Here is a 115,343-nt window from a genome sequence, read left to right on the forward strand (position 1 = left end):
AAGGGAATAACCTAACAGGCACACTCTGTAGAGGAAAAAGCATGTCAACTTACAAACAAGACATCGATGCAGTAGCAACACTGAAAGAAACCAACGGTTCTCCATGGGATGCAATCAACCCAGAGTCCGCAGCACGTATGCGCGCTCAGAACAAATTCAAGACCGGTCTGGACATCGCTAAGTACACTGCTGGCATCATGCGTCGTGACATGGCTGAGTTTGATAAAGACAAAACCAAGTACACTCAATCTCTGGGTTGCTGGCACGGTTTTGTAGGTCAGCAGAAACTGATCTCTATCAAGAAGCACTTCGGTTCTACCGAGCGTAAATACCTGTACCTGTCTGGTTGGATGGTAGCAGCTCTGCGTTCTGACTTCGGTCCTCTGCCTGACCAGTCTATGCACGAGAAAACTGTTGTAGCAGACCTGGTTGAAGAACTGTACACCTTCCTGCGTCAGGCTGATGCACGTGAGCTGGGCGGTCTGTTCCGTGAACTGGACGCTGCTCGTCAAGCTGGCGACGCTGCTCTGGAAGCACAGATTCAGGACAAGATCGACAACCACGAAACTCACGTTGTACCGATTATTGCTGACATCGATGCTGGTTTCGGTAACGCTGAAGCAACTTACCTGCTGGCTAAGAAAATGATCGAAGCGGGTGCTTGTGCACTGCAGATCGAAAACCAGGTTGCTGACGAGAAGCAATGTGGTCACCAGGACGGTAAAGTAACTGTTCCTCACGCTGACTTCCACGCGAAAATCCGCGCTCTGCGTTATGCCTTCCTGGAGCTGGGTGTAGACGACGGTATCATCGTTGCTCGTACTGACTCTGAAGGTGCTGGTCTGACTAAAGAGATCGCTGTTGTACGTGAGCCAGGCGACCAAGGTGACGTTTACAACTCTTACCTGGATTGCGAAGAAGTTACTCCAGAGCAAACCGCTGAAGGTGACGTACTGATCAGCCGTAACGGCAAGCTGGTTCGTCCTAAGCGTCTGCCTTCCGGTCTGTACCAGTTCCGCTCCGGCACTGGCCATGAGCGTTGCGTATTTGACTGCATCGAAGCTATCAACGCGGGTGCTGACCTGCTGTGGATCGAGACTGCGGTACCTACCGTTCACGAAATCCGCGACATGATGAACGATGTTCGTAAAGTACACCCAGATGCGAAGCTGGTTTACAACAACTCTCCATCTTTCAACTGGACTCTGAACTTCCGTCAACAGACTTACGATGCATGGGCTGCTGAAGGTAAGGACGTATCTGCATACGATCGTGCTGACCTGATGAACGCTAAGTACGACGATTCTGAGCTGTCTGCTGCTGCTGACGACCGTGTACGTACCTTCCAGGCAGACTGTTCACGTGAAGCGAACGTATTCCACCACCTGATCACTCTGCCGACTTACCACACTACTGCACTGTCAGTAGACAACCTGGCTAAAGAGTACTTCGGTGAAGCTGGCATGCTGGGCTACGTAGCTGGCGTACAGCGTAAAGAGATCCGTCAGGGTATCGCTTGTGTGAAACACCAGAACATGTCCGGTTCTGACATCGGTGACGATCACAAAGAATACTACGCTGGTGAGAACGCTCTGAAAGCTGGCGGTGCGAAAAACACCTCTAACCAGTTCAACTAAGCAGCCAACGCTGTTCAGTAAAACTGGATAAGGGAAGCACTCTGAGTCAGATTCTTCTGACTCAGAGACACCCTGAAAAAGGCGGCCCTTGTAAAAGGTGCCGCCTTTTTTATTAAGAAATATTGATACGATTGATACGGCGCTTCAGGATCGAAGCAAAACAGCCCAAAGGGAAGAAAGACGTTTTTTACGCTAGAATGGCAACCCGATTTAACTGCAAACTGAATTAGCGGTTCAACTTTTACAGATTGTTTAACTTTTACAGATGGCCCGACTATGACAACTGAAACACCAGCTTTTCTGAAAGATGCAAAAAATTTGTTAACCGAACAGGGCTTTGCCACAAGCAACATCTGGTATCACGGCACCTCATCTGCACTGGTAGATGCCATTCAGGAAGAGGGGCTGAAACGCTCCGGTGATCTGGCTCTGAAAGAAGCCGCCAAGAAAACCATGGCAACCATTGGCGATGATCACTACACCGAAACTACGGAACCTGTTTTTCTGACCCAATGCAAAGAGCTGGCCTACTACTGGGCGCAGCAAACCGTCAGAAACCGCAGTGTTCGCATCGAAGGCGACGAACAACCGGTTGTACTTTCCGTAACGCTGCCGGATGACGTTAACACGTCGGTTAATCCGGATGTCGGCGCAGCAAGCCTGCTAATGGTCAAAGAAGGTGAAAACTACCTGGCGTTTCTGGCGGGTGTGTATCAGGAAAACGGCCAGACAGTTCCTTCTATCGATCTGATGAAAGCGGATCGCATGGACTATCTCAACTTGCTGGGCATGGCCTATATCGACCGCGATCTGTCAGCAGACTACATCGATCTGATCTGCGAATAACCTCTGTGTTCCAGCTCCATAAAAGCCCGCACCTTGCGGGCTTTTTGCTTTCAGACTATCTGACAACACCTTGTTTTTACTCCACAAAACAGATTTGCAGCAGACATTGCAGGCCGTTTTGTAAAAAAATTTCCCATCTAAGCCTTAAATAGGTATTTACTAGCCATAAGTTGTAATTCTCCACCATATAAAAAGGCGTTGTTTTTTAGTACAATCCAGCGCCAACAGACAGAATTAAAACTCCTTCAGATCTTAGATGACCACAAGTCATCTCGTCTTAGGTCTTTGGCTACACGCCATAACTAAAGGGATAAAAATGACAACTCCAACTCCAAATTCAGAGCAAAAAATCGTCTACACCCTCACTGATGAAGCGCCGTTTCTGGCGACTGGCTCTCTGTTGCCAATCGTTCGCGCTTTCACTTCTGCTGCGGGTATTAAAGTCGAAACAACTGATATCTCCGTTGCAGCCCGTATTCTGGCTGGCTTCCCTGAGCGTCTGACCGAAGAACAACAGGTTACTGACACTCTGGCAGAGCTGGGCGAACTGACTAAAGATCCATCCTGCAACCTGATCAAACTGCCAAACATTTCTGCTTCTATCCCTCAGCTGAAAGCAGCTATCGCTGAGCTGCAGTCCCAGGGCTACGACCTGCCGGACTACCCGGATGAAGCAACCACTGACGAAGAGAAAGACATTCAGGCTCGCTACTCCAAAGTTCTGGGTAGTGCGGTAAACCCTGTTCTGCGTCAGGGTAACTCTGACCGTCGTGCGCCTCCGGCTGTAAAAGCATTCGCACGTAAGTTCCCACACTCCATGGGCAAATGGAGCATGGCATCCCAGTCTCACGCTGACTACATGCGTGGTGGTGACTTCTTCTCCAGCGAGCAGTCTGTAACCATGGACGCTGCTGATGACGTTCGTATCGAGTTCGTTGATAAGAGCGGCAATGTTGAAGTTAAGAAAACCATTCCTCTGGAAGCCGGTGAAGTATTCGACAGCATGTTCATGAGCGCTAAAGCGCTGGACGCTTTCTTCGAGCGCACTTTGCAGGAGTGTAAAGAAGATGGCGTTATGTGGTCTCTGCACGTTAAAGCGACCATGATGAAGGTTTCTCACCCGATCGTATTCGGCCACGCGGTACGTGTTTTCTACCGTGAAGTGTTCGAGAAATACGGCGAGCTGTTCGAGCAGCTGGGTGTTAACCCGAACAACGGTATGAACAGTGTTTACGAGAAGATCAAAACACTGCCTCAGTCTCAGCAGGAAGAGATCGAAGAAGCGATCCACGCTTGCTACGAGCACCGTCCTGAAATGGCAATGGTTGATTCCGTTAAAGGTATCACCAACCTGCACATCCCAAGCGACGTAATCGTTGATGCGTCCATGCCTGCGATGATCCGTAGCTCCGGTAAGATGTGGGGCCGTGACGGCAAGACTAAAGACACTAAAGCAGTAATGCCTGAGTCTACTTATGCACGTATCTACCAGGAGATGATCAACTTCTGTAAGACTAACGGTGCATTCGATCCGACCACTATGGGCTCTGTACCTAACGTTGGTCTGATGGCGATGAAAGCTGAAGAATATGGCTCTCACGACAAGACTTTCGAGCTGAAGCAAGACGGAACTATGCGCGTTGTTAAATCCGACGGCACCGTACTGATGCAGCACGAAGTTGAGAAAGGCGACATCTGGCGTGCATGTCAGACTAAAGACGCTGCAGTTCGCGACTGGGTGAAACTGGCTGTGACCCGTTCCCGTCAGTCTGACACTCCTGCTATCTTCTGGCTGGACGCTGAGCGTGCTCACGACCGTCAGCTGCGCCTGAAAGTTGAAGAGTACCTGAAAGAGCACGATACCGAAGGTCTGGACCTGCGTATCATGGGCTACAGCCGTGCGATCCGTACCTCTATGGAGCGTATGATCCGTGGTAAAGACACCATCTCTGTATCCGGTAACGTACTGCGTGACTACCTGACCGACCTGTTCCCAATCATGGAACTGGGTACTTCTGCGAAAATGCTGTCTATCGTTCCTATGCTGAACGGCGGTGGCATGTACGAAACTGGTGCGGGCGGTTCTGCTCCTAAGCACGTACAGCAGGTTCAGGAAGAGAACCACCTGCGCTGGGATTCTCTGGGTGAGTTCCTGGCTCTGGCTGTTTCTCTGGAAGAGATGGGCATCAAGAACGACAACCCTCAGGCAAAACTGATGGCTAAAGCTCTGGATGCTGCAACGGGTCAGCTGCTGGAGAACAACAAGTCTCCTTCCCGTAAAGTGGGCGAGCTGGACAACCGTGGCTCTCACTTCTACCTGGCAATGTACTGGGCACAGTACCTGGCAGAGCAGACTGAAAACGCTGACCTGGCTGCACGCTTCGCGCCTCTGGCTAAAGCAATGACAGAGAACGAAGCTAAGATCATCCAAGAACTGGCTGATGCACAGGGTCAGGCTGCAGATCTGGGCGGTTATTACCACCCTGATATGGCTAAAGTTGATGCAGTAATGCGTCCAAGTAAGACTCTGAACGACATTCTGGCTTCCCTGTAAGACAGATATCGGAATGAATCGAGCTTAACGCTCACCAAAAACCCGGGCTTGCCCGGGTTTTTTTATGCCTGACTGATCAGACCAATTAAGATGCTAAGAGTAAAAATGAAATCAGAACAGCTGCTTTGCCGACAATAACCACCAATTCCATTGACGGGCAAAGATTTCCAGAATATTCGGAGCCGAATCAGCACAGCTCTGATCAATCACCAGCGTCATTACGCCATCTTCCATCAGGGTTTGATTTTTCTGAAGGCTTCGGGCTATCAAGGCATCTTCTGTTTTATAGACCCAGTAGCTTTGTTGCGGGTTGATCGACATATAGGTCGACGACCCAAATCGGGTATCCACCAGAAAACTGTCAGCCCCTTCCACCAGAGACTCACCAAAGGCAAACCAGGTTTCAGGCTTAAGATCATGCAGGCTCGGCACCGCCTTCTGCGCTTGTTCAATGACACTGAATCGCCCACTCAGACGATCCAGCGTCACTCGGGAATCTGCACCCAGTAAAACAGCAATGCCTTTCCATTTCAGAAAGCTGGCATCCAGCTGCCACTGATCACCCTGAATACGATAATTTTCTACCGTACATTCAGGAAAACGTGTCACCGAAGCCAGATACCAATCTTTACCGAGGGATTCAAACTCAAGCCGGGCAACCGGCTGTTCGCTGTTGAAGCGGGAATAGACATAATAAGGAGCAATCAGGGACCAGAGCACCAGCAAAACCAGCATCAGAGGCCAGACACGCCAGATACCGAGCAAACGTCTCAATAGAGACTCTTTCCCCTTGCGTGACTTTTGCTCTGATGCCTGACTCGTGCTCTTTTTATTCGCCATCCCACCCCATCCTTAGTCAAGGTTGATCGCTTCTCTGCAACCTTTTTACTGCCCCCCCCCGAAGAAGTGACAGCTTACTCGCCCACCAGCCAACGAATATCAGCCACACCAGTTTCACCCAACAGTGCTTTAGCAAGCTCCGGCAGGCACTGTTGCAGCTCTTCATCCAGCTGATACGGAGGATTGATAATCATCATGCCGCTACCGATCATGCCGAAAGTCTCGTCTTCCTGCGCTTCACGACAGATTTCCGCCACCAGAATACGGCGGATACCACTGCGCTCAAAACTGTCCAGCATCATCTGGCTTTTATCGGCAATCAGTACCGGATACCAAAGCGCATACACACCTGTCGACCATCGTTTATAGGCGCTGGAAATGCTTTTGATCGCTTTATCGTAATCACTTTTGATCTCGTAAGATGGATCCATCAGCACAACCCCGCGGCGAGGTTCCGGCGGCACAATACCCGGCAGGCCTTCAAAGCCATCCCTGTGATGAATAGCAGTATCCGGCCAGCGGGATGCTTTTCGCTTCAGGGTACTGGTTTCGTTGTTGTGCAGCTCCATCAGCTGTAGTTTGTCACCAGCGCGCTGATAGTGATGGGCAATAGCAGGAGAGCCGGGATAATACTCCAGCACACCAGAAGGGTTATAGGCTTTAATCAGCTCACGGTAGCTCTCAGGCAGAGCAGGATGGTCAATCACCCGCACGATACCTTCGCCAGCTTCACCGGTTTTCTCCGCCTCCTCACTCAGCAGATCATAATCCACACCACCGGAATGGGTGTCGATGTATGAATAAGGCTTAGCCTTTTTGTGCATCGACTGAAAAATCAGCGCCATAGTCAGGTGCTTAATCACATCGGCGTGGTTTCCCGCGTGGTAAGCGTGACGATAACTGAGCATAGAGAACCCTTTGCAAGAAGCTATAAAAAGGGGCCGTAAAAGACGGCTCACCTGAGAAATGGCGCCATTGTAGCACTGTGCAAATTGAGCACCTAATCAGCAAATCATTCAACAGAGAATGAAGACCGCTCATAACAAGCTGAAAATCACTGGCTTGACTCAACAAAAGATAACTATATGATGCGCCTACGTTTTGAGCTGGGGAAACAGGTGGAATTCCTGCGCTGCCCCCGCAACGGTAAGTGATTTTGTCCAAGACGACTAAACACAAGCCCGATTACCAGCTCACAACGCTTCGGAGTTATTCCTGACTCCCGAGTATTTACGGTGTTGCGGAGGGCGACACCGGTGTAACTCAAGCTATCTCCTACCGGACATTGCCGCTGTTGCGCCTGCCCTCCCTCACGCTTATCTATTGCGCTGAGGATTGTGTTTTACCATGAAGAAAATTGTACTGGCCGCCGCTGTTTCTGCCGCCCTTTCGCCTGCAGCCTTTGCTGCAGACCCAATGACCATTGTGATTACTGCGGGTCGAACGCCTCAACCACTAGAAAATGTTGAAGAATCAACACAGGTCATTACAAGCGAAGAGATAGAACAACAGCAAGCTACATCATTACCCCAACTACTAAGCAAACAACCAGGGCTACAGGTCAAAACCAGTGGCGGACCAGGCACGCAAAGTACACTCTACCTGCGTGGACTTGATGCCAAACATATCCTTGTTTTGATTGACGGTATCCCTGTTGGCTCAGCTACCAGTGGTACAGCCAGTCTTGAGCATATTGATCCAGACATTATCGAGCGTATCGAAATTGTTCGTGGACCAAAATCAAGTCTTTACGGCGGTAATGCAAACGCTGGTGTGATTCAGGTCTTCACCAAAACGGCTTCTGCAAAAGAGACTGGAGGCAGCATTAAAGCCGGTTACGGCTCCAATAACACCTTCAGCACAAGTCTTTCCGGTACCTATGCTGATAACAGCTCTAAAATTTCAGCAACTGTTAGTCGTTTCCAGACAGATGGTATTGATGCCATTGACAACAATATTGACGAAGATGATGGCTATGAAAACCTGACGTTGTCACTGTCAGGCTCACACCTGCTGTCAGACTCGACTAAAATTTCAGCGGGGTATTCTCACTCTTCAGGCAACAACGAGTATGATGGCTGCAGCTCCAGTACCAATGACTGTAGCAGCGACTTTACTTATCAGATCATCAATGCCGGTGTATCACACGACTTCTCTGATACCGTCAACCTTGAGACCCGTATCAGCTCAATGCTTGATCACAGCAGAAGCATAGAAGACGGCGAAAAAGGTGATACTTTCGAAACACAAAGCAATTTCTTCAGCAGTATTGTCGGTATTCAGGCAACCTCCAATGTCATCGTTCATGCCGGTCTTGATTATCAGGTTGATGATGTAGGTGAAAGCACACCGAGTGGAAGCGCCTATGACGAAACAAGTCGAGACAATACCGGCGTATTTGTCAGTGCAGGTTTTGATAACAATACCGCAACCGCAGAAGCCTCTGTTCGCTATGACGACAATGAGAGTTTTGGCGATTTCACTACTTATGGCCTGGGTGCAGGTTACCGCATTAACTCGCTGATTAAAGTGAATGCGAGTCTGGCAACTGGCTTCAAGACGCCAACCTTCAACGATCTCTACTACCCGAACTATGGTAACCCTGACGCAGAGCCAGAGACTTACACCACTAAAAGCATTAGTGCGACTCTGACTCCAAACCGTCAGGTTAAAGCGATTGCAACCCTTTACCGGACCGAGGTTGATGACCCTCTGAACGTCAACAATGATTCTGTCGAAAACGGTGATGACTCAAGAATTACCGGTAAAGAGCTGACGGTTATGTACACCGAAAGCAATCTGGAACTTGCCGCTATACATGAGTCGCTTGATCCTGAAAACAAAGACACAGGCAAAGATCTGCGATTTGTTGCCCGTCAGAAAACTACAGCGTCTGCCACTTATAGCATCAACCAACTTTCTGCAGGCATTGATATTGAGAACGTTGGCAAACGCTACAAAGATAATGACAATGAGGTCGAACTAGACAGCTATACCCTCGTTCACCTGAATACAGGTTATGATCTGCAAAAAGATCTGAAACTTGTCTTTAGCGTAAAGAACGTCACTGACGAAAATTACGTCAGCAACCAGACTTACGGTGGCGACGACTACAATGTAGAAGGCCGGACCTTCTTCGGCTCTGTCCGCTACCGCTTTTAAAACACTGCTTTAAGATACAACCGGAGACCCCATGACTGATCGTGATACCCGCCATAAAAAGGCGATGCAAAAACGCAAAGAGATGGTTGATGCCAAAGTTGCCAAGGCAACGGAAGAGCGAGGCATTGTCATTGTGATTACCGGTAACGGTAAGGGCAAAACTACATCAGCATGGGGCACTGTGGCCCGTAGCCTCGGCTACGGCTACAAAGTAGCAGTAACGCAGTTTATTAAAGGCACCTGGGATTGCGGTGAGCGCGATATCTTTGAAGGCAACCCGAATCTGACCGTCCATGTGATGGGCACAGGTTTTACCTGGGAAACTCAGGATCGCGAGCTGGATAAAACCGCCTGCCGTGCTGCCTGGGAAAAGACCCTGCCGAATCTGAAAGATGACAGCATTAAGCTGGTGGTGCTTGATGAGATCACCTACATGCTGAAATACGGTTATCTGGAGATTGAAGAGGTGCTGGAAGCCCTGAAAGGTCGTCCGAAGGATCAGTCTGTGATTCTGACCGGTCGTGCTGCACACCGCGATCTGGTGGAATACGCCGATACCGTTTCTGAAGTACGTGATGAAAAACACGCCTTCAACGCCGGTATCAAAGCGCAAAAAGGTATCGACTGGTAACCCGACCGATACCTGAAAAGCTCGAAGGAAAGCCCGTTAAACAAATCTGTTTGCGGGCTTTTTCTTTTTTACACCCACAAATTTGCAACCACAAAAAAGCCAGTCCCATAAAAAGATCAGGACTGGCAAGCTCTAACGATTCACACAGTTAACTCTTCTAAGACCATGCTCAGAGAAGCATTAGTTGCCTTGAGCGGCTTCCCTACCCGCTGCAAAAGCGATCCGGTTAAGCTCCACCAACTGATCTGACTTATGGGCAAAGCGCTTAAGCACACTCTGCTCCAGCACCTCGGTATCAAAGGGCAGCTGTTCCGATATGGCGCCCAACATAATGGTATTGATCAGACGACGATCCCCCAGTTTGATGGCGATATGACCGGCATCAAAAGCATGCACCTCACGCGCACCCTGAATATCAGCAATGGGATCTTCCGGATACTGAAACAAACCGGAACTGACCACAGGCGGCGACTGACGATAGGTATTCACCATAGCCACGCCACTGCCTTTCAGATAGTTAATCCAGCGCAGTGCTTCTGCCGGTTCAAATGCTACCAGCACATCCGCTTCGCCGGACGTAATCGCCGGAGAGTGCACCTTTGGGCCGAAACGCACATGGGAGGTCACTACCCCACCACGCTGCGCCATACCCGCCACTTCTGTCTTTTTCACATCCATACCCAGCGATAACGCAGATTCCGCCAGAATCTCCGCCGCGGTCATCACGCCCTGACCACCGATACCAGCCACTAAGATGTTGGTAATTCCCTGAGAGCCCATCACTTCACCTCCACAACCAGATTATCGATATTCTGGCTCTGAAGAGCCTCATAGCCGTTTGCCACCAAGGAATCCGCCGGCACGATGGCATCCGGAGCGCAGGTGTTTACGCACAGATTACAACCTGTACAGGCGCTGGTATCGATATCCGCAAAAGCGAGCTCTTTCTCTTTGCCATTCGGCTTAATCACCGTCTCTCGACGGCTGACCAGAATCGCGGGGCACCCCACATCCAGACAGTTACCACAGCCGGTGCAATCATCCGCTTCCACTTTGAGCGGCTGCATCGCTTTATAGCGCTCGGTCAGCACACAGGGCTGGTTGGTGATGATCACGGAAACATCGTCGATCTTGGTTTCATCCCGCAGGGTTTTAAACAGGGTAGGCAGTTCATAAGGGTCGACCTTATGAATGCGCTCTTTCTTCACGCCTAAGGCTTCGACCAGCTGAGGGAAATTCACCTGAGCTGTCTGCTCACCCTGCAGGTTGATACCACTTGACGGAGCATTCTGCCCACCAGTCATACCTACCGCGCGGTTATCCAGCAGCAGAATGGTGGCGTTGCCCTTGTTATAGGTCAGATCCAGCAACCCCTGCATTCCCATGTGCAGGAAGGTGGAATCACCAATCACCGCAACTACCTTCTTGTTGGCATCTTCCGGTTGGCGACCTTTATCCAGACCCAGCGCTACCCCCATGGATGCGCCCATACTGATACAGGTATCCAGCGCATTCCACGGATGGCCGGCACCTAAGGTGTAGCAGCCGATATCACCGGAGATGTAGGTGTTTTTCACCTTAGATAGCGTGTAATAAACGCCCAGATGAGGACAGGCCACACACATGGTTGGCGGGCGTGGGAACACCTCCTGCGCAGCAGCGATCAGCTCAGGTTGGGCGGCCGATTTAACCTCTTCGGCAGCTGATGTGCCTCCCTCAAGGGAGCGCTTCAGCACATCCGGTGTCAGCTCACCCTGTTTTGGCAGTACTGACTTACCTTCCAGCGCGATACCTTCCGCTTTCAGCTCTTTCTCCAGCAGGGGTTCTACCTCTTCTACCAGAATCAGGCGTTCAACCTGCTGACTGAAGGCTCGGATTTTTTCCACCGGCACCGGATAGCTGAAACCGAGTTTCAGCACGGGCGCATCAGGATAAGCCTCTTTCACATGCTGATAAGCCACACCGGAGACCACAAAACCGAGATCTGAACGCTCGCCTGCTTCAACACGGTTTAACTCAGATGCTTCAGCAGCTTCTGTCAGAGCCTCATCACGGGCATGCATCAGCGGAATCCGCCCTTTGGCATTACCCGGCACCATCACTAGACGGGAAGGATCTTTAACAAAACCCGCCTGAGGTTGCGCTGTAACCGCATCCTGAGTCACAAGCGTGCCCTTCACATGGCAGATTCGGGTGGTCACCCGCACCAACACCGGCACCTGATATTGCTCTGAGAGATCAAAGGCGGCACGGGTGAAATCGTAAGCTTCCTGAGTATCACTGGGTTCCAACACCGGCAGATGGGCAAAACGCCCCCAGAAGCGGGAATCCTGTTCATTCTGAGAGGAGGACAAACCCACATCATCCGCCACCACAATCACCAGACCACCCACAGCACCGATCAGGGTTTGAGTCATCAGGGCATCGGAGGCAACATTTAAGCCCACATGCTTCATGGCGCAGAGGGCACGACTACCCGCCAGCGAAGCCCCTATCGCCACCTCAAGCGATACCTTTTCATTGATCGACCACTCAGAATAGATATCAGGATATCGTGAGACATATTCCAGAATTTCGGTGGATGGGGTTCCGGGATAAGCCGCCGCGACTTTAACCCGGGCATCTCTGGCAGCCAGTGATACGGCTTCATTACCAGAGACAAACAAGCGTTTATCTGTATCTACAGGGGATCTGGCGTTCAAGTTGGTAGTCCTCAATCGAAGATTCGTCTCTTATTAAGCTCTGCACAAGCATTACAAAATGCTTAACCCGAATAATTTTTATGTATCGATTTTTTGACGGGCTTTGCCATCCTAAAAGGAAGCAGATCTTCTCTTGTTGACCCATATCAGCCTTCACAGCGCTCCATTAGCCAAAAACAACAACTAACAGGGCGATTTACGGCTTTAGTCGCAAAAAAAAAGCGCCGAAGGGAAACCTTTCGGCGCTTTTGTCAACTTTGCGTTACAGCGTCTTAGGCTGACCGCAAGATTGGAACTTAACGCGCGGCTTTCAGACTATCCGCAATAAGGAAGGCCAGCTCCAGTGACTGATCCGCATTCAGACGCGGGTCGCAGAAGGTGTGGTAACGATCACCCAGATCATCTTCAGTAATCTTAAAGCGGCCACCGATGCACTCGGTCACATTGCGACCAGTCATCTCAAGGTGAACACCACCGGCATGGCTGCCTTCCGCTTTATGAATCGCGAAGAAACGGCTCACCTCACCCAACACAGCATCTACATCACGGGTTTTATAACCGGTAGAGGCTTTAATGGTGTTACCGTGCATCGGATCACTGCTCCAGACCACGCTGCGACCTTCCGCTTCAACCTTACGGATCAGCGCAGGCAGGTGATCACCAATCTTATCCGCCCCCATACGCACGATCACATTCATGCGACCCGCTTCGTTATCCGGGTTGATGGCATCCAGCAGACGAATCAGATCATCCGGATCTGTGGTTGGGCCCGCTTTCACACCGATCGGGTTTTTCACGCCGCGACAGTATTCCACATGAGCACCATCCAGCTGACGGGTACGGTCACCGATCCACAGCATGTGTGCAGAGCAGCCGTACCAGTCGCCACTCAGGCTGTCCTGACGGGTCAGTGCCTGCTCGTAGGGCAGCAGCAGTGCTTCGTGAGCGGTATAGAAACGGGTTTCGTTGATACTTGGTGTATTCTGCGGACTGATGCCGCAAGCCCGCATAAAGGCCAGTGTTTCGTCGATACGCTCCGCCAGATCGTGGTAACGCTCCAGCGCCGGACTCTTCTCAACAAAGTCACGGTTCCACTGGTGTACCTTGTGCAGATCTGCCATACCACCACGGGAGAACGCACGCAGCAGGTTGAGGGTCGATGCCGCCTGATTGTAAGCCTTAACCATACGGGCTGGGTCAGGCACACGGGCAGCCTCGGTGAAGGCGTTATCGTTGATGATATCGCCACGGTAGGATGGCAGGGTCACGCCATCGATCGTTTCGGTATCTGCTGAGCGCGGCTTAGCAAACTGACCGGCCATACGGCCCACTTTCACCACTGGGCTCTGGCCACCAAAGGTCAGCACCACCGCCATCTGCAGTAGCACCATAAAGGTGTCACGAATATGGTTAGCGGAAAACTCATCAAAGCTCTCGGCACAATCACCGCCCTGCAGCAGGAAGGCGCGGCCAGCGGCTACTTCAGCCAGCTCAGCCTGAAGCTGACGGGCTTCTCCGGCAAAAACCAGCGGCGGAAGACCGGCCAGTTCCTGCTCAACATTCTGTAAGGCGACCTGATCCGGATAGTTCGGCATTTGTCGCGCAGTTTTCTCTCTCCAGGATGCCGGTGTCCAGATGGTATTACTCATAACGGTTCCATTTCTCTGCATATTGCGACCTGCCCTCAGACAAAACAGGCCACCCTTAGGGTAATGTGTAACAGTCTGATTATTCTGATGAATCCTAATGACATTACTATGTCACCGCCCCAAGGGGAAGCCCGAAAAGCCCATCCCAGAGCCATAAAAGTGAAAAAGAAAGGATCTGAGTCCGCCGATGAATCGTAAGCTCTCTAAAGGAGTGTCGTTTTGCCCATCAAAGGAGAAAAAATACCAGCTGCTGCGAGGTAATCGTCATGCTACTGAATCATTTGCCGGGCATGTTTACTCACCCGGAATCCGAATGGAAAGCGATCCGAAAAGAACACGCAAGTCCCACCCGCATCTACGTCGCCTATATAGGCTTGCTGGCTCTGATCGGCCCGGTCTGCGCCTATATCTCCACCACCCAATTTGGCTGGCAGGTGGGTAGCGGGCCACTCACCAAACTCAGCTCCGCCAGTGCCCTTCAACTGAACCTGCTGACCTATCTTGCCATTCTGGTGGGTGTCTTTGGCTTGGGCTGGATGATCGACTGGATGTCTAAAACCTATGGCAGCCAACATGATGAACAGGCCGCAAACGGTATCGCACTGGCGGCGTATTCCAGTACACCACTGATGATTGCAGGCTTCGCCTCACTCTACCCCGTGCCCTGGTTTAATATGCTCGCCTATCTGGTGGCAGCAGCCTACGCGGGCTATCTGATGTATAAAGGCCTGCCAAGCGTATTGGGTATCGAAGAAGACCGCGCCTTCTTCTTCAGCGGGGCAATCCTGACTATCGCTCTGGTCTATCTGGTGGGCACCCGCATCGGCACCGTGATTATCTGGAATCTGGGCTTTGCGCCGGAGTTTATCTACGGATAAAACTGAAATTTTCATACCAAAAAGGCCTTTCAGAGAAATCCGAAAGGCCTTTTATTATTAACTGGAGGCGACTTGCTTCAGGGTTATATGCACCGCCTGATGACGTTACCCTTCCAACAGAAATTCCAGGTTTTCACCCGCCTTAGTTGGGATCACTTCTGTCACTTCATAACTTGCCAAACCCTCACGATGAAAAGGGTCCTGAGCGAGAATATCGTTCAGCATCTCCCGGCTATCGACCTTGGCGATAATAACTCCGCCTGTTCGGGGTTCTTTACGCCCGGACAGAATAAAATGACCTTTTGAGTATTGTTCATTGAGATACTCAATGTGCTCCGGGATAAAACGATCAACCTCATCAAGAGGCACCTGATAACTCAACGAAATAATAAACATTCATAATCCCTTTTAAATATTGCCATTGAACCGGTTTTCATTCGTTAAGCTCATCCTTCTTGTTTACGAGATGCACTAACGGCGCTGCTCATTATTCCTGCACTTAACCATTCAGCGCAACAGCACTATCGGGAGCTTTTGCTTTTTTACTGAACCCTTCATACTCTACGCCACTAGATGCTGTCTCTGAACGATTCAGACCTTCAAGGGGCTAACAAGCCGCTTTATATCACCCGTTACAACAGGCAATACATTCCATGAAACACCGCCCCGCCAACACCGTTATCGTACTGGATTTTGAGACCACAGGATTATCACCAAACAAGGGTGACAGAGCGATAGAGATAGGTGCTGTTCGGGTGGAAGATGGCCGGATTACGGATCGATTTCAGCGCCTGATGTACCCGAGCCAGCGGATCAGTGGTTTTATTGAAAGCTACACAGGTATTACCAACCGGATGCTGCAGGATGCCGATCCTGCGGAACATGTGATGGCGGAGTTTGCGGACTTTATCGAAGATTTTAATCTTGTCGCGCACAACGCGTCTTTTGACAGCAAGTTTCTGATCAGCGAACTGGCCCGTATTGGTCAGCCCTGCAGGCAACTGTTCGCCTGCTCCCTGCTGGTTGCCCGCCGACTTTATCAGGATGCACCCAATCATAAACTCGGCACCTTGGTGCGCTATAAGAATCTACCTACAGACGGCACATTTCACCGCGCCTTGGCGGATGCCGAAATGACAACCCATCTCTGGTTAAAAATGCTAGAGGATATGGAATCACGCTACGGCATCGATCAGGCGGATTTCGCCCTGATGCAGAAACTGGGCAAAACCGTGAAAGGCAAAACCGATGAGTTTTTGCGGAAAAGTGCAGTGACCGCCTGAGCCATATTTGCCTGCACCTGAAAACCAACTCGTTGCCATGCTCCGCGTGGCAACGCCTTTCTAGCTAGCGGGTCAGCAGCTGATCCCGCCACTTCCATTCAAGCAGCGCCAAAGCACCGGCAGAGCAGTCGATCCAGAGAAGAGTATTAGAAAATTTGTCCGCCAGCAGCGCCTTGTTAGATGCGTTGAATGCCATATGCTCTTCGCCATTGCGTTCTAGGTTTACACTGGACATTAGTCAAATGGTCATTTAGATGGTTCAAATTCCTTCCGTTCCGCTCTACAAGCCTCCTCCCTTTAACTCGCTTATCAATAGTATTGAAACATTCGGCATAAAAGGCTTTAACAACATCTGGGGTGTTAGGCTTATAGCCTTTCTCAATTTCCAAGAACCTACGGATACACAAAGCCACAAGGTCAGAAAGCTGGATCATTGGGTTTTTTCTTGAATCTATCGGGTAGCTAAACTCTACAATCCATTTCACTTTTTGATTGTTTGGAACCTCGAATCGTCTGTTTTGGATAATCGCTTCAACACTATCGTGATGCTCTTCTTTTTCATCCATAACAATCATGCCGCGAGCTGACTGTCCGAGGTTTTCCTTAACGTGCCAATTCATGTAAGTAATTAGGTAGTCAAAGGCCAGAAGGTATGGGTGATTACTGTCATATACAGTCTCGAACGCGCATTCTGCGTTTACCAAAGACTCTTTCTCTAATGCGAAAAAATGGACGTGATGACCTAGCTCATCAATTAGGCCAAGTAAATCTCGAACAAGTTGCAACCTATCCTGGGTCGGATGTCCATCAAAAGGACCTTCGCCATTTGGCGACAAAAGCTCATTCGAATGCACCTCAAAACCCTGTGGTACATTGCCACTGAAATAATCAGAAATAATGAGATCGAGGCGCTCTTTAGTGTTATTCCACTTTTTATCGGCAACGCTCAATCCAGCGAGTACGAAAATTGGCTGCTGCCCATCCTGTAAATTGGCACCAGTATCACCACTTTCGTCTAGATAGAAAAAATGCACTCGATATTCTCCTTGTACGAGCAACTTAGATCTTAATAAAAGGCATGCACGTTTTGACGATTTCAATATACCGTCAAAAAATGAGAAAAGTCTTTGATAAGAAAGGAAAAATCCATTTTCTGATCTGACGACTTCCCTGCCAAACGCGCATGCGTTGTTTTAAATCCCCCGAACCGATGAGTCGAGGCAACGTCCATAATTCTTTGATTTTGCAGACTATCCTAATCAAGCAAACCGGTAAACCAAGGCTTGGGTCTGGCCTTAGACCAGAACGCAAAAGCCCGCAATATGGGTTCATATTGCGGGCTTTTACATTCACACCAAATTTGCTTGCAAAGCAGCTCCCTTACTTAGGAACTGCCACTGCTTTAAAGCCGTAGTCTTTCAGGATGGTCTGACCAGCCGGTGACAGGATATACATCGCCAGCTGCCACGCTTCTTTCGGTGCGCCATCTTTTACGATCAGGCCGTAGTCTGCACCCACTGACAACTCCGCCGGTACAGAGACAATCTGCAGCTCTTTAACCTGTTTCTTCGCCAGTACTGCGTTGGTGCAGTAGGTCAGGAAGATATCTGCTTTCTTCTCGCTCATCACCCAACCGTACTGGTTCTTGCCTTTAGGCGCTTTGGCACTGTTTGGGCCACCGGTCAGCTGCAGGGCTTTGAAGGAAAGCATTTCAAAGGAACCGGAAGTCACCTGCTCAGCCTTTTCAAACAGCTTCCAAGCGTAGTCCCCACTCGGGTCTGCTTTAGGGGTCGAAGTACCTACTTTCACCTTGTCATCCAGCAGCGTTTCCAGCAGGTTATCGCTGGTCACGTTCAGTTCCGGCTGCGCCAGTGCGCACAACTGATTACCCGCAAACATCACCACGGGGCTACCCCACTGCTGTGACGCTAACTTACGCGGATGAGCCATATTCGCGGAAGCAAAAACATCCGGCGTTTCACCCTTTTCAATGGATTTGCGCAGCAGACCACTTGGGCCAAACTTGGTTTTTACATCCAGCTGATACTCTTTCTCGTAAGCAACAACAACGTCGCTTAATGCCGATTTAAGACTACCGGCAGCGAACAGGGTGATTGATTCAGCAGAAGCAGACAGTGGGAACATAGCTGAGCAGCAGGCAACCAGAGTTGCCAGACGTGTACGGTTAATCAAGGGTAACTCCTTAAATATGAAAGCCTGTCGGTTCCAACCGGGCAGATATGAGCTGCCGCTTTCATTACATTGAGAAACCGCAGGAAGGCTTTGATAGGTAAGGAGAAAAAATCCGTCTCCTGATAGTCGCTTCCTGCGCATCGCTCTGACCAGCGGGTCAGAAAAACGACGCCATACTAACGGAAAAGCCCCCGATGCAGGTAACCGCATCGGGGGCTTTTTAGACTAAAACACTAGGCGTTAAATTGATCAGCCGCCCAGATAAGCCTTACGTACGTCTTCGTTCACCAGCAGGTTATCACCGGTGTCTTCCAGTACGATATGACCATGCTCGATCACGTAACCACGGTCGGCCAGTTTCAGCGCCTGGTTGGCGTTCTGCTCCACGAGGAAGATGGTAGTGCCTTCGCTACGCAGCTGATCGATGATCTCGAAGATCTGGTTAATGATGATAGGAGCCAGACCCAGAGACGGTTCATCCAGAATCAGCAACTCAGGGTTGCTCATCAGGGCGCGACCAATCGCCAGCATCTGCTGCTCACCACCGGACATGGTTCCGGCACGCTGGCTGTAACGCTCTTTCAGGCGCGGAAACAGCTCCAGCACGTGAGCCAGACGCTCGTCATAGTTGGTTTCATTGAAGAAACCACCCATGGCAAGGTTCTCTTCTACCGTCATCGCGGAGAAAACCCGGCGACCTTCCGGCACAACTGCAAGCCCGGTACGCATGATCTCAGAGGTCTCTTTCTGGGTGATATCTTCACCCTTCCAGGTCACCGTACCTGAGGTTGCACGAGGGTCACCACAAATGGTCATCAGCAGTGTGGTTTTACCGGCACCGTTAGCACCAATCAGGGTTACGATCTCACCCTTCTCAACATTCAGTGATACGCCTTTCAGAGCCTCAATGGGACCGTAGTGCGTATGAACATTATCAAGTCTCAGCATTACTCTTCTCCCAAATAGGCTTTGATTACATCAGGGTTTGCCTGAATTTCAGCAGGAGTACCTGCTGCCAGTGGCTCACCCTGGTTAACCACGTAGATCTGATCGGAAATACCCATTACCAGACCCATATCGTGCTCAATCAGAAGAATGGAAATACCCTGCTCGTCACGCAGCTGAACAATCAGTTCATCCAGCGCTTTGGTTTCGTTCGGGTTAAGACCTGCAGCAGGTTCATCCAGCATCAGCAGTTTCGGCTCGGTCACCATACAACGGGCGATCTCAAGACGACGCTGCTGACCATAAGCCAGATTACCGGCTTCGCGGTTAGCAAATTCCAACAGACCAACACGCTCCAGCCAGTGGGCAGCGCGATCCATCATTTCCTGCTCATTTTTACGGAAACCCGGCGTCATAAAGAAGCCTTTCAGCAGGTTGTGTTCAGCGTGCATGTGCTGAGCAACCAGCAGGTTCTCGATAACAGTCATCTCTTTAAACAGACGCACGTTCTGGAAGGTACGAACCATACCTTCACGGGCAATCAGGTGACCGGGCTTACCGCGCAGCTCTTTACCACGGAACTCTACAGAACCCGCAGTCGGTATATAGAAACCACTGACGCAGTTAAATACGGTGGTTTTACCGGCACCGTTCGGGCCGATAACAGAAACAATTTGCTTCTCTTTTACTTCAAGATCGACGCCATTAACCGCCAGCAGGCCACCAAAGCGCATCGTCAAATCTTTTACTGTTAACAGATTATTAGTCACGTTTCAGCTCCAAATGCGGACGTTTCATCGGCAGCAGACCCTGTGGTCGCCAGATCATCATAAGAACCATCATCAGACCGAACAGCAGCATACGGTACTCGTCAAACTCACGAGCCAGCTCAGGCAGTACAGTCATAGCGATAGCCGCCAGAATCACACCCAGCTGCGAACCCATACCACCCAGTACCACAATCGCCAGAATGATGGCGGATTCGATAAAGGTGAAGGATTCCGGACTGATAAAGCCCTGACGAGCGGCGAAGAAAGAACCTGCAAAACCCGCAAAAGAAGCGCCAATGGTGAAAGCACCCAGTTTGATCGTCGTTGGGTTCAGACCCAGTGAGCGACAAGCGATCTCATCTTCACGCAGCGCTTCCCATGCACGGCCAATCGGCATGCGAATCAGGCGGCGAATCACGTAAAGGGTAATCAGAACCAGCACCAGTGCCATCAGGTAAAGGAACATCACCTTATATTCACTGCTATAACCGATACCGAAGAAGTCATGGAAAGTGGTTGCACCTTCTTCCGACGGACGACGGTTAAACTCCAGACCGAAGAAAGTCGGCTTAGGAATACGGGCGATACCGTTAGGACCACCGGTCAACTCTGTCCAGTTGTTCAGCAGGATACGGATGATCTCACCGAAACCCAGTGTCACAATCGCCAGATAGTCACCGCGCAGACGCAATACCGGGAAACCCAACAGGAAGCCAAACAAAGCAGCCAGACCACCGGCAATCGGCAGAGCTACCCAGAAGGAAACGCCAAAGTACATATTCAGCAGTGCGTAGCTGTAAGCACCTACTGCGTAGAAGCCTACGTAACCCAGATCCAACAGACCTGCCAGACCTACTACCACGTTCAGACCCAGACCCAGCATCACGTAGATCAGCGTCAGGGTGGCGATATCAACCGCACCACGGGAACTGATAAACGGAAACAACACCAGACCTGCGATAACAAACATGGTCCACATACGCTGCTGCTGAGAAGTACGCAGGAACGAAGGCAGTTCCATGCGCTCATCACTACGCATTTTGGAGGTAAAGCTGCCCACCTGTTCACGGAACAGCTGCAGCAGAAATACCAGAACAACACCCACAAACAGAACGGTCATCTTGCCTGTGGTAGAGGTTTCAACAACCAGATTGATACCTTCTGAGGTCAGAGACATCCCCAGCAGGAAGCCGCCCAGCACCAGAGTAATCAGTGCCGCGACAAATGCAGAAGTCACACGAGACATTAGATTTTCTCCACCTCAGGTTTACCCAGAATACCCTGCGGCATAAACAGCAGAATCAGTACCAGCAGTGAGAAAGCCACTACATCTTTGTATTCTGCGCTCAGATAACCGGCGGTAAGACTTTCAGAAATACCCAGGATCAGACCACCCAGCATGGCACCCGGAATACTGCCGATACCACCCAGTACCGCTGCAGTGAAGGCTTTCAGGCCCGCGATAAAGCCGATATATGGGTTTACAACACCGTAGTAGAGACCCAGCAACATACCCGCAACAGCTGCCAGAGCGGCACCGATAACGAAGGTTACTGCGATAACATTATTCGAGTTAATACCCAGCAGGTTGGTCATGCCGATATCCTGCGCACAGGCACGACAGGCACGCCCCATACGGGAGCGGGAGATGAAAAGTGTCAGACCAATCATACAAAGAACAGTCGTTACCATGATGATCACCTGCATGTAGGAGATCATGATGTGACTGCCATCAGGGTCACCAAACAGGAAACCACCCTGAATCATGCTCGGCATCGCAATATCACGCGACCCCTGAGCCAGACGAATATAGTTCTGGAGGAAGATAGACATACCGATCGCAGAAATAAGCGCAATCAGACGCTTACTGCTACGCAGCGGTTTATAGGCGACCCGTTCAATGGAGAAGCCGTAGGCACTGGCCACCAGAATACTCACCGCTAACGCCATAGCGATAAGAAGGAATGGATTGTCGATACCCATCATGCTGAGACCAGCCAGGGCAATAAACGCAACATAAGTACTGATCATATAGACTTCGCCATGCGCGAAGTTGATCATGCCGATGATGCCATAAACCATCGTGTAGCCGATGGCGATCAGCGCATAGGTACTGCCTATGGTTAGGCCATTAGCAATCTGCTGAAGGAAGTAAAAAATAGACTCGGACATTGGTTGACACCTTGAGAGCAACGCTAAGCCCGAAGCCTGCTTTTGGCAGGCTTCGGGGGAACGTTCACAGTGTACTTTGTAAGTGAACTGCTTGGTTCAGTATTATTATGATGGCTTACTTGGCAGGAGATTTAGTGCCGTCGGCGTGCCAGTTGTACACTACGAAGTTGAATGAGGTCAGGTCACCCTTCTCATCGAACTTAACGTCACCGATTGGCGTGTTGAAAGATGCTTTGTGCATGTGCTCAGCAACTTCTTCCGCGTCAGTGCTGCCAGTTGCTTTCATAGAGTCAGCCATAACCTGAACCGCTGCGTAAGCAGGCATTACGAAAGGGCCGGATGGATCCTGACCTTTCTTCTCGAATGCTTTAACCAGACCTTTGTTCTTAGGATCCAGTTCGAAGCTTGGTGGCAGAGTTACCATCAGACCTTCAGAGGCCTGACCTGCTATTGCAGAGATGTCTTTGTTACCAACACCTTCAGGGCCCATGAATTTAACATCCAGACCCAGCTCAGCAGACTGACGCAGGATCAGACCCAGCTCAGGGTGGTAACCACCGTAGTAAACGAAATCAACGTTGTTACGCTTCAGCTTAGCAACCAGCGCAGAGAAGTCCTTATCACCTGCGGTGATACCTTCAAACATCACAACGTCTACACCTGCATCTTCAACAGTGCTCTTAACAGCCGTTGCGATACCTTCACCGTACTGCTGTTTGTCGTGGATAACAGCCATACGCTTAGGTTTTACGTTTTCAGCGATGAAGCGACCTGCAACAGGGCCTTGCAGGCTGTCCAGACCGATCGTACGGAAGATCAGCTGGTAACCCTGCAGAGTGATGTCAGGGTTGGTAGAAGCAGCCGTTACCATCACGATACCTTCATCTTCGTAGATATCAGATGCTGGCTGAGTAGAGCTTGAGCACAGGTGACCAACAACAAACTTGATGCCGTCGTTTACGATTTTGTTAGCTACTGCTACCGCTTGTTTAGGGTCACAAGCATCATCGTATTTAACGCCAACCAGTTTCTCACCGTTTACGCCGCCTTTTTTGTTGATCTGTTCGATCGCCATTTCAGCGCCGATGAACTGCATATCACCGTACTGTGCAACAGGACCGGAAACAGGGCCAGCCAGAGCGATTTTAATCTCAGCCTGAGCGACAGAAGCACCCATCAGTGCTGCGGAAACACCCATTCCGATCAGAGTTTTTTTCACCATGCTCTTCATTATTATTTCCCATTTTATTATTGATAATTCGATAGTCAGCTGAATTAACAGGGATCTCGTCTCAGCTGATTCTTCTGATATCACTGAATAAACGTCTTATTTTTTATCGCCATTCAGATGAAATACCAGACCTTCGACTAAGGATTATTTACCCAAATTCTGGCCCTTGTCTAGTTTGTATCGGTACAAATTTCAGCAGCACGATATTTTTGACAAAAAATAAAACTATAGAAAAATCAAACACCCAGACGATATAGCAAAATAAAACCACCAAAACAGACATATCATCTGCCTGAGAAAAAAAACGAGGGATTAAGCTCGGTTTGTAACACATTTTTTACAATTTTGTTTTGCAGTGCATTTTTTTTTATTTCAGACACTTAGCAGCAAAAAAAATGGTTAATTTTTACGCAGCCCGCTCTTTTTTGAACTAAATTTTAGCTATGCACACAAGACCGAGGTGAGCCATGGCTAGCCAGTTACCGTCATTCGATGTGCTAATGGATCTAGCCCAGAACAACCCCGAACAGCTGGAAGATATTCGCAAGTCTCTGAGTGAAGAGATTATCCGTGATGCATCACCACGGATAAGGCACAAACTGGAGGGGATTAACTTCAAAGTTGATATGGAGCGCCAGCGCAGTAAAACACCACTGCAAAGCTGCATTCGTATTACAGCCCTGATGCACGATTCCTTTAATCAGATGCGCGAGGAACTGGACATCCTGTTTCAGCCACCGCCACCACTTAAAGACGTAAAGAATCTTCCTTCAGCGGCGAATTGTTCATTACCACCGCCGGATAACAACCCGGATGGCAACAATGTCATTCCTTTTAACAGGGTGCAGCCCCCGCAGAAATAGCACAACATCCAACTCATGCTGAACCCCTGCATCTATTGGATACGCTCACACCTCATAATCTTTTGCATCTATATAAGCACCCTTAAAAGCCTCTTGTCCTAAGAGGCTTTTTAATTTCAGAAATATAAACCATAGAAAGAAGACAGTTCAGTTAATTAAACTCAATCTACCTCGATACATGACCAACAAAACCACACCATAGCCTATCAATATTATATCGTTCCAAATTATTATTACTTTTAAACCTATGGCACACATCCTGCTTTTAACCCTGCAAGCGCCTTTAGATAGTGCATTAACGCACCGCTAAGATGCAGTAGAAAAAACTATAAAAATCATACAACTACAGCACAAAGCACCAAATTCGTCATTTCTATGACGCACGGTATCACTTATTGGCGCGCACATAATGACCGCACTTTGTGCAACACAGACTCAAATTGCACCTTTTTGAGGCAAATATAAACAATTAAGGGGACGCCTGTGGACACCATTACTGTGAGCAGCGTAAACAGCGCAGTAGAAACTCTTATGCAGGGCGCAAACACGCTCTTTATTCTGATCGGAGCTATTCTGGTTCTGGCAATGCATGCAGGTTTTGCATTTCTGGAAGTGGGCACGGTTCGCAGAAAGAACCAGGTAAACGCTCTGGTTAAGATCATGACCGACTTTGGCTTTTCGACACTGGCCTATTTCTTTATCGGTTACTGGATCGCTTACGACATCACGTTCTTCAGCAGCGCTGAAGTTCTGGCAGAAGGCAACGGCTATGCGCTGGTTAAGTTCTTCTTCCTGCTGACCTTTGCTGCGGCTATTCCGGCGATTATCTCCGGCGGCGTTGCTGAACGTGCCCGCTTCTACCCGATGCTGACCGCTTCCGCTCTGATTGTCGGTCTGGTTTACCCTCTGTTTGAAGGCATGAGCTGGAACGGCAACTACGGTTTCCAGGATTGGATGGAAAACAGCTTTGGTGCACCTTTCCATGATTTTGCCGGTTCCGTGGTCGTTCACGGCGTTGGTGGCTGGATCGCGCTGGCAGCAGTTCTGATTCTGGGTGCCCGTATGGGTCGCTACCGCAACGGTAAAGTGGTGGCTTTTGCGCCATCTAACATCCCATTTCTGGCGCTGGGCTCCTGGATTCTGACCGTTGGCTGGTTCGGCTTTAACGTGATGTCCGCACAAACCATCGACGGCATCAGCGGTCTGGTTGCGGTGAACTCTCTGATGGCGATGGTCGGCGGTATCATCACCTCTATGATTCTGGGCAAGAATGACCCGGGCTTTATCCATAACGGACCACTGGCGGGTCTGGTTGCGGTTTGTGCCGGTTCCGACATCATGCACCCTATGGGCGCACTGATCACCGGTGGTATCGCTGGTGCTCTGTTTGTTGTGATGTTCACTATGGCTCAGAACAAATGGCCTCGTCTGGATGACGTTCTGGGTGTATGGCCACTGCACGGCCTGTGCGGTGCATGGGGTGGTATCGCAGCAGGCATCTTCGGTCTGGAAGCACTGGGTGGTCTGGGCGGCGTAACCTTCTCAGCACAGCTGGTGGGTACTATCGTGGGTATCGTGATCGCAACGATCGGTGGCTTCGTGGTCTACGGTCTGGTGAACAAGGTTGCCGGTATCCGCTTGGATGACGAAGAAGAGTTTAACGGCGCTGACCTTAGCATCCACAAAATTGGTGCGACCAGCGACGACTAAGACTCCGCTTAGTACACGTTCGCAACAACTTTTTAAACACCCGGTCTTACTTAAGATCGGGTGTTTTTCTTTGGGCTACCGAAAACAAGCCTTACAGCCGACAGGACAAAGCAGAGGACAAAATCCTGTCACTTCTTTAAAATCCCCGATCTTTCTTTAAGCCTACGCGTTGCCAGCCCCGAGAATGTCATGCCTGTTTCCCACAAAGAACCAAAAACCAGCACCGAAGCAATCTCTCCCCCCCTCTATCAGGCTGAAGGTGCCGTAATTGTTGGTGGTGGTCCTGCCGGACTCATGGCAGCACAGGTTCTGTTGGAACAAGGCTTCAGCGTCGATCTTTTTGAGGCGATGCCCACCCTTGCCCGTAAGTTTCTCTATGCCGGAAAGAGCGGCATGAATATCAGCCATGCCGAACCGACAGAAACCTTTCTGACCCGATATTGCACAAACTCGGTGCAAGGCGCTCATCCCCATCTGCTTAACGCCGTTGAAAGCTTCGACAATCAACAGGTTAAAAGTTGGGTAGAATCCATGGGGATCGAGACCTTTATCGGCTCATCCGGTCGGGTTTTCCCTATCGGCATGAAAGCCGCTCCCCTGCTGCGCAGCTGGCTGCACTACCTGAAAGGTTTAGGTCTGAAACTTCACACCCGTTTCTACTGGCAAGGCTGGCAGGATGGGGCACTTGTTTTCAAAACTCCCTCAGGCGCTATTCAGGTGCATAGCAAAGCCACCCTGCTGGCACTGGGCGGCGGCAGTTGGAAAAAACTGGGCAGTGATGGACTCTGGCAGAAACAAGTGTCAGATAAAGGCTTGGCACTGACGGACCTGCATCCCAGCAACTGTGGTTTTCTGGTGGATTGGCCAAAAGCCTTCCGTGATGAGTTTGCCGGCATCCCGTTAAAGGGGGTGCTGGTTTCCGCAACAAACCCTGCTGGAGATATCGTTACGAAAAGCGGTGACCTGATGATCAGCAGCGAAGGTATCGAAGGCGGTTTGGTCTACGGCGTTTCAGCACCTCTGAGAGACCTGATTATCAAACAGGGCAAAGCTAGGTTGATGATAGATCTGCTGCCCGCAAGAGCTCAGAACGAGATCGAGAGCGCCCTCAGCAACCGGGGTAAACGCTCCATCAGCCATTGCCTGAAACAACTGAAACTCAGCCCGGTCAAACAGGCACTGTTGAAACAGCTCACCGATAAAGGCACCTTTCAGGATACCCGCCAGCTTGCCGCAGCTATTAAAGCACTGCCGCTGGAACTGACCGCAACCCAACCGATAGACAGGGCGATCAGCACCTCAGGTGGGGTTAAGTTTGAACAGCTGAATGAACACCTGATGTCAAGGGATCTGCCGGGACTCTTCTTTGCCGGTGAGATGCTGAACTGGGAAGCACCTACCGGAGGCTACCTGCTGACTGCCTGCCTAGCCACAGGGCACCGGGCTGGCAAAGGGATCGCGGCATATCTGCAGGGCTAATTCCCGCAAAGCGCCAAACGTAAAAAGGCCGCTACTCTCATCACCAACCAGTGAATCAGTAGCGGCCTTTTTAACGGACAAAGATTTAAGATCTCTTTATTTATTGCTTCAGAAAGAGCGCAGGATCAACCCGGGCACCGTTCAGGGTTACCGTCCAATGCAGATGCGGGCCGGTAACACGCCCCGTTGCACCAACCTCGCCCAATTTCTCTCCGGCAGTCACTTTATCCCCGACCTTCAGAGACTCTGTTTTCGACAGATGACAATACAAAGTTGTCAGCCCCTGACCGTGATCAACAATCACAGTCTTCCCGTTGAAGTAGTAATCACCAATCGCGGCCACTTTACCGTTCAGCGCTGAAAGCACAGGTGTACCGGTAGGTGCTGCGATATCCATTCCGCTATGAGGCTTACGGGGCTGACCGTTAAATACCCGACGCAGACCAAAAGAGCTGCTGATACGCCCTTCAGATGGCTGTACCAACTGTTCCGGCAGCGGGTAGATCACGGGCTTAAAGGTATCCATCGCACCACGGATCTCAGGGGTCTCGCGACGCACACGCTTGAGCTGTTCTTCGCTCAGGTTCACGTGCTTATTAGCAACCGTCAGATGTTGTTCCTGATATTTCTTATCGACCACCTGAAATGTCAGTGGCTTATCGCCCTCTTTAGTCCGCCAATAAGCAGAATAGCTTCCGGCTTTCAAAGCGAGAGGCAAACCAACCCAGGCGTACCATTTGCCATCGGTTTTAGCGGTAAAAACCCGGTCCTTCTGAAAAAAGACATGGGGAGGAGAATCCCCTCTCTGAGGCAGTTCGATCACTGCAACACCACCGGGTACCCGGGAATCCTGAGGAACAAAACCCGCCTGCACCCAACCGGAAAACAAAACACCGATCAGCGCAAGAAGCACCGCTTTTAATGACGCTTTGGTACCTGCACTGCCGAATGAAGAAAACAAATCTGATCCTGATAAAGCGCGACTCTGAAACACAGAAAACTCCCTGACAATAGATAAACCCGAACTAGTGTGCCTTAGCCGTGATAAGAGTCAAGGCGATCCCGTCGAGTGCTTTCTGGCAGCTACTGCTGACAAAGTTCCAGCCAGCGCTTCACACCGGCACTGCGATACTTCTGCTTGTGCAGAATAAAGTAAAACAGCCGACGGGTATCACGATGGGGCACTTCAAGGGGAACCAGCGAACCCCGATTAAAAGCATCCTGAAGCGTGACACGGGAAAGACAACCCAAGCCCATCCCTGCTTCCACAGCACGCTTAATCGCTTCGGTATGCTGCAACTCCAGAAGCACATTCAGCTCCGGCAGGATACCACTCATAATGCGATCAAATGTCTGGCGGGTACCGGAACCGGACTCCCTGAGAATCCAGCAGGCGGATTTAAGCGCTGCATCATCGAGGGGCTGACCCGCATTAACCAGAGGATGATCCGGCGCGGCAAAAACCACCAGCTCATCTTCACGCCAGGGAATGACTTCCAGCTCCTGATGCTGAATTTCGCCCTCAACCAAGCCAACATCCAGCTCAAAATTCAACACTTTTCGGGCGATAGCCGCAGTATTCTCTACATCCAACGTCACCTTGGCATCCGGCTGATCCGCCATATAGCGCGCCATAATATTGACCGCCAGATAGTTACCGATACTCAGAGTGGCACCAACATTCAGGTTGCCCGGCTGCTGATGTTGTTGGAGGGCTACTTCAAGCTCCTCGGCCTGAGTAATTAACGCTTCAGCCTGAGGCCGTATCAGCCGTCCCAGCTCATTCAGCTGCAAGCGCTTACCTACCCGATCAAACAGCTGAATATCAAACTGCTGCTCCAACTCTTTGAGAGCACTGCTGGCTGCAGATTGCGACATCGACAATGACTGAGCAGCTTTGGTGATGTTTTCAAAATGAGCCGCAGCCAGAAAAACCTCCAGCTGACGAAGACTGTAGCGCATCACAAACTCCAACCTGATTTATACTGAGTGAAATACTGGGTTATTTAGCCCCATGATTCTGCGACGATAAGAACAAGCAAAACTTATCAATAAAACAGATAAATGAAATTCAAATTAACCATTTACCCGATAGATTAGTCAGCAGCTACACTCTGTGCAATTACTTAATCGCACTGCTCCAGTGTTCAGCCAGGGGCAACCCGGAGGACTCAATGTCTGCACTTATCAAAGAAGAGGTTCTCAGTGTTCATCACTGGGATAACAATCTGTTCAGTTTCAAAACCAGCCGGGCTTCAACCCTGCGCTTTAAGAACGGTCACTTTATTATGATCGGCCTTGAGGTTGAAGGCCGCCCTCTGATGCGTGCATACAGTATTGCCAGTGCTAACTATGAAGATCACCTCGAGTTCTTCAGTATTAAGGTACCGGACGGCCCGTTAACATCCCGCCTGCAGAGCATTAAGCCCGGAGACGAACTGATTCTCAGCAGCAAGCCAACCGGCACTCTGATTAACGATCATCTGTTACCGGGTAAAAACCTTTATCTGATCAGCACAGGTACGGGGCTGGCACCTTTTCTGAGCATCATTCGTGATCCGGAAATTTACGAGCAGTACGACAAGGTCATTCTGACCCATGGTGTGCGTTACACCTCAGAGTTGGCGTATCAGGAATTGATCGAGAAAGAGCTGCCGGAGCACGAATACTTTGGTGATCTGATCCGTGAAAAGCTGGTCTACTATCCGACTGTAACCCGTGAAGCCTATAAGAATCAGGGGCGACTAACCGACCTGATGCGCAGTGGAAAGCTATTTGAAGATCTGGATCTGCCTGCGTTCGATCTGGAAAATGATCGTTTTATGATCTGCGGCGGCCCATCCATGCTGAAAGAAACCGTGGAGATTCTCGAGGAACAGGGCTTCACTGAAGCCAAGAATAGCTCAGCGGGTCACTATGTGATCGAACGGGCCTTTGTTGAAAATTAAGAGTTGAAAGCTAAGAGCCGAAAGTTAAAGGGTTAAGGGTTCAAAGTTAAGAGCTAAAGCTGGTAGCAAAACTAAAACTTAACCACTAAAACAACTAAGCCCCGAAGCCAATCAGTGATCCTGATAGCTTCGGGGCTTATTACATTCTTAAAGCCAAGATCAGGATTCCAGAACGACCTTCAGCTGCTCCTGATTAAACTCAATCACATCACCGGAAACAATTTTACGGCGTTTTCGGGTTTCCACCTCATTGTTGACCAGCACATAACCAGACTCAATCACCTGCTTGGCTTCACCGCCACTATTCACCAGACTTTCAAACTTCAGAATCTTAAACAACTCAACCGGCTCGCGGTTGATTAACACGTCTCTCATATCAGCCTCAGGCAAGAAAAAAACACATTATAAACGTGCCAGCTCAAAGATCAGCCCCGCCGCAAGACGCGCAGTTCGTCCGTCGGCATCTTCAAGCGGGTTGCACTCTGCAATATCTGCCAGCAATAGGGGGACTTCAGCCCTCCTGGCTTCTTCGAGAATCAGTTTCAGAAGACCAATACCTGTTCGGGCATCAAGACCAAATGGAGATGGAGCACTGACACCGGGAGCGGCTGCAAAGGAAAACAGATCCAGACTGACAGAGAGATAGAGATAATCAAGACTGGCCAGAAACTCGCTGACATCCTGTCGGATATCGGCAAAATCATCCCGTTCACACTCCGCACTCAATCGCCAAAGCACCCCGTATTCTTCAGCACGATCAAACTCATCGATTGAAGTTACCTGCTCATCTACCCCCAAACAGAAACAGGGAAAATCCAGATTACGCTCTTCGCAATGGCGGGCGATCTGATAAAACGCAGAAAGTGCGCTGGGTTGAGGTTCGGTATCTGCCAAAGCCAGGCGGGAACTCAGGCTGATCACCCCGATGGCTGCATCCGCTTGCCCGGCTGAAACATATCGGGATGCGCCCTGATAACTGGCCCAGACCATCTCTCGACCGCCACCAAGAATCATAGGCTGCAGTCCCATATCCAGCAGATGGGCGATATGGCCCGCCAACTGGCTCTGGGCGATGATCAGCTGCTCCTCTTCACACCAGATATCCCCCGCATCAAAAACTTTACGCTGCAGATGCCATGCAAGACTCGCCAGTGCTTTACGGATCACCAAAGGCCCATGAATAGCTCCGGAACGCCCAGCATTACGTTTGATCCCTTCATCTGAAGCAAAGCCGATCAGCGCCAGGGGCGTCAGCTCTCCCTCCAAAAGAGTATCGTCGGGACTATACCGCCCTAACTCACAAACCTGCCCACTCCAAAAACGATCCGACGGCACTGCAGCCTGATCTTTAAGGCGTTTACGCTTCCAGAGGCTCATATCTGCTTGTCTGTAGGTCACATCTGTCTCCTTAATGATTCCCCATAGCCTACCGCTGCATCCGCTGGGTCACTCTCCTTTACAGCTTAGCCAGTATCCTTGTGCGCTGCTGTTTCAATCCTGAGAAAGTGATCACGACTGAAGGCAAAACTTCCCCATGTAAACCCCAAATGCTGTGACACAGGTCATCAGAAGTCCATAAGGAGCACAGCACAAACATCTTTTTTGATCAGAGTCGTCACCCTCTTTTGTCATAAGGATATAATTGACACGACTTAGATGTTTGAGACACCCCCCATGACAGAACAAGAATTCTGGGACATCATTAATCTGTCCCTGCTGCAAAACAACCCAGGTTCGGAAGGACAATACCAGCAGATCGCCAACTCACTGGCAGGTTTGTCGCCGGAGCAGCTAATCGCCTTTGAAAACCATCTCGCCCAACAGAAAAACAGAGCCTTCTGCTTCCCTGTACTGATGGCCAACTTTATTCTTCAAAGCTATATCAATGACGATATCTTTGAGGACTTCCGCCTTTGGCTACTCTCTTTCGGTCAACAAAAGTTTGAAGCAATTCTGGAAAATGCAGACCGACTAGCTGAGTTCAGTGACGTGAAGGATCCTATCGAGGATATTACCGGCGAAGGTCTGGTATTTGCGGCACGCGAGGCCTACGAAGCTCAAACAGGTCAGGAAGATTTTCTCAAGCAGATACAGGTTTTGCCAGACCCTGAGATCAACTACCCCTGGCCAGAAGATCTGAGCCAACTGGAAGCGATGCTGCCCAACCTGTTTAATAAGTACTGGGATAAAAACCGCACCTACGAACTTGGTGCGGAATAACCCAGCCGCAAAGCTTCTAATAAAAAACGGCCTCACTGGAGGCCGTTTTTTTGATAACTGTGCTTAGTTTGATTTGGCTTAAACAGGCATTCTGGTCTGGCTTTAACGGTTACCCATTAAAAACAGCTGCTAGTCGATATTCTCAGCGGTCAAATCGATCTCATCCTGCAAGCCTGAACGGATGGACTCTGCCATTCCCGACATGGAAACCACCTGAAGAATATCGTTGATAGAGTTCCAGTCCTCTTCTGAGATCATCACAGCACGACCAATCTCACCTTCAATCACTATGGTACCGTGTTCCTGAACGGTCTGATTCACCCACTGCTCCGGGTGACGGGCAAACTCTTTACCGGTTAATTTCATCATCTGTCAGCTCCCCTATTCCGTTTCAGGCTACCCACGCAGATCAGGCTCAACACTTCCCCAGTCTCTTTCTCAGATAAGAGCTAGGGAAAACCCTAAGACTTTGAGTTTAGGAAAAAGACAAAGCCTTTTCATCTCTAAAGCATAAATTGTATGACACCGGTCAGTATCCAGTTGGCAACCTGATGTGCAAAACACCTTATACCTTAGTGATAACTCCGTAACATGTGGCAAAAAATGGCTTTGATACGAATCAAGAGCACATCTATAACCTTATGAAATGCCGGATTTTTCTAAAATTAGACTCGTTTTTTTCATAAAATACAGCCTATAATATTTTTGCTCAGAATCCGTCTCACGGAATAGAGAACCAATAAAAACGACAGCAAGAGTGCAGGACCAGTCTATGAGTCGACAATACATGACCCTGGGGTACTACCACGGCTTCAATAAAATGTTTCGCCCTACCTATGATATTTTCGACTGTGAAGGAAATCCGGTGTATGCCGACACGAAAGTGATCAAGCAACTGGTTGAAGATAAGGTGATTGCGGATCCAACAGATCGTGATGCGCTGGAAAGACATCTGGTGGAAGAAGGCATTCTGCATGAAAACGGCCATCTGCTTGATGGTATCGCGCTGGATCGCGCTAAGCAGGAACCACTCTCTGTCGATATTCCTGCAATGGAAGATGAGAAGCGCTTTGTTCTGGCCTGGAGCACACTGAACAAGATTCCGGTACGCCGTGGCAAATCAACCCGGGGCGTAAAGCTGCCTATTGGTGAATTCCCTGAAGGAACCCCTATCATGGATATCCGCCGGAAACTCATCCCTGCCTTTCCGGAGTTTGATATCGAGTCTGCTATTGAGGAAGGTGTGAATCTGATGCTGATCAAGCGCCGCGAAGAACGCCTGCAGCAAACAGAAAGCTAATCTGATCAGTCTTATTCAGGCGATTTATGCTGAAATCGCCTGAACACCTTCTCCTGACATTACCCGACCAGCTCCCCAACGACTTTCCTGTTCTACCTTCTGACATCCGGCACCAGAACGAACCCGACCCAGCTCTGCCTTAAGCGATAAGCAATGTGCTTGCAGTTTGTCAGCACGCTCCAGGCGCGCACAGGCGATAAAATGATCCAGAGTATTGATAAAGAAAATCTCCGGATGACTTAACTCACTCTGAACGATCAGAGCTTTCAGGGTTTCCTGCAGACGCTTAGCTTCATGTAACAGATGCGCGCGCAGAGAAAGTGTCATTGCCTGATCTTCGGTTTTAGTCAGCTCAGCGGAAAAGCGCTCCAGAACCTGATTGATATAACTCTGTGTCATGGGATCACCTCAGCAAGTATCACAGGTCTTTGCCTGTCGATTGGTATCAGTAAGTTGCTTTGTTGAGGCAAGACTAGATCGATCAGATGACGATACCATGACCCCTTTTCGGTAATTTGATGACATAAAAAAACGGCTACGGAATCCCCCGTAGCCGTTTTTCATTATCAGAAGAGCCTGCCAGCCTTAACTGACTGATTCCCGAAGGATTTAGTCCTGATACACTTTAGCGGAAGATGACAACAGGTTAAGAACCTTACCCATCCCCTGATGCAGCGCTTCTTCAATCTCTGCCATAGTAATGATTTCGTCAGTCAGACCTGCCGCCATATTGACCACCAGAGCCACGCAGGCATAAGGCAGTTCAACTTCACGGGCCAGCGCTGCTTCCGGCATACCTGTCATACCGACAATATCGCAACCATCACGCTTCATGCGCTGAATCTCACCGGCGGTCTCAAGACGAGGGCCCTGCGTCGCGCCATAGACACCTTTGTCCATCACCTTCAGCTGCAAGTTGGCAGCTTCTTTCAACAACAATTGACGCAGAGGCTCATCGTAGGGCCAGCTGAAGTCGATATGAACAACTTCATCCAGATCATCTGCAAAGAAGGTGTGCTCACGTCCCCAGGTGTAATCCACGATCTGGTCCGGAATCATCAGGCCAGCAGGCTCGCACTCAGGATGAATACCACCCACCGCGTTGACCGCAATGATCGCTGTTGCACCGGCATCTTTCAGCGCCTGAATATTCGCGCGATAGTTAACCTTGTGCGGCGGAATACGATGAGGGTGGCCATGACGCGCAAGAAACAGCACCTCTTTACCCTCAATTGAGCCGGTCACGATCTCTGCAGATGGCTCACCCCACTGGGTTGAAACCTGTTGACGGGAAACAACATTCAGACCTTCCATCTGAGTCAGGCCGGTACCACCGATAATTGCCAACATCTGTCTTATCCTAATGCTTACGTTCTGAAAGGCAGGTTTTAGTTTATCTGCCGAATCAAAAAAGCCGCTGCGAAACAGCGGCTTTTAAACTTACCCGAACCGGATTACATACCCTTAGGCGCGTAGATACCCGGTGCGTTACGCAGGAAGCCCTGGAAATCCATACCAAAACCGAACAGGTAGCGGTCTTCAACTTCCATACCAGTAAAGCTTGCAGTCATACCCGGACGTGCTTTGCGGTCATGCAGTTTATCAACCAGAACGGCGCTGTAAACGGCTTTTGCACCCTGTTCTTTGCAGTAGTCCAGAATGGCTGCCAGAGTGTGGCCCTCGTCCAGAATGTCATCTACGATCATTACCGTACGACCTTCCATATTTACTTCTGGTGGCACACGCCAGTACAGCTCTCCGCCTGTGGTCTCACCGCGATAACGGGTAGCATGGATGTAGTCCACTTCCAGAGGGAAGTCCAGACGGGTCAGCAGGTGACCGGTTGTGATCAGACCGCCATTCATTACACAGTAAACCACCGGCAGCTCATCACCCAGCTTCTGAGTAATCTCATCAGCCATCTTATCCAGTGCAGCATCAACCTGCTCTTTAGTGCACAGGCAATCCGCTTCGGCAAAGACTTTTTTGATACGTTCCAGGTTATTTTCTACTGGCATTGTTTAGTTCCAATGGTCTGTTTTGTGTCATTAAATAATTAAATCCCGGAGCCCTATCCGCTTACAGTCGGATACAGCACCGGGATAAATTCGGTTTAATAAAGAATAGCTTATATAAGCTCTTCCAGCTGATCCGCAACCCGGTTGTAACGGGGATCAGCGTCCAACGCATCCAGTGTCGGCCGGGAAAGAACGCTCAGCGCAGACAGTCGCTGCTCAGAACGTGGGGAGAAGTCGTAATCTTTCAGCGCATCGATAACCTGCAGGGCACCTTCACGGTCATTACAGACCAGCACCATATCGCAGCCTGCGCTCAGCGCTGCATGGGCACGAGCTGAGTAATCTCCAGCCGCCGCCGCACCAGCCATACCCAGATCATCACTGAAGATCACGCCTTTGAAGCCCAACTGGCGACGCAGAATATCTTTCAGCCAGTACGGCGAGAAACCTGCAGGTTCCGGTGAAACCTTCTCGTAAATCACATGAGCAGGCATGACACCATCCAGCAATGGGCAAAGTGCGGTAAAGGGTTTCAGACAGCTGTCATCAATCTCAGAAAAAGGACGAACATCTATCGGCAAGTCGACATGGGAGTCGGCAGCGACATAACCGTGCCCCGGGAAATGCTTACCGATAGCCGGCATACCGGCTTCATGCAGGCCTTCAATCAAAGCATCTGCCAGACGGGTAACAATTTCAGGACGTCCGGAAAAAGCACGATCACCAATCACTTCACTGTTACCGTAATCCAGATCCAGAACCGGTGCGAAGGTGAAATCCAGACCATAAGCCAAGAGTTCGGATGCCATCAGCCAGCCGGTGTCCCAGGCCAGCTCAAGCGCAGCTTCAGGGTCCTTCATAAACAGCTCGCCCAGACGCGCCATCGGTGGGATACGGGTAAAACCATCACGGAAACGCTGAACGCGACCACCTTCGTGGTCAACAGCAATCAGAATTTCCGGACGTAGCTCACGAATACTGCGGGTCAGATATTCCAGCTGAGAAGGATCACGATAATTTCGGGTAAACAGAATAATACCGCCCACCAAAGGGTGAACGATCAGCTCGCGCTCTGCATCGGTCAGCTCAAAGCCTTCCAGATCAAGCATAATTGGCCCGTGGGTCATAGCGACATTATCCTGTAACAGAGAATTGAATAAACCGCGAAATTTAACAGAGAACCGGAAAGAAAAAAACCTCCAGCGGCTTGCTGAAGGTCATAAGAACAGAAATTAGAGTATAAAAACTCAAATCAACCGATATAAACCGGCGTATATGCGGCAATACCTTCATAAAGCAGAACAATATCCTGCATCTGCATCCGGATACAGCCGTGTGAAAGTGGCTTCCCCATCGGCTCGGAATCCGGCGTGCCGTGGAAGTAGATATATCGACGCATCGTATCCCGATCACCACCGCGATTAAAACCAGACTCCAGACCACTCAGCCAGAGAATACGCCCCAGAATCCAGTCCCGCTCCGGGAAAGCCGAACCTAGCTCGTCTGTGTAGCATTCACCGGTCCAGCGACGACCTCGATATACGGCATTGAAAGGGGTTCCGGCACCGATTTTTGCGCGGATAGCATGCCAGCCCAGCGGCGTACAACCACTTCCCTCTTCCTGCCCAACACCATTCAACGCTGTAGAAACAGGAAAGCAGAGTTCAAACTCTGCTTTCCGGATTACGTAGACCTGCTGACGTTCGATATCGACCTGCAACCAGTGCCCGTCGGGAGCAAACCGCTCCCAACTAGGGGCAAGCTGAGGCTGATTTAAAACCTGATCGGTCATCAGGAGTCGTCCTGTTCGCCTGCAGGAACAGTCAGATCAGGAATTGGAGCAGACATACCTGCAGAGACAAACGGAATCAGGCGCTGAACCACATCACGCACGCGGGTTTGCTCGTTAAAGTCCTGCTCTGCGATATCTTTCAGGGCGTCCAGACTGGACATCGTAAACACCGCTGAACCCAGCATAAAGTGCAGACGCCAGAAGCGCTCAACATCCGGCAGATCACTGGAAGCACTACGCACCATAGCCGTAAAACGATAAAAGACGCTACCATACTGCTCCTGCAAATAGCGACGCATGTGCCCCTGAGCCTGAGTGTATGCAAGACCTAAAAGACGCATAAAGACAGACAGACCATTTCGGGTCGGACTTGGCATGGTTATCACGGTCGTCGTCAGCGTTTCCAGCACCGCATTCAGAGGAATCTCTTCACCTTTGTGGCGGCTTTCCAACAGATCCATCTCTTCATTAAAACGCTCGGAAAACGGATCCAGATAACGGGCAAACACCGCCTGAATCAGCGCCTTTTTGGAACCAAAGTGATAGTTCACAGCGGCAAGGTTAACTTTGGCTTTACTGGTAATAGTACGCAAAGAGGTTTCAGCAAAACCCTTCTCTGCAAACAACATCTCGGCGGTATCCAGAATACGGCTGACGGTATCTAATTGAGCCATGCTCACCTCTGTCGATCACTTTTCTGCGGCATGACTAACTTTAGGCCTGATGAGAAAGCAGGGCTTTCTCCGAATGGCTTAAGCTAACCAAGGAGCAACTATCAAACGAATGTTTGAAACATAAATAGAATTGTCAACAAAGTCAAGAATCTAGGCAGATCCAGCGCCAACCGCATCGTAAACAAAGTGAAACGCTGTTTTAAAACAGTTCCGGATCCTGTTTTTCCGCCAAGTGAAGAACAGCACCTTTCCGCACGCTTCATTTTCGACAACAGGCAATGAATTCATACAGCACCTCCCTTAAAGATTCCTTACAAAAATCCCTATAAGGGCAGACAAAAGCGGATTTTTGTGTAAACTGTATGCAAGTACACGCTGTATAAAATGACAGATGAGACATCATGACTAAATTGACCAAACGCCAGCAGGAAGTGCTCGACTTCATTACGTCGCATATGGAGTCCACAGGCTACCCACCGACACGGGCAGAAATTGCACGGGCATTAGGTTTCCGCTCTCCTAATGCTGCGGAAGAACACCTCCGCGCTCTGGCCCGTAAAGGCGCAATTGAGATGATCCCGGGTACATCACGGGGCATCAAACTCCCATCGCAATCTGCACAGGGTCTTCCGGTTATCGGTCAGGTTGCAGCCGGCAGCCCGATTCTGGCCCAGGAACATATCGACAGCTACTCAGGTGTCAACGCTGACTTCTTCCGACCTAAAGCTCACTACATGCTACGGGTTAAAGGTTTGAGTATGAAAGACATCGGCATTATGGATGGCGATCTGCTGGCAGTTCATCAGACCAGTGACATCCGTAACGGTCAGATTGTTATTGCCCGTATCGGCGATGAAGTAACGGTTAAGCGCTTCAAGCAGGAAGGCAATCTGGTTTACCTGATCGCAGAGAACGAAGAGTTCGATCCGATTGTTGTTGACCTGGAAACTGAGTCTCTTGCCATTGAAGGTATTGGTGTTGGTATCATCCGGGGTGGCTACGGCCAGGGCCTGCAGTAAGATCACTCTTACCAGCGAGTTCACGAACAAACTAACGCCCCCAGCAACCGCTGGAAAATAAAAAAGCAGCCATCTGGCTGCTTTTTTCGTTATGGAGCAGGGAAGCTTAATCCCTTAGTGAATAACGGCATCCTCACTCGGACCGTCTTCATCCTCCTCTCCCCACAAGCGATTGTCCTGAATCGCCTTGTCGATCATCTCACGGGCAATATCAAAGCTTGCGCCGCGCAGATGTTCAACAATCTCAGGTGCAAAACGGATGCGCACCAGGGGCTCACCCTGATTGTCATCTGCAGACTGCAGAATGACATCACCATCAGCAAGCTCAACAATTTCAAGATACGGACTATCAGACAAGGTGATTACCTCTTAAAAAATATTCGATGAGACAAAGCATCCTGCTTGAATCAAAATTCCTGCATGGTCTGGCGCAGATCGCGGATAAACGCCTGCAAACTCTCCAGCCATGAATTGAGCTGTTGTTGTTCCGATACCGAATCACTGGCCAGCGGGATCAACTGAGCAGCAGATGTATCATTAACGGTCTCTACCTGTTTTAACTCAGGTAACCAACAGTCTCTGTAACGTCGGTTCAACTGACTCAGCCAACTGAAACTGTCTTTTTCCAGCTCCAGAATCTGATTCAGATGAGGAATCACGCGTCCCTGATCTTCAGCGGCACGCTGCAGATCAGCAGCCGTTTTCCATTCCCCCTGCGGCATACGGGCTGTTTCAGCAATTTCATACAGCAGAGCCTGAAGAGCTCCCTGAAGATGAAAGACAACCGCGTCGGCATGGGCAGAGATAAAGGCAGGCCGAACCAACTCGTCCTGCTGATCAACCTGATCAAAATGCTGTAACAGTAACCGGGCAGAATAGAGCTTCTGCATGGTTCGTGAAGCAAAGGATGCCATATAAAAACAACCGCCCAGAATAGAGAATAGCTGACAGACAGCAGAACGCTAAAAGGCCGGTCTGAGACCGGCCTTTTAGTCACTGCTTTGGCGCACAGTTTAGCTTAAATTCACAGGATGTGAACTAGCTTTTGGCAGTTTTTCGGGTAGCTTTTTTCTTCTCGTGGCTAACCCATTGACCACCTTCATAAAATGCCTGCCAGCCAGTGGCCTTACCTTCAACTTCTGTCATCAGGTACTGCTCTTTATTTTTACGGCTGTAACGAATCACCGTTGGATTTCCATCGGGATCGTGGGTCGGGCCTTCCATCAGGAAGTTATATTTCGGGTCAATTTCTGCCTTGTGCGGCAGAATTTCCACCAACTGAGGCGGACGGGTTTCGCGGTTTTTCGGGAACTGGCTCGCTGCCAGGAACAGGCCGGATGCACCATCACGCAGTACGTAGTGATCTTCCACTTTCTGACAGGCCAGCTCCGGCATAGGAACAGGATCCATCTTAGGTGGCGCAGCTTCACCATTTCTCAGCAACTTACGGGTGTTTTTACAGCTCTCACTGGTACAACCGAAGTATTTGCCGAAACGCCCTGTCTTCAGCTGCATCTCAGAGCCACACTTATCACACTCAAGTACGGGGCCGTCATAACCCTTAATCTTGAATTCACCCTGCTCAACGTCATAACCGGTACAGTCCGGATTGTTACCGCAGACGTGCAGTTTTCGCTGCTCATCGATCAGGTAACTTTCCATCGCCGTGCCACACTTGGAGCAACGACGCTTAGCTCGCAGTGCCTGAGTTTCAGCCTCGTCATCCGCATCAGCACTGATCGCCTCTTCACCCGGAGTCAGGTTGATGGTGGTTTTGCAGCGCTCTTTAGGAGGCAGTGCATAACCGGAACAACCCAAGAAAACACCGGTACTTGCAGTACGGATCTGCATCGGACGACCACAGCTAGGACAGGAGATCGAGGTCTCAACCGCCTGATTCGGACGCATACCGCCCTCTTCAGACTCTGCCTTAGCCAACTGCTGACTGAAGTCTTTGTAGAAGCTGTTCAGCAGGTTCTTCCAATCATTTTTACCTTCAGCAACATCATCCAGCGACTCTTCCATACGAGCCGTGAAGCTGAAATCCATCAGGTCGCTGAAGCTCTCACTCAAACGATCAGTGACGATATCTCCCATCTTCTCAGCGTAGAAACGGCGGTTTTCAAGACGCACATAACCACGATCCTGAATAGTGGAGATAATCGCAGCATAAGTGGAAGGACGGCCGATACCGCGTTTTTCCAGCTCTTTTACCAGACTTGCTTCAGTAAAGCGGGCAACGGGTTTGGTGAAGTGCTGTTTCGGCAGCAACTGCTCAAGAGTCAGCAGATCACCGACCTTAAGATCCGGCAGAGACTGGTCTTCATCTTTTTTACTGTTCGACGGCATCACACGGGTGAAACCATCGAACTGCATCACACGACCACGGGCGCGAAGCTCAAAGCTTGCAGCTTCAACCACCAGCGAGGTGCTCATATATTCTGCAGGCACCATCTGACAAGCCACAAACTGACGCCAGATCAGCTCGTACAGACGCTCTGCGTCACGCTCCATCGCTTTCAGGTCAGTGGAAGAGCGGTTCACATCGGAAGGACGAATCGCCTCGTGCGCTTCCTGAGCACCTTCTTTGCTGCTGTAGCTGTTTGGCGCTTCCGGCAGATACTTTTTACCGAAATTCTCAGCGATGTAATCACGACAGCCGTCCACCGCTTCCTTACTCAGGTTGGTGGAGTCCGTACGCATATAGGTGATGTAACCCGCTTCGTACAGACGCTGCGCCAGCATCATGGTTTTCTTCACACTGAAGCCCAGACGGGTACTTGCCGCCTGCTGCAGAGTGGAGGTGATATAAGGGGCTGTTGGCTTGGTTTGGGTCGGCTTGTCTTCGCGCTTGGCAACTTTAAAGTCCGCAGCATTCAACACTGCCAGCGCTTTATCCGTCTGCTCTTTGCTGGTCGGACGGAAGCCCTTGCCATTCTCTTTCGTGACTTCACACTGGAACGGCATCTTGCCATCGCGATTCAGATCCGCATGAACATCCCAGTACTCTTCCGGTACAAAGGCACGAATTTCACGCTCACGTTCGACAATCAGACGAACCGCAACCGACTGAACACGACCCGCCGACAGACCACGGGCAACTTTCGCCCACAGCAGTGGCGACACCATGTAGCCCACAACACGATCAAGAAAACGGCGCGCCTGCTGAGCATTAACGCGGCTCATATCCAGACGACCCGGCTCCTTAAAAGCATCCTGAATCGCGTTTTTGGTAATTTCGTTGAACACAACGCGGTGATAACGCTCATCGTCACCACCTATGGTTTCCCGCAGGTGCCAGGCAATCGCCTCCCCTTCGCGGTCCAAATCCGTTGCGAGATAGATCTGGTCGGCATCAGCCGCCAATTTTTGCAGTTCAGAAACGACCTTCTCTTTACCGGGCAGGATCTTGTAATGCGCCTCCCAGTCATGCTCAGGGTCGATACCCATACGGGCAATCAGCTGCTCACGGGCTTTACGCTTTTTGTGAATCGCCTTTTCGTCCGGACTCATTTTGCGGGTAATCGCCGCAGCCTTGGCACGCGCTTTGGCGTCCACAGGCTCTTTCGCACCACCGCTGGTTGGCAGATCGCGGATATGGCCGACACTCGACTTCACAATAAAGTCTTTGCCCAGATACTTGTTGATCGTTTTAGCCTTTGCAGGAGACTCGACGATAACTAGTGCTTTTCCCATTGAGAGCGTCTCTTTATCTAAGGCTGTTCAGAAACAGTTTGATCAAAGAAATTCGTACTCGTGGCGAAATCGGTTCAGCCTCTGACCGGCTGCTTAATCTGTCACTCAAGACCACAAGTACAAAAAGTTCAAAATCCAACGACTATTCAAATTCAAAGACTAATCGAAGATCCAAACACTGCCTCTTCTCTTATTACAAAATAAAAAGGCGGAGCCAATAAAGCTCTCTTATCGTGCGTATTACAACTTTATATAGAGCACTTTTGTCAAGTGCCGTCTGAAAAGGGCGTATAAACTACCCCAGCAGATTAAAGAGTTCCAGCCCCAATAAGAAAAAAGGGCAGCAATCATGCCAAAGCAGTAAAAACAGACCAAATCTGTCTGTCAGAAAACACAAAATTCACTTCTAATGTATTACAGCCTGCCCGAATCAGCCAGCCAGAGACGAAAAAGCATTGCATTTCTTGCAGTTACACCCCAATCTAAGACTTAAGCAGGATGAAAACTCTTGTTCTTTCTGGCCCATGTTTTTTTAACTAAGCAGAATCACACCGGAGCCTGATTTATAAATTACTCAACAGATCAGCATTCAGACCATTACCCCGTTCTATCCTTAAAACAAAACCGGTTCAGCTTTTCATCCTGCTGAATATTCAGAGTTTGTCGAATAAGGAGTGACAACATGAAGGTAATACGTGTCGCCATCAATGGTTTTGGCCGTATCGGCCGCAATATCCTTCGCGCCTATTTTGAAGGACATCACACCGAATCTCTGGAAATCGTCGCCATCAACGATCTCGGCGACGCTGCCATCAACGCTCACCTGCTCCAGTACGACTCTGTTCACGGCCGCTTCGGCTATGAGGTAGAGCACGATGACAACTCCCTCACCGTAGACGGCCACCACATTCAGGTTTTTGCCGAGCGGGATCCTGGCAATTTGCCCTGGAAAGAACTGAATATTGATGTCGTTCTTGAGTGCACCGGCTTGTTCACCAAGCGGGAAAAAGCGGCAGCTCACCTAACAGCGGGCGCGCGTAAAGTTCTGATCTCTGCGCCATCTCCGGATGCGGATGCCACAGTTGTTTTCGGTGTTAATGAGCACACACTTAAGCCGGAACACACCGTTGTTTCCAACGCATCCTGCACCACCAACTGCCTGGCTCCTGTTGTCAAAGTGCTGCACGAAACCATGGGCGTTGAAAGCGGTGTGATGACCACCATTCACGCCTACACCAACGATCAGCATCTGACCGATGTGTACCACACCGACCCATACCGTGCCCGTTCAGCAACCGCATCTATGATCCCGACCAAAACCGGTGCCGCTGCGGCTATCGGTCTTGTAATGCCGGAACTGGCAGGCAAGCTTGACGGACTTGCGGTTCGGGTTCCGACCAACAATGTTTCACTGGTGGATCTGAGCGTTGTGGTTAAACAGCCGATGAGCGCCAAGGAGATCAACGCAGCTCTGGAAAAAGCCGCCCGTGACTCATCAGTTCTGGGGTACAATAAACTGCCTCTGGTCTCAGTGGATTTTAACCACTGCCCGGACTCCTCAGTGTTCGACAGCAGTCATACCCGCGTCCAGGGCAACCTGGTGAAAGTGATGGCCTGGTATGACAACGAATGGGGCTTCTCTAACCGAATGTTGGACACCACAAAGGCACTGATGAAGGCCTGACCGTATCTCACAATCAAAACAAAGACGGTTACCAAACCTATGGTTAAACCGTCATAAAAACAGTCTATATCAATAGGTTATCAGCAGTAACTTGCAAGCGGCTTATAAACGGATATCGCTATTCAGGAATAAAAACTAAAAGTCGCATCAAATGACCAAGGGGCTTAACCATACCCGGTTAAGTCCGACCGAAACCAAGCCCGCCATAAGCAAGCGGGTAACAGTCAAATGCATTGATAAATTTACCGATAAAGATCCGATCTTTACCCTGCAAGATTAAGGAATCAGAAAGAATGCGCAGAACTAAAATCGTTGCCACCCTGGGTCCCGCTACCGACGAGCCATCAAAACTGGCTCAGGTTCTGAAATACGTGGACGTGGTACGAGTCAACTTCTCCCATGGCGACCCCGAAGAGCATCGCGCCCGGGTAGAAGCTGTTCGCAAAACAGCAAAAGAGATTGGCCGCTTCGTGGCCGTATTGGGCGACCTTCAGGGACCGAAAATCCGTGTCGCACGCTTCAAAGATGGCCCGATCAAACTGGCCGTAGGTGATAAATTCACTCTGAACATGGAACTTGAGCGTGATGCCGGCAACCAGCAACAGGTTGGTGTGGACTACCCTCAGCTGGCAGATGACGTCACCTCCGGTGATATTCTTCTGCTGGACGATGGCCGCATCCAGCTTCAGGTAGATGAGGTTGCCAAACCGGAAGTACGCTGCACCGTAACCGTTGGCGGCAAACTGTCCAACAACAAGGGCATCAACAAACAGGGCGGCGGTCTTTCAGCGGCAGCACTGACCGAAAAAGACAAAAAAGATATCAAAACCGCAATCGCGTTAGACATGGATTATCTGGCGGTTTCTTTCCCGCGTACCGGTGACGATATGCGTGAAGCCCGTGCACTTCTGGGTGATGCCGGCAAAGATATCGGCCTGATCGCCAAGGTGGAACGCGCCGAATCCGTGGCTAACGATGAGGTGATGAACGACCTGATCCTGGCTTCCGAAGGTGTCATGGTTGCCCGTGGCGATCTGGGCGTTGAGATTGGCGATGCTCAGCTGATCGGCGTTCAGAAGCGCCTGATTCAGCGCGCACGCAGCCTGAACAAGGTTGTGATTACAGCGACTCAGATGATGGAGTCTATGATCACAAGCCCGCTGCCAACCCGTGCCGAGGTGTTTGACGTAGCCAACGCGGTTCTGGACGGCACCGACGCGGTTATGCTGTCCGCTGAAACCGCCGTTGGTGAATATCCTCTGGAAACCGTTCAGGCAATGGATCGTCTGTGCCGCGGTGCAGAGCTGGAACGCGTGGCTCAGCAGTCCAACCACCGGATGCATGAAGGTTTCAGCCACGTGAATGAAGCGGTTGCCCTCTCTGCCATGTATGCCGCCAACCACCTGAAAGGTGTTAAAGCCATCATCTGCATGACCCGCACCGGACTGACGCCACTACTGATGTCGCGCATCCGCTCCGGCATGCCGATTTTTGCCTTTACCGCTCAGGAGAAAACCCAGAACCGCGTTGCCCTCTATCGCGGCGTAACCACGGTTCCTTTCAGCCATTCAAGCGCCGAACCTGAATCAGTGAAGAAGGCAATTGATGAACTGAAACGCCGCAACGTGGTCACCAAAGGCGACAACGTCATCCTTACCCGCGGCGATCATCACGGCACTCACACCATGACCATCGTGCCGATTGAAGATTAAAATCAGCAGATATGAAAATTCTTAAATAAATTTTCACCCCCTGCTAACAAAAAAAGCGCTGAATCATCAGCGCTTTTTTTATGCCCTCATTTTCCTCTCATCCCTCTCTGAAGCCTCTCCAGCCATCCTGCTTCAGCCCGCTTAGGGCCTGCATTTCTTAGATATTGCCGTCCCCTTCATAAAAATGAAATAGAACACTAAACAAACCGCCACAAAACATTCGCATCCTAACCAAAGATACAAAAAGCCATAATTTCGCTAAAAATTAGCCCTTGAGAAAAAAAATCACGCACGTTATCGTATAAATATACTTTGAACCCTAAACAAATATTATGACTAGCGACATTAGTGACTCGATTAGATTTACCCAACCCGAACTAAAGGACGGTCTTGCCGTTACAGACCTGATCCAGAACTCACCTCCTCTCGATCTGAACTCAAGCTACTGCTACATGCTGTGCTGCTCACTCTGGGCAGAAACATCGGTATGCGCTTGGGACAGCGATAAGCTGATCGGCTTTGTATCAGCCTTTATCCGCCCGGATCAGCCTGAAGCACTTTTCATCTGGCAGGTAGCCGTTGATGAAAGCGCCCGAGGCAAACAGCTGGCCAAGCGCATGATCTTTGAGATCCTCAAACGCCCGGCAAGCCAGCCTGCGAAAGTTCTGCACACCACTATTTCACCGGATAACACCGCTTCATGGCGGATGTTCGCTGGCCTGACCCGCGCTCTGGAATGCGAATCCCGTACTTTCGATTTCCTGGACAAAGAGCTGCATTTCCACGGCCTGCATGAATCCGAAGAGCTGCTTGAGATTGGACCTTTCCGGCACCCGTAAGCCCGGAAGTGTCAGGGCATGATGCCCGTCCTTTTGAAGCCTGATCACTCCCGATCAGGCGCGCAGCTGCAACACCCAATATCAAAAAATTTTAAAACTGGAGCACACGATGATTTTTAAAGAGTATGAGTCTGAAGTTCAGAGTTATTCACGTTCTTTCCCGGTAGTATTTACCAAGGCGAAAGGCAGCAAACTGTTTGACGAGAACGGCAACGAGTACCTTGATTTTCTGGCCGGTGCCGGCTCCCTGAACTACGGCCATAACAACCCGATTCTGAAAGATAGCCTGATTGAGTACATCCAGAACGACGGTGTAGCTCATGGCCTGGATATGCACACTGAAGCTAAAGCAGGCTTTCTGGAAGCGTTCCGCGACATCATTCTGAAGCCGCGCAACCTGGATCACAAAGTGATGTTCACAGGCCCTACCGGTGCTAACTGCGTTGAAGCCGCACTGAAGCTGGCACGCAAAGTAACCGGCCGTCACAACGTTGTTTCTTTCACTAACGGTTTCCACGGTTGTACTCTGGGGGCTCTGGCGGCAACCGGCAACAGCCACCACCGTGGCGGCGCAGGCCAGCCTCTGAGCGGCGTAACCCGCCTGCCTTACGATGGCTACCTGGGTGATAACTTCAACACGCTGGGACTGTTCAAAAAGATGCTGAAGGACAACTCCAGTGGTCTGGATATGCCTGCTGCAGTAATTGTTGAAATCGTTCAGGGTGAAGGCGGTCTGAACACCGCTTCTGCAGAGTGGCTGAAAGAGCTGTCTGCCATCTGTAAAGAACACGGCATTCTGTTTATCGCTGATGACATTCAGGCGGGCTGTGGCCGTACAGGCACCTTCTTCAGTTTCGATCAGTTTGATATCAAGCCCGATATCATCACCCTGTCTAAATCCCTGAGTGCCTTTGGCCTGCCATTTGCGGTAACGCTGTTTGACCGCAAGCTGGACATCTGGAAGCCAGGCGAGCATAACGGTACGTTCCGTGGTAACAACCACGCCTTCATTACCGCTAAGAAAGCACTGGAAACCTATTGGGCAGATGATAAATTCGCCAGCCACATTCATGCCCGCAGCGAACAGCTGAAGCTGGCTCTGAACAAGATCTGCGATAGCTATCCGGATCTGTACCGCAAAGGTCGTGGCCTGATGCAGGGCATCTGCTGCCCATCCGGTGACATTGCCGACGACATCACCTCTCTGTGCTTTGAACAGAAGCTGATCATTGAGACCAGTGGTCCTGAAGGCGAAGTTGTGAAGTGCTTCCCTCCTCTGACAGTTACAGAAGAAGAGATGGCGCAAGGCCTGAAAGTACTGGAACAGGCATTTGATCAGTACTACAGCGCTCAGTTGGAACTGAAAAAAGCCAGCTAATCACCGCACAGCAAGAGCCCCGCAGGCGACATCTGCGCGGATACACAGAGCCGCTATCTGCGGCTCTGTTTTATAGTTCTTCTTATACAGCACCGTTAAACACCACGGTATCAAAGTCGTTATTGATTATTTGAGGTTAACCACATGATTGTTCGCCAACTTCAGGAAGTTGAAAAAACCGATCGCTGCGTAAAATCCGATAACTGGAAAAGCGTTCGTATGTCGCTGAAAAACGACAACATGGGATTCTCGTTCCACATCACCACTATCTACGCCGGTACTGAGACCCCAATCCACTACCAGAACCACCTGGAAACGGTTTACTGCATCAGCGGTTACGGTGAAGTAGAAACCGTAGAAGATGGCAAGATCTACCCGATCAGCCCGGGCACCATCTATATTCTGGACAAGCACGACAAGCACCTGCTGCGCGCCCACGAAGGTGAAGATATCGTTTTTGCCTGTGCCTTCAATCCGCCACTGAACGGTAAAGAAGTGCATGACGAAAACGGTGTATACCCTCTGGAAGCGGAAGAAGTTGCGGAGTAATACACCGAAACTTATGGCTTACGCCGGTAGCGCTCAAAAAAATAGCCAGCAATGCTGGCTATTTTTTTACCGGTCGAAAACTAGGCCGCCGGAATATCCGGATAACGCTTCATCCGCCAAACCTTCTGCACACCTTCCACCACCAGCAAGCCAACTGCTGTCCATATCGCGATATAGGTCAGGCGCTCGTGCTCGGCGATACTCTCGCCCAACAGTAAAGACACAAAGACCAGCAGCACAGGCTCCAGATAGCTCAACAGACCAAACAGGCTAAAGGTCAGCAGCTTGGCCGACAGCAGATAGAAAATCAGCGCCAGCGCACTGATCAGCCCCAGCCCGATTACCAGCCACCAGAGCGAATCATTCTGAGAGAAAGCACCGGATTCACCCGTTCCCAGCGCAAACCAGCCCGCCATCGGCAGCAGCAAAAACATATCGCACCAGATACCGCCCAAATGATCATTACCCTGCCAGCGACGCAACATAAAGTAGAGCGGATAACCGATCGCCACCACAAATGTTTCCCAGGATACCGCTCCGGTCTGCCAGACCTGATTCGCCACACCCACCAAAGCCGCTATCACCGCCAGTAGCTGCCAGCGGGACAGCTGCTCACCGTAAACAAAGCGCCCCAGAATCACCATCACCAAAGGCATCATAAAGTAACCCAGCGATACCGGCAGACCACTGCCATTCACCGGAGCCCACATAAAGAGCCACAGCTGAACGCCCACCAGAGATGCCGACAAAGGCAGCCCCAACCAAAGGAAAGGCCTTTTTTTCAGCTCCTGAAACAGGGAAACCACCAGACGCCACTCACCGCTCAGCCACAGATACAGACTGACACCCGGCAGAGTAAACAGCATACGCCAGCCGAAAATCTGCTCGCCATCCAGGGGTGCAAGCCAAGCCGGATAGTAATACAGCAGGGCAAACATAAAGGATGACGACAACAGCAAAACCACTCCATTCGTCACGGCTTTACTCCTTTTACAAAAACAGTAGATATGATGGATACCAGAAGAACATTAGCAACGGCAGAATTATGAAGCGGCGATGTTACCAGTTTTCCGCCAAAGAGGAAGGTTGCGGTAAAATATCGTTTATTTTTCAAAAGGTTAATTATAAGCTGCAGCGAAAATCCGAAGCTAAAAATTCAGCACAACACCGACAGGTCGATTCGGCTGACACAATTCCGTCTGAACAGGCTTTATTTACCATTTATTTCCGGTAATCTGAGCAGTTTAGGCTAGCTAAAGGCGGCAAACCCGCTATCATTGCCTATTGTCGAAACCTTTCGTTCAAGATCCAAATTACAGACCCACATTCAGGTAAATTAAGAAGACTCATGCAATCGTACGAAGAAGTTCTTGTTGCTATCCGCCAGATTATTCGCGGTATCGATCTACACTCCAGAAAGCTGAATAAAAGCACTGGCTTAACCGGTCCTCAGCTGGTGATTCTGCAGGAACTTGAGAAGGGTGGTGAAAACTACACGATCCGTGAGCTGTCGCAGATGGTAAACCTGAGTCAGGCAACGGTAACCACCATTCTGGATCGCCTTGAAGTCAAAGGTCTTGTGGTTCGCCAGCGCAGCACTATCGACAAACGTAAAGTGCATGTTCTGCTGACCGAAAAAGGTAACGAGCTGCTGAGCGAATCCCCAACCGCTCTGCAGGAAGAATTTATCAGCAAATTCCAGAGTCTTGAGAGCTGGGAACAGAACCTTCTGCTCTCCTCTGTTCAGCGCATCGCCCAAATGATGAACGCCGAGAAACTGGATGCCGCGCCTTACCTTGAAGTAAACAGCTTCACTCCTGAAAAGAAGCAGGACGCCTGACCATAAAGCCTGCTGCAGGCTGAATGCCTTCTGCTGATGATCCGAAGCTGCCTACACAAAAGCAGCTTCGATAATCCTGATCCTTAGCTATCCGACTCCGACCGCTCAATAAGGCCATCTCTATGGAACAACTCTGCGTGCCTCAGGGCCAGTTTCAGCTCAGCCGTTATCCTCACCGGGAAAAAGATACTCTTCGCGCCTGGGATGCTGCTGACGAATACATTCTTAACCATCTGGCCGATGAGCAGATTCCGCTGAGCGGCAATATTCTGATTTTGAATGACAGCTTTGGTGCATTAAGCACTGCACTGGCAGCGCACAATCCGGCCATGATGAGCGATTCCTTTCTGGCAGAACAGGGTCTGAAACAGAACCTGCTACAGAACGGTCTGGAAGAGACTCGGGGTCGCTTTCTGAACAGCCTTGAAACACCGGACAAACCGCTGGATCTGGTACTACTGAAAATTCCGAAAAGCCACTCCATGCTGGAAGAACAGCTGCACCGTATCCGTCCCTTTGTGCATACAGGCACTAAGATTATCGCAGGGGCGATGACCAAGCTGGTGCACACCAACACCCTGAAGCTGTTTGAACGCATCATAGGTCCGACCAAGACATCACTGGCGGTTAAAAAAGCTCGCCTGATCTTTTCTGACGTCGCTGACCTTAAACTGCCGGATAACCCTTACCCACTGACACTGGATCTGAAGGGCGAACAGTTTACCCATAATCACTACACCCTCAGCAACCATGCCAATGTCTTCTCCCGCGAGAGCATGGATATCGGCTCCCGCTTTTTCCTGCAGATTCTGCAGCAGGAAAAGGTCGGATCCGATGAAGACCTGTCTATTGTCGATCTGGGCTGTGGTAACGGTGTGGTGGGCGTTATTGCTACTGAGCGCTTCCCTAATGCACAGCTGCATTTTGTTGATGAATCCTATATGGCAGTGGACTCCGCGCGTATCAACTTCCAACGCGCCTTCCCCGAGCGGGAAGCCCGCTTTACCGCCACCGATTGCCTTGCAGGACTTGAAGCCAATAGCGCAGACCTGATCCTGAACAACCCGCCCTTCCACCAGCAGAATGTGGTCGGTGACTTTATCGCCCTGCAGATGTTCAAAGAATCGAGAAAAGTACTCAAGAAAGGTGGTGCGCTTTGGGTCGTCGGCAACCGGCACTTAGGCTACCACGCAGCCCTGAAGCGTCTGTTCGGTAACTGCACACTGGTCGCCAGCAATAAGAAGTTTGTGGTACTGAAAGCGGTGAAACGCTGATTTCGCAGAGGGGCAGATTCTCTTTAAGAAAATAGAATTCTTTCCATGTATGCTCTAGGACAACAAATTAGATCCCTGCCCCCTCTATAGCCGCCCTACTTCTTGGCGCTATATTTTGATGGCTTTGCTTTTAACTGCCACGAATGGACATCGGGCTCACAATGCCAGAGCTTTAAATCTCGCTGCCCCCAAGATAAAAGTACTCTTTCTAGCTCATCATCCGTAAGTAACTTTTTCTTACTTACATTCTTATAAATATGACGTCCCAAATAAATTTCTTTTATGGAATCTATTGGTATGTCTAAGCAATAAAGCGGCCGACCTGAAACCTTTATCTTATTCCACTCACCACTTCGTCCCTCGTCAAAGTGGTAGCTCAGCGGTAATCCCGATATATCTTTGACAACTCTAACCTCTTCTTCATAGCCCCATTCACTGGATTTATATAGAAATGCCCGTTTAACGAGATTGAATGTGTCAGAGTTAAATTCAATACCATTACCGATACTCATCAATTCAGCAGCACTTGGCGCAGGCAGATTGTTATGCGGCTTGGTTGCAGAGTAAATAACCTCTCCATATTGACTAGGAATCACGCAGTTTTCTTTATCTGAAAAGCCAGCAATATCAGTATCTACACCAAGCACAACCCCTTGATGCTCATCTCCATAGTGCGACCACATAAGAGAGTTCAAGGGCCTTCTAGTCAAGGACAAAACCCCATAGTTTCTTGAAAACCGGTTTTTACATGCCCCTGTAGCAATGCCAGCAGAGAGCAACCCACAGCCTTCTTCAAATCCAAAAGATGTGCATTCAAAAGGATCATTTAGATCCTCCAAGCATGAAAACCCTAGTGACGAATTTTCAATAACCATTCGTGCAGCTTGGAATGACATGTATTTATATAAAATCACATAAAGTCCTCACTCACACGGCAGCAGCTTCACGCTGCGGGATGAGAAACTCAGCCCTTTAGTGCCGCGATAGCCCGCCATAACCGCTTCGATCAGAGGCTCCTGTGCATTTTCATCGGTTGCCCAATGCACGATAAAGTTAGCGCCCGCTCCGCCGGAAAGATCCTGCTGATCGATCACGAAAGATGCGGTTGCCATAGGTGCCAGGGCAAACCAGCTGTTCATCAGGCTATCGAGTTTTTTACCTGTGGTATCGAAGTAGTCCACGCGCTTAATGATCAGGCGTTTATCGACGTTCATATTGCGCACGCTCAGGGTCACCGCCAGCGGCACCTGAGAGTTTTCAGACAGGAAGATATGAGAATAAGCCGGGACATAAACCGAACAATCACGAGTGGCTTTAACCTCTTCCGGTTGTACCGGATAAAAGTGTGCACCATGACCGGGGCTTTTACGCAGCAGTTCACTATGAGCCGGTAACGCGGCCATACATGCCATAAGTGCCAGCCCGACCTTTAATACCTTCTTCATAAACTGCTCCCTCTGTCCTTTGCTGATATACCCGCAGTATACCCAGTTACCCGACTCAGGGACGAGTACAGATATTATTCAGCACACCGGTTATTCCAGCCTGATAAGTCAGATCAGAGATTAAGAGGGGAAAGAGGGAAAGAGGGAAAGAAATCGCAGGCATAAAAAAACCGGCCCCGTGAAGAGGGCCGGCACTTCTAATCAGTTGTTGTGTTCGTTGGCTCAGTCTTAAACACAACACAGAAGTTCAAGAGTGTGCAGGTGCCACTAGCTTTTGACTAAAGGGATTAGCAAAAAGTGCTATGTAGGCTGACGTGCAGGCTCAGTTGCACGCCGGACAATCCGAGCGACTGGATCACAGACGCTCGAATACGGTTGCCACGCCCTGCCCCATGCCGATACACATGGTAGCCAGACCGAGGGTTCCACCTTTCTGCTCCATAACATTCAGCAGAGTGGTAGAGATACGGGTACCGGAACAACCCAGAGGGTGACCCAGTGCGATTGCGCCGCCGTTCAGGTTCACTTTGTCGTCAACCTTATCCAGCAGTTGCAGATCTTTCAGTACAGGAATCGCCTGTGCTGCGAAAGCTTCGTTCAGCTCAACGTAGTCGATATCGTCGATGGTCAGACCTGCCGCTTTCAGTGCTTTCTGAGAAGCCGGTACAGGACCGTAACCCATGATGGACGGATCACAACCCGCTACGCCCATAGAACGAATCTTGGCGATTGGCGTCATACCCAGCTCCTGTGCGCGCTGTGCCGACATCACCAGCATGCCGGAAGCCCCTACAGACAGCGCAGAAGACTGACCTGCAGTTACGGTACCATTGCGGGGATCAAATACCGGACGCAGACCCGCCAGACTCTCCATGGAGGTCTCAGGACGAATCACTTCATCATAGGTGATCAGCTTACGGAAACCGTCGGCATCGTGACCTTCAACACCGATGATCTCTTTGTCGAAACGACCAGCCTGCGCAGCTTCATACGCCAGTTTGTGTGAACGCACACCGAAGGCATCCTGATCTTCACGGCTTACACCGTGCATTTTGCCCAGCAGCTCAGCGGTCAGGCCCATCATCATCGCCGCTTTAGCAGCGTATTTAGACGCAGACGGGTTTACATCAACACCGTGCATCATATCGACGTGGCCCATGTGCTCAACGCCACCGACCATGTAAACGTCACCCAGACCAGCCTGAATGTTAGCTACTGCGATGTGCAGTGCTGACATAGAGGAACCACACAGACGGTTTACAGTTTGCGCAGGTACTGTCTTAGGAATACGGGTCAGGATGGACGCGTTACGGGCGATATCGTAACCCTGCTCCAGGGTCTGGTTAACACAACCCCAAACGATGTCATCGATCTCAACCGGGTCGAGACCTGTATTACGATCCAGCAGACCTTCCATTACAGCAGCGGACAATTCTTCAGCACGAACATTGCGGAAAGCACCATTCTTCGCTTTCGCCATGGCACTACGCGCGCCATCTACAATTACTGCATCACGAGGATTCAGGCTCATGATCTTCTCCTAAATTTTTTGTTCTGTTTCCGGCTGAATCAGATTCTGAACTCTGCATTCAGCCGGATATCGCAGTTCGGTTTATCTGGCTGTTGAACCAGGAGCCCCATAAAGCAGGGCTCACGGTATTAGAAGTAGGTTTTACCTTCAGCAGCCATTGCGCGCATTTTCTCAGTCGGCTGGTACAGAGGACCCAGCTCTTCAGCGTACTTGTCTGCCATCGCACAGAAGGCTTCAAGGCCGATGCTGTCGATGTAGCGCAGCGCACCACCACGGAATGGAGGGAAACCGATACCGAAGATCAGACCCATGTCTGCTTCAGACGCTGTTTCTACAATGCCATCTTCCAGACAACGAACCGTCTCGATGCACAGAGGAATCATCATGCGCTCGATGATGGCTTCATCCGTCAGTTCACGGCTGTCCTGAACCAGAGGTTTCAGCAGGTCGTATGCGGCTTCATCAACCACTTTCTTCGGACGACCTTTGCGATCTTCTTCATAGGCATAGAAGCCCAGCTTATTCTTCTGACCCAGGCGCTTAGCGTTATACATTACGCTCAGTGCAGTCTCGCCTTCACGAGCCATACGATCCGGGAAGCCTGCAGCCATAACATTGTTAGCATGTTCAGCGGTATCCATACCCACAACATCCAGCAGGTATGCAGGGCCCATCGGCCAGCCGAATTTCTCCATCACCTTATCAACGCGCTGGAAGTCAGCACCGTGCTCGATCAGACTCATAAAGCCGCCGAAGTAAGGGAACAGAATACGGTTCACCAGGAAGCCCGGGCAGTCGTTAACCACAACAGGGGTTTTGCCCATTTTCTTCGCGTAGGCAACGGTTGCTGCAATCGCTTTCTCGCTGGTTTTCTCGCCGCGAATCACCTCAACCAGTGGCATCTTGTGTACCGGGTTGAAGAAGTGCATGCCGCAGAAGTTTTCCGGACGCTTCAGGTTCTCCGCCAGAGAGGTGATGGAGATGGTTGAAGTGTTCGAAGTCAGGATGGTGTCTTCAGATACCTGATCTTCCAGCTCCGCCAGAACCGCGCCTTTGATCTTAGGATTCTCAACAACTGCTTCTACCACCAGATCAACGTCACCGAAGTCTCCGTAGCTCAGGGTTGGACGAATTGCATTCAGGGCATCAGCCATCTGTGCTGGTGTCATGCGCTTACGCTCAACACGCTTAGCCAGCAGCTTTTTAGCTTCATCAAGACCCAGCTGCAGTGCTGGCTCGTTGATATCTTTCATCATGATTGGCGTGCCTTTGTAGGCAGACTGGTAAGCAATACCACCGCCCATGATACCGGCACCCAGTACCGCAGCCTTATTCACCGGCTGAGCATCTTTCTCATAAGCTGAAGATTTCTTCTTCAGCAGCTGGTCGTTCAGGAACAGACCCACCAGGCTGTTAGCAACCGGGGTGCGCGCCATACGGGCAAAGCTTTTTGCTTCGGCTTTCTGCGCCTTTTCACGACCTTCAGAAGCACCTTTCTGGATGCTCTTAATTGCTTCGATCGGAGCCGGGTAATGAGGACCCGCCTGACCGGCAACAAAGCCTTTCGCAGTCTCGAAAGACATCATAGATTCGATCATGTTCAGCTTCAGCGGCTCCAGCTTCTCCTGACGCTTAGCCTGCCAGTTCAGCTTGCCGGCATTCGCCTGCAGAATCAGATCAACAGCAGCAGCATCCAGCTTCTCAGGAGCAACAACTGCATCCAGAGCGCCTTCTTTCAGTGCAGCTTCTGCTTTCTTCTCTTTAGTGGCGCAGATCCATTCGATCGCATTGTCGTTACCGATAATACGTGGCAGACGAACCGTACCGCCCCAACCCGGGATGATGCCCAGCTTAACTTCCGGCAGACCAACGCGGGCAGCAGTAGAGCCGACACGGTAGTCAGTAGTCAGACAGATTTCGAAACCACCACCCAACGCAATGCCGTTGATCGCGGTTACGGTTGGGTACGGCAGGTCTTCAACACGGTTGAAGATCTCGTGTACCGCCATGTTCATCTCAACCAGTTCTTCTTCAGACTGACCGAAAGCATCGTGGAATTCAGTGATATCAGCACCAACAATAAATACATCTTTGGCACTGCGGATAACCAGACCTTTGAGACCTTCAGCCTTAGCCAGCGCCTGAGTTGCCTCATCCAGTTCCTGAATCGTCATACGGTTAAATTTGTTGACGGACTCACCCTGCAGATCAAAGGTCAGCTCAGCAATACCACCTTCAATCTCTTTTACCGTGATGGCTTTACCTGCGTAAATCATCCACTGCTCTCCCCATTGGGTCTTGGTTCTTTCCCTCAGCTGACGACTTAATCCTTATTATTGTGATTGCGCATCAGCTGAAGCCAGTTGTTCTGTTGCATGCCTCTGAATTGATAAACGATGGATTTTGCAACCATGTTTCATACAGATATTTCATACAACCGTTTGAATATGGAATTACAATGCGTCAAAAATGAGAAACTGTCAAACCCTTTATAGGTTAAAAATTCATTTTTAGCGCGACCTGAAGGTCATAAAAACAAGAGCAAGGCAGGTAGGCTCTGGCAGCTTCTGTTTAAAACTCACCTGCAGGGTGCTGAGGTTCTCTGGAGAACAGCAGAGAATACGGGGTCTAAGAGTTTAGATGAGAAGAAGGAAAGCCTGATGCTGGGCCTGGCCCAGAAAAAGATTCTGACCGAAGACTCTTAAAGAGATTCAGATCAGCAACTGAGGAATTTCAGACATAAAAAAACCCGCTTTCCGTAGAAAGCGGGTTTTTCGAATTTGGCTCCCCGAGCAGGACTCGAACCTGCGACCAATAGATTAACAGTCTACTGCTCTACCAACTGAGCTATCAGGGATCTCTTTCTCTTCAAGAGATGGGAGGTATTATAGCCCTATCTTTATGAAATACAAGCATTTATTTTGAAAAAATTTCAATTTTCTTAACGGACCTCCGCAGCCCTTGTCATACGGCCATTTCAGGTCATTCTTTTGAATATTGCTGTATATACAAACAATACTGTATATTTAGCCAATACATTTTATTTCAACACCACCAGCATCAAACCGAGGTCGATTATGTCTCTGCACTCGATTCAACCTGTGGGCATTCCGGACTCAAACCACCAGATACCTTTGGCCAATAGCCGGGTATCCGCTGGCTTCCCTTCCCCAGCAGATGATTACGTGGAACGTCATCTGGATTTGAATGAAAAACTGATTCGCCACCCATCAGCAACCTTCCTGATGAAGGTTGAAGGTGATTCTATGATCAATGCGGGTATGCAGGATGGCGATCTGCTGATTGTTGACCGCGCCATTCAACCGGCACCGGGAAAAATCGTGATCGCAGCGGTGAATGGCGAGCTCACCGTTAAGCGTCTGACCCTTTATCAGGGCTGTTACTGGCTACAACCGGAAAACCCGAAATACCGCCCGATTCCACTGGATGAATCCAACGATTGTTTTGTCTGGGGCGTGGTGTCTCACATTATTCATAACTGCGCCTGATCCGAAGCGATGAGATCTGAACAGGCTGAATCAAGCAATAACAGGGTTAAACCTCTGATCGCACTGGTTGACTGCAATAACTTTTACGCCAGTTGCGAACGGGTTTTCGAACCAGCCCTCTACGGCAAACCGATCGGGGTACTGTCGAATAATGATGGCTGCATTATCGCCCGTTCTAACGAGCTGAAAGCCCTGAGTATCGAGATGGGCGCTCCGGCCTTTCAGGTTTACCCTCATGTTAAGCGACTGGGCATCACTCTGCGCTCATCCAACTATGCCCTCTATGGCGATATGTCGGCCCGAGTCATGCAGGTGCTGACCGAGCTTAGCCCAAGTGTTGAACGCTACTCCATTGATGAAGCCTTTGTTGACCTTACCGGCATGAACGAGCAGAGCATCGGTTTTTGTCGGCAACTGGCAGACACTGTTCCCCGCTACACCGGCATTCCCGTTTCCGTAGGGGCCGCCCCCAGCAAGACACTGGCAAAGATTGCCAACCATCTGGCTAAAAAACAGCCGGGCAGAAACAGCGTTTGCGTTTTTCAGAGTGCTGATGATGCCGAACTGCTTCAATGGCTGAAAAATTTGCCCGTGGAAGAGATCTGGGGCGTGGGTAAACGACTGGGACAAAAGCTGCGCCTGAAAGGGATAGAAACCGCGATGGATCTTCGGGAAGCCAACCCGCAGCAGCTGAAAAAGAACTTCAGTGTACTGGTTGCCAGAACCCAGATGGAGCTTCAAGGAACGCCCTGCATCCATCTGGATGAAGCTCCAGAGCCCAAGCAAAGCATTATGTGTTCCCGCTCATTCAGCCAGTCCACTAACAGCCTGAACGATCTTAAAGCCGCTATCCGCTTTCACTGTCAGAACGCCTGCGAAAAGTTACGCGGCCAGAATAGTCTTGCTCAAGCGGTACTGGTGTCGATTCGATCCCGTTCAGAGCGCTTTAAAGGCCGCTCTTATGATGCCTCTGCTATCGCTCTGCCACAGGCTACCGACGACACCCAACAGATACTGCACACTGCACAGCAGCAGCTGGAGATGATCTATCAGCCCGGTATGCGCTATCACAAGGCAGGCATTATGCTGCTGGATCTGATTCCCTGGCGACCGATGCAATTGGGCCTGCTGGAAAGTGAACAACTGGCATTAAAAGAAGATGGCGAGAAAACTCAGAAACTGATGCAAACGCTGGATCAGCTGAATCATAAGATGGGACGACATACCGTCGCCTTTGGTCTGCCGGTGGAAGATGCCCGCTGGCAGATGAAAATGGCCCATCGCTCTCCCCGCTACACCACATGCTGGAGTGAAATCCCCACGGTGAAAGCCTGCTAAAGCAGAGACAGCAGAGCTTGTCTAAACAATCTGGATCAGAGGCTGTTCACCATCAAAGTCCGGCAGCAGCCATATCTGCTCAAACGGATAATCCGTTTCATCAAAAGTCATTGCCACATTCAGCAACTCAGAGCGGGTCCAGATCGGACTGACATTACGAATTACCAGCCAGACGCGATCCGATTCGTAATGCTTTTTCGCTTTACTGTGCAAAAGACTCAGAAGTGCGGCCCGAAGACGATCACAGGGATCAACCGCGGTCAGCTCTTCCAGATAATGCCAGATCAGGTCGGTATTATCCCGGTCACGGACATGCTTGGCTTCTTCCGAGGTGGCATACAGATGCGCTATCTCAAGATCCAGCGGCTTGCCCTGAAAATAGCAGGAGATATCCGGCTTGGAAGGCTCGTTATGCCAGATATGACGCATCGGCTCGTTAAAATCCTGCTCATACCGGCGCATAAAGAGACGCGCTGCATCCCGCTCCAGCAAACGCTTTTCGAGATCTGAATGACTGACCGGAGAACCGGTCTGGGTATGGCGGGGATCTGACGTCATAACAACACAGCTAACCTGATGATGAATAACCTGATTTTATCGGTGCGAGGCTGTCGAGTAAAACTCGCCACTCAAACATATAGACCACACAAACAACAAAACTGCAGACATAAAAAAACGGCATCTCAATTGAGATGCCGTTTTTCTGAATTTATTGGTCGGGACGAGAGGATTCGAACCTCCGACCCCTACAACCCCATTGTAGTGCGCTACCAGGCTGCGCTACGTCCCGAACCTGATCAGCATTATACAAATGAGCTAATGCTTTGCAAATATATTTTACTGCGCAATCAAGCAGTTAGCCTTGCCCCCTGAACATCAGGCTTATATTGCAAAGCTACAAAAACAGGAAAACCCGAGACAATCAAATTGACTCGGGTTTTAAGCCTGTCGCCGGCGTTAACCTGGGCTATTGCTGCTGATATTCCGGATCATCGAAACTTTCAACACGGGATTTAAGCTTTTGCCCCGGACGGAAGGTCACCACACGGCGAGCTGAGATCGGAATCTCTTCACCGGTTTTTGGGTTGCGTCCCGGACGTTCCCGCTTATCCCGCAGGTCAAAGTTACCAAAGCCTGAAAGCTTAACTTGCTCATTATCTTTCAGGCATTCACGAATTTCTTCGAAGAACAGTTCAACCATGTCCTTCGCTTCACGTTTGGTAAGACCTAACTCAAGATACAGCTTTTCTGCCATTTCAGCTTTAGTTAACGCAGACATCTCTATCAGCTCCTCAGGCTTGCACCAAACTGCTCCTGTGCTGCGGATACAATTTGATCGACAAGGCTATTAATTTCCTCATCATTTAGAGTGCGCGAAGCATGCTGCCACGTCAAGCCCAAAGCAACACTTTTTCGTTGTTCTTCAACGCCTTTGCCTTGATAAACATCGAATAAGCGCAGTTCTTTCAGCCATTCACCAGCCTTCTCACGCACAGCAGCCATCAGGTGAGCAACCGGGGTATTTTCATCAATGATGAAAGCCAGGTCGCGGCGCACTTCAGGATACTTGGACAGAGAATCGAACTTAGCCACATTGCCGGATTGCAGTGCTGACTGTTTGATTTCAAACACGTACACGCTGCCTTTCAGGCCCAGCTCTTTCTGTACTGACGGGTGCAGAGCACCGATAAATCCGATCGCTTCACCGTTACGCACAATCTGAGCAGTCTGCCCAGGGTGCAGAGCAGGATGCTGCGCCGGTTCAAAGCTGACTTCAGCCAGAATACCGCTGTCATCCAGCAGAGCTTCCAGATCACCTTTCAGATCAAAGAAGTCCATTGGCTGAGAATCACCGGTCCAACCTTCAGGCTCACGGCTACCGGTTGCAATAACGGCAACCATAGGATCCTGAACCATTTCTTCACCCTGCTGGATGAAGCACTGACCGCTTTCAAACAGACGGATACGGCCCTGCTGACGGTTCTGGTTGTACTGTACCGCTTTCGCCAAACCGGCAATCAGGGTAGTACGCATCACAGACAGATCAGCAGAGATCGGGTTGGCCAGCGCGATCGGAGTATTCTTCGGATCAAACAGCTTAGACAGACCAGGCTCGATAAAGCTGAAAGTGATCGCTTCCTGATAACCACGGGCTGCCAGCGACTGACGAATCAGGCGGATTGGCTTAATCGCCTCAGGCTGAGCTTCGATACCCAGCGCCATGGTCGGGCTCTTAACCGGTAGGTTGTCATAACCGTAAACACGGGCAACTTCTTCGATCAGGTCAGCTTCGATGCTGATATCGAAACGGTAGCTCGGCACGGCTGCACGCCAGTTATCACCTTCTTTGGTCAACTGAAGACCCAGACGGGTCAGGATATCTTCAACTTTCTCAGCCGGCATCTCCATGGCCAGCATCTGATTCAGACGCTCAGCACGCAGTACCACATCGTTACGAACCGGCAGCTTGCTCTCTTCAACCGCTTCAACCACAGGACCGGCTTCACCGCCTACGATATCCAGCAGCAGCTGAGTTGCACGTTCCATTGCGCGCGCCTGCAGAGTGAAGTCCACACCACGCTCATAGCGGTGCGAGGAATCCGTGTGCAGACCGTAGGAACGGGCACGACCCGCGATAGAGATCGGCTCGAAGAAGGCACATTCCAGGAAAATATCAGACGTCTCGTCAGTTACTTTGCTCTGCTCACCACCCATGATACCGGCCATAGCAACGGCTTTCTCATGGTCGGCAATCACCAGAGTATCAGCGTTCAGCTTAACTTCAGAGCCATCCAGCAGCTGCAGAGCTTCATCCTGCTCCGCCAGACGCACCTTGATGCCACCAGACAGTTTCGCCAGATCAAAGGCGTGCATCGGCTGACCCAGTTCCATCAGCACAAAGTTGGTGACATCAACCACAGGATCGATAGCACGCACACCACTGCGACGCAGCTTCTCGACCATCCACAGCGGCGTGGTTGCAGTCGGATTGATACCCTTGATCACACGCCCCATGTATCGTGGGCAGGCATCGCTATTGATCAGCTCAACCGGGAAGGTTTCTGAAGCAGTTGCAGTTACTGCCGCCACTTCCGGTACGTTAACCGGAGTCTGGGTCAGTACACCCACTTCACGGGCCAGACCTGCCAGGCTCAGACAGTCACTGCGGTTTGGCGTCAGGTCCACCTCGATGATGGTGTCATCCAGGTTCAGGTATTCGCGCAGATCAGCACCCACAGGTGCATCCGCCGCCAGCTCCATGATGCCGCCATGATCATCGGAAATACCCAGCTCGTCTTCCGCACACAGCATGCCGAAGGACTCTACCTGACGCAGCTTGGCTTTTTTGATTTTAAAGTCGCCCGGCAGAACCGCGCCCACTTTAGCGAAACCGGTTTTCAGACCGGCACGGGCATTGGCCGCACCACAAACAACCTGAAAGGTTTCGGTACCATCAGATACTGAACAAACCTGCAGTTTGTCAGCATTAGGGTGTTGTTCGGCGCTGATAATTTCGCCAACAACAACACCAGAGAAATCTTTGGCAGCTTTTTCTACGCCATCAACTTCCAGACCGGACAGGGAAAGCAGACTTTCCAGCTCATCCGTTGTGATGGATGGATTCACCCATTCACGGAGCCACTGTTCACTGAATTTCATTGTTCTTTCCTGAATCTTGTTTCTTGCAACTGCTGTTACAGCTGAGATCAGCTGTCTGACAGCGAACCGTTCTTAAAAACCATCCTGATTAGGACAGCCACGCATTAGCGCAGCTGACTCAGGAAACGCAGGTCGTTATCAAAGAACAGACGCAGGTCATTTACGCCGTAGCGCAACATCGCCAGACGCTCAACACCCATACCGAAGGCAAAACCTGTGTACTCTTCAGGATCAATACCAGAGCACTCAAACACTTTCGGGTGAACCATGCCGCAACCCAGCACTTCCAGCCACTTACCGTCACCACGGTCAATATCCACTTCAATGGATGGTTCGGTGAATGGGAAGTAAGAAGGACGGAAACGTACTTTCACATCATCTTCAAAGAAGGCTTTCAGGAACTGCTCCAGAATGCCTTTCAGATCAGCAAAGCTGATGTTTTTATCAACCAGAAGACCTTCAACCTGATGGAACATCGGGGAGTGCGTCTGATCGGAATCACAACGGTAAACACGGCCCGGGCAGATAATGCGAATCGGTGGCTTGTCACTTTCCATCGTACGCACCTGAACCGGTGACGTGTGCGTACGCAAAACAGTGTTCGCATTAAAGTAGAAGGTATCGTGCATCGCACGCGCCGGGTGGTGCGCGGGGATGTTCAGGGCTTCAAAGTTGTGATAATCGTCTTCGATCTCAGGGCCTTCCGCCACACTGAAACCGATAGAACCAAAGAAATCTTCAATACGTTGGATGGTTTTGGTCACAGGGTGCAGACCTCCAACTGACTGGCCACGGCCAGGCAGAGTTACATCCAGAGTTTCTGCTGCCAGTTTGGCCTGCAGTTGCGCCGTATCAATATCGGCTTTACGGGCATTCAGGTCCTGCAGCAAAGCTTCTTTTGCTTTGTTGATCTCGTCGCCAGCTTTCGGGCGCTCTTCCGGTGACAACTTGCCCAAGCCTTTCAGCAGCTGGGTCACTTCACCTTTTTTACCTAAATACTGAACACGGATCTGATCCAGCGCCTGTGCATCGCTCGCTTCAGCGATGGCAGAACGGGCCTGATCTACTAGGGTTGCAAGATTTTCCATCGTCTGTGGGCTCCAAATAAAAATAGGGGAAGACGTAAGCGCCTTCCCCTATTTAAGACTTATGCTAAAAGCACAGTCATCATCATTGCTCCGGGCGGTATGATGGATACAGCCCGGGACACGATCTTAAGCTAGCGCTGCTTTCGCTTTTTCAACGATGGCAGCAAATACCGCTTTCTCGTGAACAGCCAGATCAGCCAGCACTTTACGGTCGATTTCAACGTTGGCTTTTTTCAGGCCTGCGATGAAACGGCTGTAAGACATGCCATTGATGCGCGCACCAGCGTTGATACGTGCAATCCACAGAGCGCGGAACTGACGCTTACGCTGACGACGGTCACGGTATGCATACTGACCTGCTTTGATAACCGCTTGCTTAGCTACGCGGAATACACGGCTACGAGCACCGTAGTAACCTTTAGCTTGCTTAAGAACTTTCTTATGGCGACGACGCGCCACTACACCACGTTTTACGCGAGGCATAACACTCTCCTGACTTTAGAATTCAAAAATTACAGATTTGGCAGCATGCGTTTTACTAACGCCTGATCCGCAGCATGCAGCTGCTTCATTGGGCGAAGCTGACGCTTACGCTTAGTCGATTTTTTGGTCAGGATGTGGCTACGGAAAGATTGCTTGTGCTTGATTCCGTTACCAGTCTTGCGAAAACGCTTTGCAGCGCCGCTGTTTGATTTGATTTTAGGCATTGTAAACAATACTCCGCATTCAAGTTTTTTTATCTGATAAACAACACTAAGCCGCCGAGCCTGACAGTAAACCATCAAGCGCAGCGGTTAAGATGTCGAACCAGGATTACTTTTTCTTCTTCGGCGACAGCAGCATCACCATCTGACGGCCTTCCAGTCTCGGACGAGACTCAACGACAATCATATCCCCCAGGTCTTCTTCGATGCGTTGCATCAGTTTCATACCCAGTTCTTGGTGAGCCATCTCACGACCACGGAAACGTAGTGTGATCTTCGCTCTGTCACCATCTTCCAGGAAACGTATCAGGTTGCGCAGTTTTACCTGATAATCCCCATCTTCCGTTCCAGGACGGAACTTAACTTCCTTGACTTTAGTCTGAGTCTGGTTCTTCTTCTGAGCTGCTTTCTGCTTCTTCAGCTCATACTGATAACGACCGTAATCCATAATCTTACATACGATCGGCTCAGATTTAGCGATTTGAACCAAGTCCAGACCGGCCTCGGCGGCTTTTGCCAGTGCTTCAGCAAGTGGAACTACGCCCACCTGTTCACCATCAGCATCAATTAACCGCACTTCCTTAGCACGAATGTTCTCATTAATCGGTGCAACCTCTACGTTGCGACCTCTTGGGTTATTCCGCTTAATAGCTAAATCTCCAATAATTCTTTTTAGCAGCCAGTAGTTAGCAGCGTTTCGACCTGCTCAAGACTCATGCTACCCAGGTCTTCACCAGAGCGGGTACGCACAGCAACACTTCCTGACTCTACTTCTTTATCGCCGATAACGGCCAGATAAGGCACTTTATGAATAGTGTGCTCACGGATTTTAAAGCCGATTTTTTCGTTTCTCAAGTCCGAAGAGGCACGAATACCTTTATTTCTCAGGCTTTTTTCAATTTCAGCGCAATACTCAGCCTGTTTATCGGTGATATTCATAATCACAAGCTGCTTCGGAGCCAACCAAGCAGGCAGCGCACCAGCATAGTGCTCGATCAGAATACCGATAAAACGCTCGAATGAGCCCAGAATCGCACGGTGCAACATAACAGGAGTCTGACGCTCGCCATCATGATCAACATACTCAGCACCCAGACGACCCGGCATCGAGAAGTCTACCTGAATAGTACCACACTGCCAGACACGACCCAGACAGTCTTTCAGGGAGAATTCAATCTTAGGACCGTAGAAGGCACCTTCACCCGGCAACTCTTCCCACTCCAGCTCTTTCTGGTTCAGCGCATCAGCCAGAGCCTTTTCAGACTTATCCCAAACCTCGTCAGAACCTACACGCTGCTCAGGACGGGTCGACAGTTTGTACTCGATATCGGTAAAACCAAAGTCATGGTAAACCTGATGCAGAAAGTCGATAAAGCTGGATACCTCTTCCTGAATCTGATTTTCAGTACAGAAGATATGAGCATCATCCTGCGTAAAGCCACGAACACGCATCAGACCGTGCAGAGAACCTGAGAATTCATTACGGTGACAGGAACCAAACTCAGCCAGACGCAGCGGCAGATCACGGTACGACTTCAAGCCCTGATTGAACACCTGAATGTGACACGGGCAGTTCATCGGCTTAACAGCGTAGTCGCGATGCTCAGAATGGGTGGTGAACATCTGGTCATGGAATTTATCCCAGTGACCGGACTTCTCCCACAGCGTACGTTCAACAACCTGAGGTGTTTTAATCTCTTTGTAGTCGTGCAGATCCAGCTTACGACGCATGTAGCTTTCGATAGTCTGATACAGAGACCAGCCTTCCGGATGCCAGAACACCATACCCGGAGCTTCTTCCTGCATGTGAAACAGGTTCAGCTGTTTACCCAGCTTACGGTGATCGCGCTTTTCAGCTTCTTCGAGGCGGTGCAGATACTCTTTCAGGGCTTTCTTATCAGCCCAGGCTGTACCATAGATACGCTGTAGCATCTCGTTATCAGAGTTACCACGCCAGTACGCACCAGCAACCTTCATCAGTTTAAAGGCTTTGATATGACCGGTAGAAGGAACATGAGGGCCACGACACAGATCGATGAAGTCGCCTTGCTGATAGAAAGACAGCGGCTGATCACCCGGGATATCCTTGATGATCTCAACTTTGTACTTTTCGCCTTTCTCTTCAAACAGGCTGATCGCATCTTCACGGGACAGAACAGAGCGATCAACTTTGAAATCTTTCTTCGCCAGCTCTTTCATACGCGCTTCGATCTTCTCAAGATCTTCAGGCGTAAAAGGACGCTCAAAGGCAAAGTCGTAGTAAAAGCCATTTTCAATAACAGGACCGATAGTTACCTGTGCAGTAGGAAACAGATCCTGAACGGCCATTGCCATCAGGTGAGCACAGGAGTGACGGATTGTATCCAGCCCCTCTTCATCACGGGCAGTGATAATTGCCAGTTCCGCGTCGTCTTCGATCAGAAAAGACGTATCAACCGGAACACCATTAACTTTGCCAGCCAGAGCGGCTTTTGCCAGACCAGCACCAATATCAGCAGCAACATCATAAACAGTAACAGCCTGATTAAACGAACGCTGGCTGCCATCAGGAAGAGTAATAACGGGCATATTGAATCCTACATTATATTAAGCCGACCCCCACGAAAGGCCTGCTTTAATGGACTGGAAATACAAGGACTGAACCACACATCAGCCTTAGATACCGACGCACAACAATAAAACACTCTGTAATTGTGCGAGGCGCGCGATAATAACACTCATATAAAAGTGATGCTATCGCACTGTCGAAAACATTGGCTTAAACTAATGACAAGATTCGAACATGATTCAGAATACAGTCGCATCATTCCGGCTTGATAAAATACCGATTCAGAACAATGCGAACCATGCACCTTCCATCAGGTAAAAAACTGATATCATGTGCCCTAAAAAAGGGGTCAGAAAACATAGCGCTATACCCCTGATCAAGGCGAAGAATATGCACAACAAGAGTCACGAGCCCAATTTGTCCATTCTGGATACGCTGAACGAGATCGGTATCGCTCTGTCAGCAGAAAAAAACATGGACAGCCTGCTTGAGCGAATACTGATCAACGCCAAGAAGCTGACCGGTGCAGATGGCGGCACACTCTACCTCTACAACGCCAAGACTCAATCTCTTGAGTTCCGTATCGTTCGCACCGACTCATTGGGAATCAAACTTGGCGGTGAAACCGGCGCACCCATTAATGCCAACTTTCGCCCCCTTCCGCTCTATTTAGACGACGCCACCCCCAATGAACAGATGATCGCCGCTTATGCCGCAATTCATAAAGAGATCATCAATATCGAAGATGCCTATACCGTCACTCATTTCGACTTTAGCGGAACCCGAAAATTCGACGAAAGCACAGGCTATCGCTCAAAGTCCTTTCTGACCATCCCGATGACCAACCATGAAAATGACATCATGGCGGTCCTTCAACTACTTAACAAAGTTGAAGAAGAGAGCGGCGAAGTTATCCCCTTCTCCCATCAGGATCAGAAATTGGCCGAGTCTCTGGCTTCTCAGGCAGCTGTAGCCCTGACCAACCAGGGGCTGATCGATGAGATGCAAAACCTATTCGATGCCTTCATCAAACTGATTGCAACCGCGATTGATGAAAAGTCACCCCACACCGGCAATCACTGTCGCCGGGTACCTGAAGCCACCATGATGATCGCCGAAGCGGCCCATCATAGCGGCGATGACTACTTTAAAGAGTTCTCCATGGACTCGACTGATCGCTATGAGTTGAAAGTTGCCTCCTGGCTGCACGACTGCGGAAAAATCACCACACCAGTACACGTCGTTGAAAAAGCCACTAAACTCGAAACCATCCATGATCGCATTGAACTCGTTGCTGCCCGCTTTGAAATTCTGCGCCGTGACCTCGAAATTTCCATGCTAAAACAACGGATTAAAGCTCTGGAAAAAGGAGACACAGATCACACTTCGATTATCAGCAACTACGAAAAGTTAGCCCAATCCCTTGCGGAAGACCTGAGTTATGTTAAAAACTGTAACAAGGGAGGAGAGTTTATGGCTGACGAACAGGTTGCACGGGTTGAAAGCCTGTCTAAACTCAGCTGGATTGATATGGAAGGCAAAGAGCAACCTCTGATCACAGAGGAAGAGTGCTACAACCTGACCATTCGACGAGGCACCATTACCGCAGAAGAGCGTGAGATCATTAACAACCATATGACACTCACCATCCGTATGCTGGAACAGCTTCCATTTCCAAAACATCTGCGAAATGTTCCGGAATATGCCGGCGGACACCACGAACGCATGGATGGCAAAGGCTATCCAAGAGGCCTGACCCGTAACGAAATGTCGATTCCAGCCAGAATTATGGCCGTAGCCGATGTCTTTGAAGCTCTGACTTCATCGGATCGCCCGTATAAGAAAGCCATGCCTTTATCCCAGACACTGACCATCATGGGACGCATGGTAGAGGACAACCACCTTGATCCGGATATTTTCAGGCTATTTGTTGATTCGCAGGTTTATCTGGAATACGCAGAGAAGTTTCTGAAACCAGAACAAATTGATGAAATAGATGTTGCGCAACTGCCAGGGATGAATATCAGCGCAGCCATCTAATATAAAAACTAAGTACGCAAGGAAAAGAATAAGATGTGGATTTCAATTTTGGGCTGCAGCGGCGGCATAGGCCCCGGCAACCGCACAACATCAATCCTGATTGATGACGACATCCTGCTGGATGCCGGCAGCGGTGTGGGCGACCTGCAGCTACAGCAGATGGCAAAAATCCGCCACATCTTTATCTCTCATTCTCATCTGGACCATATCGCCTTCCTGCCCTTCCTGGTGGACAGTATCTTCAGCCAGATCAAGGAACCTATCCAGGTTTACGGCCTGCCAGAGACAATCAAAGCCCTTAAAGACCATATCTTTAACTGGTCAATCTGGCCGGACTTTTCAGAACTGCCCAACAAGGAAAACCCCGTCATGCAGTTCAACATTATGGCTCCACACACCAGCATTCAGGTAGGCGACAGAAAAATCACTTCTATTCCGGTTGAACATGTTGTACCCGGCGTAGGCTTCTGCGTTGAAAACGCCGAAGGCAAAAGCTTTGCTTTCAGCGGAGACACAGCGACAAACAACAGCCTATGGAAGGCACTTAACAAGCTGCCATCCCTGAACACTCTGATGATCGAGTCCGGCTACCCAAACAGCATGGAAGCTCTCAGCAAGATGGCTCAGCATTACACACCTGCAATCCTTGCTGACGACCTGAAAAAACTAAATCACAAACCACACCTGCTGATTTCACATCTGAAGCCAGGCATGGAGATTCAGATATCCGAGGAGCTTCACGAGTACTTAGCAGAATACCAAGTGACATGCATCAAAAGTGGCGACAGCATTCAAATCTAATTTGAGAACCCTATGAACAGAAGCCAGGCACGGCGCCTCAAAGCTGGAAGTCTAATATTTCTTATCACAAGCTTACTGACTGTACAGCTACACTCCTTTGGAGTTTTCGATCGACTGGAATGGATATCTTATGACCATAGGCAGAGTTACTTCCGTTCAGATAAAGCTGCTCATGATGACATTGCCATCATTCTAATCGATGAATCATCGTTACAGGCATTAGCCCCAGTCGCAGGCCGCTTCCCCTGGCCAAGAAGCATCTACTCCGATTTGCTTGAGTTTCTCTCTTACGGAGAACCCAGAGCAATACTCTTTGATATCTTATTCACAGAGTCACAGAATGCAGACAATCAAAATCAGGACGACGACCTATCATTCGCAATGAGCACAGCTTCATTGGGCAATGTTTTTCACGCCAGTCAAATTATGTCTGTAGCTGATGATGAAATTGGTGACAAAACCCTAAACCGCCCCCTCCCTGAAGACTTTATCGAGCAATTCGACCTCAAGCTGACTATCGGAACCAACGATCTTGCAACCAACAGCTACACCCTCCCCTATCCGACCCTATACCAAGGAGCCGCAGGGATTGCATCTGTTGATATGTCGCCAGAGCAAGATGGTGTTTATCGAAACGTATATCCTTTCCGGTTCTATCAGGGAATAGCCCTACCCGGATTAGGATTCGCACCTTTTTCTTGGCAAACAACACTAAATAAAACAGACACAAATATCACCATTGGAAACTCAACAATACCGCTGCTTGATGATGGCAGATACCCAGTAAATATGGCCGGAAAGTTCAATACGTACTCATTCGCCGGTTTACTGGCATCACTTAACCAGATAAGAAGCGGCGACGTTGAAAATCTAATCGTCAACCCCGAAGAGTTTGCCGATAAAATTGTATTTATTGGGGCAAGCGCAGTCGGGCTTGAGGATATCAAAGCAACCCCAGTTCTTTATCAAACACCAGGAGTTATGATTCATGCCTCTGTTGCCAGCAACATACTCGAAAATGACTTTCTCGCCCCCCCTCCACCAGGGTTAAAGTACTCGTCTATTTTGGTATTAGCGTTAATTTCGACCCTATCTGTTCTGGCCTTTAAAAACTTTTTACTTCAGGTAAGTCTTCCGATAGCTATCACATCAGCGTACGCACTCATTTGCTATGTCTTATTCAACAACAACCAAATCATCACCCTAGTAGCTCCAGTATTTTCCTCAACTATTGCCGCCGCTGCGGCATTAAGCTTTCTCGCAATGACCGAAGGTAAAGACAAACAGCGTGTCCGCAAGATGCTGTCGCAATATGTATCTCCAGCAATTCTGACTGAAATGGTAGACAAAACGGATGAATTAGCGAAAGCAGATATTGGCTCAGTTGAAACGCTAACCATTCTTTTCTCTGATGTCAGAGGCTTTACCTCCATATCAGAAAACCTCAATGCTACTGAAGTTGTCGAGCTACTAAACATTCATCTTGGTGCCATGAGCGATGTTATTTTTAAATACAGAGGCACATTGGACAAGTTTATTGGCGACGCTATTATGGCCTTTTGGGGAGCCCCCATAAAATCAGAACATCATGCCAACGAAGCAGTAGAGTCAGCTCTTGCCATGGTCAGGGAATTAAGGAACGTTAACAAACAGCTTAAGGAAAAAGGATATAAATCAATCAAGGTAGGCATCGGCCTTCACACAGGGGATGTTGTATTGGGCAATATTGGCTCTTCCAAGAAACTCGATTACACAATTATTGGGGACAATGTTAACTTGGCCTCTCGAATGGAAGGGCTTACTAAGAATTATCACTGCGAAGTATTAATCACTGAAGATACGGTGAAGGCACTTACCACTGAAATTCCCTGTTTAAAGGTAGATGTTGTTCGCGTAAAAGGTAAAAAACACCCGACATCAGTGTATATTCCTTTCGATACAAGCATAATGTCAGAAAAAGAAGTTGACTTGACTTGGGACTACCATCGAATCAGCGACCAAGCATTCCAAAAATATCTTAATCGGGAATGGATGGATGCCATTGCGTTATTTGAGCAACTACCGGAGATTCCAGCCATAATTGATATGATAATGCGTTGCGAACACTACAAAACCTCTCCGCCCCCTAAAGACTGGGACGGAGTTCATACCATGACAACCAAATAGTAAACACCATTAGGTAGGAGCTAACCCAGATGCTTAAAATTATGCTTAAAGCCTCGCTGGGCCTAATGCTGGCCAGCAGCTTTGCTCACGGAGCCACCCTCTATATTCAAAGCCAAAAAGCCTATCTACTGGACGCCCCGAAATTCAGCGCAACTAAGCTACTCAAACTAGAACATGGTACACCTGTTAACTCTATTCAGACCCAAGGGAACTGGCATCAGGTAACAGTGCAAGGTCAGGCAGGGTGGTTATCTAAGCTATTACTAAAGCCTCACCCTCCCTTGGAAAGAGTTTCGATACTTGAAACCGCTGACAACGATTTTAAGGAAAGCGTCCGTAGGCGCTCCTCGTCTATTGTAACTGCAGGAGCCGCTCGCGGCTTGGCAAGCGAAGAACGCAGTAGAATCCATCAAAATAATGAAGCCAATTATTTTGCTTTGAAAAAAGTCGAAACCTTGACTTTAGATCAATCTGAACTTGATCTATTCGCCCAGTCGCTGGAATCAGGCAAAAGATAATGAAAAAAACACTTCTTTATACAGGGCTAGTTACAGCAATGCTGACCGGCTGCACTACAACAACGGATTCTCAAATAAGAGACACTCGCCTTCGATCTGATCAAATTTACACTCGAAGCACAGCTTCAACAGAAGATGTTGAAGCTGAAATTCAATTCGGCAGAGAGCTATCTGCTCGTATTTTGGCTCGATATAAACTCAGCGATGACCAACGACTGCAAAAGTATCTCAACATAGTAGGCAAAACCCTAGGGAAAAACTCTGGGAGACCGGAGTTAACGTATTATTTTGCCGCGATTGAGTCTGATGATATTAATGCTTACGCAGCTCCTGGAGGCTATGTTTTTGTAACAACCGGAGCCATTGCACAAATGAACGATGAAGCTGAACTTGCAGGTGTTCTCGCTCATGAAATTGCCCATATCACTGAAAAACATATCGTGAAGGCTATTGGAATCAAAGGTTCAGACTCCAGCGCTATTTCCGGCTTTTCTAAGTTATTAGGGGCATCAAACGATCCAACAAGAATCGCATTTTCTCAGGCGATCGATAAAGCCCTTGATTACTTGTTTGAAAATGGCTTACAGGCAGAAGATGAATATCAATCAGATGCCACTGGAACCCTTATCGCCACACAAACAGGCTATGATCCAGATGCATTACGCCGCTATTTATCCAGAATAAAAAGCCAAAGAAAACAATTGGACGTTGTAAACAAAACTCACCCTCCGTTCAATAAGAGACTTTTCGAGTTAAATCAGTTGTTAACGATTGAGGGTTTAACACCTGAACCAGATCTTCGCTTTAATGAACGCTTCAAAACAACGATGAACAAAGTGCGCGGATAGATGGAAATGCATTCAAAAAATAAACTTTTTGCTCTTGCCCTTTGCGCACTAAGCGCTGCCCCAGTAATGGCCGATGATGAACATTACGTTAATTTCCTTCTTGGCGGTCGTGCCATGGGAATGGGCGGGGCATATACAGCCATATCTGATGATCCTGCTGGCATGTTTTACAATCCTGCAGGTATTGTATACGCCCATAGCCCAAACCTATCAGCCAGTGTGAACGCATTCCGTTTTTCCAATAAAACGTTTGAAAACGTGTTAACGGGAGGAAATGACTGGAGCAGGGAAAATTCAGCTCTAGTACCCAATTTTTTTGGTGTAACGCAACCCTTCGGCAACTTCACAGTTGGCTTTTCTTACGCTGTAACAGATACATCGGAAGAAGATCAGGCTCAAACATTCAGCAATCTGAGTAGCAATATTGAACGTTTCACAATCAATGTAAATGAAACCAACACTGTAAACAAACTCGGCCCGTCTATTGCCTACCAAGCAAGTGATAACTTCTCTATTGGCATGACCTTTTATCTCCACATGAGAGATACCAAAACAATTGTAAATCAGTACGTAAAACTCAATGAGTCACTGGACACCAGCTCAACCGGCCAACACACGGAGTGGACCAATAGTTATTACAAAAACTCTGAATACGGCATCACGCCAAAGATAGGAGTAATCTGGAGCCCTACAGATAAACTAGCGCTCGCAGCTACCTACAGTCAAAACTTTGTCTTCGCTTCAACAGGGTACTCACAAACAACCTGCCTTGCCTCCCATAAGACAACTAGCTCTTCATGCGATACCTCAAAGGTATATGCAACTCAAACAGCAGGCGAGACCAGCAACACCCACTCTGAAGACCCATTCGAGTTACGCTTTGGCACAGCCTACTTTGCATCCAGCCAACTACTCCTTTCTGCGGATATGACTTTCCATTCCGAAGTAACCGGCAAGAGAAGTGTTGTGAATGTAGCTGGCGGCGCTGAATACTACATAGATCCTGAATGGGCAGTAAGAGCAGGAGGTTTTACAAACTTCTCCAATGCCCCGACCCCAACTACGAGTTACGCATCTGAGCAGATTGATTTCTTCGGTGGAAGCCTGAGTGTTACAAGGTTCAGCAAAAACTCTTCAATATCTGCGGGAACAAACATCCAATACGGCACAGGCACATCCAGCTCTGTAGCCGCTGGAAGAATTACAGATGTCTCTGCTTTGGATATGACCTTCTTCCTTTCAACTGCATACTCGTACTAACTTCAACGCCCAGCCAGCTTATTCAGCTGGCTGTGCTTCATCCCCGTCATCGGCCTGCATGGACTCAGGTTCATCATTATCCTTGTAGTAGTCATGCAGGTGACGCAAAAGCACCATCACAACTGCAGCCACGGGCAAGGCGATCAGAACACCAACAAATCCTGCTAACTGCCCGCCAGCCATGATGGCAAAAATAACCGTTACCGGATGCAGACCAATTTTGTCGCCCACCAGCAATGGGGTCAGAGCAAAACTCTCCAGCAACTGCCCTACACCAAAGACAAGCGCGATCCAGACCAGAGGCACCCAATCACCAAACTGGAACCAACCTGCGAGTAAACCTGCCCCAATACCGATAATAGCTCCCAGATAAGGCACGATACTGGCAAGCCCGGCAATCAAACCAACCAAGAGAGCCAGCTTAAGACCAACCAACCACAAGCCTGTCGCATAGATAACACTCAGGCAGAGCATTACCAGGAGCTGACCTTTAATAAAAGCTCCCAGCACCTCATCACACTCCATCGCCAGAGCTTCTGTTTTAGCCTGATAACGACGTGGGAAAAGCCTCAGCACCTTCAGTTTCAGATGATCCCAATCCAACAACAAATAGAAGGTTACCACTGGAATCAAACCGATATTGACTGCCGCGCTGATCAATGCCATTCCGGATTGACCAACCTCCTTCAGAATCACACCAGCAATAGAGCTCGCCTGACGCAGATGCCCTGTGATCGCCTTCTGAATCGCATCCAGTTCAAACACGCCCGCTTCAACGCCGGTATATTGCTCCAAAAGAGGAATCGCCGTTGCTCGCAGCCAGTGAACCGCGACTGGGATAAACTCCTGAATCAAAGCCAACTGTTTACCCAGCAGCGGAATCAGAAACAACAGGAAAAGCACAAAAAACAGCGTCAGAGAAAGAAACACCACAACTACAGAAAAGCGTCGCGACAGCCCTTTATCCTCAAGCCAGTCTGCAAAGGGGTCACCCATATAAGCCAAAAGCATCCCCGCCAGAAATGGCATCAGTATCGGCTGCAGGAGATACAGAAAAACGACAATAGCGACTAAAGCAACCGCAATAATTCTTTGCTGAACACTACCCATAAAAATCATCCTTCATCACAAATCCTGCCAACCCATCCTTATCAAAATCCTAACTGCGACATCTGACAGGTCTAAAAATTCATTTCATAAAAAAGCCGATGACAGGCACCGGCTTCCAGAAATCAATGCTCGGACAACCTCAAGGCCGCCAGAAAAAACTCTGCTCAACACCTTCAAATCCTGAATTATCCGGCTCAAGATAAGAGTCTAGAGCGAGCACAGAAAGAAACTGCTCAACAGCACCTTTCAAAGCCACACGATAAGCAACGCCTGTATCATCAACGCGGGCAACTTCGACACGCCCTACCACCTGAAGGCTACTCAGGTAATGATTCAGCTTAGCGTAATCCTCTACAGATTTGAGACCCACTACCTTAAAGGCGTAATCACCTGAGTTGGCACCGCTGACAACAACTGCGTACTTCTCTGCCAGAACTTCAGCCAGTGCATCAACAGACTTGGCAAAAAGCTCTCGCACCTCATCTGCTTTCAGCTCAATGGCCTGACGCTGGTTACCAATCTGAACCAACCAATAGGCATTCCAGCTGGAACCCGAACGATAAAAGCGACCGCTGTAGACCGCATCGGGAGAATAACGCACGGATGCTGCACTGATCCGATCACTGAACTGCCCCCAGATATCGCTCACGCTGACCAGTTGCTCATCTTCAAGATCCATCAGCGGCAGAAGAACCGGAACGCCTCGCCGCTTGGCCTCGGCATCAATTACTTCCGCCAGCAGAGGATTATTCTCACTGTTCACCACAAAGCGGCCGTTTGGCCCCTGAATAGCCAGCCAGGTCAGCACACTGGGACGGTTACTCCCCCAAACAGACAACTGAGAGTCACTCAACACCTTGATCAGAGAAGGGCCATCAAATCGCATGGTTAAACGAAACGCAGGTTGGTCAGTTCCTGCTGCTTTATCATTTGCCTGATAAGAAAACTGAGCCAGATAGCTTTCAGCTCGCCCCAGCAACGCCTGAATTGAGTCATGCTCTAACGTACGTTCATGACCGGAAACACGCACCAACACATCAGCAAGACCTGCTTTAACCGCAACGGTACGCTGCTCAGCAGACTGATCGGAAACAAGACGCTCACTCTCAAACAAACCTTCAATCTGCACAGCCATCGCCGGTAACGATATCAGCAGTCCCAGCCCAACAGCGATAAAGCTGCGAATCCAACCCTTAAACATGCAAACCTCTTTAACCTTGGCATTCCAGTTGCCGGACATTCTACCCGAAGCAAATCCTCAGCACAGCCCGGAGCGAAAAAGAATCAGAAACAGTATCCGGTAAAAAAAAGCCAGCATTTCCCAAAGGCGAGTGACCCCTGCGATGAGGTAGGGTACAATCCCGCGCTGATTATCCTATTGCGATTCCACAGGATCCTTCATGAGCACCGACACGCAAAAATCGATTAGTTATAAAGACGCTGGCGTTGACATCGACGCGGGCAACGCCCTGGTTGAACGTATTAAAGGTACAGCCAAACGCACACGCCGCCCTGAGGTACTGGGTGGACTGGGTGGTTTTGGCGCACTTTGCGAACTGCCAAGCCGCTACCGCGAGCCTGTTCTGGTTTCCGGAACCGACGGCGTAGGTACCAAGCTTCGTCTGGCGATGGACCTGAAAAAACACGACACCATCGGTATCGATCTGGTTGCTATGTGTGTGAACGACCTGGTGGTTTGCGGTGCTGAACCTCTGTTCTTCCTGGACTACTACGCTACCGGCAAGCTGAACGTTGATATCGCAGCTGATGTTGTAAACGGTATCGGTGAAGGCTGCCTGCAGGCAGGCGCAGCTCTGGTTGGTGGTGAAACTGCTGAAATGCCGGGCATGTACGAAGGCGAAGATTACGATCTGGCAGGCTTCTGCGTAGGTGTTGCTGAAAAGAGCGAAGTGATCGATGGCACTAAAGTAAAACCAGGTCAGGCTCTGATCGGTCTTGCGTCCAGCGGTCCTCATTCCAATGGTTACTCTCTGATCCGCAAGATCATTGAAGTCACCAATGCAGATCTGAATGAAGAAGTTGACGGCCAGCCTTTGGCAGACGCTCTGATGGCACCGACCCGCATCTACGTGAAGCCGGTTCTGAAGCTGATCGAAACCCTGCCTGTTCATGCGATCTCCCACATCACGGGTGGCGGCCTGCAGGAAAACCTGCCGCGCGTACTGCCTGAGAACGCAAAAGCCGTTGTTGACCTGAACAGCTGGCAGCGCCCTGAAGTATTCAACTGGCTGCAGCGTGGCGGCAACGTTGACGAGTACGAAATGTACCGCACCCTGAACTGCGGCGTAGGCATGATCATCGTGGTTGATCAGGAACAGGCTCAGGTGGCTATCGACCTGCTGAACGCTGAAGGCGAAAAAGCATGGCAGATCGGTCACATCGCAGAAGCTTCTGCCGATGAAGAACAGGTAGAACTGCAGGGCCTTAACAAGTAATGTCCGGCTCTATCGTTATCCTGATCTCAGGTAGTGGCAGCAACATGCAGGCGATTATCGACGCAGTAGACAGCGGCGATATCCCTGGCCACATCAGTGCGGTTATCAGTAACCGCCCTGATGCTTTCGGTCTGGAGCGCGCTCAGGCAGCGGGCATCCATACCGAATTGCTGGACCACACCGAATTCAAAAGTCGTGAGATTTTTGATCTGAATCTGATCCGTAAGATTGATGAATTTGAACCGGATCTGGTGATCTTGGCTGGCTTTATGCGCATCCTGACACCGGATTTTGTTCGTCGTTACAACGGCAAACTCATCAATATCCACCCTTCTCTTCTGCCCAAGTATCAGGGGCTTCACACGCACAAGCGTGCCATTGAAGCCGGCGATACCGAACACGGTGCCAGCGTGCACTTTGTTACCGAAGAGCTGGATGGCGGCCCCGTCTTTATTCAGGCATCCGTGCCGGTTAAAGAAGGCGACACCCCTGAAGTGTTAGCGAAACGGGTTCTGATTCAGGAACATAAGATCTTCCCGATTGCAGTAAAGTGGTTTATGGAAGGACGTGTTCAGCTGGAAAACGGCATTCCTCATATGGATGGCGTATCCTTAGAAGGCAGAATACCCCGCCTTCAGGCTGAACCTTCTGAAGAATAAAGCCTGAATCAAGAAACAAACACTGCACCAAAGGAGGCGTGCAATGCTGAAATGGATACTACTTTTAACCCTTGGGCTATTTGCAGTTCCCAGCTTCGCGCTTCCTCCCCTCAAGCCTTTTCAGGCAACCTATAAAACCACCTACGAACTGGGTTTCAGCATTGATGTTGAGGCCAAACGTACGTTGTCTCAACAGAGCAATGGTCAATGGGTACTCGATTTCCGCGCTAAGAACTGGTTCGCACGTATCCAGCAAACCAGTACCTTCCTGCTCGATTCCGAAAGCCAGTTAAAACCCCTGCTCTATCGTCGCTACCAGAAAGTCTTCGGCAAAAGCGAAGAACAGAAGGTGATCTTTCACTGGGATGAGCAACGGGTTACCAACGATATCGATAACAAACCCTGGAAGATGGATATCCCAGTCAACGCACAGGACCTGCTTAGTTACCAGCTAAAGCTGCGTTACGACCTGCTACAAAACCCGGAACAAAAGCAGTTCCAGTATCCGGTAGCCGATGGAGGTAAGATCAAATTCTTTACCTTCCGCGTAGTTGGCGACGAAGTTCTGAGCACGCCCATAGGTCGCCTGAACACCATCAAACTGGAAAGCCTGCGCCACTCTAAAATGGATGTTGAGCACTTAGTTTGGTTGGCTAAAGACTGGGACAACTTATTACTACGTATCGAGCCGGTTCGACGCAAAGACAAGGAAGAACCCGTCGTACTGGTCAAAGCAACCCTGAATGGCAAAAAAGTAACCGGCTTATAAAATATTTTATATTTTTCGGTTAAACCGTTAAGCCGACGCTAAACTAACGAACATAAACAATAAAAATAAGCATTACTTTCAACCATCAAACTCAGTCGCATCTGCGACCCCAAGCACTAATGACGGCCATAGGGAAATGTCCCGGTTCAGGCAGGTAAGCCCGCCCAAGAAACTGGAGCATCAACATGACCATCCGCCACCTGCTAAGTATTCTGTGCCTTCTTGCCGCCCCTTTCTTCGCCATTCATGCTAATGCGGAACCACTAAAAATCGGCACCGACAGCTGGCCACCCTTTCGGGAAATCAAAAACAATCAGATCGCCGGTATCGACGATGATCTCTGGCAGGAACTCAGCCAACGCATGGGCATTGAGATTCAATATATCCGCTGCCCCTGGAAGCGCTGCCTGGATCTGATGCGCGCCGGTGAAATCGATGCCATGAGCGGTCTGGCATGGCGCAAAGAACGCGCCGAGTATATCCGCTACGTTGAGCCGTCCTATTACGGCTGTTCAACCCGCTTCTATATTCGCGCCGGTGACGAGGAACGCCTGAGCAGTAAAGAGCAGCTTAACGAACTGAATATCGGCATGGTTCGGGGTTCAGCTTACTACCCAGAGTTTGATCAGGATGACTCTCTGCAAAAAACGCAACTGGCTCAGGAAAGTGTATTACTGCCTCTTCTGGCATCCGGCCGTATCGACAGCTACATAGGCACAGACTGCCAGGCTGACTTCGAACTCGCCAACAGCCGCTGGAATCAGCAACTAGTAAAAGCCCCTTTTAACCCAGACAACAACACACCACTCTACATCGGCTTTTCCCGAAAAAGCTCATGGAGCAAGCAGTATGAAGAGTTCAGTGACGCAATAAAGCAGGTTCTGCTGGACAACTTTCAGGGCAAAGTTCAGAAAAAATATTATCAGGGCACCATGCAATAAAGTCCGCCCCCCTCTCTTTCTAGAGGCGCAAAAAAAGCACCACGAAGGTGCTTTTTTCGTTTGCAACAGATATCAGGTCTTAGGTAGTGTCACGCCAGTTTGTCCCTGATACTTGCCGCCGCGATCTTTGTATGAAGTCTCACAAACCTCATCAGATTCGAAGAACAGCATCTGAGCCACGCCTTCATTGGCATAGATTTTCGCCGGCAGATTCGTGGTATTAGAGAATTCCAGCGTTACGTGGCCTTCCCACTCTGGCTCAAGCGGCGTTACGTTTACAATGATACCGCAGCGGGCATAAGTCGATTTCCCCAGACAAACCGTCAGCACATTTCGCGGAATACGGAAGTACTCAACAGTTCGCGCCAAAGCAAAGGAGTTCGGCGGAATGATGCAGACATCACTTTTGATATCAACAAAGCTGTTTTCGTCGAAATTTTTCGGATCAACCGTCGCAGAGTGGATATTGGTAAACACCTTAAACTCATCTGCGCAACGTACGTCATAGCCATAGCTGGATGTGCCGAAAGAGATCACACGCTGACCATCAACATAACGTACCTGCTCAGACTCAAACGGTTCGATCATAGCGTCAGATTCTGCCATGCGGCGAATCCACTTATCAGACTTAATGGCCATAAACTTCCTACGTGTTAGATTGAAAAAAGCGTTTGAATGATACAGGGTTGATTGCCAATGCAAAAGAGCCGCTTAGAATATCCAAGATTACTGCGACACAAGGATTCATCATGCGTATCGATTTTGACACTTTAAGCCCGAATCAGGCCTATCACCTGATGACCCAGACCATCATCCCGCGTCCGGTCGCCTGGGTACTGACCGCCAACGAAACCTCCGGCTACAATCTGGCTCCTTTTTCCTTCTTCAACGCCATCTGTAGCAATCCGCCACTGGTGATGTTCTCCGCCGGTAAAAAGCCGGATGGCACTCTAAAAGATACCCGACACAATTTAGGTCAAAGCAAACAGCTGGTAATTCATATCCCTTCCGTTGATCAGGCGGAAGAAGTGACTGAAACCGCACGCACATTGGACTACGGTGACTCCGAACTATACAAAATCCGTCATCCACTGGTTAACGAACCGGACTGGGATCTGCCTCGCCTTGAGAACGCACCTGTTGCCATGCTGGCAGAACTGACCGACCTGCATGAAGTTGGCCCGAACCAACAGGCGATCTTCTACTGTGAGATCAAAGCACTTTATGTCCGGGATGATCTGGTGGAAGAAGATGCCAAAGGTCGCACCCGAATCGATGCCGCTAAAATGCAACCTCTGGCACGACTGGGTGGTGGTGAATACGCCACCTTCGGGCAAGTTTTTAAACTGGATCGCCCAGCCTAAGTTCTCATCTGCGCATAAAAACCAGCTGCGCATAAAAAAACGGGGCAGCTGAATCGACTTCAGCTACCCCGTTTCTCTTTTATCGTCTTAAGACTCAGATATCGCATTAAGCTTCAGAGCCTTAACAGATCAGATCACTCACCAAAGGTGATGGTCGGTACTTCCTGCTCCGCCTTCTCAAGCTGAACAATCACATTATCAGCAATATCAGAGAAGAAGCCGGCAATTGCACCATCAGGCTCAGCCACAACAGATGGCTTACCACTGTCGGCCTGCTCACGAATGGTCGAGGTCAGAGGCAACTGCCCCAGAAGAACGGTATCGTATTCCTTAGCGATACGATCACCGCCGCCTTCACCAAATACCGGCTCTGTGTGACCACATTCACTACAGGTGTGCAGACTCATGTTTTCCACCACACCCAGCACCGGAATCTTCACTTTGCGGAACATCTCGACGCCTTTTTTGGCATCCAGCAGCGCGATATCCTGAGGCGTGGTTACGATAACCGCACCACTCACCTGAACTTTCTGTGCCAATGTCAGCTGAATATCACCGGTACCCGGCGGCATATCAATAAACAGGTAATCCAGCTCAGGCCAGTCGGTCTGGGTCAGCATCTGCTGGAAGGCACCACTCACCATAGGGCCACGCCAAACCATCGGCGTTTTCTCGGTCACCAGATACGCCATAGACATGGTGTACAGGCCCTGGGCTTCAATCGGACCGAAGTTATTGCCATTGGTAGTCTGAGGACGCACACCATCAGCCACACCCAGCATCAGCGCCTGACTTGGGCCATAAACATCCGCATCCAGAAGGCCAACTTTAAAGCCTTTAGCCGCCATCGCCAGCGCAAGGTTAGCGGTAACCGTAGATTTACCGACACCACCTTTACCGGATGCCACAGCAACAATTTTTTTCACATCTTCCAGCATAACGACCTCTAGTCTGAATCTGTTATGAGTAAGCCTGAACCTTGAGACTCAGGATCAGGCTTAAATCGCAAACCTTTGTTAAAAACAAGGTGTTAGATCTTGTGTTGAGAATTCCTTTTAGCTTACCACAGGCAATAACCCAGTAAAGCACTTGGTTAATAAACCCTATTTTTTATAACGAAAAACATCTCACCGGATTTTCACCCTGAAAAGACAATACAGAGATGAAAAAAATCCTTTCAGTCGCTATAGTTACCGGATTGTTTTTTTCACCGGCTGCCAGCCTGCCTAAGCCTGATCTTTGATCATCAAAAGAAAACATCAGCCGCAGCAAAAAAGATGGCAAGCCCAATCCCGTTCAACACAGAAGCGTAAAGAGACACCATGTCATCAGCTCGTAAAATCCTAGTGACCAGCGCACTTCCTTATGCCAACGGCTCCATTCACCTGGGACACCTGCTGGAATATATCCAGACTGATATCTGGGTTCGTTTTCAGAAACAACGTGGCCACATGTGCTCCTACGTTTGTGCCGATGACGCACACGGTACCGCTATCATGCTGCGTGCCGAGCAGGAAGGTATCACCTCTCAGCAGCTGATCGACAAAGTAAATGCCGAGCACCGTGCTGACTTTGACCGTTTTCTGGTGAACTTCGACAACTACTACTCCACGCATTCTGAAGAGAACCGCGAGTTCTCTGAACTCATCTACAAGCGTCTACGTGATGCTGGTCATATCGCGACTCGTAACATCACCCAGATGTTTGATCCGGACAAAGGCCTGTTCCTGGCGGACCGCTTCATCAAGGGCACCTGCCCGAAATGTAAAGCCGATGACCAGTACGGCGATAACTGTGAAGCCTGTGGCGCAACCTACACTCCTGCTGAACTGATCGATCCTAAGTCTGCCATCTCAGGTGCAACACCGGTTGAGAAAGAATCCGAGCACTACTTCTTCAAGCTGCAGGATTTCCAGACCATGCTTACCGAGTGGACCCAAAGCGGTACACTGCACGAGCAGATCGCCAACAAACTGAAAGAGTGGCTGGAAGCCGGTCTGCAGGAGTGGGACATCAGCCGTGATGCGCCTTACTTCGGTTTTGAGATTCCTGATGCACCGGGCAAATACTTCTACGTATGGCTGGACGCACCTATCGGCTACATGGCGAGCTTTAAAAACCTGTGCTCCCGCCGTGACGATCTGGAGTTTGATGACTACTGGAACAAAGATTCCGAAGCCGAGCTGTACCACTTTATCGGCAAAGACATCATCAACTTCCACGCTCTGTTCTGGCCAGCGATGCTGGAAGGTTCCGGTTTCCGCAAGCCAACAGCAGTTAACGCCCATGGCTTCCTGACCGTTAACGGCCAGAAAATGTCCAAATCCCGTGGCACCTTTATCAAGGCGCAAACTTTCGCTGAGTTCCTGAATCCGGAATACCTGCGTTACTACTTTGCCGCCAAGCTGACCAGCCGTCCGGAAGATCTGGACCTGAACTTTGAAGACTTCACCGCCCGTGTGAACTCTGACCTGATCGGTAAAGTGGTTAACATCGCCAGCCGTTGCGCCGGTTTTGTTAAGAAGTCCGGTGGCAAGCTGTCTGAGACCTGTGTAGAACAGGCGATGCTGGATGAAGCTGTGGCACTGGGCAACCAGATCGCAGAGCACTATGAAAACCGTGACTTTGGCCGTGCGATCCGTCTGATTATGGAGCTGGCAGACACTGCTAACGCTTACATCGCCGACAAAGCGCCGTGGTCACTGGCAAAAGAAGAAGGCAAAGAGCAGGAAGTTCTGGATGTTTGCTCCGTCGGTATCAACCTGTTCCGTCAGCTGATCACCTATCTGGCACCGGTTCTGCCGGTTATGAGCGAGCAGGCGGCAGCCTTCCTGAATGTTGAAAATCTGGACTGGGATGCCCGCGAACAACTACTGCTGGGCCATGAGATCAACAAGTTCAAGCCGCTGATGACCCGTGTTGAAAGCGACAAGATCGATGCCATGATCGAAGCCTCCAAAGAGGTTCTGGCAGAAGAGCAAAAACTGAAAGAGCAGCCAACAGGCCCTCTGGCAGACGACCCGATCAGTGATGAGATCGAGTTTGATGACTTCGCCAAGCTGGATCTGCGTGTGGCAACTATCGTTGCCGCCGACCACGTCAAAGGCGCTGATAAGCTGATTCAGCTGACACTGGATCTGGGCGGCGTGACCAAAAACGTCTTTGCCGGCATCAAGTCTGCCTACAACCCGGAAGATCTGGTAGGTCGTCAAACCGTTATGGTTGCCAACCTGAAGCCTCGCAAGATGCGTTTCGGCATGTCCGAAGGTATGGTGATGGCCGCAGGCCCTGGTGGTGAAGATATCTTCCTGCTGACGCCGGATAAAGGTGCTGAAAACGGAATGCGCGTTAAATAAGGCAACAGCCAACGCACTCTTCGAAAAACACCATAAAAAACAGGGGCATAAGCCCCTGTTTTTTTATCTGCCGTTGGGAATATGCATCATTTACATATAACTATTTCCTATAAGAAGCCCTGCCTTTTTTCTTGTAGGTAATAACATAAAAAACGATAATAGTGCCGCTTTAAGCTAAGATCCGTGCGTTTAAAGCTGGGGCTGATTCGTGTCAGCGTAACCTGAGCAAAAAGCTCTATAATGTCGCCCCCTGATAAACCCTAACTCCTGACGAAGATAAGTGATGACTGAATACATCCTGCTCCTGATCAGTACGATTCTGGTGAACAACTTTGTTCTGGTTCAGTTTCTGGGCCTGTGTCCTTTTATGGGTGTTTCCAACAAACTGGAATCCGCCATGGGCATGTCTCTGGCCACCACCTTTGTACTGACCCTGTCCTCCTCCAGCAGTTATCTCGTATATCACTTTGTGCTGGAACCTCTGGGTATCGAATATCTGAAAACCATCGCCTTTATCATGATGATCGCGGTGGTCGTGCAGTTCACCGAAATGGTGGTGCGCAAAACCAGCCCGCTGCTGTACCGCGTACTGGGTATCTTCCTGCCACTAATTACCACCAACTGTGCGGTACTGGGTGTGGCACTGCTGAGCCTGAACCGCAACAGCGGCTTTGTAGAAGCGACCATCTACGGCTTTGGCGCTTCCGTGGGTTTCTCTCTGGTTCTGGTGCTGTTTGCCGCCATGCGTGAACGCATTGCTGTTGCTGACGTTCCGGCACCCTTTAAAGGTTCATCCATCGCTATGGTGACCGCTGGTCTGATGTCGCTGGCCTTTCTGGGCTTCAGTGGACTGGTTCAGCTTTAAATTCGTCCCGAACAATCTTTTTACTTGAGTTAACGGTTAACAGGCAAAGCCAGCGCTTTGTACTGAACCCTCTAATCGAATAAGCGATACCGGACAAACAGATGACTGAGTTTCTTTCACAACATCCTGTTTTAGCTGCTGTAATCGGACTGCTGACCCTCGCAGCCCTTTTCGGCGCCATGCTGGGCTATGCCTCCATCCGCTTTAAAGTGGAAGGCAACCCGATTGTTGACCAGATCGACGGCCTGCTGCCGCAAACTCAGTGCGGCCAGTGTGGCCATCCCGGCTGCCGCCCTTATGCCGAAGCGATCGCCAATGGCGACGATATCAACAAGTGCCCTCCCGGCGGCGAAAGCACCATGGAAGCTCTGGCCGATCTGATGGGGCGAGACCCTATGCCGCTGGACGCTGATCCGGACACCATCGGTGTGAAAAAAGTTGCTTATATCCGAGAAGATGAGTGTATCGGCTGCACCAAATGCATCATGGCCTGTCCGGTAGATGCCATTGTCGGTGCCACCAAGCTGATGCACACCGTTATTGAAACTGAATGTACCGGCTGCGACCTCTGTGTTGAGCCTTGTCCTGTAGACTGTATCGATATGCTGCCTGTAGAAACCACAGTGAAAAACTGGGGCTGGAACCGCCCAGAGGGCCCGAATGCCCGCTTTGAAAATCAGGTTTTCGCCACCAGTTCCGGCACCTCTGTCAGCGGAGGAGCGGTTTAATGCGCACACTTTGGGATTTCCACGGTGGTATTCACCCGGACGAAAACAAGCAGCAGTCGGTACAGCAACCTCTGGTTCAGGCACCGCTGCCAAGCAAGGTTATTCTGCCCCTGCAACAGCATATCGGCGCTCCGGCCGAACCTCTGGTTACCGTGGGCGATCAGGTTAAAACCGGTCAGCTGATCGCAAAAGCCGATGGCTTTATCAGTGCTAATATTCACGCCTCGATTTCCGGCACCGTAACCGCTATCGGCGAACATCCGATTCCTCACGCCTCCGGCATGAACGACCTCTGTATCACCATCGAATCCGATGGCAAAGATGAATGGGCAATGCTGGAGCCGGTGAGCGACTGGCAGAATGCCGAGGTCGACACCCTGCTTAATGCGATTTCCAAAGCCGGTATCGTGGGTATGGGTGGCGCAGGCTTCCCGACAGCAGTGAAAGCCCGCACCCGCGAGCGTCACGCCATTGATACTCTGGTGATTAACGCTGCCGAGTGCGAGCCTTATATCACCGCCGACGATATGGCGATGCGCACCTACCCGCAACAGCTGGTACTGGGTGCACAGATCCTCTGCAAACTGGTTGATCCGAGCAGCTGTCTGATCGGCATCGAAGACAACAAGCCGGAAGCGATCAAGGTTCTGCAGGAAGCCACCAAGGGCACGCATATTGATGTGGTCGTGATCCCGACCAAATACCCGTCCGGTGGTGAGAAGCAGTTGATTAAGATTCTGACCGGCCGTGAAGTGCCGTCCGGAGGTCTGCCTGCGGATATCGGTGTGGTATGTCAGAACGTAGGCACTGCTATCGCGATTGCCAAAGCAGTGACACTGGGCGAGCCTCTGGTCAGCCGTATCACCACCCTGACCGGCAATGCCATGACCCGCCGCCAGAACGTGGAAGTGCGCCTTGGCACCCCGATTCGTGAACTGCTGGACTATGCCGGTTTCAACGCCTCTCTTGCCAGCCGCCTGATTATGGGTGGCCCTATGATGGGCTTTACCCTGACCGGTGATCAGCTGCCTGTGGTGAAAACCACCAACTGCCTGCTGGCTCCGACCCATCAGGAGTTCCCTGATCCGGAACCGGAAAATCCCTGCATCCGTTGTGGCATGTGCGAACAGGCCTGCCCGGCAGAACTGCTGCCCCAGCAGCTGCACTGGTTTGCCAAGGCGGAAGAGTTTGAAAAAGCTCAGCTGTTTAACCTGTTCGACTGTATCGAATGCGGTGCCTGCGCCTATGTTTGCCCAAGCAGCATTCCGCTGGTGCAATACTACCGTTTTGCCAAAACTGAGATCCGTAAAGAGCAGGAAGAGGCGAAAAAAGCAGAGCGCGCCAAGATTCGTTTTGAACAGCGTCAGGCCCGTCTGGAACGTGAAGAAGCTGAGAAGATCGCTGCCCGTAACGCCCGTATGGCTGCTGCAGCGGCTAAATCACCAGCCAGCTCAACAACTGCTGCAACGCCTTCACCAGCACCAGCTGCTAACGGCCTGGATGAAGCGGCCGCTAAGAAGCTGAAAATTCAGCGCGCAGCAGCAAGCGTTGCCCTGAAGAAAGCAGAAAAAGCACTGGCGGAAGCCACTGACGACAACCGCAGCAAGCTGGAAGCGGATCTGAAAGCGGCACAGGACAAGGTTGCCTCCATCGATGCGCAACTGGGTGGAGGTTCTCCAGCCAGCCCAGCTCCTGCAGCTGCACAAGCAACCAATCCGAACGGTCTGGATGAAGCAGCACTGAAAAAGCTGAAGATCCAGCGCGCAGCCGCCAGCGTAGCCCTCAAGAAGGCAGAAAAAGCGCTGGAGGAAGCCTCCGATGAAGACAAGTCTAAGCTGGAAGCGGATCTGAAAGTCGCTCAGGACAAGGTTGCCGATATCGAGAAACAACTGGGTATCGCTTCTGCACCCTCTGCGACAACAGCAGCACCGCCTCAGGCTGCCCCTGCTGCCGCCAACGAAGCGCAGGAAAAAGCCCTGAAGCAGGCTAAGATCGCTGTTGCCGCCAGCAAGGCCGCAATTAAGAAGGCAGAGAAAGCGCTGGTACATGCCCAGCGTGATAATGATCCGGACGAAGTGGCCGCCAAAGAAGCCGCTATCGTGACTGCCAAAGCCAATGCGGTAAAAGCAGAAGAAAAACTGAAGGCGCTGGAAGAAAGCGCTAAATCGGCTTCGGCTGCCTCTCCGACGCAAGCAGCCCCTGCGGCTGATTCCGCCGATCAGGAAAAAGCCCTGAAGCAGGCTAAGATAGCAGCTGCTGCCAGCAAAGCTGCGATCAAGAAAGCAGAGAAAGAGCTGACTGCCGCGCAGGATTCCGGCGATGCCGGACAGATTGCAGCCTGTGAAGCCAAGCTGACAACCGCCAAAGAGAAAGCTCAGCAGGCAGCGGATAATCTGACCGCTCTGCAGAATGCTGCGTCTCAGCCAAAAGCAGAAGCAACGGCTGCGAGCTCTGGTGACGATGCTGTAGCGGATCAGGAAAAGGCGCTGAAACAGGCTAAGATTGCCGCCGCAGCCAGCAAGGCCGCCATCAAAAAGGCAGAGAAAGAGCTGACCGCCGCACAGGATTCCGGCGATGCCGAACAGATCGCCGCCTGTGAAGCCAAGCTGAGCACCGTAAAAGAGAAAGCACAGCAGGCCGCCGATAAACTGGCCGCCCTGCAGAATAGCTCGGCTGAAGCACCTAAAGCAGAATCTCAGCCAGCCGCTGCCGACAATGCCGCTGAAGCTCAGGAAAAAGCACTCAAGCAGGCGAAGATTATCGCTGCAGCGACTAAAACTGCACTGAAAAAAGCGGAAAAGGCGCTGGCCGAAGCAGAAGCCTCTGGCGATGCTCAAGCGATCAGTGATCAGCAGGTTGTGGTAGAGCGTTGTAAAAACAAATTCGCCGACGCCGAGCAGAAACTGGCTCAGCTAACCGGCACTGAAGTGTGTTAAGGGTCTGAACGATTATGGCATTTATTCGGGTTTCATCCCCCCATCTACACCGCCCCCTCAGCACCAGCAAGGTGATGCAGACGGTCATTCTGGCAACCCTACCGGGGCTTGCGGCACTGACCTGGCTGTTCGGTTGGGGTTCGATCATCAATGTGCTGATCGCATCGGTTTCCGGCCTGCTGTTTGAGGCGCTGATTCTTAAGATGCGCGGCCGCAATCCGCTGCCGGCACTGAAAGACAACAGCGCCCTGCTGACCTGTGTGCTGCTGGGTATCGCCCTGCCGCCGCTGGCTCCCTGGTGGCTGGTGGTAACAGGCACCTTTGTGGCGATTGTGATTGCCAAACAACTTTACGGCGGTCTGGGTAATAATCCGTTCAACCCGGCGATGGTGGCCTATGCCCTGCTGCTGATCTCCTTTCCGGTTGAGATGACCCAATGGGTGACTCCTGCGGCTTTGCTCGATAGCAGCGTTTCCCTGACTCAGAGCCTGTCAGCCGTCTTTGGCGGCGCTGTTAATGCGCCCGATGCCTTTACTATGGCGACCCCGCTGGATGGCTTTAAGCACAAAGGCGCGCTGATGGCTGATGAGTACTGGGTACAGAACGGCTTCCAACCAGAGAAGGTGTGGGAAGCATGGGCGACCGCGTCTATCGCCTTTATGCTGGGCGGTCTTTACCTGCTGTGGAAACGCATTTTCACCTGGCACACGCCGGTAGCTATGCTGGGCACCCTGTTTGTACTGTCTCTGCTGTTCTACGGTACAGATGCCAGCAACTACGCCTCGCCTATGGTACATCTGCTGTCCGGAGCTACCATGTTCGGTGCTTTCTTTATCGCTACCGACCCTGTGACAGCCGCCACCAGTAACAAGGGCAAAATCTGGTTTGGTATCGGTATCGGTGTGCTGGTCTATGTGATCCGCACCTGGGGTAACTACCCGGATGCTGTGGCCTTCTCAGTGCTGCTGATGAACTTTGCCGCACCTTTTATCGACTACTACACTCAGCCCCGCAGCTTTGGTCACAACAAAGCGCGCAAAGGCATTAAGAACGAGAAGTAAGGATTTTCAATGCAACACACAGCACCTGAAACTCAAAAGCCAGACGATCAGAATGACGGTCAGGCAGCAGAAACCACTCTGCTGCAGTCGGTGATCCGCAGTAGTATCGGCCTTGGCATCTTTGCCATCGTGACGGCGGGCGTGATCGCAGTAACCCAGATCAGCACCAAAGAGAGCATCGCGGAAAACATCCGTCAGTCCCAGACCCGCAGCCTGTATGAGATTCTGCCTGCGGATCAGATCGACAATGACCTGCTGAACGACACCCTGACACTGGCACCAAGTCCGATTCTGGGTAACAAAGAGCCACTGCAGGTTTATGTCGGTCGCAAACAAGGCCAGACCGTGGCACTGCTGTTTCCGGTGAGCAATCCTCACGGCTACAGCGGCAATATTGATCTGCTGGTTGGCGTTAAGCGTAACGGCGAACTGGCCGGTGTGCGGGTTCTGAACCACAAGGAAACACCGGGACTGGGCGATAAAGTTGAAACCGCCAAGTCTGACTGGATTCTGGGCTTTGCCGGTATGTCCCTGGAAAATCCGGGGCCGGATGCCTGGAAAGTGAAAAAAGATGGCGGCCAGATCGACCAGTTTACCGGCGCGACCATTACTCCCCGTGCAGTTGTGAATCAGACCCGCGCGGTACTGGAATACTTTGCCAAACATAAAGACCGCCTGCTTGAGACGACGCCAGCTAACACTGAAATTCTGCAGGAAACTGCTGGTAATCAGCAATAAGCAGCCCTGAATAGAGAATCAAAACCATGAGCGCAACAAAAAGCTATCAGGAAATTACCGCTGACGGTCTCTGGAATAACAACCCGGCGCTGGTTCAGCTACTGGGTCTTTGCCCGCTGCTGGCGGTAACCGGTTCTGTCGTTAACGCCCTGGGTCTGGGTATCGCCACTATTCTGGTACTGGTGGGTTCTAACCTGTCGGTGTCCATGATCCGTAACTTTGTGCCGGAGCAGGTGCGTCTGCCCGCTTTTGTGATGATCATCGCCTCCTTCGTGACCTGCGCCGAGCTACTGATGCAGGCCTTCACCTACGAGCTGTATCTGATTCTGGGTATCTTTATTCCGCTGATCGTGACCAACTGTGTGATTCTGGGTCGTGCGGATGCCTTTGCCAGCAAAAACCCGATTCTGCCTGCAGTTACCGATGGTTTTATGATGGGTATCGGCTTTACCGTGGTACTGGTACTGCTGGGCGGTATGCGTGAACTGATCGGTCAGGGCACCCTGTTCGAGAATATGCAGCTGCTGTTTGGTCCTATGGCCGCTAACTGGAAGATTGTGGTGTTTGAAGACTACAGCTTCCTGTTTGCCATTCTGCCGCCGGGTGCATTCGTGGGTATGGGTCTGCTGATCGCCCTGAAGAACATCGTGGATGGTCACCTGAAAGCCCGCGCGGAACGCAACAAGGTTGATGAGCCGAAGCCCACCGTTGACCGCCGCGTGCGGGTTACGGGTTAAAACGAAAGCCGAGACTAAGAACAAAGTCAGGTACGCTTATGCCACAGCTGTTTATGGTCTACCTCGGCGGACGAGCCGGTCAGTGTCATATCGAAGTGCATGATGTGCGCTTTGTGGTTGGCGAGCGTATTGAAGACACCTATCAGGCCCTGATTCAGCAGTGGTATGGCCACAAAAACAACCTGCATCTGGACAGCTATCATATTGTCGATACCGTGCCCAGTGCCGATGGCCGCAGTTATCAGGTTGCCCTTTCTGCCGAACCTGTCGCATCGGATCTGAAACTCTACTTCGTCAATCTTGGGGGTTATCAGCCGGATCAGATGGCGGAGCAGCACGCCTTCGGTCTCTTCGCCTGTCGCAACGATGAAGAAGCCAAGCAGATGGCAAAACGCCATCTGCTGACCACCGCCAGTCATCAGCATAAAGACAACCTGCATGATGTAGATGACTGCCTGCCGATCTCTCTGCTGGAGAACTGGCATATTCAGCTGACCGCCACCGACAAACCCGTTAAGCCCCTGCGTCCTGACTGGTTCGGTTATAAGGTGATTGGCTAAGCCACTCTCTTTTTTACGTCCTCTTTTCCACCTCTTTACGATCTCTTCACCAGCTTCCAAACAGTGTTAGACTGCGTTACTTGGTAATCCTCAAGCCATAGTCACCGTCAAACATCGACAAGGAAGCAAAGATGCCAGCATCAAAGAAAAACAAAGCCCAAGTCACTGCCAATCAAGAGCGCCAGCAGCTGATCCATCAGGAGCTGAAGCGGGTCGACTATAGAGATCCGGCGCTAGGCTCGCCCAAACATATCAAGATGGCGACCAACCCCTTTGTCTTTTTGCGGGGTTCGGCGCAGCTGTTTTATGCCGATCTGGCTAAAGGCAATCTGAAGCTGCCGGAAGCTCTGCTGACACCGCCTCTGACCACCATTATGGGCGACTGTCATACCTCTAACTTTGGCTTTCTGAGCGAGGAAGGAGCCCACGGCGAAAGCGTGATCTTTGCCCCTAATGATTTTGATGATGCCTGCGTCGGCCATGCGGCGTGGGATCTGGCGCGCTTCTGTACCAGTCTGGCCTTATGTGTAGATTTTGCCGAAGGAGCTCTGGCAGGCCGCTATGCCTTAGAGGAAGCCCTTGATGATGATCAGGCGGTAAGCGCCGCCCAGAGCCGCACAGCGATGACAGCCTTTCTGGAGCAGTATCTGGCGACCTGTCAGCAGTGTGCTGACGATGCCGAGAACCGCAATCAGGTTCTGAACGACTTTAAAAAGAAACACATTCTGAACGCGCCTTATAAAAAGGCGAAAAAGCGGATCTGGGGCGGGAAGAAGTTTCTGGAGAAAAGCTCACTGGCGAAAGAAGTGGATATCAGCCAGCAGCCGCTTCGCTTCCGTGATCGTCCGGAGCGCTTTAAGCCACTTTCAGCCGGAGAAGCGCGAGGGCTAATCCTGCACTTTGAACCCTATATGGACGACAGCATCCTCGATATTACCGAGCGCCTGAATGCAGGCACCGGCTCGGTAAATATGCGTCGATTCTACTGTCTTGTGGGGCCGAAGGATTTTACCTCTGAGGATGATCTGGAACTCTGCCATCTGGTGGAGATCAAGCGCCAGCGCCATGCCGCACCTCTGCACCACTTTCCAGAACTGAGCGCAGTGAACCGCCTCAACCCAGCCCACCTGACGGTACACTGCCAGCAACGTATGCAACGCAAACCGGATTTGGTACTGGATGAAGCCGAATGGCAGGACGCTCACTGGCTGATCCGCTCCCGTCATCACGCCCGCGTGGGGATTGATCCTGAAGATATTGTCTTTGGGGAACAGGCCGTAAACGGCGGTTTTGAACAATACGCAGCGACCTGCGGGCAAGCCCTTGCCCTCGCGCACTGTCGCGGCGACCGCCGCTCCACCCGCTTTGAGCAGGCGATGGCGGCAGTTCTCCCCGATCAGATAGAAGCGTTAATCAACGCCTGTGAAGGATATGCAGAACAGGTGAAAGAGGATTGCGGGTATTTGCGGGGGTTGTATCTCGGAGAATAATCGACAAAAAAGCCCCGACATTTGTCGGGGCAAGTCCACAATTCGGCCATACCAGACGGTGCTTAAACCGCCGCTATCACCAAACTCACTGCAATCGACCACATCATCAGGCAGACGGCTGCGTCTAATACCCGCCATGCGATCGGTTTCTGGAACAGAGGCGCTAACCAACGCGCCCCAAGGCTGATGCCGAAGAACCAGATAAACGAGAAGCTGATTGCACCGAAGCCAAACCAGAAGCGCTCTCCTTCCGGATACTGACCGCCGATACTACCGATCAGCACCACGGTATCCAGATAGGCATGGGGGTTCAGCAGGGTAACCGCCAATGTAGTCAGCAGTGCCTTTTTCAGGCTGCTTGCACCTTTACGATCCGCCTCAAGACTCTGATCTTTTAACGCCGAGCGCAGCGCGCCAAATCCGTACCAGAACAGAAAGGCTGCCCCGCCCCAGCGGGCAACACTCAGCCAGAGTTCATTCTGGCTGATCAGTGCGCCCATACCGGCAACGCCCAGGGTAATTAACACCGCATCAAAAAAGCTGCACACACCGGCAATCGGCCAGTGATACTGTCGCTTCAGCCCCTGCGACAGAACAAAGGCGTTCTGCGCGCCGATGGCCATAATCAGGCCTGCGCTGGTTCCCAGCCCCTTAATCAGGGCCCATAAATAAAGACTTGCTGCCGCACTCATCACACACTCCAAAAGAAAACATCGTCTTGCATAAACGTCGGTGCATCTGCACCGGCAAACTTTCTACTGACAAGGGCCGTATCAATGGAGTGCATCTTGCCCCTGAGTCGAAATTAAGTAAAAATAATGATTTTAATTGATCATTAAAATATCTAATTAAAATAACTGTAGTCTGCATAGACTCGTAAGGGACAACACCATGAGCCTGTCACTGGACCCGAAACAACTCAGCGCGTTACATGCTGTTATCGAGGAACAAAGCTTTGATAAAGCCGCCAAGCGCCTGCATGTCACCCAATCCGCCATCTCCCAGCGGATACGCCAGCTGGAGGAGAAACTGGGACAGGCGGTGATTATCCGTAGTACACCTCTGGTGCCTACGGCTACCGGTCAGCGGGTGCTGAAGTTTTACCATCAGCTGTCGTTACTGGAAGGCGAGCTGAGCCTGAGTCTGGATCAGGCCACGGAACAGGGTTTCAGCCGTATGCCAGTGGCGGTTAACGCCGACAGTCTGGATACCTGGTTTCCCGAAGCACTGGCACCTCTGGTGGATCAGCACCCCTGGGTGCTGGATATTAAGATCGATGATCAGGAGCAGACCCACCATCTGCTGAAAACCGGTGAGGTGCTGGGCTGTGTAAGTGCCTCGTCTCAGGCAATGCAGGGTTGTGATTGCTTTCCCTTAGGAGTGATGCGCTATCGGGCGCTGGCAACTCCCGGTTATATCGCCCGCTATTTCCCGGAAGGTGTTACGGAAGAAACCGTTGCGGAAGCTCCCGTAGTGGAGTTCAACCATAAGGATGAGCTGCAGAACCATTTTCTGCGCCATATCGGACTGAACGGCGCGCTATATCCGAAGCACAGAATCCCCGCCACCGGCCCCTATTTTCATCTGATACGTTTAGGTTTGGGCTGGGGCATGGTGCCGGATCAGCAGAGCCAGCCTTATCTGGATCTGAACGATCCGGAGAACTCAATCGTAGCCGAGCTGGTGCCGGGGCAAACCATTGATGTGCCACTTTACTGGCATGTGTGGAACCTGAAATCAGAAAGCCTGAAGTTACTGACCAAAGCGGTTATCAAGGGTGCAGAAGAGAATCTGACAAAAATACATTCTGAGCCTTTTCAGCGAACTTAACCACTAAAAACCAGACAAAAGTCAGACCATTGACGTAGTTTATCAACATTATTGTTTGTTAGACTGACCGAAATTAATCTGATTGATCATATATCCAATTACTGAAAGCATCTCCCAATATGAAACTATCCAAAACACTTCTGGCTCTTTGTGCGCTTACCCCTGTATCAGTGTTTGCTGCAACAGCCGGAGACGGAACCCTCTTCGAATTCAATCATCTGCAACATCAGCTAGGTGGAGGAATGAATGGCAAAAAGGAAACCAGTAATTTCAAAGGAATTTACCACTCATACGAAGATGGAAGCTATGGGGGGATAACCTTCAACACCCGCTCCCCAAAGAGCTTGGACAACTTTGGCAATGGTGCAGTTTTCCATTACGGCCTTTCTGTGACAGAGAATAGCGAAGACTATAACTGGCAGTTTGATACCTACCTGACAGCAAGTTACGAAGCAGCATTAAGCTCAAACACTCACGCCAATCTTGGCTTAAGTTTCAGTGTGAATGGTCAAGTCAGCAGAATTTTTTACAATGACAATGATCGCAATGTCGCATCGGCTTATTCAATAGGCCCTGTTGTCGGTATCCGCCACCAAATGCCGATTGATCGAGGTTCATCCTTAACACCTTTCGCACATTATTTTTACAGCAGCCAGTCAGTTTCCAGTAGCTCTCTATGGAACATATTTGGCGATGCCTTTACCGATCCGGAAAAAGATCGTTCTGTACATGATTACCGGGATGTATTCGTAGTAGGTATGACAGCAGACCTGAATAAATTTCTGATTACTCCTGTTTATATCAAGAATGACTCCAAAGAAAGCTGGCATATCAGTCTGGGTGTCAGCTACTGATTCGGTTTACAGACAAAACCAAACGTAAAAAACCGGCTCTGGCCGGTTTTTTTGTCGGTAAATATTCTAAGCAACCGTCTAAACAACCAGCATTAACTCCAGCGATGCCCACCCAGTGCATAACGACCTGCGCCGGTAAAAAGAATGGCGATACCGGCAAAGAAGAACACCATAATATGCTCTACCGGTTTTAGGGTTCAGAGCTGCGATATTACCAGGCCCAGTCATTAGCCAGGCGACGATCATGGTAAAAGAGAAGATCAGAGCTGAAGGGCGTGTCAGAATACCCAGAATCATAAATACAGGGGCAATCACTTCGCCCACATGCGATAAAAGCCGGTAAGCCCTGCGCCTGCAGCATACCTTCAATTCCACCCACGCCGGCGATCAGTTTGTGAACACCGTGAAAAAGCATCATTCCGGCAAAAGCCACTCGAAGCAGCAAAAGACCAAAATCTGGCTTGTCGAACATCTGATTAAACCGATCTACTAACTGCAACATAATGCCTCCTGACATCTGAAGTTCTTCCTAAAGGTAGGCCGCTAATATTGCAGATCGTACAGGGAAAGTATTGCGCTCTCTTGTTCCGGTATGTGTTTGTTTTTACAGGTGTGTTCGTAAGGCAGGGTCAGATCAAATTGGGCATTTGACCGATTCCATTACTGCACGATTTAAGTGCAGTAATGGGGCTGAATAGATGGCAGCTCTCAGAAAGAGGAACCGGGCTGCTTGAGGAACTCCAGCTCTTCAGGAGTAGATTCCCGCCCCAGAATGGCATTACGGTGAGGGTAACGACCAAAGCGGTCAATGATGGCTTTGTGCTGACGCTCGTAATCCAGATTCTCTTCCAGACCGAGGGCGGTAAAGACCTCTATCGCTATCTCATGCATCTCAGGATCTTCACTGTGCATCAACGGCATATAGATAAAGAGGCGTTCCTGCTGGGTCAGGGAGCGGTCATCACCGGCTTCAATCGCTACCAGTGTAAGCTGCTGAGCCAGTTGATCTGCAGCGAAGGCATCCGGTGTGTCGCGGTAGATATTACGGGAGAACTGATCTAGCACGATGATTTCTGCCAAGCGTCCCCGTGGCTGATAGCGCCACTCCGCCAGCCGGCGTAACTTGGCTTCAATCAGAGTGGATTCAAAGCGCTCTTTGATAGTTTTATCCAGCGCTTCATCTTTAACCCACCATTGCTTTGGGGTCAGTTCTTTAAACCAAAACTCAATAACCGGTTGCCACAGCATAGTCTTGCCTTGTTCAGATCAGGTTTATCTGACTATAAGAGGTTAACCGGTAGATTTCCAATCCCGAGCATCAAAGTCAGGTATTTCACTTTTTACTCGGAGAAAAGCTTAATACTCAATCGGAACGATATGCTCGGAATAAAGCGTGTATCCCGCAAGGGCAAGGTCGGTATCAGCAGAATCAATGGATAAGCGCCCACTTACCCAGATCGCATCTTCCAGCAGGGATTCGGCAATGGGAATCTCGGTTTTAACGTAGATAATCTGATTTGATGGTGGCGGTGGCGTATGGATGCAGGCACCGAAGTAAGGCACCAGCAGGAACTCAGTGACCCCCTCCGGTGTGATCTCAAGCGGCGCAATATAACCGCCAAGACGTACCGGCATACCATCCAACTTGCCCAGCACAGGCGCAGACTGATACGCCTTCTGCAGCTTCTCCATAATCTCGATAATCAGAGGGTCATCATCGGTCAGCATGGCGATCTTTTCCGGATCATACTGATCCAGAATCGCATCGGCGCGGAAACCTTCCGGAATGAGGTCTTCCCAGCTCAGATCCAGCAAACCATCATCACTATTCCAACGGGACTGCACCAGAGGCGACAACTGATCAAAGCCTTCCGGCTGATCCGCCGCCTGCGCAACCGACAGAGACAAACTGAATGCGATAGTCAGCATTAACCACGCAGCCAGCTTAACGGCAGGTTGAGGGATTAGATGAATAGCTTGATGAATAGCCAGTTGAGCGAGTCGTTTCCCCACGCCTGTATCCTTTTTCAGAACAATAAATCAGATTCGTTTTAACTTAGGTAAAGCTATTAAAGCCTTACCGAAAGCCCTTCCGCCAGCGAGATGCGGTACGCCCTTATTCCCGGCCAGAGGCCAACCAAGAGTCCGGCAAAAGCGATGATGCTCAGAAGCTTCAGCTCGGTCAAACTAAAACCGGTGACCGGAAGCCAGATTCCCCAAATCTCATACACCCAGGGCGCGGCCACCAGCAGCAACAGATAGAAAATACCCGCACCGAGCAACAAACCCAGTAAGGTCAGAATAAAGGCCTCTGCCACCAGCAGTAACATCACCTGCATGGGTCGTGCACCAATAGCCCGTAAAATGGCGATCTCTCGACGGCGCTCATTAAGGCCGGTGAGAATCACCGACATCAGCCCCACAAGACCGCTGATCACCACAAAACCTGCAACGACCAGCAGCGCATTTTCCGCCACGCCAACCAGTTTCCAGAGCTGTTGCAGTGCTACCGCAGGCATGACCGCCTGTAAGGGCTCACTTACTACTTTGAGGCCTTGTCCGCCCTCGTTGATGCGGCGCTGAACTTTAAACAGTTGGGTTTTCTTTTTCACACCCACGAGGAGCGCCGTAATCGCTTCCGGTTGCAGCACTTCGGCATCGGGTTGAGCCGTTGATCCCTGTTTCTCGGCAAAGCGGGCACGGATATCACTCAGGGCAGGTTTGCCCCAGCCGATATGAATCGCTTCAATACTCTGCAGGCTGACCAGCACTGAACGATCCACCGGCGTACCGGTGCGTTCCAGCACACCTACGAGAGTAAAAGGTTTATCATCGTGCTCTTTAAAGCTGTGCTTGCCCATGCCGTGAGCGATCACTAGCTTGTCGCCCACCTGATAACCTAACTTCTGTGCGACTTCGTCTCCAATAACGGCCTGATAAAGGTCGGCAAAAGGCTCACCACTGGCAAAACTCAGGGGTTGCTTACGCCCATATTTATAAAGGTCGAAGTAAGCGGCATCCGTACCCATTACCCGATAGCCTTTATGGGAATCCCCCAGCGCCAGCGGTAGTGTCCAGGCCACTTCTGGCATAGCAGAAATCTCCTGCGCTGCTTTCCAGCTCATATTGGCGCTGGCATTACCCAGCTGAAAAACCGAATACAGCAGCAGCTGAATATCACCGCTGGGCGCACCCACAATCAGATCGGTGCCGGAAATGGTCTGGTTAAAGCTGGTACGGGCTTCGGTCCTGACCCGCTCAACGGTCAACAGAAGAGCCACACTAAAGGCGATGGTCAGTACGGAGAGAAAAACCGTCAGGCGACGATTGAGCAAGCTTTTAAAAGAGAGTCGCAGCAGAGTTGGCAGATTGAGTGTCATTGGTTTGCTTCCTGCTGAGCGGTGACATCGGCAGATAACGCCTGATTCAGGCTTGGCAGATGCAGATGGCGATCAAAGTGGGCTTTCAGGCTGTCGTCGTGACTGACAAACACCAGTGAGCTTCCGCTCTGCTCTGTCTCTGCCATCAACAGCTGCAGAAACTGATCCCGGCTGTCACGATCCAGCGCTGAAGTAGGCTCATCAGCGATAATCAGATCCGGTGAACCGATCAAAGCCCGGGCTACTGCAACACGCTGTTGCTGTCCGATACTCAGGTTCATCACAGATTGTGTCCAGAGAGCTTCCGGCAGCAACAGGCGACTTAACAGGCGTTTGGCCTCATCGAGTGCACTGACACCGGATCGTTTAAGATTAGCCGCTCGTTTGCGGGAAAAATCACAGGCCAAAGTGACGTTATCCAGCACATTCAGATAAGGCAGCAGATTGAACTGCTGGAACACCAGCCCGATATGATCGGCGCGAAAATGATCCCGCTTAGCGGCACTTAAGCCTTCAATTTGCTGACCGGCAATTGCGATATGACCTGTTTGCGGCACCACAACCCCAGCCAACAGGGAGAGCAAGGTGCTTTTACCGCAACCACTTGGGCCATAAACGAAGAGACGCTCTCCGGCATTAAGCCGGAAAGCGTCAATTTTCAGTGCAGGTTGACTCTGTTTGGGCCAGGCAAAACTCAGTTGCTGCAGATCGATAATGGCTTGATCCTTTGTCATCTCACCATTCAATGCTTCATCAATTAAGCTCTTACCAGTCAAGAGAACCATCCCCTTCTCGTTCGGTTACAACAACAGTTCTTTCAGAGACCGCTTCAATGCGCAGCAGTTCCAGATAAGGCAGTTGGCTGAACAAGTTCAGCTCCAGCGGAGATGCCTGATCACTATCACAGTGGAAGGTATAGCTGGCTTTAACATCAACATGGCCTGATGCATGATCGTGCTCTTTATGCTCATGGCTGTGCTCTTCGTGATCGTGTTCTTCGTGATCATGGCCGTGTTCTTCATGATCGTGCTCTTCGTGATCATGACCGTGTTCTTCATGATCGTGCTCTTCGTGATCATGGCCGTGTTCTTCATGATCATGACCGTGTTCTTCATGATCGTGCTCTTCGTGATCATGGCCGTGTTCTTCATGATCGTGCTCTTCGTGATCATGGCCGTGCTTATCATGAGCATCCAGAGCGGCAAGAAAAGGCAGAGAAACACTGAGTTCTTCAAGTTCACAGCTGACCGGCAGCTTCAACCACTTATCAGGGCGGTTGAATACGCTTTCCGCGTGGTGCAGAGCCTCTAATTCTTTGTCATTGGTTGGCGCATGTTCATAACCAATGACGCTATCAGCTGCAGCAGAAAAGATAACACTGACCTCGTTGCCATCCTGTGCCAATGCCAGATTAGCCACACCATGTTCATGGGCGCTCAAATCAGCCGCATTGGCAGGTGTTGCCAGCCATAACAGAGACAAAATTGGCAGCGCAGCATTCAGAGGCAGTGCCCGCTTGGGGCTGAAAGGGAATCGTTTTTTGAGAGCAACAGGTTTCATAGATCATCCTTTGAAGGCCATCAGCCTGCGATGAACGCGAGGGTATAAAATTCAGGCCCTGATTGACAGTGAGTTATCGATACAGGTTGTTAAGGGCAGAGAGTTATAATGGAAAAAATGAAATGTTACAACATAACATTTACTCAAAAGCTTAGCCTGAACCCTATTTCTACCCTCCCCAAAAAACCATTTAACCCGCACATCGCCCTTAACTTGGCAATCTCCGGTCAGGCTGAAATAATAGTCGCGCATCAGGTTTTCAGGTCGGCTCACCCTATAAACGACCATCAATACAAACGACACGCTTCGGAACACCATCTGCTATGAATGCTGAAAAACGCTACGAGATCTTCTCCCGCCTTCGGGATGACAACCCGAACCCGACGACTGAGCTGAACTACTCCAGCCCGTTTGAACTGCTGATTGCGGTTTTACTGTCGGCTCAGGCGACCGATGTTGGCGTTAACAAGGCAACGGATAAACTCTACCCGGTGGCCAACACTCCTCAGGCGATCTATGACCTGGGCGTTGATGGTCTGAAGGAATACATCAAAACCATCGGCCTGTTTAACAGCAAAGCAGAAAACACCATAAAAACCTGTCGTATTCTGCTGGATAAACACAACGGCGAAGTACCGCAAAACCGCAAAGACCTTGAAGCTTTGCCGGGTGTCGGTCGTAAAACCGCTAACGTGGTACTGAATACCGCCTTCGGCCAGCCAACCATTGCTGTGGATACTCATATCTTCCGGGTATCTAACCGTACCGGTATCGCCAAAGGTAAAAATGTCGATGAGGTAGAACAGAAACTACTGCGCCACGTGCCGAAGGAGTTCAAGCTGGATATTCACCACTGGCTGATCCTGCATGGCCGCTACACCTGTGTCGCCCGCAAGCCGCGCTGCGGTTCGTGCATTATCGAAGATCTGTGCGAGTTTAAAGAGAAAACCGAGATCTGATTCCCCACCACAGATCATTTTCTCCCAACCGAAAGCCGCCACAGGCTGGCTTTCGGCTCTCTGCTCCTCCCTATCAGCCTTGCCGTTATCGCTTGTTACCCACCAGTACCCTGGCTGCTCCAGATCAGTACTCTGGCCTCAAACCCCGCATGTCACAAAACTGTCATTTGACCTTCCACGGGTCAAAACGTATCGTCTTTGTATATACATTGCATATCACAACGATATTCAATTTTGCACGGGGGCTTACCATGCCGTCGGAAAAAAAGAAGAAGAAAAATAGTCAGCTGATTATTCGCATTAATCAGGAAGAACGGGATGAATTTGTCTCCCTGTGCGATGAGCTGGATACCAGCGCCGCGCGGGAAATCAGACGTTTTATACGCAGTTTTCTGGCAGAGCATCAAACGCAGAGTGATCAGGTCGAACCCTGAAGCTCTGGATGCTTTGCAAATCAATCGCTCTGACTTAATCGCTTCATCGTTAAGTCAGCAGGCGTTTTTAAAAGTGTCGGTATTCAAACCGCACTTCAATCTGAAAGGAGCAATACCATGGCTAAGGTAGCTAAGAAAGAAGTTAAAAAAGAGATCAAAGCACGCGAAGCTAAGATCGAGAAGCACGAAAGCAAAGTTAAAAAACTGAAGAAAGCTCTGAAAAAAGCTAAGTAAGTTTTAGTGATCTGCTTTTAAAAAACGGCCTGCGGGCCGTTTTTTTATACCTGTGATCTGCGCCAGACCTATCCCCAAACCGTCCCTTCTATTCTTATTCCTACCGGATACCTTAAGCTCGCCTTTCTATGCAGTCCGGCTATTAACTTGATAAACTTGCCCTCCCCTGCCGCTGACTGAACAATGGATCTTTTCGTGAACCCGAGCCACCGCACAATCCGCACCGCCTTACTCACTCTCGTGATCGCTATGGGTTTACAACTGAGCTTTCAAACGCCTGCCGAGGCCGGAGCCATTCAGGTTGTCGATGATCAGAATCAAACGCTGACCCTGCCACAACCCGCAAAACGCATTATCAGCCTGGCGCCCAGCGTAACTGAACTGCTGTACAGTGCCGGAGCCGGAGACAAGGTTGTCGCTGTGGTGCAGTACAGTGACTTCCCGGAAGCGGCCAAAGCTCTGCCCAGAGTCGGTGGTTACACCCAGCTGGATATCGAACGTATTCTGTCCCTGCAACCGGATCTGGTGATCGGCTGGCAGAGCGGTAATCAGCCGGAAGCACTGGATAAGCTGCGCCAGCTGGGTATTCCGGTCTACATCACAGAAACCCGTTTTCTGGAACAGATCCCGGATACGCTGGAGCGTTTTGGCCAAATGGCCGACACCTTTGAAACAGCAGCCCGTGCAGCCAACCAGTTCCGTAGCACTCTGGATCAGCTGAAAAACCAGTATCAGGACAAAAACACCGTGAAGGTGTTTTATCAGGTCTGGAGTCAGCCGCTGATCACCATCAACAAACAGAATCTGATCAATCAGGTGATCGAAGCCTGCGGTGGTCAGAATGTCTTTGCCGAACTGAACACCATTGCCCCACGCATCGATGTGGAAGCGGTACTTAAAGCAAATCCCGATGCCATCGTTGCCAGCGGTATGGGTGTTGAACGTCCGGAATGGCTGGATGAATGGCTGAAATGGCCATCGATCAATGCGGTAAAAAACGATCAACTGCACTTTATTCCTCCCGGCCATATCCAGCGCCAGACGGTACGTGTGCTGCTGGGGGCTGAACGCCTGTGTCGGCAACTGGATCAGACCCGAACCTTGATGGCTGACAGTGTTGATCAGCAGGGATCTGCCCAGTGACAACCCAGTCCCTTGAAACCAGCCGAAGCTACAGTCAGCAGCAGAAGTTAAAGGTTTTTCTGCTGCTGGGCGGACTGGCTCTGGCCTGTATCGCCAGTCTGGTACTGGCACTGCTGACCGGTAGTATCAAGGTCACCGTTGGCGAGCTCTGGCAGCTGATTCAGTTTCAGCTTGGCCTCAGTGACCAGCCTGCCAATACCCTATCCGCGACGGTAGTTACTGAACTGCGCCTGCCCCGCGCCCTTTCAGCGCTAGTGGTTGGCGCGGAACTGGCTCTAGCCGGTTGCCTGATGCAGGTGCTTTTGCGTAACCCGCTGGCAGACCCCTATGTACTGGGTGTTTCCGGTGGTGCGGCTGTGGGTGCGCTTTTAAGCATCATGGCGGGATTGGGGAGTTTCTGGGTTTCCGGCAGCGCTTTTGTGGGTGCGTTAACGAACCTGTTGCTGGTGTTTGGTTTGTCTCACGCCAGCGGTGTCTGGTCACCTTCCCGACTGTTGTTAACCGGTGTGGTTACTGCTGCCGGCTGGGGTGCCATTATCAGCTTTATGCTCTCCATCGGTGAAGATAACCAGCTGCGTGGCATGCTGTTCTGGCTGATGGGCGATCTAAGTCGTGCCAGCCTGCCCGGTTGGCATGGCCTGTTTCTGCTGATGAGCCTAGCGCTAAGTGCGCTTTTAGCCCGCCCACTGAATATGATGTTGCGCGGTGAGCTACAGGCCAAAGCTCTTGGTGTAGCCGTTTATCCGCTACAGATCACCCTGTATCTGCTGGCCTCTGTGTTGACGGCATCAGCGGTAACACAGGCGGGCAGTGTGGGGTTTCTGGGGCTCGTGGTGCCGCATATTCTGCGTCTGAGTATCGGCTCTGATCACCGCCTGCTGTTACCGGCAACGGCTCTGGCCGGTGCCTGCCTGCTACTGCTGGCGGATACCCTCGCCCGCACTCTGATCGCGCCACAACAACTGCCGGTTGGTGTGATTACCGCCTTTATCGGTGTTCCGGTTTTCCTCTGGGTACTGCAGAAAAGTAATCGGGGTACCGTATGACTCAAAGTATCGAACCGAAAACCTTGTTAGCCTGCCAGGATCTGACCGTCAGCATCGGTGGCAAAACCCTGTGTCAGAACTGGCAACTGAAACTCAGACCCGGAGAGATCTGGGGCATTCTGGGGGGCAACGGCGCCGGTAAAACCACCCTGCTACATACACTAGCCGGATTGCGGGAAGCGGATCAGGGCGAGGTTCTGCTACTGGATAAACCGCTGCAACAGCTGAAAAACCGTCAGCGCGCCCAACAACTGGGTTTTCTGCTGCAGGATGACAGCACCGCATTTCCGGCAACCGTGCTGGAAACCGCCCTGCAGGGACGACACCCGCACATGGGGCTATTCAGCTGGGAAAGTGCAGAAGATGAGACCATTGCCATGGCTGCGCTTGAGCAGGTCGGCCTGAGCGATTACTGCCAACGTAATATCGACCAGCTCTCCGGCGGTGAACGCCAGCGCCTTAAGATCGCTACCCTGATGGTGCAACAGCCCAAGGTCTGGCTGCTGGATGAACCCGCTAACCACCTGGACCTGCATCATCAGGTCAGCCTGCTGGAACAACTGATCGGCTCGGTTAAAGACCAGTCCGGCACCCTGCTAATGAGCCTGCATGATCTGAATCTGGCCCAGCGCTTCTGTGACAAACTGATTCTTCTTTTCCCAACCGACGAAAACGGTAAAGGGCCTGAGATGGGCGATAAAGGGGAACTGCTGACGGAAGAGAAACTCCAACGCCTTTATCAGCATCCGATCCGCCGACTGGAAACCGATGCCGGGCCGGTCTTTATCCCGGCCTGATCACCGCTTAAACGGTTAACCCTGGACACCATTTAATGAACGTAAACAAACCGAACCCTCTGCATCTGAGCGTAACTCTTGTAGCTGCCTTTTCTCTGGTTCTGCTGCTGGCAACCAGCAATGCACAGGCGGCCTGGTGGTCTCCGGGTGGCGATGATGACAGCGATCAGCAGCGAGGCTATCAGGCAGAGTTTCCGATCAATGAGAACTACCGGTTTGAGTGCGGTGCCTGTCATATCGCCTATCCACCTCAGGTTTTGCCCAAGGCCAGTTGGCAAAACCTGTTTGCCAATCTGGGTGATCACTTTGGCGAAGCCGCAGCACCGGATCAACATCAGGCAGAAATCCTCAATTATCTGCAAAACTATGCCAGCGATAGCGCCAATGCCGGTAAATTCAAAGACTTTACCAAGCGTCTGCAATCACCTGCTCCGGTGCGAATTACTGAGCTTAATTTCTGGCGGCTAAAGCACGATAAGGTGCTAAAAAAAGAAGCCCGTTTTATTACCGACAACCCCGATGTTGGCAGCGCCAGCCGCTGTAACGCCTGCCATGAAGATGCAGAGCAAGGCCTGTTCCAGAAACACACGGTGTTAATCCCTAATGTTGAGAAACGGGAATACAAATAAGCCAGTCCCTTATAAAACAGGTGATCACCAGCTGATAAACGGCTGATTAATTACTGTCAGCGTCCTACATTGTAATCAGAGACCTTCACCCCCACTCTGATCAGCATTGAGTCATCTGAGAACGACTTTAAAGGATGACTGTTTGAACCTGACCGATTAGCGGAGAAATTATGCGTTTACTACACACCATGCTACGGGTGGGCGACCTGCAGAAGTCCATCGAGTTTTACACCAATGTGATGGGCATGAAGCTGCTGCGTCAGTCTGAAAATGAAGAGTACAAATACACCCTGGCGTTTCTGGGTTACGGCGATGAATCCGACACCACCGTAATTGAGCTGACCTACAACTGGGGCACTACCGAGTACGATATGGGCAGCGCCTTTGGTCACCTGGCCATTGAAGTGGATGATGTGTACAGCGCCTGCGATAAGATCCGCGCAGCCGGCGGCACCATCACCCGTGAACCGGGTCCGGTAAAAGGCGGCACTACGGAGATCGCTTTTGTCCGTGACCCCGACGGTTACGCCATTGAGCTGATCGCCAGTAAGTTTGCCGGTAAAGGTCTGGGCAAGGACTAATCTAAGCCCTTATCCGTCCGATACTCTAACGGCAGTGGAAATCTCTGGATTCCACTGCCGTTTTATTTTGTTCGCTTTTTTTGGGACTGTTCTTAGGGCACGACCCAGTATCTGGGATTCAGATAATCGGTATCCGCAGGTAACTCAGGGTTCGTCAGCCGGACAGAAACCTTCCCCGGCCATTGTTCAAGGGGGAACAGATGCTGAGTCACTTCATGATGGCGCATAAACTCCTCAAACGAGCCATCATCGATCATGCGCTCCAGGCCTTCTCTGATGCGCTCAGCTAATTCAGGATTGGATCGGCTGGTAAAGAAATACATCGGGAAAGGGTAATAGATCAGAGCATTATCCTCCCAGCTGATACCTGCGCCTTGCCCTACCTGATTGGCAACCTCGGCAGGACCTTCATGCACACCTCTGGGAAAAATATCGCAACGATTGCGCTTCAGCATGGCAAACAGAGTGTCATAGCGGGCGCTTCGCACCACCTTAAAGCCCCCCTGCTCTAAGATATCGCTATCCGGCCAGTGCATCCCCTGACAGGCACTCAGGCTTTTCAGTACCGACGCTCTGTCGCTGACCACATCAAAGGAACGCTGCAAACGCGCGGTCATAATAAAACCCCGGTAACCCAAAAGCCCTTTCACCAAGGGGATGCGAATGGCATTCAGATCCTTCTCCCGCTCGATACTGGTACCCATCCAGTAAACATCAATCCATTTACCCTCATTAAGATTCTCAACGGCACGCCCCTGCTCAATCACATGGGGAGCAAACACCACCTCTGCTGCCCCATAACGCACTTCGGTAAGCTGCAACGCCCGCTCAAGAAGCTGCTGAAAATAGTGATGACTGGCATCCGCTTTCGACTGAGGGGGAATAATCCGAATCTGCTGAGGCTCTCCGGTCATGGCGAAAACCGGTGAAGAGATAACAAGACAAAAAACCAACAGGGGTATGAGAACCCGATACAAGTGGGAAGTCATAAGGGATACCGGCCTTTTATTATGGTTTCTGGGCATCCGTTGCAGAGTTCAACAGCCAATCCAAACTGGCTGCTCTGACTAAAGCATAGTCAGAAACTTATCCTTTCTTGAGCTATTTTCAAACAAGTGTTTAAATGCTTTCAACTCCAATCTTCGGGAATCCGATATTACAGAATAAGAACGAGGGATTTATGTCCGACACATCACGGATCGCTTTTGAGCGCTCAGGCCACACCGCCATCGTACGCTTTAACCGCCCGGAAAAAATGAACGCACTGGATATGGCAACCTTTGCCGAGATTCTGAAGATCCAGCAAGAGATCGCGGCAGACAATACCATTCGAGTGGTCATTCTCACCGCAGCCGGAGATAACTTCTGTGCCGGTCTTGATGTACAGGGCGTCATGACCGATCCGAATGCGGTAGAAACCTTGCTCAGCAAGCCTGAGGATTACCAACTGGCAGAAGCAAAAGCCTTGGGGAACTATGTGCAGCAGGTCGTCGTAGGCTGGCAACAGCTTAAGGTTCCTGTGATTGCCTCTCTGAATGGCTATGTCTTTGGTGGCGGCCTGCAGATCGCATTAGGTGCTGACTTCCGCATCGCTCATGCAGAATGTCAGTTATCAGTCATGGAGATCCGCTGGGGCATTATTCCGGATATGGGTATCTCTGTTGTCGCACCCTCTGTCATCGCCCGTGATCAGCTGAAACTGCTGGCAATGACCGGAGACAGAATCTCAGGAACCCGCGCCCTTGAACTGGGTCTGGTGACTCAGGTTGAGGATTCACCGGAAGATGCAGCCCTGACACTGGCCGAAAACCTGAGCTACAAAAACCCTCAGGCGGTGCAGAGCATCAAGCAGCTGTTCAACAGCGAAAATCTGTCACCGTCTGAAAGTCTCGCCCTAGAGGAACATTTGCAGCGCCAGATTCTGTTCAGTCCGAACCAGATGGAAGCGGTTCAGGCCAATCTGCAAAAGCGCAAACCTGAGTTTAACTAGTCATGCGAGCCAGCAATCACTGCTGGCCTTTACGCATCAAACTGCTTCTTCCGTCTGTTGAGAACTTACCGATACACCCCTCATCAGGCGGAAGCTAATCCAAACCAACGGATAGGTGCTGATCACCGTGGTCAGGATATCCGCAAAGGTGTGGTAACCAAGCTGCATCATAAGAGCGCCGTAACCCACCCCAGCCACTAAAGCGAGCATCAGCGCCATAAAGGCTTTCAGATGAAGAATCAGAGAGTGCATGCCTTGCTTGTCCGGCTCAGGTGTCGGAAGTACCACCAACAGAACCAGCATCTGATAGAAAGGCAGCAAAATTGCCGTATGGGTACTGAAATCCAGCCCCCAGCTATGCCAGATGCCAAGCTTCAGTTCCAGAGCACTAAAGCCAAAGACCAGCAGTAAACTGACAGACAACAGAATAACCGCCGGTTTGAGCTGCCCCGCCTGATAAGCGATCCAAAAAACCATCAGCACCAAAAGAGGCGTATAAAGATCCGCAACTATCGGCCACATAAGAACCTCCATTTATCCGTTGTCGTATATCTTTGGTCATAAATAACCTGACAGATATTACGTTTACTCACGAAAAGCGACCATGTAAAACTTTATCTACAAATCAATATGTTAGAACAGCTTTACCCGCTATGCCTTTACCGTTAGTCTAGCCGCCTGTAAAACCAGCCTGACGATAAATCTGCCCGATATCTTGTGGGGCAGCTAAAATCTGATTTTGTTCTGACGGGGGAATCCGGAGTTCCTGATATGGATCCAATAGCAAAAAACATTCATGAACGGGCAAGACAATTGACCCGCGATCTGCTGGAGCCGCACACCGAAGTCTTTAAAGGTGCTGCCGAGCTTACCGCCAGTGGTTCTCAGGCTTTGGGTATTGTGAACTCAGAGCTGACACGCCTGGCTCTGAACTGTCCCAACGCAGAAGAGAAAGAAGCCATTATTGAAGGTTTCTCACGAGCTCTGGCTCAGCTTAAATGGAATGCTGAAGATGCCGCCGGTCTGGTGCGCAACCTTGAGAAAGAGCTATTGCCACGCTAGGGCAAACAAACCTCTCCTCAAAAATAAAGGCACAGCTGATTTTCAGCCTGAGCCGATAAAAAAGGCTCAGAAATCTGAGCCTTTTTGCTTTATTTCCTTCTTCAATTCACCTTCAGTGAATCAGTCTATCTACAGATCACACAGATCGCGCATCGCTTCGTGAGTGCTGAGATAGACCTGCCCCGGAGCCAGATGCTGCAGAAAATGCGTCTGCTTGAGCTGATCCATCACCGGCCCTTTGACATCAGACAGATGCAGCGTAATCCCAGATTCCCGCAGATTTTCGATCATCATTTCTAACGTCTCCAACGCGCTGGCATCGATAAAGCTGATGCCGTTGCAGATCAGCACCAGATGCTGCAACTGTGGTTGCTCAGAGACAATGGCCATTACCTCGTCTTCGATATAACGGGTATTGGCAAAATAGAGGTTTTCATCAATCCGCAGCCCTAAACAGCACGGGTTGGTTTTAACCTCAAAGCGTTTGACGTTGCGGAAGTGCTCACTGTCTCCCACACGACCGACAACGGCGATATGAGGATGACTGGTACGCTGCAGCAGCAAAGCGACCGACAGCACCATACCGGCTAACAAGCCTGCTTCAACCCCTGCTACCAGCACCATACCGAAGGTTACCGCCAACGTCAGAGCATCCGCACGGTTAAAGTTCCAGGTTTTTTTAATACCGGAAAGGTCGATCAAAGGCAGCACCGCCATAATCACGATCACACCCAGCACGGCCTTTGGCAGGTAATAAAACCAGGGTGTGAAATAGAGCACCGTCAGCGCAAGACCGGATGCGGTAATCACAGAAGCTACCGTAGTCTGGGCACCCGAGGCATCATTCACCATTGATCGACCAAAGCCACCAGCCACCGGATATGCCCCACCAAAGGCTGCGCCAATATTGGCAAAGCCCAGAGCGATCAGCTCTTTATCCGGCATGATGCGCTCCCGGCGCTTACTGGCCAGCGCAGTGCCTACAGAAACACTCTCTAAGAAGCCCACCAAGGCGATCAACACCGCTGCAGGCAACAGCCCTAGCCACCAATCCATCTCAAAAGGCAGCAGTGAAACCGACGGCAAGCCGGCCGGAATCTCACCGATAATTTTAACGCCATATTGGTCATTCAGGTCAAAGCCAACCACCATGCCGACACCGGCCAGAATGGCAAACATAGGGCCCGCTTTTGCCATAGAGCTTGCCAGCAGATCCGATGCCCCCAGTTTTTTCAAAGCAGCCGCCAGATGATTTTTACTGAACCACATCATAAAGAAGGCCGTAAGCCCCACAACAAGAGTGGCCGGATTCAACGAGGGGAGATTAATCGTCAGATTATTCAGGGTTTCATAGAAATGATGACCACGGGGAAACTCCAGACCAAAAACATACTTCAGCTGGCTGAAGGCGATCATAAGTGCAGCCGCACTGGTAAAACCGGTAATCACCGAGTGACTGAGGAAGTTCACCAGCGTCCCCAGACGCAGAATAAACATCAGCAGAAGAACGACGCCGACCAGTAACGCCAGCACCATCGCCGTGGTGATATAAAGATCCGTTCCCGGCTGGGCATGCTGAGAAACCGCCTCTCCTACCATCAGGGACGCTATCGCCACCGGCCCGACTGCAAGGCTACGGCTACTGCCCAGAAGCGCATAGATAAAGAGAGGGATAATGCCGGCGTAAAGCCCCATCTGAGGTGGTAAACCTGCCAGAAAAGCATAAGCCATCCCCTGAGGAACCAGCATGATCGCCACGATGATGCCTGCCAGCCCATCGTTGACCAGCGTTTCCTTCCGGTACTGAGACAACCAACCCAGAATAGGAAAAACCTGCTGCAGGCGACTTTGCTTCTTGTTAAGAGCAGCTTTATCTGTTGTATCAACCGATGTAGCGGATACTGATTTTTTTGCGGAAGATGTCATAAGCGGATGACCTTACCGTTAAAACTTTTTGGAATATTGTTATCATAAATGATTATATGCTAATATTCCATCAAATCGAGCCAAACGGCTTCAGGCACGCAAACACGTTAAACACCCGTGCCAGCGAACAAATAAAACAAAAGAACACTATTTTAAGGTAACAGCTTAACGGTAACTGCTCGCAAACGCTTACCCTGCGCTGGCTGCTGAAGGAGATATCTGATGAATGCTCAAATTAAAGCTTTCTTCCATGAAGACACCTCAACCTTCACCTATGTTGTGCATGATGGCAAAAATCCTCAGTGTGCTGTTATCGACCCGGTACTGGACTTTGATTACAAGTCCGGCAGCACCAGCACGGAATCCGCTGACGAAGTCATTCAGTGGATCAAAGATCACCAGCTGACCCCTGAATGGATTCTGGAAACCCACGCCCACGCCGATCATATCAGCGGTGCCAAACACATTCAGTCAGAGCTGGGTGGCAAGATCGCCATCGGCGAACACATCACCCTGGTGCAGGGCGTATTCAAGAAAGTATTCAACTATGGCGATGAGTTTGTCACAGATGGCCATCACTTTGATGACCTGATGGTAGCCGGAAGCGGATTTAAAATTGGCGAGCTTGAAGCCAAGGTGCTGCACACTCCGGGCCATACGCCAGCCTGTGTTACCTATGATATTGCCGGTAAACTGTTTGTCGGCGACACCCTGTTTATGCCGGATGTGGGTACTGCCCGCTGTGACTTTCCCGGTGGTGATGCAGAAACCTTGTATGACTCCATTCATACCCTGCTGAGCTACCCGGAAGACACCGAGCTCTATATGTGCCACGACTATCCGCCGGAAGGCCGTGAGATTCGTCATATGAGCACCGTTGCGGAACAGAAAGAGAGCAATATCCATGTCGGCAAAGGCGCAAGCAAAGCTGACTTTGTTGAGATGCGCTCAACCCGTGACAGCACACTGGAGATGCCGAAGCTGATTCTGCCATCCATCCAGATCAATATCCGTGCTGGTGAACTGCCGGATGCAGAGAACAACGGAGTATCTTATCTGAAACTGCCTCTGAATCAGTATAAGTAAGTCTTAACCCCCTATTTAAGTAAGCCTTAACCCCCCCTATCCTTCTGAGCCTGTCATCAGGTTCAGACTGACATAAAAAAACCGCCGCGTCTTACGACAGCGGCGGTTTTTTTCGGTC

The 115,343-nt window shown here is 50.4% G+C and carries 109 protein-coding genes, 2 tRNA genes, 1 pseudogene and 1 riboswitch; of the genes and pseudogenes, 55 read left to right on the forward strand and 57 right to left on the reverse strand.

Annotation, left to right across the window (positions count from 1 at the left end; translation table 11 throughout):
• Window positions 1–41: 41 nt before the first annotated feature.
• The 3 genes from BV405_RS07485 (at window position 42) to BV405_RS07495 (ending at window position 5,037) form a co-directional block, all read left to right on the forward strand.
• Window positions 42–1,637 carry an isocitrate lyase gene (locus BV405_RS07485; protein ID WP_086480258.1) on the forward strand — a complete coding sequence of 532 codons (1,596 nt, stop codon included), beginning with the start codon at window positions 42–44 and terminating at the stop codon, window positions 1,635–1,637.
• Window positions 1,638–1,913: 276 nt separating this feature from the next.
• Window positions 1,914–2,483, forward strand: coding sequence for a hypothetical protein (locus BV405_RS07490; protein WP_086480259.1), 570 nt, complete (start codon window positions 1,914–1,916; stop codon window positions 2,481–2,483).
• A gap of 316 nt (window positions 2,484–2,799) precedes the next feature.
• The gene (locus BV405_RS07495; RefSeq protein WP_086480260.1) at window positions 2,800–5,037 is read left to right on the forward strand and encodes an NADP-dependent isocitrate dehydrogenase; all 2,238 of its coding nucleotides are present in this window, start codon (window positions 2,800–2,802) and stop codon (window positions 5,035–5,037) included.
• Window positions 5,038–5,148: 111 nt separating this feature from the next.
• On the opposite strand, the gene BV405_RS07500 is transcribed toward BV405_RS07495, so the two are convergent.
• Together BV405_RS07500 and BV405_RS07505 are read right to left on the reverse strand one after the other, a co-directional pair.
• Entirely contained in the window at window positions 5,149–5,877 is a 729-nt protein-coding gene (locus BV405_RS07500) for a hypothetical protein (RefSeq protein ID WP_086480261.1), read from the reverse strand.
• A 74-nt stretch (window positions 5,878–5,951) separates the two neighbouring features.
• Window positions 5,952–6,785, reverse strand: coding sequence for a 23S rRNA (adenine(2030)-N(6))-methyltransferase RlmJ (locus tag BV405_RS07505; RefSeq protein ID WP_086480262.1), 834 nt, complete (start codon window positions 6,783–6,785; stop codon window positions 5,952–5,954).
• Window positions 6,786–6,986: 201 nt separating this feature from the next.
• Window positions 6,987–7,067, forward strand: a riboswitch (cobalamin riboswitch).
• Window positions 7,068–7,224: 157 nt separating this feature from the next.
• On the opposite strand from BV405_RS07505, the gene BV405_RS07510 reads away from it, so the two are divergent.
• Together BV405_RS07510 and cobO are read left to right on the forward strand one after the other, a co-directional pair.
• Window positions 7,225–9,039 carry a TonB-dependent receptor domain-containing protein gene (locus BV405_RS07510; RefSeq protein ID WP_086480263.1) on the forward strand — a complete coding sequence of 605 codons (1,815 nt, stop codon included), beginning with the start codon at window positions 7,225–7,227 and terminating at the stop codon, window positions 9,037–9,039.
• 31 nt (window positions 9,040–9,070) lie between these two features.
• Window positions 9,071–9,670: a cob(I)yrinic acid a,c-diamide adenosyltransferase gene (gene cobO / locus BV405_RS07515; protein ID WP_086480264.1), complete on the forward strand. Its 600-nt coding sequence runs from the start codon at window positions 9,071–9,073 to the stop codon at window positions 9,668–9,670.
• Window positions 9,671–9,850: 180 nt separating this feature from the next.
• Here cobO and BV405_RS07520 read toward each other — a convergent pair whose 3' ends face one another.
• The 3 genes from BV405_RS07520 to BV405_RS07530 all read right to left on the reverse strand — a co-directional run bounded on the left by BV405_RS07520 (window position 9,851) and on the right by BV405_RS07530 (window position 14,021).
• On the reverse strand, window positions 9,851–10,450 hold the full coding sequence (locus BV405_RS07520) for an indolepyruvate oxidoreductase subunit beta (RefSeq protein ID WP_086480265.1): 600 nt from the start codon (window positions 10,448–10,450) through the stop codon (window positions 9,851–9,853).
• Window positions 10,450–12,372, reverse strand: a complete 1,923-nt coding sequence (locus tag BV405_RS07525; protein WP_217895596.1) for a thiamine pyrophosphate-dependent enzyme — start codon at window positions 12,370–12,372, stop codon at window positions 10,450–10,452. Before BV405_RS07525 ends, BV405_RS07520 begins: the two co-directional genes overlap by 1 nt.
• 296 nt (window positions 12,373–12,668) lie before the next feature.
• On the reverse strand, window positions 12,669–14,021 hold the full coding sequence (locus BV405_RS07530) for a class II 3-deoxy-7-phosphoheptulonate synthase (protein WP_086480266.1): 1,353 nt from the start codon (window positions 14,019–14,021) through the stop codon (window positions 12,669–12,671).
• A gap of 266 nt (window positions 14,022–14,287) precedes the next feature.
• Here BV405_RS07530 and BV405_RS07535 point away from each other — a divergent pair, with 266 nt between their 5' ends.
• Entirely contained in the window at window positions 14,288–14,899 is a 612-nt protein-coding gene (locus BV405_RS07535) for a Yip1 family protein (RefSeq protein WP_086480267.1), read from the forward strand.
• 105 nt (window positions 14,900–15,004) lie between these two features.
• On the opposite strand, the gene BV405_RS07540 is transcribed toward BV405_RS07535, so the two are convergent.
• Window positions 15,005–15,295 (reverse strand): YciI family protein, encoded by a 291-nt coding sequence (locus BV405_RS07540; RefSeq protein ID WP_086480268.1) that lies wholly within the window; start codon window positions 15,293–15,295, stop codon window positions 15,005–15,007.
• Between the two features lie 257 nt (window positions 15,296–15,552).
• On the opposite strand from BV405_RS07540, the gene BV405_RS07545 reads away from it, so the two are divergent.
• Window positions 15,553–16,182 (forward strand): 3'-5' exonuclease, encoded by a 630-nt coding sequence (locus BV405_RS07545; protein ID WP_086480269.1) that lies wholly within the window; start codon window positions 15,553–15,555, stop codon window positions 16,180–16,182.
• Between the two features lie 64 nt (window positions 16,183–16,246).
• On the opposite strand, the gene BV405_RS17990 is transcribed toward BV405_RS07545, so the two are convergent.
• The 8 genes from BV405_RS17990 to BV405_RS07580 form a co-directional block, all read right to left on the reverse strand.
• Window positions 16,247–16,378: a hypothetical protein gene (locus tag BV405_RS17990; RefSeq protein WP_281251651.1), complete on the reverse strand. Its 132-nt coding sequence runs from the start codon at window positions 16,376–16,378 to the stop codon at window positions 16,247–16,249.
• Window positions 16,359–17,216, reverse strand: coding sequence for a DUF3800 domain-containing protein (locus tag BV405_RS07550; protein WP_217895597.1), 858 nt, complete (start codon window positions 17,214–17,216; stop codon window positions 16,359–16,361). Before BV405_RS07550 ends, BV405_RS17990 begins: the two co-directional genes overlap by 20 nt.
• Before the next feature lie 346 nt (window positions 17,217–17,562).
• Entirely contained in the window at window positions 17,563–18,375 is an 813-nt protein-coding gene (locus BV405_RS07555) for a molybdate ABC transporter substrate-binding protein (RefSeq protein ID WP_217895598.1), read from the reverse strand.
• Window positions 18,376–18,624: 249 nt separating this feature from the next.
• A complete protein-coding gene (locus BV405_RS07560; protein WP_086480271.1) occupies window positions 18,625–19,323 on the reverse strand; it encodes an ABC transporter ATP-binding protein in 699 nt (232 codons plus the stop codon).
• Window positions 19,323–20,090: a high-affinity branched-chain amino acid ABC transporter ATP-binding protein LivG gene (gene livG, locus BV405_RS07565; protein WP_086480272.1), complete on the reverse strand. Its 768-nt coding sequence runs from the start codon at window positions 20,088–20,090 to the stop codon at window positions 19,323–19,325. The genes BV405_RS07560 and livG overlap by 1 nt, the downstream gene beginning before the upstream one ends.
• The gene (locus BV405_RS07570) at window positions 20,083–21,336 is read right to left on the reverse strand and encodes a high-affinity branched-chain amino acid ABC transporter permease LivM (protein WP_086480273.1); all 1,254 of its coding nucleotides are present in this window, start codon (window positions 21,334–21,336) and stop codon (window positions 20,083–20,085) included. The genes livG and BV405_RS07570 overlap by 8 nt, the downstream gene beginning before the upstream one ends.
• Window positions 21,336–22,262: a high-affinity branched-chain amino acid ABC transporter permease LivH gene (livH, locus tag BV405_RS07575; protein ID WP_086480274.1), complete on the reverse strand. Its 927-nt coding sequence runs from the start codon at window positions 22,260–22,262 to the stop codon at window positions 21,336–21,338. The genes BV405_RS07570 and livH overlap by 1 nt, the downstream gene beginning before the upstream one ends.
• Window positions 22,263–22,377: 115 nt before the next feature.
• Entirely contained in the window at window positions 22,378–23,493 is a 1,116-nt protein-coding gene (locus BV405_RS07580; RefSeq protein WP_086480275.1) for a branched-chain amino acid ABC transporter substrate-binding protein, read from the reverse strand.
• Between the two features lie 467 nt (window positions 23,494–23,960).
• Here BV405_RS07580 and BV405_RS07585 point away from each other — a divergent pair, with 467 nt between their 5' ends.
• The 3 genes from BV405_RS07585 to BV405_RS07595 all read left to right on the forward strand — a co-directional run bounded on the left by BV405_RS07585 (window position 23,961) and on the right by BV405_RS07595 (window position 27,545).
• Window positions 23,961–24,356: a DUF3135 domain-containing protein gene (locus BV405_RS07585; RefSeq protein ID WP_086480276.1), complete on the forward strand. Its 396-nt coding sequence runs from the start codon at window positions 23,961–23,963 to the stop codon at window positions 24,354–24,356.
• A gap of 498 nt (window positions 24,357–24,854) precedes the next feature.
• Window positions 24,855–26,066: an ammonium transporter gene (locus BV405_RS07590; RefSeq protein ID WP_086481120.1), complete on the forward strand. Its 1,212-nt coding sequence runs from the start codon at window positions 24,855–24,857 to the stop codon at window positions 26,064–26,066.
• Window positions 26,067–26,255: 189 nt separating this feature from the next.
• Window positions 26,256–27,545 (forward strand): TIGR03862 family flavoprotein, encoded by a 1,290-nt coding sequence (locus BV405_RS07595; RefSeq protein WP_086480277.1) that lies wholly within the window; start codon window positions 26,256–26,258, stop codon window positions 27,543–27,545.
• 100 nt (window positions 27,546–27,645) lie between these two features.
• On the opposite strand, the gene BV405_RS07600 is transcribed toward BV405_RS07595, so the two are convergent.
• On the reverse strand, window positions 27,646–28,506 hold the full coding sequence (locus BV405_RS07600; protein WP_217895599.1) for a peptidoglycan DD-metalloendopeptidase family protein: 861 nt from the start codon (window positions 28,504–28,506) through the stop codon (window positions 27,646–27,648).
• A 122-nt stretch (window positions 28,507–28,628) separates the two neighbouring features.
• Window positions 28,629–29,507 (reverse strand): LysR family transcriptional regulator, encoded by an 879-nt coding sequence (locus BV405_RS07605; protein WP_086480278.1) that lies wholly within the window; start codon window positions 29,505–29,507, stop codon window positions 28,629–28,631.
• A gap of 212 nt (window positions 29,508–29,719) precedes the next feature.
• Here BV405_RS07605 and BV405_RS07610 point away from each other — a divergent pair, with 212 nt between their 5' ends.
• Window positions 29,720–30,493 (forward strand): ferredoxin--NADP reductase, encoded by a 774-nt coding sequence (locus BV405_RS07610; RefSeq protein ID WP_086480279.1) that lies wholly within the window; start codon window positions 29,720–29,722, stop codon window positions 30,491–30,493.
• 159 nt (window positions 30,494–30,652) lie between these two features.
• Here the strand turns inward: BV405_RS07610 and BV405_RS07615 are convergent, their stop codons facing one another.
• Together BV405_RS07615 and BV405_RS07620 are read right to left on the reverse strand one after the other, a co-directional pair.
• Entirely contained in the window at window positions 30,653–30,868 is a 216-nt protein-coding gene (locus BV405_RS07615; protein WP_086480280.1) for an RNA-binding S4 domain-containing protein, read from the reverse strand.
• A gap of 27 nt (window positions 30,869–30,895) precedes the next feature.
• Window positions 30,896–31,891, reverse strand: a complete 996-nt coding sequence (locus BV405_RS07620) for a formimidoylglutamase (RefSeq protein WP_086480281.1) — start codon at window positions 31,889–31,891, stop codon at window positions 30,896–30,898.
• 276 nt (window positions 31,892–32,167) lie between these two features.
• On the opposite strand from BV405_RS07620, the gene BV405_RS07625 reads away from it, so the two are divergent.
• Window positions 32,168–32,713 carry a DUF4240 domain-containing protein gene (locus BV405_RS07625; RefSeq protein ID WP_176330080.1) on the forward strand — a complete coding sequence of 182 codons (546 nt, stop codon included), beginning with the start codon at window positions 32,168–32,170 and terminating at the stop codon, window positions 32,711–32,713.
• 129 nt (window positions 32,714–32,842) lie between these two features.
• On the opposite strand, the gene BV405_RS07630 is transcribed toward BV405_RS07625, so the two are convergent.
• Entirely contained in the window at window positions 32,843–33,082 is a 240-nt protein-coding gene (locus tag BV405_RS07630; protein ID WP_086480283.1) for a type II toxin-antitoxin system Phd/YefM family antitoxin, read from the reverse strand.
• A 403-nt stretch (window positions 33,083–33,485) separates the two neighbouring features.
• On the opposite strand from BV405_RS07630, the gene BV405_RS07635 reads away from it, so the two are divergent.
• A complete protein-coding gene (locus BV405_RS07635; RefSeq protein WP_140054518.1) occupies window positions 33,486–34,013 on the forward strand; it encodes a hypothetical protein in 528 nt (175 codons plus the stop codon).
• A 24-nt stretch (window positions 34,014–34,037) separates the two neighbouring features.
• Here BV405_RS07635 and BV405_RS07640 read toward each other — a convergent pair whose 3' ends face one another.
• From BV405_RS07640 to BV405_RS07665, 6 genes are all read right to left on the reverse strand, one after another.
• On the reverse strand, window positions 34,038–34,412 hold the full coding sequence (locus BV405_RS07640; protein WP_086480285.1) for a hypothetical protein: 375 nt from the start codon (window positions 34,410–34,412) through the stop codon (window positions 34,038–34,040).
• Window positions 34,413–34,622: 210 nt separating this feature from the next.
• A complete protein-coding gene (locus BV405_RS07645) occupies window positions 34,623–35,363 on the reverse strand; it encodes an S-methyl-5'-thioinosine phosphorylase (RefSeq protein ID WP_086480286.1) in 741 nt (246 codons plus the stop codon).
• 104 nt (window positions 35,364–35,467) lie between these two features.
• Window positions 35,468–36,031 (reverse strand): hypoxanthine-guanine phosphoribosyltransferase, encoded by a 564-nt coding sequence (locus BV405_RS07650; RefSeq protein WP_086480287.1) that lies wholly within the window; start codon window positions 36,029–36,031, stop codon window positions 35,468–35,470.
• A 110-nt stretch (window positions 36,032–36,141) separates the two neighbouring features.
• On the reverse strand, window positions 36,142–37,158 hold the full coding sequence (gene nagZ, locus BV405_RS07655; RefSeq protein WP_086480288.1) for a beta-N-acetylhexosaminidase: 1,017 nt from the start codon (window positions 37,156–37,158) through the stop codon (window positions 36,142–36,144).
• 125 nt (window positions 37,159–37,283) lie between these two features.
• Entirely contained in the window at window positions 37,284–37,823 is a 540-nt protein-coding gene (locus BV405_RS07660; RefSeq protein WP_086480289.1) for a L,D-transpeptidase, read from the reverse strand.
• Window positions 37,823–38,497, reverse strand: coding sequence for a TetR/AcrR family transcriptional regulator (locus tag BV405_RS07665; protein ID WP_086480290.1), 675 nt, complete (start codon window positions 38,495–38,497; stop codon window positions 37,823–37,825). Before BV405_RS07665 ends, BV405_RS07660 begins: the two co-directional genes overlap by 1 nt.
• 401 nt (window positions 38,498–38,898) lie before the next feature.
• On the opposite strand from BV405_RS07665, the gene lexA reads away from it, so the two are divergent.
• The gene (gene lexA, locus BV405_RS07670) at window positions 38,899–39,516 is read left to right on the forward strand and encodes a transcriptional repressor LexA (RefSeq protein WP_086480291.1); all 618 of its coding nucleotides are present in this window, start codon (window positions 38,899–38,901) and stop codon (window positions 39,514–39,516) included.
• A 114-nt stretch (window positions 39,517–39,630) separates the two neighbouring features.
• Here the strand turns inward: lexA and BV405_RS07675 are convergent, their stop codons facing one another.
• From BV405_RS07675 to topA, 3 genes are all read right to left on the reverse strand, one after another.
• Complete coding sequence (locus tag BV405_RS07675; RefSeq protein ID WP_086480292.1) at window positions 39,631–39,873, reverse strand: hypothetical protein; 243 nt, start codon at window positions 39,871–39,873, stop codon at window positions 39,631–39,633.
• A 50-nt stretch (window positions 39,874–39,923) separates the two neighbouring features.
• Window positions 39,924–40,430 (reverse strand): DUF6586 family protein, encoded by a 507-nt coding sequence (locus BV405_RS07680; RefSeq protein WP_086480293.1) that lies wholly within the window; start codon window positions 40,428–40,430, stop codon window positions 39,924–39,926.
• Window positions 40,431–40,554: 124 nt separating this feature from the next.
• Window positions 40,555–43,212: a type I DNA topoisomerase gene (gene topA / locus BV405_RS07685; RefSeq protein WP_086480294.1), complete on the reverse strand. Its 2,658-nt coding sequence runs from the start codon at window positions 43,210–43,212 to the stop codon at window positions 40,555–40,557.
• 682 nt (window positions 43,213–43,894) lie between these two features.
• On the opposite strand from topA, the gene gap reads away from it, so the two are divergent.
• From gap to BV405_RS07710, 5 genes are all read left to right on the forward strand, one after another.
• Window positions 43,895–44,896, forward strand: a complete 1,002-nt coding sequence (gene gap, locus BV405_RS07690) for a type I glyceraldehyde-3-phosphate dehydrogenase (protein WP_086480295.1) — start codon at window positions 43,895–43,897, stop codon at window positions 44,894–44,896.
• A gap of 293 nt (window positions 44,897–45,189) precedes the next feature.
• Complete coding sequence (gene pyk / locus BV405_RS07695) at window positions 45,190–46,608, forward strand: pyruvate kinase (protein ID WP_086480296.1); 1,419 nt, start codon at window positions 45,190–45,192, stop codon at window positions 46,606–46,608.
• A gap of 332 nt (window positions 46,609–46,940) precedes the next feature.
• The gene (gene ectA, locus BV405_RS07700; protein WP_086480297.1) at window positions 46,941–47,447 is read left to right on the forward strand and encodes a diaminobutyrate acetyltransferase; all 507 of its coding nucleotides are present in this window, start codon (window positions 46,941–46,943) and stop codon (window positions 47,445–47,447) included.
• A 109-nt stretch (window positions 47,448–47,556) separates the two neighbouring features.
• Entirely contained in the window at window positions 47,557–48,825 is a 1,269-nt protein-coding gene (gene ectB / locus BV405_RS07705; protein ID WP_086480298.1) for a diaminobutyrate--2-oxoglutarate transaminase, read from the forward strand.
• A 144-nt stretch (window positions 48,826–48,969) separates the two neighbouring features.
• On the forward strand, window positions 48,970–49,374 hold the full coding sequence (locus tag BV405_RS07710; RefSeq protein WP_086480299.1) for an ectoine synthase: 405 nt from the start codon (window positions 48,970–48,972) through the stop codon (window positions 49,372–49,374).
• Between the two features lie 80 nt (window positions 49,375–49,454).
• Here the strand turns inward: BV405_RS07710 and rarD are convergent, their stop codons facing one another.
• The gene (gene rarD, locus BV405_RS07715) at window positions 49,455–50,351 is read right to left on the reverse strand and encodes an EamA family transporter RarD (protein WP_086480300.1); all 897 of its coding nucleotides are present in this window, start codon (window positions 50,349–50,351) and stop codon (window positions 49,455–49,457) included.
• Window positions 50,352–50,722: 371 nt separating this feature from the next.
• Between rarD and BV405_RS07720 the strand changes: the two genes are divergently transcribed.
• Together BV405_RS07720 and BV405_RS07725 are read left to right on the forward strand one after the other, a co-directional pair.
• Window positions 50,723–51,214 carry a MarR family winged helix-turn-helix transcriptional regulator gene (locus BV405_RS07720; RefSeq protein ID WP_086480301.1) on the forward strand — a complete coding sequence of 164 codons (492 nt, stop codon included), beginning with the start codon at window positions 50,723–50,725 and terminating at the stop codon, window positions 51,212–51,214.
• A 122-nt stretch (window positions 51,215–51,336) separates the two neighbouring features.
• The gene (locus BV405_RS07725; RefSeq protein WP_086480302.1) at window positions 51,337–52,488 is read left to right on the forward strand and encodes a methyltransferase; all 1,152 of its coding nucleotides are present in this window, start codon (window positions 51,337–51,339) and stop codon (window positions 52,486–52,488) included.
• Between the two features lie 95 nt (window positions 52,489–52,583).
• Here the strand turns inward: BV405_RS07725 and BV405_RS07730 are convergent, their stop codons facing one another.
• The 5 genes from BV405_RS07730 to BV405_RS07750 all read right to left on the reverse strand — a co-directional run bounded on the left by BV405_RS07730 (window position 52,584) and on the right by BV405_RS07750 (window position 58,321).
• The gene (locus tag BV405_RS07730; RefSeq protein ID WP_086480303.1) at window positions 52,584–53,402 is read right to left on the reverse strand and encodes a DUF2971 domain-containing protein; all 819 of its coding nucleotides are present in this window, start codon (window positions 53,400–53,402) and stop codon (window positions 52,584–52,586) included.
• Between the two features lie 9 nt (window positions 53,403–53,411).
• Window positions 53,412–53,933: a DUF3124 domain-containing protein gene (locus BV405_RS07735; RefSeq protein WP_086480304.1), complete on the reverse strand. Its 522-nt coding sequence runs from the start codon at window positions 53,931–53,933 to the stop codon at window positions 53,412–53,414.
• A 355-nt stretch (window positions 53,934–54,288) separates the two neighbouring features.
• Complete coding sequence (gene fadA / locus BV405_RS07740; protein WP_086480305.1) at window positions 54,289–55,464, reverse strand: acetyl-CoA C-acyltransferase FadA; 1,176 nt, start codon at window positions 55,462–55,464, stop codon at window positions 54,289–54,291.
• Window positions 55,465–55,592: 128 nt separating this feature from the next.
• A complete protein-coding gene (gene fadB, locus BV405_RS07745) occupies window positions 55,593–57,740 on the reverse strand; it encodes a fatty acid oxidation complex subunit alpha FadB (protein WP_086480306.1) in 2,148 nt (715 codons plus the stop codon).
• Between the two features lie 505 nt (window positions 57,741–58,245).
• Window positions 58,246–58,321, reverse strand: a tRNA-Asn gene (locus BV405_RS07750).
• A gap of 220 nt (window positions 58,322–58,541) precedes the next feature.
• On the opposite strand from BV405_RS07750, the gene BV405_RS07755 reads away from it, so the two are divergent.
• Entirely contained in the window at window positions 58,542–58,973 is a 432-nt protein-coding gene (locus BV405_RS07755) for a LexA family protein (RefSeq protein WP_086480307.1), read from the forward strand.
• 9 nt (window positions 58,974–58,982) lie between these two features.
• The gene (locus tag BV405_RS07760; RefSeq protein ID WP_245832273.1) at window positions 58,983–60,311 is read left to right on the forward strand and encodes a Y-family DNA polymerase; all 1,329 of its coding nucleotides are present in this window, start codon (window positions 58,983–58,985) and stop codon (window positions 60,309–60,311) included.
• 21 nt (window positions 60,312–60,332) lie between these two features.
• Here the strand turns inward: BV405_RS07760 and BV405_RS07765 are convergent, their stop codons facing one another.
• From BV405_RS07765 to thrS, 9 genes are all read right to left on the reverse strand, one after another.
• Window positions 60,333–60,869: a hypothetical protein gene (locus tag BV405_RS07765; protein WP_086480308.1), complete on the reverse strand. Its 537-nt coding sequence runs from the start codon at window positions 60,867–60,869 to the stop codon at window positions 60,333–60,335.
• Between the two features lie 155 nt (window positions 60,870–61,024).
• Window positions 61,025–61,101, reverse strand: a tRNA-Pro gene (locus BV405_RS07770).
• 177 nt (window positions 61,102–61,278) lie between these two features.
• Window positions 61,279–61,590, reverse strand: coding sequence for an integration host factor subunit alpha (gene ihfA / locus BV405_RS07775; protein WP_086480309.1), 312 nt, complete (start codon window positions 61,588–61,590; stop codon window positions 61,279–61,281).
• A 5-nt stretch (window positions 61,591–61,595) separates the two neighbouring features.
• Window positions 61,596–63,971, reverse strand: coding sequence for a phenylalanine--tRNA ligase subunit beta (gene pheT / locus BV405_RS07780; RefSeq protein WP_086480310.1), 2,376 nt, complete (start codon window positions 63,969–63,971; stop codon window positions 61,596–61,598).
• Between the two features lie 104 nt (window positions 63,972–64,075).
• Window positions 64,076–65,059, reverse strand: a complete 984-nt coding sequence (gene pheS / locus BV405_RS07785; protein ID WP_086480311.1) for a phenylalanine--tRNA ligase subunit alpha — start codon at window positions 65,057–65,059, stop codon at window positions 64,076–64,078.
• Between the two features lie 126 nt (window positions 65,060–65,185).
• Complete coding sequence (rplT, locus tag BV405_RS07790; protein ID WP_086480312.1) at window positions 65,186–65,542, reverse strand: 50S ribosomal protein L20; 357 nt, start codon at window positions 65,540–65,542, stop codon at window positions 65,186–65,188.
• Window positions 65,543–65,571: 29 nt separating this feature from the next.
• Window positions 65,572–65,766, reverse strand: a complete 195-nt coding sequence (rpmI, locus tag BV405_RS07795) for a 50S ribosomal protein L35 (RefSeq protein WP_077242513.1) — start codon at window positions 65,764–65,766, stop codon at window positions 65,572–65,574.
• Window positions 65,767–65,872: 106 nt separating this feature from the next.
• Window positions 65,873–66,442 (reverse strand): translation initiation factor IF-3, encoded by a 570-nt coding sequence (infC, locus tag BV405_RS07800; protein ID WP_425435135.1) that lies wholly within the window; start codon window positions 66,440–66,442, stop codon window positions 65,873–65,875.
• Entirely contained in the window at window positions 66,436–68,331 is a 1,896-nt protein-coding gene (gene thrS / locus BV405_RS07805; RefSeq protein ID WP_086480314.1) for a threonine--tRNA ligase, read from the reverse strand. Before thrS ends, infC begins: the two co-directional genes overlap by 7 nt.
• A gap of 370 nt (window positions 68,332–68,701) precedes the next feature.
• Between thrS and BV405_RS07810 the strand changes: the two genes are divergently transcribed.
• Genes BV405_RS07810 through BV405_RS07835 form a run of 6 tightly spaced genes read left to right on the forward strand, consistent with a single transcriptional unit; the run spans window position 68,702 to window position 75,944 of the window.
• On the forward strand, window positions 68,702–70,351 hold the full coding sequence (locus BV405_RS07810; RefSeq protein ID WP_086480315.1) for an HD family phosphohydrolase: 1,650 nt from the start codon (window positions 68,702–68,704) through the stop codon (window positions 70,349–70,351).
• Between the two features lie 33 nt (window positions 70,352–70,384).
• A complete protein-coding gene (locus BV405_RS07815) occupies window positions 70,385–71,152 on the forward strand; it encodes a 3',5'-cyclic-nucleotide phosphodiesterase (RefSeq protein ID WP_086480316.1) in 768 nt (255 codons plus the stop codon).
• A gap of 12 nt (window positions 71,153–71,164) precedes the next feature.
• Entirely contained in the window at window positions 71,165–73,318 is a 2,154-nt protein-coding gene (locus BV405_RS07820; protein WP_086480317.1) for a CHASE2 domain-containing protein, read from the forward strand.
• A gap of 29 nt (window positions 73,319–73,347) precedes the next feature.
• Entirely contained in the window at window positions 73,348–73,836 is a 489-nt protein-coding gene (locus BV405_RS07825) for an SH3 domain-containing protein (RefSeq protein WP_086480318.1), read from the forward strand.
• Window positions 73,836–74,684, forward strand: a complete 849-nt coding sequence (locus BV405_RS07830; protein WP_086480319.1) for a M48 family metalloprotease — start codon at window positions 73,836–73,838, stop codon at window positions 74,682–74,684. The genes BV405_RS07825 and BV405_RS07830 overlap by 1 nt, the downstream gene beginning before the upstream one ends.
• Window positions 74,685–75,944: an OmpP1/FadL family transporter gene (locus BV405_RS07835; RefSeq protein ID WP_086480320.1), complete on the forward strand. Its 1,260-nt coding sequence runs from the start codon at window positions 74,685–74,687 to the stop codon at window positions 75,942–75,944.
• Between the two features lie 18 nt (window positions 75,945–75,962).
• Here the strand turns inward: BV405_RS07835 and BV405_RS07840 are convergent, their stop codons facing one another.
• Window positions 75,963–77,054 (reverse strand): AI-2E family transporter, encoded by a 1,092-nt coding sequence (locus BV405_RS07840; RefSeq protein WP_086481123.1) that lies wholly within the window; start codon window positions 77,052–77,054, stop codon window positions 75,963–75,965.
• A gap of 139 nt (window positions 77,055–77,193) precedes the next feature.
• Window positions 77,194–78,255: a DUF2066 domain-containing protein gene (locus tag BV405_RS07845; protein WP_176330081.1), complete on the reverse strand. Its 1,062-nt coding sequence runs from the start codon at window positions 78,253–78,255 to the stop codon at window positions 77,194–77,196.
• A gap of 199 nt (window positions 78,256–78,454) precedes the next feature.
• Here BV405_RS07845 and purM point away from each other — a divergent pair, with 199 nt between their 5' ends.
• From purM to BV405_RS07865, 4 genes are all read left to right on the forward strand, one after another.
• Entirely contained in the window at window positions 78,455–79,510 is a 1,056-nt protein-coding gene (purM, locus tag BV405_RS07850) for a phosphoribosylformylglycinamidine cyclo-ligase (protein ID WP_086480322.1), read from the forward strand.
• Window positions 79,510–80,169: a phosphoribosylglycinamide formyltransferase gene (gene purN / locus BV405_RS07855; protein ID WP_086480323.1), complete on the forward strand. Its 660-nt coding sequence runs from the start codon at window positions 79,510–79,512 to the stop codon at window positions 80,167–80,169. The genes purM and purN overlap by 1 nt, the downstream gene beginning before the upstream one ends.
• A 43-nt stretch (window positions 80,170–80,212) precedes the next feature.
• The gene (locus BV405_RS07860) at window positions 80,213–80,938 is read left to right on the forward strand and encodes a DUF3108 domain-containing protein (protein ID WP_086480324.1); all 726 of its coding nucleotides are present in this window, start codon (window positions 80,213–80,215) and stop codon (window positions 80,936–80,938) included.
• A gap of 185 nt (window positions 80,939–81,123) precedes the next feature.
• Window positions 81,124–81,879, forward strand: a complete 756-nt coding sequence (locus BV405_RS07865) for a substrate-binding periplasmic protein (RefSeq protein WP_086480325.1) — start codon at window positions 81,124–81,126, stop codon at window positions 81,877–81,879.
• Window positions 81,880–81,951: 72 nt separating this feature from the next.
• Here the strand turns inward: BV405_RS07865 and dcd are convergent, their stop codons facing one another.
• Window positions 81,952–82,518, reverse strand: coding sequence for a dCTP deaminase (gene dcd / locus BV405_RS07870; protein ID WP_086480326.1), 567 nt, complete (start codon window positions 82,516–82,518; stop codon window positions 81,952–81,954).
• A 110-nt stretch (window positions 82,519–82,628) separates the two neighbouring features.
• Between dcd and BV405_RS07875 the strand changes: the two genes are divergently transcribed.
• Complete coding sequence (locus BV405_RS07875; protein WP_086480327.1) at window positions 82,629–83,243, forward strand: flavin reductase family protein; 615 nt, start codon at window positions 82,629–82,631, stop codon at window positions 83,241–83,243.
• 134 nt (window positions 83,244–83,377) lie between these two features.
• On the opposite strand, the gene apbC is transcribed toward BV405_RS07875, so the two are convergent.
• Window positions 83,378–84,181: an iron-sulfur cluster carrier protein ApbC gene (gene apbC, locus BV405_RS07880; RefSeq protein ID WP_086480328.1), complete on the reverse strand. Its 804-nt coding sequence runs from the start codon at window positions 84,179–84,181 to the stop codon at window positions 83,378–83,380.
• A 384-nt stretch (window positions 84,182–84,565) separates the two neighbouring features.
• Between apbC and metG the strand changes: the two genes are divergently transcribed.
• From metG to BV405_RS07925, 9 genes are all read left to right on the forward strand, one after another.
• Window positions 84,566–86,599 (forward strand): methionine--tRNA ligase, encoded by a 2,034-nt coding sequence (gene metG, locus BV405_RS07885; RefSeq protein ID WP_086480329.1) that lies wholly within the window; start codon window positions 84,566–84,568, stop codon window positions 86,597–86,599.
• A 283-nt stretch (window positions 86,600–86,882) separates the two neighbouring features.
• Complete coding sequence (gene rsxA, locus BV405_RS07890) at window positions 86,883–87,464, forward strand: electron transport complex subunit RsxA (protein ID WP_086480330.1); 582 nt, start codon at window positions 86,883–86,885, stop codon at window positions 87,462–87,464.
• Window positions 87,465–87,565: 101 nt separating this feature from the next.
• The gene (gene rsxB, locus BV405_RS07895) at window positions 87,566–88,192 is read left to right on the forward strand and encodes an electron transport complex subunit RsxB (protein ID WP_086480331.1); all 627 of its coding nucleotides are present in this window, start codon (window positions 87,566–87,568) and stop codon (window positions 88,190–88,192) included.
• Window positions 88,192–91,128 (forward strand): electron transport complex subunit RsxC, encoded by a 2,937-nt coding sequence (rsxC, locus tag BV405_RS07900; protein ID WP_086480332.1) that lies wholly within the window; start codon window positions 88,192–88,194, stop codon window positions 91,126–91,128. Before rsxB ends, rsxC begins: the two co-directional genes overlap by 1 nt.
• A gap of 14 nt (window positions 91,129–91,142) precedes the next feature.
• On the forward strand, window positions 91,143–92,189 hold the full coding sequence (gene rsxD, locus BV405_RS07905; RefSeq protein ID WP_086480333.1) for an electron transport complex subunit RsxD: 1,047 nt from the start codon (window positions 91,143–91,145) through the stop codon (window positions 92,187–92,189).
• Window positions 92,190–92,198: 9 nt separating this feature from the next.
• Complete coding sequence (rsxG, locus tag BV405_RS07910) at window positions 92,199–92,927, forward strand: electron transport complex subunit RsxG (RefSeq protein ID WP_086480334.1); 729 nt, start codon at window positions 92,199–92,201, stop codon at window positions 92,925–92,927.
• Between the two features lie 26 nt (window positions 92,928–92,953).
• Window positions 92,954–93,664 carry an electron transport complex subunit E gene (locus tag BV405_RS07915; RefSeq protein WP_086480335.1) on the forward strand — a complete coding sequence of 237 codons (711 nt, stop codon included), beginning with the start codon at window positions 92,954–92,956 and terminating at the stop codon, window positions 93,662–93,664.
• A gap of 38 nt (window positions 93,665–93,702) precedes the next feature.
• Entirely contained in the window at window positions 93,703–94,224 is a 522-nt protein-coding gene (locus BV405_RS07920; RefSeq protein WP_086480336.1) for a DUF1543 domain-containing protein, read from the forward strand.
• Between the two features lie 131 nt (window positions 94,225–94,355).
• Window positions 94,356–95,714 carry a DUF2252 family protein gene (locus BV405_RS07925; RefSeq protein ID WP_086480337.1) on the forward strand — a complete coding sequence of 453 codons (1,359 nt, stop codon included), beginning with the start codon at window positions 94,356–94,358 and terminating at the stop codon, window positions 95,712–95,714.
• Window positions 95,715–95,776: 62 nt separating this feature from the next.
• Here BV405_RS07925 and BV405_RS07930 read toward each other — a convergent pair whose 3' ends face one another.
• Entirely contained in the window at window positions 95,777–96,406 is a 630-nt protein-coding gene (locus BV405_RS07930; RefSeq protein ID WP_086480338.1) for a LysE/ArgO family amino acid transporter, read from the reverse strand.
• Window positions 96,407–96,605: 199 nt separating this feature from the next.
• Here BV405_RS07930 and BV405_RS07935 point away from each other — a divergent pair, with 199 nt between their 5' ends.
• Both BV405_RS07935 and BV405_RS07940 read left to right on the forward strand, forming a co-directional pair.
• Window positions 96,606–97,544 (forward strand): LysR family transcriptional regulator ArgP, encoded by a 939-nt coding sequence (locus tag BV405_RS07935; RefSeq protein WP_086480339.1) that lies wholly within the window; start codon window positions 96,606–96,608, stop codon window positions 97,542–97,544.
• Between the two features lie 119 nt (window positions 97,545–97,663).
• Window positions 97,664–98,398, forward strand: a complete 735-nt coding sequence (locus BV405_RS07940; protein ID WP_086480340.1) for a hypothetical protein — start codon at window positions 97,664–97,666, stop codon at window positions 98,396–98,398.
• 78 nt (window positions 98,399–98,476) lie between these two features.
• Here BV405_RS07940 and BV405_RS17780 read toward each other — a convergent pair.
• The 6 genes and pseudogenes from BV405_RS17780 to BV405_RS07970 form a co-directional block, all read right to left on the reverse strand.
• Window positions 98,477–98,915: pseudogene (locus tag BV405_RS17780) on the reverse strand (DoxX family protein).
• Between the two features lie 191 nt (window positions 98,916–99,106).
• Window positions 99,107–99,646 (reverse strand): DUF924 family protein, encoded by a 540-nt coding sequence (locus BV405_RS07950; protein WP_086480341.1) that lies wholly within the window; start codon window positions 99,644–99,646, stop codon window positions 99,107–99,109.
• A 108-nt stretch (window positions 99,647–99,754) separates the two neighbouring features.
• Window positions 99,755–100,411 carry a DUF3299 domain-containing protein gene (locus BV405_RS07955; RefSeq protein WP_086480342.1) on the reverse strand — a complete coding sequence of 219 codons (657 nt, stop codon included), beginning with the start codon at window positions 100,409–100,411 and terminating at the stop codon, window positions 99,755–99,757.
• Between the two features lie 56 nt (window positions 100,412–100,467).
• A complete protein-coding gene (locus tag BV405_RS07960) occupies window positions 100,468–101,778 on the reverse strand; it encodes an ABC transporter permease (protein ID WP_086480343.1) in 1,311 nt (436 codons plus the stop codon).
• The gene (locus tag BV405_RS07965) at window positions 101,775–102,563 is read right to left on the reverse strand and encodes an ABC transporter ATP-binding protein (RefSeq protein ID WP_245832275.1); all 789 of its coding nucleotides are present in this window, start codon (window positions 102,561–102,563) and stop codon (window positions 101,775–101,777) included. Before BV405_RS07965 ends, BV405_RS07960 begins: the two co-directional genes overlap by 4 nt.
• Window positions 102,544–103,338, reverse strand: a complete 795-nt coding sequence (locus BV405_RS07970; protein ID WP_086480344.1) for a ZrgA family zinc uptake protein — start codon at window positions 103,336–103,338, stop codon at window positions 102,544–102,546. The genes BV405_RS07965 and BV405_RS07970 overlap by 20 nt, the downstream gene beginning before the upstream one ends.
• 323 nt (window positions 103,339–103,661) lie before the next feature.
• Between BV405_RS07970 and nth the strand changes: the two genes are divergently transcribed.
• The 7 genes from nth (at window position 103,662) to gloA (ending at window position 109,161) form a co-directional block, all read left to right on the forward strand.
• Window positions 103,662–104,297: an endonuclease III gene (nth, locus tag BV405_RS07980; protein ID WP_086480346.1), complete on the forward strand. Its 636-nt coding sequence runs from the start codon at window positions 103,662–103,664 to the stop codon at window positions 104,295–104,297.
• Between the two features lie 251 nt (window positions 104,298–104,548).
• On the forward strand, window positions 104,549–104,731 hold the full coding sequence (locus BV405_RS07985; RefSeq protein WP_086480347.1) for a hypothetical protein: 183 nt from the start codon (window positions 104,549–104,551) through the stop codon (window positions 104,729–104,731).
• 429 nt (window positions 104,732–105,160) lie between these two features.
• Window positions 105,161–106,108 carry a cobalamin-binding protein gene (locus BV405_RS07990; RefSeq protein WP_217895602.1) on the forward strand — a complete coding sequence of 316 codons (948 nt, stop codon included), beginning with the start codon at window positions 105,161–105,163 and terminating at the stop codon, window positions 106,106–106,108.
• On the forward strand, window positions 106,105–107,154 hold the full coding sequence (locus BV405_RS07995) for a FecCD family ABC transporter permease (RefSeq protein WP_217895603.1): 1,050 nt from the start codon (window positions 106,105–106,107) through the stop codon (window positions 107,152–107,154). The genes BV405_RS07990 and BV405_RS07995 overlap by 4 nt, the downstream gene beginning before the upstream one ends.
• Window positions 107,151–107,951, forward strand: a complete 801-nt coding sequence (locus BV405_RS08000) for an ABC transporter ATP-binding protein (RefSeq protein ID WP_086480348.1) — start codon at window positions 107,151–107,153, stop codon at window positions 107,949–107,951. The genes BV405_RS07995 and BV405_RS08000 overlap by 4 nt, the downstream gene beginning before the upstream one ends.
• Before the next feature lie 35 nt (window positions 107,952–107,986).
• Window positions 107,987–108,580: a hypothetical protein gene (locus BV405_RS08005; RefSeq protein ID WP_086480349.1), complete on the forward strand. Its 594-nt coding sequence runs from the start codon at window positions 107,987–107,989 to the stop codon at window positions 108,578–108,580.
• A 170-nt stretch (window positions 108,581–108,750) separates the two neighbouring features.
• Complete coding sequence (gene gloA, locus BV405_RS08010; RefSeq protein WP_086480350.1) at window positions 108,751–109,161, forward strand: lactoylglutathione lyase; 411 nt, start codon at window positions 108,751–108,753, stop codon at window positions 109,159–109,161.
• A 92-nt stretch (window positions 109,162–109,253) separates the two neighbouring features.
• Here the strand turns inward: gloA and BV405_RS08015 are convergent, their stop codons facing one another.
• Entirely contained in the window at window positions 109,254–110,150 is an 897-nt protein-coding gene (locus tag BV405_RS08015; RefSeq protein WP_140054522.1) for a type 2 periplasmic-binding domain-containing protein, read from the reverse strand.
• A 191-nt stretch (window positions 110,151–110,341) separates the two neighbouring features.
• Between BV405_RS08015 and BV405_RS08020 the strand changes: the two genes are divergently transcribed.
• Window positions 110,342–111,151: a crotonase/enoyl-CoA hydratase family protein gene (locus tag BV405_RS08020; RefSeq protein WP_176330082.1), complete on the forward strand. Its 810-nt coding sequence runs from the start codon at window positions 110,342–110,344 to the stop codon at window positions 111,149–111,151.
• Between the two features lie 36 nt (window positions 111,152–111,187).
• On the opposite strand, the gene BV405_RS08025 is transcribed toward BV405_RS08020, so the two are convergent.
• Window positions 111,188–111,673 carry a hypothetical protein gene (locus tag BV405_RS08025; protein ID WP_140054524.1) on the reverse strand — a complete coding sequence of 162 codons (486 nt, stop codon included), beginning with the start codon at window positions 111,671–111,673 and terminating at the stop codon, window positions 111,188–111,190.
• A 249-nt stretch (window positions 111,674–111,922) separates the two neighbouring features.
• Here BV405_RS08025 and BV405_RS08030 point away from each other — a divergent pair, with 249 nt between their 5' ends.
• Entirely contained in the window at window positions 111,923–112,213 is a 291-nt protein-coding gene (locus BV405_RS08030; RefSeq protein WP_140054525.1) for a hypothetical protein, read from the forward strand.
• A gap of 129 nt (window positions 112,214–112,342) precedes the next feature.
• Here BV405_RS08030 and BV405_RS08035 read toward each other — a convergent pair whose 3' ends face one another.
• A complete protein-coding gene (locus tag BV405_RS08035; protein ID WP_086480355.1) occupies window positions 112,343–114,139 on the reverse strand; it encodes a SulP family inorganic anion transporter in 1,797 nt (598 codons plus the stop codon).
• Between the two features lie 219 nt (window positions 114,140–114,358).
• Here BV405_RS08035 and BV405_RS08040 point away from each other — a divergent pair, with 219 nt between their 5' ends.
• Window positions 114,359–115,225, forward strand: a complete 867-nt coding sequence (locus BV405_RS08040; protein ID WP_425435136.1) for an MBL fold metallo-hydrolase — start codon at window positions 114,359–114,361, stop codon at window positions 115,223–115,225.
• Window positions 115,226–115,343 lie beyond the last annotated feature (118 nt).

Origin of the sequence: Oceanospirillum sanctuarii, assembly GCF_002150805.1 — a bacterium.
Taxonomy (GTDB): domain Bacteria; phylum Pseudomonadota; class Gammaproteobacteria; order Pseudomonadales; family Halomonadaceae; genus Oceanospirillum; species Oceanospirillum sanctuarii.

What these genes read in the sequence shown, in the direction of transcription:
- BV405_RS07935 (WP_086480339.1), top strand. Translation starts at nt 96,606, where the DNA reads ATGAGCCTGTCACTGGACCCGAAACAACTCAGCGCGTTACATGCTGTT.
- BV405_RS07755 (WP_086480307.1), top strand. Translation starts at nt 58,542, where the DNA reads ATGTCTCTGCACTCGATTCAACCTGTGGGCATTCCGGACTCAAACCAC.
- BV405_RS07560 (WP_086480271.1), bottom strand. Translation starts at nt 19,323, where the DNA reads ATGCTGAGACTTGATAATGTTCATACGCACTACGGTCCCATTGAGGCT.
- BV405_RS17990 (WP_281251651.1), bottom strand. Translation starts at nt 16,378, where the DNA reads ATGGCATTCAACGCATCTAACAAGGCGCTGCTGGCGGACAAATTTTCT.
- rsxA (WP_086480330.1), top strand. Translation starts at nt 86,883, where the DNA reads ATGACTGAATACATCCTGCTCCTGATCAGTACGATTCTGGTGAACAAC.
- rplT (WP_086480312.1), bottom strand. Translation starts at nt 65,542, where the DNA reads ATGCCTCGCGTAAAACGTGGTGTAGTGGCGCGTCGTCGCCATAAGAAA.
- BV405_RS08015 (WP_140054522.1), bottom strand. Translation starts at nt 110,150, where the DNA reads ATGACTTCCCACTTGTATCGGGTTCTCATACCCCTGTTGGTTTTTTGT.
- pyk (WP_086480296.1), top strand. Translation starts at nt 45,190, where the DNA reads ATGCGCAGAACTAAAATCGTTGCCACCCTGGGTCCCGCTACCGACGAG.
- BV405_RS07660 (WP_086480289.1), bottom strand. Translation starts at nt 37,823, where the DNA reads ATGACCGATCAGGTTTTAAATCAGCCTCAGCTTGCCCCTAGTTGGGAG.
- BV405_RS07925 (WP_086480337.1), top strand. Translation starts at nt 94,356, where the DNA reads ATGCCAGCATCAAAGAAAAACAAAGCCCAAGTCACTGCCAATCAAGAG.
- livH (WP_086480274.1), bottom strand. Translation starts at nt 22,262, where the DNA reads ATGTCCGAGTCTATTTTTTACTTCCTTCAGCAGATTGCTAATGGCCTA.
- BV405_RS07815 (WP_086480316.1), top strand. Translation starts at nt 70,385, where the DNA reads ATGTGGATTTCAATTTTGGGCTGCAGCGGCGGCATAGGCCCCGGCAAC.
- rpmI (WP_077242513.1), bottom strand. Translation starts at nt 65,766, where the DNA reads ATGCCTAAAATCAAATCAAACAGCGGCGCTGCAAAGCGTTTTCGCAAG.
- BV405_RS07530 (WP_086480266.1), bottom strand. Translation starts at nt 14,021, where the DNA reads ATGAGTAATACCATCTGGACACCGGCATCCTGGAGAGAGAAAACTGCG.
- BV405_RS08005 (WP_086480349.1), top strand. Translation starts at nt 107,987, where the DNA reads ATGAACGTAAACAAACCGAACCCTCTGCATCTGAGCGTAACTCTTGTA.
- purN (WP_086480323.1), top strand. Translation starts at nt 79,510, where the DNA reads ATGTCCGGCTCTATCGTTATCCTGATCTCAGGTAGTGGCAGCAACATG.
- BV405_RS07865 (WP_086480325.1), top strand. Translation starts at nt 81,124, where the DNA reads ATGACCATCCGCCACCTGCTAAGTATTCTGTGCCTTCTTGCCGCCCCT.
- BV405_RS07645 (WP_086480286.1), bottom strand. Translation starts at nt 35,363, where the DNA reads ATGTTGGCAATTATCGGTGGTACCGGCCTGACTCAGATGGAAGGTCTG.
- BV405_RS07680 (WP_086480293.1), bottom strand. Translation starts at nt 40,430, where the DNA reads ATGGCATCCTTTGCTTCACGAACCATGCAGAAGCTCTATTCTGCCCGG.
- thrS (WP_086480314.1), bottom strand. Translation starts at nt 68,331, where the DNA reads ATGCCCGTTATTACTCTTCCTGATGGCAGCCAGCGTTCGTTTAATCAG.
- BV405_RS07840 (WP_086481123.1), bottom strand. Translation starts at nt 77,054, where the DNA reads ATGGGTAGTGTTCAGCAAAGAATTATTGCGGTTGCTTTAGTCGCTATT.
- BV405_RS07735 (WP_086480304.1), bottom strand. Translation starts at nt 53,933, where the DNA reads ATGAAGAAGGTATTAAAGGTCGGGCTGGCACTTATGGCATGTATGGCC.
- BV405_RS07860 (WP_086480324.1), top strand. Translation starts at nt 80,213, where the DNA reads ATGCTGAAATGGATACTACTTTTAACCCTTGGGCTATTTGCAGTTCCC.
- BV405_RS07765 (WP_086480308.1), bottom strand. Translation starts at nt 60,869, where the DNA reads ATGACGTCAGATCCCCGCCATACCCAGACCGGTTCTCCGGTCAGTCAT.
- ectA (WP_086480297.1), top strand. Translation starts at nt 46,941, where the DNA reads ATGACTAGCGACATTAGTGACTCGATTAGATTTACCCAACCCGAACTA.
- BV405_RS07495 (WP_086480260.1), top strand. Translation starts at nt 2,800, where the DNA reads ATGACAACTCCAACTCCAAATTCAGAGCAAAAAATCGTCTACACCCTC.
- rsxD (WP_086480333.1), top strand. Translation starts at nt 91,143, where the DNA reads ATGGCATTTATTCGGGTTTCATCCCCCCATCTACACCGCCCCCTCAGC.
- BV405_RS07545 (WP_086480269.1), top strand. Translation starts at nt 15,553, where the DNA reads ATGAAACACCGCCCCGCCAACACCGTTATCGTACTGGATTTTGAGACC.
- BV405_RS07535 (WP_086480267.1), top strand. Translation starts at nt 14,288, where the DNA reads ATGCTACTGAATCATTTGCCGGGCATGTTTACTCACCCGGAATCCGAA.
- fadA (WP_086480305.1), bottom strand. Translation starts at nt 55,464, where the DNA reads ATGAGCCTGAATCCTCGTGATGCAGTAATTGTAGATGGCGCGCGTAGT.
- metG (WP_086480329.1), top strand. Translation starts at nt 84,566, where the DNA reads ATGTCATCAGCTCGTAAAATCCTAGTGACCAGCGCACTTCCTTATGCC.
- BV405_RS07930 (WP_086480338.1), bottom strand. Translation starts at nt 96,406, where the DNA reads ATGAGTGCGGCAGCAAGTCTTTATTTATGGGCCCTGATTAAGGGGCTG.
- BV405_RS07965 (WP_245832275.1), bottom strand. Translation starts at nt 102,563, where the DNA reads ATGGTTCTCTTGACTGGTAAGAGCTTAATTGATGAAGCATTGAATGGT.
- BV405_RS07485 (WP_086480258.1), top strand. Translation starts at nt 42, where the DNA reads ATGTCAACTTACAAACAAGACATCGATGCAGTAGCAACACTGAAAGAA.
- BV405_RS07650 (WP_086480287.1), bottom strand. Translation starts at nt 36,031, where the DNA reads ATGCCAGTAGAAAATAACCTGGAACGTATCAAAAAAGTCTTTGCCGAA.
- ectB (WP_086480298.1), top strand. Translation starts at nt 47,557, where the DNA reads ATGATTTTTAAAGAGTATGAGTCTGAAGTTCAGAGTTATTCACGTTCT.
- lexA (WP_086480291.1), top strand. Translation starts at nt 38,899, where the DNA reads ATGACTAAATTGACCAAACGCCAGCAGGAAGTGCTCGACTTCATTACG.
- BV405_RS07540 (WP_086480268.1), bottom strand. Translation starts at nt 15,295, where the DNA reads ATGTTTATTATTTCGTTGAGTTATCAGGTGCCTCTTGATGAGGTTGAT.
- pheS (WP_086480311.1), bottom strand. Translation starts at nt 65,059, where the DNA reads ATGGAAAATCTTGCAACCCTAGTAGATCAGGCCCGTTCTGCCATCGCT.
- rsxC (WP_086480332.1), top strand. Translation starts at nt 88,192, where the DNA reads ATGCGCACACTTTGGGATTTCCACGGTGGTATTCACCCGGACGAAAAC.
- rsxG (WP_086480334.1), top strand. Translation starts at nt 92,199, where the DNA reads ATGCAACACACAGCACCTGAAACTCAAAAGCCAGACGATCAGAATGAC.
- BV405_RS07760 (WP_245832273.1), top strand. Translation starts at nt 58,983, where the DNA reads ATGAGATCTGAACAGGCTGAATCAAGCAATAACAGGGTTAAACCTCTG.
- BV405_RS07580 (WP_086480275.1), bottom strand. Translation starts at nt 23,493, where the DNA reads ATGAAGAGCATGGTGAAAAAAACTCTGATCGGAATGGGTGTTTCCGCA.
- fadB (WP_086480306.1), bottom strand. Translation starts at nt 57,740, where the DNA reads ATGATTTACGCAGGTAAAGCCATCACGGTAAAAGAGATTGAAGGTGGT.
- BV405_RS07830 (WP_086480319.1), top strand. Translation starts at nt 73,836, where the DNA reads ATGAAAAAAACACTTCTTTATACAGGGCTAGTTACAGCAATGCTGACC.
- BV405_RS07970 (WP_086480344.1), bottom strand. Translation starts at nt 103,338, where the DNA reads ATGAAACCTGTTGCTCTCAAAAAACGATTCCCTTTCAGCCCCAAGCGG.
- BV405_RS08020 (WP_176330082.1), top strand. Translation starts at nt 110,342, where the DNA reads ATGTCCGACACATCACGGATCGCTTTTGAGCGCTCAGGCCACACCGCC.
- gap (WP_086480295.1), top strand. Translation starts at nt 43,895, where the DNA reads ATGAAGGTAATACGTGTCGCCATCAATGGTTTTGGCCGTATCGGCCGC.
- BV405_RS07835 (WP_086480320.1), top strand. Translation starts at nt 74,685, where the DNA reads ATGGAAATGCATTCAAAAAATAAACTTTTTGCTCTTGCCCTTTGCGCA.
- BV405_RS07845 (WP_176330081.1), bottom strand. Translation starts at nt 78,255, where the DNA reads ATGTTTAAGGGTTGGATTCGCAGCTTTATCGCTGTTGGGCTGGGACTG.
- rsxB (WP_086480331.1), top strand. Translation starts at nt 87,566, where the DNA reads ATGACTGAGTTTCTTTCACAACATCCTGTTTTAGCTGCTGTAATCGGA.
- BV405_RS07500 (WP_086480261.1), bottom strand. Translation starts at nt 5,877, where the DNA reads ATGGCGAATAAAAAGAGCACGAGTCAGGCATCAGAGCAAAAGTCACGC.
- gloA (WP_086480350.1), top strand. Translation starts at nt 108,751, where the DNA reads ATGCGTTTACTACACACCATGCTACGGGTGGGCGACCTGCAGAAGTCC.
- BV405_RS07635 (WP_140054518.1), top strand. Translation starts at nt 33,486, where the DNA reads ATGAGTCGACAATACATGACCCTGGGGTACTACCACGGCTTCAATAAA.
- dcd (WP_086480326.1), bottom strand. Translation starts at nt 82,518, where the DNA reads ATGGCCATTAAGTCTGATAAGTGGATTCGCCGCATGGCAGAATCTGAC.
- nth (WP_086480346.1), top strand. Translation starts at nt 103,662, where the DNA reads ATGAATGCTGAAAAACGCTACGAGATCTTCTCCCGCCTTCGGGATGAC.
- BV405_RS07825 (WP_086480318.1), top strand. Translation starts at nt 73,348, where the DNA reads ATGCTTAAAATTATGCTTAAAGCCTCGCTGGGCCTAATGCTGGCCAGC.
- BV405_RS07985 (WP_086480347.1), top strand. Translation starts at nt 104,549, where the DNA reads ATGCCGTCGGAAAAAAAGAAGAAGAAAAATAGTCAGCTGATTATTCGC.
- apbC (WP_086480328.1), bottom strand. Translation starts at nt 84,181, where the DNA reads ATGCTGGAAGATGTGAAAAAAATTGTTGCTGTGGCATCCGGTAAAGGT.
- BV405_RS07570 (WP_086480273.1), bottom strand. Translation starts at nt 21,336, where the DNA reads ATGTCTCGTGTGACTTCTGCATTTGTCGCGGCACTGATTACTCTGGTG.
- BV405_RS07605 (WP_086480278.1), bottom strand. Translation starts at nt 29,507, where the DNA reads ATGCGCTACAGTCTTCGTCAGCTGGAGGTTTTTCTGGCTGCGGCTCAT.
- topA (WP_086480294.1), bottom strand. Translation starts at nt 43,212, where the DNA reads ATGGGAAAAGCACTAGTTATCGTCGAGTCTCCTGCAAAGGCTAAAACG.
- BV405_RS07920 (WP_086480336.1), top strand. Translation starts at nt 93,703, where the DNA reads ATGCCACAGCTGTTTATGGTCTACCTCGGCGGACGAGCCGGTCAGTGT.
- BV405_RS07510 (WP_086480263.1), top strand. Translation starts at nt 7,225, where the DNA reads ATGAAGAAAATTGTACTGGCCGCCGCTGTTTCTGCCGCCCTTTCGCCT.
- BV405_RS07710 (WP_086480299.1), top strand. Translation starts at nt 48,970, where the DNA reads ATGATTGTTCGCCAACTTCAGGAAGTTGAAAAAACCGATCGCTGCGTA.
- BV405_RS07720 (WP_086480301.1), top strand. Translation starts at nt 50,723, where the DNA reads ATGCAATCGTACGAAGAAGTTCTTGTTGCTATCCGCCAGATTATTCGC.
- ihfA (WP_086480309.1), bottom strand. Translation starts at nt 61,590, where the DNA reads ATGTCTGCGTTAACTAAAGCTGAAATGGCAGAAAAGCTGTATCTTGAG.
- BV405_RS07725 (WP_086480302.1), top strand. Translation starts at nt 51,337, where the DNA reads ATGGAACAACTCTGCGTGCCTCAGGGCCAGTTTCAGCTCAGCCGTTAT.
- BV405_RS07810 (WP_086480315.1), top strand. Translation starts at nt 68,702, where the DNA reads ATGCACAACAAGAGTCACGAGCCCAATTTGTCCATTCTGGATACGCTG.
- BV405_RS08035 (WP_086480355.1), bottom strand. Translation starts at nt 114,139, where the DNA reads ATGACATCTTCCGCAAAAAAATCAGTATCCGCTACATCGGTTGATACA.
- BV405_RS08030 (WP_140054525.1), top strand. Translation starts at nt 111,923, where the DNA reads ATGGATCCAATAGCAAAAAACATTCATGAACGGGCAAGACAATTGACC.
- nagZ (WP_086480288.1), bottom strand. Translation starts at nt 37,158, where the DNA reads ATGACCCACGGGCCAATTATGCTTGATCTGGAAGGCTTTGAGCTGACC.
- BV405_RS07915 (WP_086480335.1), top strand. Translation starts at nt 92,954, where the DNA reads ATGAGCGCAACAAAAAGCTATCAGGAAATTACCGCTGACGGTCTCTGG.
- BV405_RS07940 (WP_086480340.1), top strand. Translation starts at nt 97,664, where the DNA reads ATGAAACTATCCAAAACACTTCTGGCTCTTTGTGCGCTTACCCCTGTA.
- BV405_RS08025 (WP_140054524.1), bottom strand. Translation starts at nt 111,673, where the DNA reads ATGTGGCCGATAGTTGCGGATCTTTATACGCCTCTTTTGGTGCTGATG.
- BV405_RS07875 (WP_086480327.1), top strand. Translation starts at nt 82,629, where the DNA reads ATGCGTATCGATTTTGACACTTTAAGCCCGAATCAGGCCTATCACCTG.
- BV405_RS07630 (WP_086480283.1), bottom strand. Translation starts at nt 33,082, where the DNA reads ATGATGAAATTAACCGGTAAAGAGTTTGCCCGTCACCCGGAGCAGTGG.
- BV405_RS07615 (WP_086480280.1), bottom strand. Translation starts at nt 30,868, where the DNA reads ATGAGAGACGTGTTAATCAACCGCGAGCCGGTTGAGTTGTTTAAGATT.
- pheT (WP_086480310.1), bottom strand. Translation starts at nt 63,971, where the DNA reads ATGAAATTCAGTGAACAGTGGCTCCGTGAATGGGTGAATCCATCCATC.
- purM (WP_086480322.1), top strand. Translation starts at nt 78,455, where the DNA reads ATGAGCACCGACACGCAAAAATCGATTAGTTATAAAGACGCTGGCGTT.
- BV405_RS07595 (WP_086480277.1), top strand. Translation starts at nt 26,256, where the DNA reads ATGCCTGTTTCCCACAAAGAACCAAAAACCAGCACCGAAGCAATCTCT.
- BV405_RS07820 (WP_086480317.1), top strand. Translation starts at nt 71,165, where the DNA reads ATGAACAGAAGCCAGGCACGGCGCCTCAAAGCTGGAAGTCTAATATTT.
- BV405_RS07625 (WP_176330080.1), top strand. Translation starts at nt 32,168, where the DNA reads ATGACAGAACAAGAATTCTGGGACATCATTAATCTGTCCCTGCTGCAA.
- BV405_RS07665 (WP_086480290.1), bottom strand. Translation starts at nt 38,497, where the DNA reads ATGGCTCAATTAGATACCGTCAGCCGTATTCTGGATACCGCCGAGATG.
- cobO (WP_086480264.1), top strand. Translation starts at nt 9,071, where the DNA reads ATGACTGATCGTGATACCCGCCATAAAAAGGCGATGCAAAAACGCAAA.
- BV405_RS07505 (WP_086480262.1), bottom strand. Translation starts at nt 6,785, where the DNA reads ATGCTCAGTTATCGTCACGCTTACCACGCGGGAAACCACGCCGATGTG.
- BV405_RS07585 (WP_086480276.1), top strand. Translation starts at nt 23,961, where the DNA reads ATGGCTAGCCAGTTACCGTCATTCGATGTGCTAATGGATCTAGCCCAG.
- BV405_RS07960 (WP_086480343.1), bottom strand. Translation starts at nt 101,778, where the DNA reads ATGACACTCAATCTGCCAACTCTGCTGCGACTCTCTTTTAAAAGCTTG.
- BV405_RS07610 (WP_086480279.1), top strand. Translation starts at nt 29,720, where the DNA reads ATGTCTGCACTTATCAAAGAAGAGGTTCTCAGTGTTCATCACTGGGAT.
- BV405_RS08000 (WP_086480348.1), top strand. Translation starts at nt 107,151, where the DNA reads ATGACTCAAAGTATCGAACCGAAAACCTTGTTAGCCTGCCAGGATCTG.
- BV405_RS07520 (WP_086480265.1), bottom strand. Translation starts at nt 10,450, where the DNA reads ATGGGCTCTCAGGGAATTACCAACATCTTAGTGGCTGGTATCGGTGGT.
- BV405_RS07640 (WP_086480285.1), bottom strand. Translation starts at nt 34,412, where the DNA reads ATGACACAGAGTTATATCAATCAGGTTCTGGAGCGCTTTTCCGCTGAG.
- BV405_RS07950 (WP_086480341.1), bottom strand. Translation starts at nt 99,646, where the DNA reads ATGCTGTGGCAACCGGTTATTGAGTTTTGGTTTAAAGAACTGACCCCA.
- BV405_RS07490 (WP_086480259.1), top strand. Translation starts at nt 1,914, where the DNA reads ATGACAACTGAAACACCAGCTTTTCTGAAAGATGCAAAAAATTTGTTA.